Origin of the sequence: Paraburkholderia graminis C4D1M (assembly GCF_000172415.1) — a bacterium.
GTDB classification, from domain to species: Bacteria; Pseudomonadota; Gammaproteobacteria; order Burkholderiales; family Burkholderiaceae; genus Paraburkholderia; species Paraburkholderia graminis.
This window is the reverse complement of record NZ_ABLD01000022.1, coordinates 1-112,575: the sequence shown is the minus strand read 5'-3', so window position 1 is coordinate 112,575 and position 112,575 is coordinate 1. Positions and strand designations below refer to the sequence as shown.

The 112,575-nt window shown below is 63.5% G+C and carries 98 protein-coding genes, 1 tRNA gene and 5 pseudogenes; 36 read left to right on the top strand and 68 right to left on the bottom strand.

Going from position 1 to position 112,575, the window contains the following annotated elements:
- The first annotated feature begins 43 nt into the window (after positions 1–43).
- Positions 44–982 (top strand): class II glutamine amidotransferase, encoded by a 939-nt coding sequence (locus BGRAMDRAFT_RS26275; RefSeq protein WP_083803853.1) that lies wholly within the window; start codon positions 44–46, stop codon positions 980–982.
- 103 nt (positions 983–1,085) lie between these two features.
- Here the strand turns inward: BGRAMDRAFT_RS26275 and BGRAMDRAFT_RS26270 are convergent, their stop codons facing one another.
- From BGRAMDRAFT_RS26270 to BGRAMDRAFT_RS26245, 6 genes and pseudogenes are all read right to left on the bottom strand, one after another.
- A complete protein-coding gene (locus BGRAMDRAFT_RS26270; protein ID WP_006051922.1) occupies positions 1,086–1,811 on the bottom strand; it encodes an amino acid ABC transporter ATP-binding protein in 726 nt (241 codons plus the stop codon).
- Positions 1,808–2,490: pseudogene (gltK, locus tag BGRAMDRAFT_RS26265) on the bottom strand (glutamate/aspartate ABC transporter permease GltK). Before gltK ends, BGRAMDRAFT_RS26270 begins: the two are co-directional and overlap by 4 nt.
- Positions 2,490–3,230, bottom strand: coding sequence for an amino acid ABC transporter permease (locus BGRAMDRAFT_RS26260; RefSeq protein WP_006051920.1), 741 nt, complete (start codon positions 3,228–3,230; stop codon positions 2,490–2,492). Before BGRAMDRAFT_RS26260 ends, gltK begins: the two are co-directional and overlap by 1 nt.
- Positions 3,231–3,312: 82 nt before the next feature.
- Positions 3,313–4,206 (bottom strand): glutamate/aspartate ABC transporter substrate-binding protein, encoded by an 894-nt coding sequence (locus tag BGRAMDRAFT_RS26255; protein ID WP_006051919.1) that lies wholly within the window; start codon positions 4,204–4,206, stop codon positions 3,313–3,315.
- Between the two features lie 283 nt (positions 4,207–4,489).
- Complete coding sequence (locus BGRAMDRAFT_RS26250; RefSeq protein ID WP_006051918.1) at positions 4,490–5,812, bottom strand: Glu/Leu/Phe/Val family dehydrogenase; 1,323 nt, start codon at positions 5,810–5,812, stop codon at positions 4,490–4,492.
- Between the two features lie 150 nt (positions 5,813–5,962).
- Positions 5,963–6,919 carry a LysR family transcriptional regulator gene (locus BGRAMDRAFT_RS26245; protein ID WP_006051917.1) on the bottom strand — a complete coding sequence of 319 codons (957 nt, stop codon included), beginning with the start codon at positions 6,917–6,919 and terminating at the stop codon, positions 5,963–5,965.
- A 234-nt stretch (positions 6,920–7,153) separates the two neighbouring features.
- On the opposite strand from BGRAMDRAFT_RS26245, the gene purB reads away from it, so the two are divergent.
- Complete coding sequence (purB, locus tag BGRAMDRAFT_RS26240; RefSeq protein ID WP_006051916.1) at positions 7,154–8,542, top strand: adenylosuccinate lyase; 1,389 nt, start codon at positions 7,154–7,156, stop codon at positions 8,540–8,542.
- 96 nt (positions 8,543–8,638) lie between these two features.
- On the opposite strand, the pseudogene BGRAMDRAFT_RS26235 reads toward purB, so the two are convergent.
- The 4 genes and pseudogenes from BGRAMDRAFT_RS26235 to edd form a co-directional block, all read right to left on the bottom strand.
- Positions 8,639–9,132 (bottom strand): annotated as a pseudogene (locus tag BGRAMDRAFT_RS26235) (gluconokinase).
- Positions 9,133–9,142: 10 nt separating this feature from the next.
- A complete protein-coding gene (locus BGRAMDRAFT_RS26230; RefSeq protein ID WP_006051914.1) occupies positions 9,143–10,537 on the bottom strand; it encodes a GntT/GntP/DsdX family permease in 1,395 nt (464 codons plus the stop codon).
- A gap of 270 nt (positions 10,538–10,807) precedes the next feature.
- Positions 10,808–11,449, bottom strand: a complete 642-nt coding sequence (gene eda / locus BGRAMDRAFT_RS26225) for a bifunctional 4-hydroxy-2-oxoglutarate aldolase/2-dehydro-3-deoxy-phosphogluconate aldolase (protein WP_006051913.1) — start codon at positions 11,447–11,449, stop codon at positions 10,808–10,810.
- Positions 11,450–11,568: 119 nt separating this feature from the next.
- The gene (gene edd, locus BGRAMDRAFT_RS26220; RefSeq protein ID WP_006051912.1) at positions 11,569–13,497 is read right to left on the bottom strand and encodes a phosphogluconate dehydratase; all 1,929 of its coding nucleotides are present in this window, start codon (positions 13,495–13,497) and stop codon (positions 11,569–11,571) included.
- Between the two features lie 290 nt (positions 13,498–13,787).
- On the opposite strand from edd, the gene BGRAMDRAFT_RS26215 reads away from it, so the two are divergent.
- Complete coding sequence (locus tag BGRAMDRAFT_RS26215; RefSeq protein WP_006051911.1) at positions 13,788–14,633, top strand: MurR/RpiR family transcriptional regulator; 846 nt, start codon at positions 13,788–13,790, stop codon at positions 14,631–14,633.
- Between the two features lie 79 nt (positions 14,634–14,712).
- On the opposite strand, the gene BGRAMDRAFT_RS26210 is transcribed toward BGRAMDRAFT_RS26215, so the two are convergent.
- From BGRAMDRAFT_RS26210 to BGRAMDRAFT_RS26160, 12 genes and pseudogenes are all read right to left on the bottom strand, one after another.
- Entirely contained in the window at positions 14,713–15,276 is a 564-nt protein-coding gene (locus BGRAMDRAFT_RS26210) for an OmpA family protein (RefSeq protein WP_232292371.1), read from the bottom strand.
- A 308-nt stretch (positions 15,277–15,584) separates the two neighbouring features.
- Positions 15,585–16,586: pseudogene (locus BGRAMDRAFT_RS35885) on the bottom strand (YadA family autotransporter adhesin); the annotation flags it as partial.
- 314 nt (positions 16,587–16,900) lie between these two features.
- On the bottom strand, positions 16,901–21,175 hold the full coding sequence (locus BGRAMDRAFT_RS33320; protein WP_006051908.1) for an ESPR-type extended signal peptide-containing protein: 4,275 nt from the start codon (positions 21,173–21,175) through the stop codon (positions 16,901–16,903).
- A gap of 1,104 nt (positions 21,176–22,279) precedes the next feature.
- Positions 22,280–22,696, bottom strand: a complete 417-nt coding sequence (locus tag BGRAMDRAFT_RS26200; protein WP_006051907.1) for a CopD family protein — start codon at positions 22,694–22,696, stop codon at positions 22,280–22,282.
- Positions 22,697–22,848: 152 nt separating this feature from the next.
- On the bottom strand, positions 22,849–24,120 hold the full coding sequence (locus tag BGRAMDRAFT_RS26195; protein WP_006051906.1) for a glutamate-5-semialdehyde dehydrogenase: 1,272 nt from the start codon (positions 24,118–24,120) through the stop codon (positions 22,849–22,851).
- Between the two features lie 241 nt (positions 24,121–24,361).
- The gene (gene holA / locus BGRAMDRAFT_RS26190; protein ID WP_006051905.1) at positions 24,362–25,483 is read right to left on the bottom strand and encodes a DNA polymerase III subunit delta; all 1,122 of its coding nucleotides are present in this window, start codon (positions 25,481–25,483) and stop codon (positions 24,362–24,364) included.
- A 39-nt stretch (positions 25,484–25,522) separates the two neighbouring features.
- Entirely contained in the window at positions 25,523–26,077 is a 555-nt protein-coding gene (locus tag BGRAMDRAFT_RS26185; RefSeq protein ID WP_006051904.1) for an LPS-assembly lipoprotein LptE, read from the bottom strand.
- 91 nt (positions 26,078–26,168) lie between these two features.
- Positions 26,169–28,760, bottom strand: a complete 2,592-nt coding sequence (gene leuS, locus BGRAMDRAFT_RS26180) for a leucine--tRNA ligase (RefSeq protein WP_006051903.1) — start codon at positions 28,758–28,760, stop codon at positions 26,169–26,171.
- 154 nt (positions 28,761–28,914) lie between these two features.
- Positions 28,915–29,388, bottom strand: coding sequence for an ExbD/TolR family protein (locus BGRAMDRAFT_RS26175; protein ID WP_006051902.1), 474 nt, complete (start codon positions 29,386–29,388; stop codon positions 28,915–28,917).
- A gap of 20 nt (positions 29,389–29,408) precedes the next feature.
- Positions 29,409–30,128 carry a MotA/TolQ/ExbB proton channel family protein gene (locus BGRAMDRAFT_RS26170; protein ID WP_006051901.1) on the bottom strand — a complete coding sequence of 240 codons (720 nt, stop codon included), beginning with the start codon at positions 30,126–30,128 and terminating at the stop codon, positions 29,409–29,411.
- Between the two features lie 33 nt (positions 30,129–30,161).
- Positions 30,162–30,959 carry a 4-hydroxy-tetrahydrodipicolinate reductase gene (dapB, locus tag BGRAMDRAFT_RS26165; RefSeq protein WP_044021887.1) on the bottom strand — a complete coding sequence of 266 codons (798 nt, stop codon included), beginning with the start codon at positions 30,957–30,959 and terminating at the stop codon, positions 30,162–30,164.
- A gap of 198 nt (positions 30,960–31,157) precedes the next feature.
- The gene (locus BGRAMDRAFT_RS26160; RefSeq protein WP_006051898.1) at positions 31,158–31,988 is read right to left on the bottom strand and encodes an outer membrane protein assembly factor BamE; all 831 of its coding nucleotides are present in this window, start codon (positions 31,986–31,988) and stop codon (positions 31,158–31,160) included.
- A gap of 158 nt (positions 31,989–32,146) precedes the next feature.
- On the opposite strand from BGRAMDRAFT_RS26160, the gene fur reads away from it, so the two are divergent.
- Entirely contained in the window at positions 32,147–32,575 is a 429-nt protein-coding gene (gene fur / locus BGRAMDRAFT_RS26155; protein ID WP_006051897.1) for a ferric iron uptake transcriptional regulator, read from the top strand.
- Positions 32,576–32,723: 148 nt separating this feature from the next.
- On the opposite strand, the gene BGRAMDRAFT_RS26150 is transcribed toward fur, so the two are convergent.
- The 3 genes from BGRAMDRAFT_RS26150 to BGRAMDRAFT_RS26140 all read right to left on the bottom strand — a co-directional run bounded on the left by BGRAMDRAFT_RS26150 (position 32,724) and on the right by BGRAMDRAFT_RS26140 (position 35,889).
- Positions 32,724–33,260, bottom strand: a complete 537-nt coding sequence (locus BGRAMDRAFT_RS26150) for an ureidoglycolate lyase (RefSeq protein WP_006051896.1) — start codon at positions 33,258–33,260, stop codon at positions 32,724–32,726.
- A gap of 14 nt (positions 33,261–33,274) precedes the next feature.
- The gene (gene alc, locus BGRAMDRAFT_RS26145) at positions 33,275–34,285 is read right to left on the bottom strand and encodes an allantoicase (protein WP_006051895.1); all 1,011 of its coding nucleotides are present in this window, start codon (positions 34,283–34,285) and stop codon (positions 33,275–33,277) included.
- Positions 34,286–34,560: 275 nt separating this feature from the next.
- Positions 34,561–35,889 (bottom strand): C4-dicarboxylate transporter DctA, encoded by a 1,329-nt coding sequence (locus BGRAMDRAFT_RS26140; protein WP_006051894.1) that lies wholly within the window; start codon positions 35,887–35,889, stop codon positions 34,561–34,563.
- A gap of 228 nt (positions 35,890–36,117) precedes the next feature.
- Between BGRAMDRAFT_RS26140 and BGRAMDRAFT_RS26135 the strand changes: the two genes are divergently transcribed.
- Complete coding sequence (locus BGRAMDRAFT_RS26135) at positions 36,118–36,813, top strand: FadR/GntR family transcriptional regulator (protein WP_006051893.1); 696 nt, start codon at positions 36,118–36,120, stop codon at positions 36,811–36,813.
- 121 nt (positions 36,814–36,934) lie between these two features.
- Here the strand turns inward: BGRAMDRAFT_RS26135 and gap are convergent, their stop codons facing one another.
- Both gap and tkt read right to left on the bottom strand, forming a co-directional pair.
- The gene (gap, locus tag BGRAMDRAFT_RS26130; RefSeq protein ID WP_006051892.1) at positions 36,935–37,945 is read right to left on the bottom strand and encodes a type I glyceraldehyde-3-phosphate dehydrogenase; all 1,011 of its coding nucleotides are present in this window, start codon (positions 37,943–37,945) and stop codon (positions 36,935–36,937) included.
- 108 nt (positions 37,946–38,053) lie between these two features.
- Positions 38,054–40,075 (bottom strand): transketolase, encoded by a 2,022-nt coding sequence (tkt, locus tag BGRAMDRAFT_RS26125; protein ID WP_006051891.1) that lies wholly within the window; start codon positions 40,073–40,075, stop codon positions 38,054–38,056.
- Positions 40,076–40,376: 301 nt separating this feature from the next.
- On the opposite strand from tkt, the gene speE reads away from it, so the two are divergent.
- From speE to BGRAMDRAFT_RS26110, 3 genes are all read left to right on the top strand, one after another.
- Positions 40,377–41,258 carry a polyamine aminopropyltransferase gene (gene speE / locus BGRAMDRAFT_RS26120; protein WP_006051890.1) on the top strand — a complete coding sequence of 294 codons (882 nt, stop codon included), beginning with the start codon at positions 40,377–40,379 and terminating at the stop codon, positions 41,256–41,258.
- 115 nt (positions 41,259–41,373) lie between these two features.
- Positions 41,374–41,787, top strand: a complete 414-nt coding sequence (locus tag BGRAMDRAFT_RS26115) for a VOC family protein (RefSeq protein WP_006051889.1) — start codon at positions 41,374–41,376, stop codon at positions 41,785–41,787.
- 19 nt (positions 41,788–41,806) lie between these two features.
- Positions 41,807–42,547 carry a 16S rRNA (uracil(1498)-N(3))-methyltransferase gene (locus BGRAMDRAFT_RS26110; RefSeq protein WP_006051888.1) on the top strand — a complete coding sequence of 247 codons (741 nt, stop codon included), beginning with the start codon at positions 41,807–41,809 and terminating at the stop codon, positions 42,545–42,547.
- Positions 42,548–42,731: 184 nt separating this feature from the next.
- On the opposite strand, the gene BGRAMDRAFT_RS26105 is transcribed toward BGRAMDRAFT_RS26110, so the two are convergent.
- The 3 genes and pseudogenes from BGRAMDRAFT_RS26105 to BGRAMDRAFT_RS26095 all read right to left on the bottom strand — a co-directional run bounded on the left by BGRAMDRAFT_RS26105 (position 42,732) and on the right by BGRAMDRAFT_RS26095 (position 46,484).
- Positions 42,732–43,301 carry a barstar family protein gene (locus tag BGRAMDRAFT_RS26105; protein WP_029971475.1) on the bottom strand — a complete coding sequence of 190 codons (570 nt, stop codon included), beginning with the start codon at positions 43,299–43,301 and terminating at the stop codon, positions 42,732–42,734.
- 7 nt (positions 43,302–43,308) lie between these two features.
- Positions 43,309–43,725, bottom strand: coding sequence for a ribonuclease (locus tag BGRAMDRAFT_RS26100; RefSeq protein ID WP_006051886.1), 417 nt, complete (start codon positions 43,723–43,725; stop codon positions 43,309–43,311).
- 420 nt (positions 43,726–44,145) lie between these two features.
- Positions 44,146–46,484, bottom strand: a pseudogene (locus BGRAMDRAFT_RS26095) (NADP-dependent malic enzyme).
- Positions 46,485–46,580: 96 nt separating this feature from the next.
- Here BGRAMDRAFT_RS26095 and thiL point away from each other — a divergent pair.
- Genes thiL through BGRAMDRAFT_RS26075 form a run of 4 tightly spaced genes read left to right on the top strand, consistent with a single transcriptional unit; the run spans position 46,581 to position 49,214 of the window.
- Positions 46,581–47,579, top strand: coding sequence for a thiamine-phosphate kinase (thiL, locus tag BGRAMDRAFT_RS26090; protein ID WP_006051883.1), 999 nt, complete (start codon positions 46,581–46,583; stop codon positions 47,577–47,579).
- Entirely contained in the window at positions 47,569–48,126 is a 558-nt protein-coding gene (locus BGRAMDRAFT_RS26085) for a phosphatidylglycerophosphatase A family protein (protein ID WP_006051882.1), read from the top strand. Before thiL ends, BGRAMDRAFT_RS26085 begins: the two co-directional genes overlap by 11 nt.
- 28 nt (positions 48,127–48,154) lie before the next feature.
- Positions 48,155–48,655, top strand: a complete 501-nt coding sequence (locus tag BGRAMDRAFT_RS26080; RefSeq protein ID WP_006051881.1) for a CinA family protein — start codon at positions 48,155–48,157, stop codon at positions 48,653–48,655.
- A gap of 28 nt (positions 48,656–48,683) precedes the next feature.
- Positions 48,684–49,214 (top strand): cupin domain-containing protein, encoded by a 531-nt coding sequence (locus tag BGRAMDRAFT_RS26075; protein WP_006051880.1) that lies wholly within the window; start codon positions 48,684–48,686, stop codon positions 49,212–49,214.
- A gap of 166 nt (positions 49,215–49,380) precedes the next feature.
- On the opposite strand, the gene pyrF is transcribed toward BGRAMDRAFT_RS26075, so the two are convergent.
- From pyrF to mpl, 17 genes are all read right to left on the bottom strand, one after another.
- The gene (gene pyrF / locus BGRAMDRAFT_RS26070) at positions 49,381–50,196 is read right to left on the bottom strand and encodes an orotidine-5'-phosphate decarboxylase (RefSeq protein ID WP_006051879.1); all 816 of its coding nucleotides are present in this window, start codon (positions 50,194–50,196) and stop codon (positions 49,381–49,383) included.
- Between the two features lie 84 nt (positions 50,197–50,280).
- Positions 50,281–51,360: an aldose 1-epimerase gene (locus BGRAMDRAFT_RS26065; RefSeq protein WP_006051878.1), complete on the bottom strand. Its 1,080-nt coding sequence runs from the start codon at positions 51,358–51,360 to the stop codon at positions 50,281–50,283.
- A 32-nt stretch (positions 51,361–51,392) separates the two neighbouring features.
- Complete coding sequence (locus BGRAMDRAFT_RS35880; protein WP_269745269.1) at positions 51,393–51,521, bottom strand: hypothetical protein; 129 nt, start codon at positions 51,519–51,521, stop codon at positions 51,393–51,395.
- A 73-nt stretch (positions 51,522–51,594) separates the two neighbouring features.
- Positions 51,595–52,515 carry an SMP-30/gluconolactonase/LRE family protein gene (locus BGRAMDRAFT_RS26060; RefSeq protein ID WP_006051877.1) on the bottom strand — a complete coding sequence of 307 codons (921 nt, stop codon included), beginning with the start codon at positions 52,513–52,515 and terminating at the stop codon, positions 51,595–51,597.
- Positions 52,512–53,312: an SDR family NAD(P)-dependent oxidoreductase gene (locus BGRAMDRAFT_RS26055; RefSeq protein ID WP_006051876.1), complete on the bottom strand. Its 801-nt coding sequence runs from the start codon at positions 53,310–53,312 to the stop codon at positions 52,512–52,514. Before BGRAMDRAFT_RS26055 ends, BGRAMDRAFT_RS26060 begins: the two co-directional genes overlap by 4 nt.
- 27 nt (positions 53,313–53,339) lie before the next feature.
- Entirely contained in the window at positions 53,340–54,356 is a 1,017-nt protein-coding gene (araH, locus tag BGRAMDRAFT_RS26050) for an L-arabinose ABC transporter permease AraH (protein ID WP_006051875.1), read from the bottom strand.
- A gap of 52 nt (positions 54,357–54,408) precedes the next feature.
- Positions 54,409–55,941, bottom strand: coding sequence for an L-arabinose ABC transporter ATP-binding protein AraG (araG, locus tag BGRAMDRAFT_RS26045; RefSeq protein ID WP_006051874.1), 1,533 nt, complete (start codon positions 55,939–55,941; stop codon positions 54,409–54,411).
- A gap of 170 nt (positions 55,942–56,111) precedes the next feature.
- A complete protein-coding gene (locus BGRAMDRAFT_RS26040) occupies positions 56,112–57,110 on the bottom strand; it encodes an arabinose ABC transporter substrate-binding protein (protein ID WP_006051873.1) in 999 nt (332 codons plus the stop codon).
- Positions 57,111–57,275: 165 nt separating this feature from the next.
- The gene (locus BGRAMDRAFT_RS26035; protein ID WP_006051872.1) at positions 57,276–58,052 is read right to left on the bottom strand and encodes an SDR family oxidoreductase; all 777 of its coding nucleotides are present in this window, start codon (positions 58,050–58,052) and stop codon (positions 57,276–57,278) included.
- Positions 58,049–58,729 (bottom strand): 2-dehydro-3-deoxy-6-phosphogalactonate aldolase, encoded by a 681-nt coding sequence (locus BGRAMDRAFT_RS26030; protein WP_006051871.1) that lies wholly within the window; start codon positions 58,727–58,729, stop codon positions 58,049–58,051. The genes BGRAMDRAFT_RS26035 and BGRAMDRAFT_RS26030 overlap by 4 nt, the downstream gene beginning before the upstream one ends.
- 36 nt (positions 58,730–58,765) lie before the next feature.
- Positions 58,766–59,923, bottom strand: coding sequence for a 2-dehydro-3-deoxygalactonokinase (locus tag BGRAMDRAFT_RS26025; RefSeq protein ID WP_006051870.1), 1,158 nt, complete (start codon positions 59,921–59,923; stop codon positions 58,766–58,768).
- The gene (locus tag BGRAMDRAFT_RS26020; protein ID WP_006051869.1) at positions 59,920–60,927 is read right to left on the bottom strand and encodes an IclR family transcriptional regulator; all 1,008 of its coding nucleotides are present in this window, start codon (positions 60,925–60,927) and stop codon (positions 59,920–59,922) included. Before BGRAMDRAFT_RS26020 ends, BGRAMDRAFT_RS26025 begins: the two co-directional genes overlap by 4 nt.
- A 1,184-nt stretch (positions 60,928–62,111) precedes the next feature.
- On the bottom strand, positions 62,112–62,834 hold the full coding sequence (gene mtgA / locus BGRAMDRAFT_RS26015; RefSeq protein WP_006051868.1) for a monofunctional biosynthetic peptidoglycan transglycosylase: 723 nt from the start codon (positions 62,832–62,834) through the stop codon (positions 62,112–62,114).
- A gap of 46 nt (positions 62,835–62,880) precedes the next feature.
- Positions 62,881–63,744 (bottom strand): shikimate dehydrogenase, encoded by an 864-nt coding sequence (gene aroE / locus BGRAMDRAFT_RS26010; protein WP_006051867.1) that lies wholly within the window; start codon positions 63,742–63,744, stop codon positions 62,881–62,883.
- Positions 63,741–65,861, bottom strand: a complete 2,121-nt coding sequence (locus BGRAMDRAFT_RS26005) for a ribonuclease catalytic domain-containing protein (protein ID WP_006051866.1) — start codon at positions 65,859–65,861, stop codon at positions 63,741–63,743. The genes aroE and BGRAMDRAFT_RS26005 overlap by 4 nt, the downstream gene beginning before the upstream one ends.
- A 239-nt stretch (positions 65,862–66,100) precedes the next feature.
- Entirely contained in the window at positions 66,101–66,703 is a 603-nt protein-coding gene (locus BGRAMDRAFT_RS26000) for a YqiA/YcfP family alpha/beta fold hydrolase (protein WP_006051865.1), read from the bottom strand.
- Positions 66,700–68,094, bottom strand: coding sequence for a UDP-N-acetylmuramate:L-alanyl-gamma-D-glutamyl-meso-diaminopimelate ligase (gene mpl / locus BGRAMDRAFT_RS25995; RefSeq protein ID WP_006051864.1), 1,395 nt, complete (start codon positions 68,092–68,094; stop codon positions 66,700–66,702). The genes BGRAMDRAFT_RS26000 and mpl overlap by 4 nt, the downstream gene beginning before the upstream one ends.
- Before the next feature lie 281 nt (positions 68,095–68,375).
- Here mpl and BGRAMDRAFT_RS25990 point away from each other — a divergent pair, with 281 nt between their 5' ends.
- From BGRAMDRAFT_RS25990 to BGRAMDRAFT_RS25945, 10 genes are all read left to right on the top strand, one after another.
- Positions 68,376–69,029, top strand: coding sequence for a hypothetical protein (locus tag BGRAMDRAFT_RS25990; RefSeq protein WP_006051863.1), 654 nt, complete (start codon positions 68,376–68,378; stop codon positions 69,027–69,029).
- A 9-nt stretch (positions 69,030–69,038) separates the two neighbouring features.
- A complete protein-coding gene (locus BGRAMDRAFT_RS25985; RefSeq protein ID WP_044021888.1) occupies positions 69,039–69,608 on the top strand; it encodes a TlpA family protein disulfide reductase in 570 nt (189 codons plus the stop codon).
- A gap of 194 nt (positions 69,609–69,802) precedes the next feature.
- Positions 69,803–70,258 (top strand): type II 3-dehydroquinate dehydratase, encoded by a 456-nt coding sequence (gene aroQ, locus BGRAMDRAFT_RS25980; RefSeq protein ID WP_006051861.1) that lies wholly within the window; start codon positions 69,803–69,805, stop codon positions 70,256–70,258.
- Positions 70,259–70,329: 71 nt separating this feature from the next.
- A complete protein-coding gene (gene accB / locus BGRAMDRAFT_RS25975; RefSeq protein WP_006051860.1) occupies positions 70,330–70,809 on the top strand; it encodes an acetyl-CoA carboxylase biotin carboxyl carrier protein in 480 nt (159 codons plus the stop codon).
- 164 nt (positions 70,810–70,973) lie between these two features.
- Positions 70,974–72,341 (top strand): acetyl-CoA carboxylase biotin carboxylase subunit, encoded by a 1,368-nt coding sequence (accC, locus tag BGRAMDRAFT_RS25970; RefSeq protein ID WP_006051859.1) that lies wholly within the window; start codon positions 70,974–70,976, stop codon positions 72,339–72,341.
- Positions 72,342–72,344: 3 nt separating this feature from the next.
- Entirely contained in the window at positions 72,345–73,247 is a 903-nt protein-coding gene (prmA, locus tag BGRAMDRAFT_RS25965; protein ID WP_006051858.1) for a 50S ribosomal protein L11 methyltransferase, read from the top strand.
- A 48-nt stretch (positions 73,248–73,295) separates the two neighbouring features.
- The gene (locus BGRAMDRAFT_RS25960; protein ID WP_006051857.1) at positions 73,296–74,618 is read left to right on the top strand and encodes a zinc-ribbon and DUF3426 domain-containing protein; all 1,323 of its coding nucleotides are present in this window, start codon (positions 73,296–73,298) and stop codon (positions 74,616–74,618) included.
- A gap of 73 nt (positions 74,619–74,691) precedes the next feature.
- A complete protein-coding gene (tpx, locus tag BGRAMDRAFT_RS25955) occupies positions 74,692–75,192 on the top strand; it encodes a thiol peroxidase (RefSeq protein WP_006051856.1) in 501 nt (166 codons plus the stop codon).
- Positions 75,193–75,289: 97 nt separating this feature from the next.
- On the top strand, positions 75,290–76,228 hold the full coding sequence (locus tag BGRAMDRAFT_RS25950) for a carbohydrate kinase family protein (protein WP_006051855.1): 939 nt from the start codon (positions 75,290–75,292) through the stop codon (positions 76,226–76,228).
- 25 nt (positions 76,229–76,253) lie between these two features.
- Positions 76,254–76,730, top strand: a complete 477-nt coding sequence (locus tag BGRAMDRAFT_RS25945) for an outer membrane lipoprotein (protein ID WP_006051854.1) — start codon at positions 76,254–76,256, stop codon at positions 76,728–76,730.
- A gap of 259 nt (positions 76,731–76,989) precedes the next feature.
- Here the strand turns inward: BGRAMDRAFT_RS25945 and BGRAMDRAFT_RS34035 are convergent, their stop codons facing one another.
- The 8 genes from BGRAMDRAFT_RS34035 to BGRAMDRAFT_RS25910 all read right to left on the bottom strand — a co-directional run bounded on the left by BGRAMDRAFT_RS34035 (position 76,990) and on the right by BGRAMDRAFT_RS25910 (position 85,461).
- Entirely contained in the window at positions 76,990–77,637 is a 648-nt protein-coding gene (locus BGRAMDRAFT_RS34035; protein WP_006051852.1) for a histone H1-like DNA-binding protein, read from the bottom strand.
- Positions 77,638–77,667: 30 nt separating this feature from the next.
- The gene (locus BGRAMDRAFT_RS34030) at positions 77,668–77,994 is read right to left on the bottom strand and encodes a hypothetical protein (protein WP_006051851.1); all 327 of its coding nucleotides are present in this window, start codon (positions 77,992–77,994) and stop codon (positions 77,668–77,670) included.
- Positions 77,995–78,078: 84 nt separating this feature from the next.
- Positions 78,079–79,311 (bottom strand): ribonucleotide-diphosphate reductase subunit beta, encoded by a 1,233-nt coding sequence (locus BGRAMDRAFT_RS25930; protein ID WP_081653099.1) that lies wholly within the window; start codon positions 79,309–79,311, stop codon positions 78,079–78,081.
- A 386-nt stretch (positions 79,312–79,697) separates the two neighbouring features.
- A complete protein-coding gene (locus BGRAMDRAFT_RS34735; protein ID WP_157140680.1) occupies positions 79,698–79,862 on the bottom strand; it encodes a hypothetical protein in 165 nt (54 codons plus the stop codon).
- Positions 79,863–80,026: 164 nt separating this feature from the next.
- A complete protein-coding gene (locus BGRAMDRAFT_RS25925) occupies positions 80,027–83,032 on the bottom strand; it encodes a ribonucleoside-diphosphate reductase subunit alpha (RefSeq protein ID WP_006051848.1) in 3,006 nt (1,001 codons plus the stop codon).
- Between the two features lie 570 nt (positions 83,033–83,602).
- The gene (gene ampD, locus BGRAMDRAFT_RS25920) at positions 83,603–84,199 is read right to left on the bottom strand and encodes a 1,6-anhydro-N-acetylmuramyl-L-alanine amidase AmpD (RefSeq protein ID WP_006051847.1); all 597 of its coding nucleotides are present in this window, start codon (positions 84,197–84,199) and stop codon (positions 83,603–83,605) included.
- Complete coding sequence (locus BGRAMDRAFT_RS25915; RefSeq protein ID WP_006051846.1) at positions 84,196–84,504, bottom strand: PP0621 family protein; 309 nt, start codon at positions 84,502–84,504, stop codon at positions 84,196–84,198. The genes ampD and BGRAMDRAFT_RS25915 overlap by 4 nt, the downstream gene beginning before the upstream one ends.
- 9 nt (positions 84,505–84,513) lie before the next feature.
- Positions 84,514–85,461: a cytochrome C assembly family protein gene (locus BGRAMDRAFT_RS25910; RefSeq protein ID WP_006051845.1), complete on the bottom strand. Its 948-nt coding sequence runs from the start codon at positions 85,459–85,461 to the stop codon at positions 84,514–84,516.
- Positions 85,462–85,541: 80 nt separating this feature from the next.
- Here BGRAMDRAFT_RS25910 and ffh point away from each other — a divergent pair, with 80 nt between their 5' ends.
- A complete protein-coding gene (ffh, locus tag BGRAMDRAFT_RS25905; protein ID WP_006051844.1) occupies positions 85,542–86,909 on the top strand; it encodes a signal recognition particle protein in 1,368 nt (455 codons plus the stop codon).
- Between the two features lie 132 nt (positions 86,910–87,041).
- Positions 87,042–87,593, top strand: a complete 552-nt coding sequence (locus BGRAMDRAFT_RS25900; RefSeq protein ID WP_006051843.1) for a hypoxanthine-guanine phosphoribosyltransferase — start codon at positions 87,042–87,044, stop codon at positions 87,591–87,593.
- An 87-nt stretch (positions 87,594–87,680) separates the two neighbouring features.
- Here BGRAMDRAFT_RS25900 and BGRAMDRAFT_RS25895 read toward each other — a convergent pair whose 3' ends face one another.
- On the bottom strand, positions 87,681–88,280 hold the full coding sequence (locus BGRAMDRAFT_RS25895; protein WP_006051842.1) for a MarC family protein: 600 nt from the start codon (positions 88,278–88,280) through the stop codon (positions 87,681–87,683).
- Between the two features lie 12 nt (positions 88,281–88,292).
- Positions 88,293–90,029 (bottom strand): proline--tRNA ligase, encoded by a 1,737-nt coding sequence (locus BGRAMDRAFT_RS25890; RefSeq protein WP_006051841.1) that lies wholly within the window; start codon positions 90,027–90,029, stop codon positions 88,293–88,295.
- 297 nt (positions 90,030–90,326) lie between these two features.
- On the opposite strand from BGRAMDRAFT_RS25890, the gene BGRAMDRAFT_RS25885 reads away from it, so the two are divergent.
- Positions 90,327–91,067 carry an RNA pyrophosphohydrolase gene (locus BGRAMDRAFT_RS25885; RefSeq protein ID WP_006051840.1) on the top strand — a complete coding sequence of 247 codons (741 nt, stop codon included), beginning with the start codon at positions 90,327–90,329 and terminating at the stop codon, positions 91,065–91,067.
- Positions 91,068–91,150: 83 nt separating this feature from the next.
- Positions 91,151–91,708 carry a CNP1-like family protein gene (locus BGRAMDRAFT_RS25880; protein WP_006051839.1) on the top strand — a complete coding sequence of 186 codons (558 nt, stop codon included), beginning with the start codon at positions 91,151–91,153 and terminating at the stop codon, positions 91,706–91,708.
- A 115-nt stretch (positions 91,709–91,823) separates the two neighbouring features.
- Here the strand turns inward: BGRAMDRAFT_RS25880 and proB are convergent, their stop codons facing one another.
- The 4 genes from proB to rplU form a co-directional block, all read right to left on the bottom strand.
- Entirely contained in the window at positions 91,824–92,942 is a 1,119-nt protein-coding gene (gene proB, locus BGRAMDRAFT_RS25875) for a glutamate 5-kinase (RefSeq protein ID WP_006051838.1), read from the bottom strand.
- A 65-nt stretch (positions 92,943–93,007) separates the two neighbouring features.
- Positions 93,008–94,129, bottom strand: coding sequence for an Obg family GTPase CgtA (gene cgtA, locus BGRAMDRAFT_RS25870; protein WP_006051837.1), 1,122 nt, complete (start codon positions 94,127–94,129; stop codon positions 93,008–93,010).
- 228 nt (positions 94,130–94,357) lie between these two features.
- The gene (rpmA, locus tag BGRAMDRAFT_RS25865; protein ID WP_006051836.1) at positions 94,358–94,621 is read right to left on the bottom strand and encodes a 50S ribosomal protein L27; all 264 of its coding nucleotides are present in this window, start codon (positions 94,619–94,621) and stop codon (positions 94,358–94,360) included.
- A gap of 25 nt (positions 94,622–94,646) precedes the next feature.
- Positions 94,647–94,958 (bottom strand): 50S ribosomal protein L21, encoded by a 312-nt coding sequence (rplU, locus tag BGRAMDRAFT_RS25860; RefSeq protein ID WP_006051835.1) that lies wholly within the window; start codon positions 94,956–94,958, stop codon positions 94,647–94,649.
- A gap of 249 nt (positions 94,959–95,207) precedes the next feature.
- On the opposite strand from rplU, the gene BGRAMDRAFT_RS25855 reads away from it, so the two are divergent.
- From BGRAMDRAFT_RS25855 to yacG, 9 genes are all read left to right on the top strand, one after another.
- Positions 95,208–96,200: a polyprenyl synthetase family protein gene (locus BGRAMDRAFT_RS25855; RefSeq protein WP_006051834.1), complete on the top strand. Its 993-nt coding sequence runs from the start codon at positions 95,208–95,210 to the stop codon at positions 96,198–96,200.
- A gap of 48 nt (positions 96,201–96,248) precedes the next feature.
- A tRNA-Pro gene (locus BGRAMDRAFT_RS25850) sits at positions 96,249–96,325 on the top strand.
- A gap of 204 nt (positions 96,326–96,529) precedes the next feature.
- On the top strand, positions 96,530–97,825 hold the full coding sequence (locus BGRAMDRAFT_RS25845) for an HlyC/CorC family transporter (RefSeq protein ID WP_044021886.1): 1,296 nt from the start codon (positions 96,530–96,532) through the stop codon (positions 97,823–97,825).
- A 185-nt stretch (positions 97,826–98,010) separates the two neighbouring features.
- On the top strand, positions 98,011–99,303 hold the full coding sequence (locus BGRAMDRAFT_RS25840) for a GspE/PulE family protein (RefSeq protein WP_006051832.1): 1,293 nt from the start codon (positions 98,011–98,013) through the stop codon (positions 99,301–99,303).
- Entirely contained in the window at positions 99,300–100,529 is a 1,230-nt protein-coding gene (locus BGRAMDRAFT_RS25835) for a type II secretion system F family protein (RefSeq protein ID WP_006051831.1), read from the top strand. Before BGRAMDRAFT_RS25840 ends, BGRAMDRAFT_RS25835 begins: the two co-directional genes overlap by 4 nt.
- Positions 100,530–100,556: 27 nt before the next feature.
- Positions 100,557–101,510: a prepilin peptidase gene (locus BGRAMDRAFT_RS25830; RefSeq protein ID WP_006051830.1), complete on the top strand. Its 954-nt coding sequence runs from the start codon at positions 100,557–100,559 to the stop codon at positions 101,508–101,510.
- A 3-nt stretch (positions 101,511–101,513) separates the two neighbouring features.
- Positions 101,514–102,116 carry a dephospho-CoA kinase gene (coaE, locus tag BGRAMDRAFT_RS25825; protein WP_006051829.1) on the top strand — a complete coding sequence of 201 codons (603 nt, stop codon included), beginning with the start codon at positions 101,514–101,516 and terminating at the stop codon, positions 102,114–102,116.
- Between the two features lie 275 nt (positions 102,117–102,391).
- Entirely contained in the window at positions 102,392–103,147 is a 756-nt protein-coding gene (gene zapD / locus BGRAMDRAFT_RS25820) for a cell division protein ZapD (protein WP_006051828.1), read from the top strand.
- A 141-nt stretch (positions 103,148–103,288) separates the two neighbouring features.
- A complete protein-coding gene (gene yacG / locus BGRAMDRAFT_RS25815) occupies positions 103,289–103,486 on the top strand; it encodes a DNA gyrase inhibitor YacG (RefSeq protein ID WP_029971508.1) in 198 nt (65 codons plus the stop codon).
- A 65-nt stretch (positions 103,487–103,551) separates the two neighbouring features.
- Here the strand turns inward: yacG and BGRAMDRAFT_RS25810 are convergent, their stop codons facing one another.
- From BGRAMDRAFT_RS25810 to secA, 4 genes are all read right to left on the bottom strand, one after another.
- Positions 103,552–103,974, bottom strand: a complete 423-nt coding sequence (locus BGRAMDRAFT_RS25810; protein WP_006051826.1) for an NUDIX domain-containing protein — start codon at positions 103,972–103,974, stop codon at positions 103,552–103,554.
- The gene (locus BGRAMDRAFT_RS25805) at positions 103,971–104,840 is read right to left on the bottom strand and encodes an ATP-binding protein (protein ID WP_006051825.1); all 870 of its coding nucleotides are present in this window, start codon (positions 104,838–104,840) and stop codon (positions 103,971–103,973) included. The genes BGRAMDRAFT_RS25810 and BGRAMDRAFT_RS25805 overlap by 4 nt, the downstream gene beginning before the upstream one ends.
- A gap of 40 nt (positions 104,841–104,880) precedes the next feature.
- The gene (argJ, locus tag BGRAMDRAFT_RS25800) at positions 104,881–106,122 is read right to left on the bottom strand and encodes a bifunctional glutamate N-acetyltransferase/amino-acid acetyltransferase ArgJ (RefSeq protein WP_006051824.1); all 1,242 of its coding nucleotides are present in this window, start codon (positions 106,120–106,122) and stop codon (positions 104,881–104,883) included.
- Positions 106,123–106,272: 150 nt separating this feature from the next.
- On the bottom strand, positions 106,273–109,083 hold the full coding sequence (gene secA, locus BGRAMDRAFT_RS25795; protein ID WP_006051823.1) for a preprotein translocase subunit SecA: 2,811 nt from the start codon (positions 109,081–109,083) through the stop codon (positions 106,273–106,275).
- Positions 109,084–109,372: 289 nt separating this feature from the next.
- Between secA and BGRAMDRAFT_RS25790 the strand changes: the two genes are divergently transcribed.
- Positions 109,373–109,858, top strand: a complete 486-nt coding sequence (locus tag BGRAMDRAFT_RS25790; protein WP_006051822.1) for a DciA family protein — start codon at positions 109,373–109,375, stop codon at positions 109,856–109,858.
- A gap of 83 nt (positions 109,859–109,941) precedes the next feature.
- Here BGRAMDRAFT_RS25790 and lpxC read toward each other — a convergent pair whose 3' ends face one another.
- The 3 genes and pseudogenes from lpxC to BGRAMDRAFT_RS25775 form a co-directional block, all read right to left on the bottom strand.
- The gene (gene lpxC / locus BGRAMDRAFT_RS25785; RefSeq protein ID WP_029971512.1) at positions 109,942–110,859 is read right to left on the bottom strand and encodes a UDP-3-O-acyl-N-acetylglucosamine deacetylase; all 918 of its coding nucleotides are present in this window, start codon (positions 110,857–110,859) and stop codon (positions 109,942–109,944) included.
- A 295-nt stretch (positions 110,860–111,154) separates the two neighbouring features.
- The gene (locus tag BGRAMDRAFT_RS25780; RefSeq protein ID WP_006051820.1) at positions 111,155–111,658 is read right to left on the bottom strand and encodes a peroxiredoxin; all 504 of its coding nucleotides are present in this window, start codon (positions 111,656–111,658) and stop codon (positions 111,155–111,157) included.
- 222 nt (positions 111,659–111,880) lie between these two features.
- Positions 111,881–112,575, bottom strand: a pseudogene (locus BGRAMDRAFT_RS25775) (cell division protein FtsZ); the annotation flags it as partial.

Sequence of the window (112,575 nt, the reverse complement as noted above, 5' to 3'; positions counted from 1 at the left end):
CATCATTGTAACGGCTCGCCCCGTTCACAGGCCTACCCGCAACATGTGCCAACTTCTAGGAATGAACTGCGCCGCGCCGACGGACGTCACGTTCTCGTTCACCGGCTTTGCGGCGCGCGGCGGCGTCACCGATCACCATGCCGACGGCTGGGGCATCGCCTTCTTCGAAGACAAAGCGTGTCGCCTTTTCATCGACCATCAATCGTCGGCTACCTCGCCGATCGCCGAGATGGTCAAGCGCTATCCGATCAAGTCGAAGAACACGATCGCGCATATCCGCAAGGCGACGCAAGGGCACATTCTGCTGGAAAACTGCCACCCGTTCATGCGCGAACTGTGGGGGCGTCACTGGATCTTCGCGCATAACGGCGATCTGAAGGATTATTCGCCGGTGCTCTCAGGCGTGTATCAGCCGGTCGGCACGACCGACAGCGAGCTCGCTTTCTGCGCGCTGCTCGAAGGTTTGCGCAAGGCGTTTCCCGGCGCGCAGCAACCGCCGCTCAACGAACTCTTCGCCGCGCTCGAAAAGCTCACGCGCGAAATCACGCAATTCGGCGTGTTCAATTTTCTGATGTCGAACGGCCAGGCGCTGTTTGCGCATTGCTCGACGCATCTGCATTACATCGTGCGGCGCTGGCCTTTTTCCACCGCGCATCTTGTCGACGCGGACGTGTCCATCGACTTCGCCAAGTACACGACGCCGGAAGACCGCGTCGCCGTGATCGCGACGCAGCCGCTGACCGACAACGAAGTGTGGACCGCGTTCGAACCGGGCGATCTGCTGATGTTCCAGCACGGCGACGTGATTGGCCGCGTCAATGTGCCGGTGCCGGCCTCGGTGCTGGAAAAGCTGCGCAATCCGGCGCTGGACGCGTCCGCTTCGGCGAGCACGATTGCGGCTTCGGCGGCGGCCCAATCTGCCGCGGCTGAGTTGGAAGTCGATCTGGAAGCGGCCGACGACGCGGCCGCCTTCGAGTCGTGAAAACCGTAGCCGCGGCGACCACGCATCGATAAAAAAAGCCGCTTGTTCAAGCGGCTTTTTCGTTGAAGCGCCCGCCGCGACAACCACGCGGCAACGCTTGCCCTCAGTGCAGGATCTTCGCCAGAAAATCCTTCGCGCGATCGGACTTCGGATTGTCGAAGAAGTCGTCCTTGCGGTCGTCCTCGACGATCAAGCCCTTGTCCATGAAAATCACGCGATGCGCGACCTTCTTCGCGAAGCCCATTTCGTGCGTGACGCACATCATGGTCATGCCTTCCTGCGCGAGTTCGACCATCACGTCGAGCACTTCGTTGATCATTTCCGGATCGAGCGCCGAGGTCGGCTCGTCGAACAGCATTGCAATTGGATCCATCGACAACGCGCGCGCAATCGCCACACGCTGCTGCTGACCGCCCGACAATTGCCCCGGAAACTTGTCCGCATGCGCGCGCAAGCCGACGCGGTCCAGCAGCTTCAGACCCTTCGCCGAGGCTTCGTCCTTCGAACGGCCGAGCACCTTGATCTGCGCGAGCGTGAGGTTTTGCACGATCGACAGATGCGGGAACAGTTCGAAGTGCTGGAACACCATGCCGACCTTCGAGCGCAGCTTCGACAGATTGGTTTTCTTATCCGTCAGCGACTGCCCGTTGATGACAATCTCGCCCTTCTGAAACGGCTCGAGTCCGTTGACGGTCTTGATCAGCGTGGACTTGCCCGAACCCGACGGTCCGCACACCACCACCACTTCACCCTTTTTGACTTCCGTCGTGCAGTCCGTCAGCACCTGAAACTGGCCGTACCACTTCGAAACATTCTTGATAGAGATCATCTTGCGACCTTTTTCTGAAGACCTTTGACAAGGCTCGACGCGACCACGCAGATCACGAAATAACACGCGCCCGCGAACAGTACCATCTCGACATTCGTGCCGTCACGATCGCCAATATTCGTGGCAGTGCGGAAGAAGTCGGCGAGGCTGATCACGTAGACGAGCGACGTATCCTGAAAAGAGCACGATGCCTCTGCGTGAGCAGCAGCGGCACCCTTCGCGCGGGAACGCCTGCGGCAGCACCCACGAGACGCATGGACTGCGCGTAGTTCATGCCGAGCGCGAACGACGCGTTGACCTGCCCGCGCGGCACGGACTGAATCCCCGCGCGAATGATCTCGGAGTAATACGCCGCCTCGAACAGCGAGAAAGCGACCATTGCCGAGGCGAGACGAATGTCGATATCCGCCGACAGACCGAGCACGTTCTGCAGCAATTGCGGCACGATCAGGAAGAACCACAGCAGGACCATGACCAGCGGGATCGAACGGAAAATCGTCACGTAGCCCTTCGCGAACCACTCGAAAGGCTTGAACGACGACAGCCGCAGCATGGCGAGAACCGTGCCCCACACAATGCCGATCACGATCGCGATCAGCGTGATCTTGAAGGTGACGACCGCGCCGGTCCACAACGTAGGCAATGCGCCCGGAATACCGCTCCAGTCGAAATGGTGCATCACTTGCCTCCGATATAGCCGGGCAACCGGGTCTTCGCTTCGACCCAGCGCATGAATTGCATGACGACCAGATTGATCAGCACGTACGCGAGCGTGACAGCGATGAACGACTCATACGTCTGCGACGTGTAGTCGACAAGCTGTCGCGCCTGGGCGGAGAGATCGAGCAGACCGATGGTCGACGCGACCGCCGAGTTCTTGAAGATATTCAGAAACTCGGACGTGAGCGGCGGCACGATGATCCGGTACGCGACCGGCAGCAGCACGTAGCGATACGTCTGCCATTGCGTGAAGCCCATCGCGAGGCCCGCGGCGCGCTGGCCGCGCGGCAGCGCGTTGATGCCCGAGCGCACCTGCTCGCACACGCGCGCGGCGGTGAAGAGCCCGAGACAGATGATCGAGGAAGAAAAGAACTGCGCGCCTGGCGGCAGTTGCTTGAACCAGTTTCCGATGGATGCCGGCAGCAACTCCGGTATCACCAGATACCAGATGAAAAACTGCACGATCAGCGGAATATTGCGGAAAATCGCGACGTAGAGCGTGCCGATGCCGGACGCCCACTTGTTCGGCACCGTGCGCAGCACACCGAACAACGAGCCGACGATCAGCGCGATCACCCATGCCGACAGCGACACGGTAATCGTCACCCAGAAACCCGACAGCAGCCAGCCCAGATAAGTGGTCGGCTCGCCGGTGGAGACGGGACTCAGCAGAATGCCCCAGTTCCAGTGATATGACATGACCAAGACTCCAGCAAAAAGAAACGGAAGAAGCGCGTGGCCCCTTCCGTTTCATTCAGCATTTCAAAAAAACAGCTAAGGTTTAATCGATTGCCTTGTCATTCGGATTCTTGTAAAGCGCCTTCATGTCGTCGCTTTCCGGGAAGTTCAGGTTCAAGCCCTTCGGCGGAATCGGCGATTCGAACCACTTCTTGTAGATCTTGTCGGCTTCGCCCGAAGTTTCGACCTTCGCGATTGCATCGTCGACGACCTTCTTGAATTCCGGATCGTTCTTGCGCAGCATGCAGCCGTATGCTTCATGCGATTGCGGCGCGCCGACGATCACGAAATCGTTCGGCGTATTGGACTTTGCGCGCTCGCCGGCGAGCAACGCGTCGTCCATCATGAACGCAGCGGCGCGGCCGGTGGAGAGCGTCAGGAACGACTCGCCGTGATCCTTCGCGCTGATGATGTTCATGCCCAGGCTCTTGTCCTGGTTCATCTTGCGAAGCAGGCGCTCGGACGTCGTGCCGGCAGTCGTGACGACCGTCTTGCCCTTCAGGTCGGCCCAGTCCTTGATGCCCGAATCTTTCTTGGTCATCAGACGCGTGCCGATCACGAAGATCGTGTTCGAGAACGCCACTTGTTGCTGGCGTTCCGCGTTATTCGTGGTGGAGCCGCATTCCATGTCGACGGTGCCGTTCTGCACCAGCGGAATACGGTTTTGCGACGTGACCGGAATCAGCTTCACTTTCAGGTTCGGCGCGTTGAGCTTCTGCTTGACCGCCTCGACCACCTTCAGCGCGAATTCCTGCGAATAGCCGATGACTTCCTGCTTGTCGTCATAGTACGAAAACGGAATCGACGACTCGCGATGACCCAGCGCGATGACGCCCGTGTCCTTGATTTTTTTCAGCGTGCCGGCGTCTTGCGCGTGCGCGCCAACCGTAAACAGTCCGAGAGTCGCGAGCAGCAGCGCAGCTTTTTTAACCTTCATGTTTGATCTCCTTGGCAAGAACCGGCGCCAGTTTAGCAAAGTAATTATTCTGAAAGTATGGCTATAAACCATTGTTGTTGCGTGCACGCCGCTATTGGTCGGCGGCGGCTTCGCGCAGCCGGTCAACCTTTCCGGATATGCAAAGGCGGGCAGCATCGTCGCGATGCCGCCCGCCAGGTAAAACACGCGCTCTTGTGAAGTGCGTTCAGGCATGCGCATTTACTTCAAATGCGCGGCGCACCCGCGAGGTAGCGAATCCGCCGTTCGCTTTACAAGCCCGCGATCAGGGGTACAGACCGCGCATTTCGCGCGCTTGCAAAATCCGCTTGCACGCGACGATAAACGCCGCCGTCCGCACCGAAACGTTCTGCTCGCTCGACACTTGCCATACGGCCGCAAACGCTTCGCGCATCACGCGCTCGAGGCGCTGGTTGATCTCGTCTTCGGTCCAGAAGAAGCTCGAGAAATCCTGCACCCATTCGAAGTACGACACCGTCACGCCGCCCGCGTTGGCCACCACGTCCGGAATCACGAGGATGCCGCGGTCGTGCAGGATGTCGTCGGCGGCCGTGGTGGTCGGGCCGTTCGCGCCTTCCACGACGATCTTCGTCTTGATCTTGCCGGCGTTCTTTTCGGTAATCTGGTTTTCGAGCGCGGCCGGAATCAGGATGTCCGATTCGACGGTCCAGAACTCTTCGTTCGTCACCGAGTCGGCTTCGGCGAAACCGCCCACGCCGCCCGTCTTCGCCACGTGTTCCAGCAACGCGACAGCGTCGATACCGGTCGACTTGTACAGCGAGCCGGTGTGATCCTGCACCGCGACGACCTTCGCCCCCGCTTCCTGGAACAGACGCGCCGCGATGCCGCCGACGTTGCCGAAACCTTGCACTGCAATACGCGCGCCTTCGATGTCGAAGCCGATGCGGCGTGCCGCTTCGCATCCGACCACGAACACGCCGCGGCCCGTCGCTTCGCGGCGGCCGAGCGAACCGCCGAGCGTGATCGGCTTGCCGGTCACGACGCCGGTTGCCGTTTGGCCCTGGTTCATGGAGTACGTGTCCATCATCCACGCCATGATCTGCTCGTTCGTGTTCACGTCCGGCGCGGGAATGTCGGTGTTCGGTCCGATGATGATGCCGATTTCGCTGGTGTAGCGGCGCGTGACGCGCTCGAGTTCACCACGCGACAGCTTGCGCGGATCGAGGCGGATGCCGCCCTTCGCGCCGCCGTAAGGAACGTTCACCGCAGCGTTTTTCACCGACATCCACGCGGACAGCGCCATCACTTCCGACAGCGTCACGTCCTGGTGATAACGCACGCCGCCCTTGCCTGGACCGCGCGACACGTTGTGCTGCACGCGGTAGCCCTCGAAGTGCGCGACCGTGCCGTTATCGAGTTCGATAGGCACGTCAACGATCAGAATCCGCTTCGGGCGCTTCAGGGTTTCGAGCCAGCGCGACAGCGAGCCGAGGTACGGCGCGACGCGATCGACCTGGCGCAGGTAGTTGCCCCACGGGCCGAGGTCTTCGCTATTCAGGTAGGAGGGGACGGACTGCGACGTTAATGCTGATTGGGCAGATTGGGCGGCTTGCTGCTGGGAAGACATGAACGCTCCGGCGTTGATCGAGTAGCAGCATTGTCGAAAAAGGCCGTTTTGAAATCCAATGCCGTTTCCTTATCCGATTATGTCTTTTTTGCATAACCCTTCGGAAGCCGCAAATTCGCGTCGCGGGCGCGCAGGTTTGGCGAGGCTCTCTTACGCGCCGCGCTCCGCCAGTTCTTCCGACACCACGTCCCACAACTGCCGCACGAGAATCTGCCGCGCGTCGTCGCTTTTCGCGGCCAGCTTGTCACGGTAGAGGCGTATCTCCATCGTGAGCGTGAGCTGGCCTTCGGGCGTGCCGCGCGTCGCCCGGTCCAGACGAATCAGCTTGCCGTCGGCGACTGCGTCTTCCACAGCGCTGTGCGGCAGAAAAGCGATGCCGTGGCCGGCGAGCGCCATCGCCTTCAGACCTTCGGCCATGTCGGTTTCGTAGAGCCGGTCCAGATTGAGACGCTCCGGGGCGTTGGCGAGAATCACCTCGGTCATGCGCCCCAGATACGCATTCGGCGTGTACGACAGATAGGGCGTGGGCGCTTCAGCAGTGCCCGGCAGCGTATGACGCGGCCGGCCGGCGCGCCCCGGCGCCGAGAACGGACTGATCGGCTCGTTGCCGAGCGTCAGCATGTCGTAGCGGGCCGGGTCGAGCGCGACCGGATGACTCGGATGGTGATAGCCCATCATCAGATCGCAGCCGCCTTCCACCAGAGAGAGCGCCGCGTCGTGCACGTTAAGCGCGCGCAGCCGCGTATGAATCGGGCCCATCTGCGCTTCGATGCGTTGCAGCCAGCGCGGAAAGTACGTGAGCGACAGCGTGTGCGGCACCGCGAACTCGATCGTCGCTTGCGGCGTCGCCGTGTGGCCGCGCAACAGCGCGCGGGCCTCGTGGAACTGCGAAAGCATCGCGAGCGCCTGCTCGTTGAACACCTGGCCCGCCGGCGTGAGACGCGTCGGATACACCGAGCGGTCGATGAGCTCCGTGCCGAGCCACGCCTCGAGCGCCTGGATGCGCCGCGAGAACGCCGGCTGCGTGACGTGACGCAGTTCAGCCGAGCGGCTGAAACTGCGCGTTTCCGCGAGCGAAACGAAGTCTTCGAGCCATTTCAGTTCCATGCGAAGCCTGCTGCCGGCGAGAGAGAGGAAGTCAGCATTCTAGTGGCTCTGCCGATGCGAATGCTCACGCTCCACCCGGCAGCCGACTTTGCGTTCGCGTCGTCCGCTGCGGCTCACGCGCGTCCGGCCTATTCCGGGCGAATCCGCCTCTGGTGGTAAAATTCGCGGTTCCCTCCGTTCCGATCCGCTCGCTGTGACTGCAGCGAGCGCTCAACGCCTAGACCAGCCGCCATCATGTCCGACACCCGCCCCGACACTCTGTTCGCGCTGAATGCGCTCTCTCCGCTCGACGGCCGCTATGCGTCGAAAACCGAAGCCCTGCGCGACTGGCTCTCGGAAGCCGCGTTCATGCGCAATCGCGTGACGGTCGAAATTCATTGGCTGATCGCGCTCTCGCGCGCCGGTTTCGCCGAAGTGCCGCGCTTTTCGGACGCCGCCGAACAATTCCTGCTGCAACTGGCCGAGCGCTTCACCGCGCATGACGCCGCGCGCATCAAGGACATCGAGCGCGTGACGAATCACGACGTGAAGGCGGTCGAATACTGGCTGAAGGAATCGGTCAAGGGTCAGGAAGAACTGGAGCGCGCAAGCGAGTTCATCCATTTCGCGTGCACGTCGGAAGACATCAACAACACGTCGCACGGCCTGATGCTGGCGGGCGCGCGCGAGCATGTGATCCTGCCGGCGCTGCGCACGGTGCATCAGAAGCTCGTCGCGCTCGCTCACGCGCACGCGGAACAGCCGATGCTCTCGCGCACGCACGGCCAGCCGGCCAGCCCGACGACGCTCGGCAAGGAAATCGCCAACGTCGCCGCACGTCTCGAACGCGCGATCGAGCGCATCGCGAAGGTCGAACTGCTCGGCAAGATGAACGGCGCGGTCGGCAACTTCAACGCGCATCTGTCGGCGTATCCGGAGTTCGACTGGGAAGCGTTCTCGCGCGAAGTGGTCGAGCAGCGTCTGAAGCTCACGTTCAATCCGTACACGATCCAGATCGAGCCGCACGACTACATGGCCGAACTGTTCGACGCCGTCGCGCGCGCCAACACGATCCTGCTGGATCTCGACCGCGACGTGTGGGGCTACATCTCGGTCGGCTATTTCAAGCAGCGCACGAAGGCCGGCGAGATCGGTTCGTCGACGATGCCGCACAAGGTCAACCCGATCGACTTCGAAAACTCCGAAGGCAATCTCGGACTCGCGAACGCAACGCTGCGCCACCTCGCCGACAAGCTGCCGGTGTCGCGCTGGCAGCGCGACCTGACCGATTCGACGGTGCTGCGCAACATGGGCGTCGCGTTCGGTTATTCGCTGCTCGCGTACGACTCGCTGATCCGCGGTCTGGACAAGCTCGAAGTGAATGCGCAGCGTCTGAACGAAGACCTCGACAACTGCTGGGAAGTGCTGGCCGAGCCGGTGCAAACGGTGATGCGCCGCTACGGCATCGAGAACCCGTACGAGCAGTTGAAGGAACTGACGCGCGGCAAGGGCATCACGCGTGAGGCGCTGCAGGCGTTCGTCGGCGGGCTCGCAATTCCGCAGGACGCGAAAGACCGTTTGCTCGCGATGACGCCGGGTTCGTACATCGGCAAGGCAGTCGAGTTGGCGAAGCGCATCGGCTAAAGCCTGATTCATCCGCTGTTCTGCTCGTCAAGCAAAAGAAAAGCCGCTCCCCGGAGCGGCTTTTCTTCGTCTGAACGGTTAGTTCAGGATGGCGGATTAACGCTTCTCGACCTGCTTCAACACATCGTCGACGATCTGTTCCGGCGACAGTTCGATGCTCACCGTGACCGCCTCGTCCGCGCCCGGTTCCTCGAGCGTGTCGAGCTGGCTTTGCAGCAGCGACGGGTCGAAAAAATGGCCCGTGCGCGTGGTCAAACGCTCTTGCAGCACCTCGCGCGAACCCTTCAGGTACACGAAGCAGACGTCCTTGTCGCCGTCGCGCAAAATGTCGCGATACGAACGCTTCAGCGACGAACAGGTGAACACGGCCGTCTCGCCCGCCTTCTGCTTTTCTTCGATCGCGGCGCGGATAGTTTTGAGCCACGGCCACCGGTCTTCGTCGGTGAGCGGAATGCCATGGTGCATCTTCTCCTTGTTTGCGGCGCTATGAAACGCGTCGCCGTCGGTGAACGCGCAGTGCAGGCGCTCCGCCAGCATCTCGCCATTCTCGTTTTGCCGGCGCCCGACACGCCCATTGCGATCAAAATCATCAAAAACTCCTTACAGGACCGCCGCGAGCGCGAAGGTCAACAGCAAACCCATCAACGAAATGATGGTCTCGAGGAGCGACCATGTCTTGAAGGTCTGCCCCACCGTCATACCGAAGTATTCCTTGATCAGCCAGAAACCGCCGTCGTTCACGTGCGAGAAGATCAGCGAGCCCGAGCCGGTTGCCAGCACCAGCAGTTCCGGCTTCACCTGGATCGCGCTGGCCGCCGCGATCGGTGCAACGATGCCGCAGGCGGTGGTCATCGCGACCGTCGCCGAACCTGTCGCGAGGCGGATCAGCGCGGCGACGAGCCAGCCGAACAGCAGCGGCGACAAATGCGCGGAGGTCGCAGCAGCCACGATTTCCTTCGAAATGCCGCTATCCATCAGCACGCGTCCGAAACCGCCGCCCGCGCCGACGATCAGCGTAATGCCCGCGATCGGCGCCAGACATTCGCCGCAGAATTTCTGGATCTGGTCGCGATTGAAACCGCGGCTCGCACCAAAGGTCCAGAAGCTGACCAGCACGGCGATCAGCAGCGCGACGTCCGAATTGCCGACGAAGTGCAGCAGGTCGTTCGGCAAGGTCTTCGGCGTGAATACCAGATCGGCCCAGCTGCCCACCAGCATCAGGATCACCGGCAGCAACACCGTGAACAGCGTAATGCCGAAGCTCGGCAGTTCGCGTTTCGGCGCTGCGTTTGCGCCGCCCGGCGTGCCGGAGAGCGCGACGTCGTCCCTGTTCAGAAACTGCGCGGCGAGCGCGTTCTCTTGCGGCAGCTTGATGTAGCGGTTGATCATCAGCGCAAACAGCGGACCGGCGACGATAGCCGTCGGCACGCCGACGATCAGACCATACGCAATCGTCTTGCCGATGTCCGCGTGGTACTGCTGCACGGCGAGCATCGCGGCCGGGTGCGGCGGAATCAGCCCGTGCACGACGGACAGGCCGGCGACCATCGGCAGGCCGACGAGCAGCAGCGATTTGTTGGTGCGCTTCGCGACGTTGAACGCGATCGGAATCAGCAGCACAAAGCCGACTTCGAAGAACACCGGCAAGCCGACGATGATCGCGACGACCATCATCGCCCAGTGAATATTCTTCTCGCCGAACCAGTCGATGAGCGTCGTGGCGATGCGTTCCGCGCCGCCCGATTCGGCCATCATCTTGCCGAGCATCGTGCCGAGGCCCACCACCACCGCGATGTGCCCGAGCGTGTTGCCGTTGCCGGTTTCGAACGACTTGACGATGGTCGCCATCGGCATACCGGAGGCAAGCCCCAGCAGCAGCGACACAATGATCAGGACGAGGAACGGATAGACCTTGTAGCGCGTGATCAACAAGATCAGCAGGGCGATGGCGATCACCCCGTAAACCAGCAGCATGCTGCCGTGAACAGCTTCCATGAAGCTCCTCCTTTGCGTTATTGATTGTGGGTGCGAAGACGGCAGCCACCTCGTCTCATGGCGACCGCTGCGCCTCGAGGACGGCAAACCGCGCGGTCGCTGAATTTTACTGTCTGTTGTCTTGAAAAGCCCGCGAAACCCGCAGCATCTTTGCAACGAAGCCTCGCTGCGACAGCCTGAAGCGGCTGTATCGGCGAGGCTCCGGTTGAGAGCTTGCTGTGTCTGCGTCTGCGTCCGCGTCTGTGTTCGCCAGAACGCGGCGGTTATCGACTAGTGAGCGGGTGCGGCCAATTGGCTCGCCGCGCGCGCGAGGCGCGTGACTTCGTCCCAGTTTTGCGCGGCGACCGCGGCTTTCGGCGTGAGCCAGGAGCCGCCCACGCAGACCACGTTCGGCAGCGACAGGAAGTGCGTGGCGGTTTCCGCCGTGATGCCGCCCGTCGGGCAGAACTTCAGCGTCGGAAACGGACCATGAAAAGCTTGCAGCATCGGCACGCCGCCCGCCTGCTGCGCCGGGAAAAACTTCACGATTTCATAGCCGAGTTCGAGCGCGGTGATGATGTCGCTCGGCGTCATCACGCCCGGCAATAGCGGCAGGCCGGCATCCTGCGCGGCCTTGTGCATGTCTTTCGTGAGTCCGGGCGACACGCCGAACTGCGCGCCTGCTTTCTTCGCCTGCGCGCAATGCTCGGGCTTCGTGATCGTGCCGACGCCCACCACGATGTCTTCGGCCAACTGGCTCGCGCGCTCGATCGCGGCAATCCCCGCCGCCGTGCGCAGTGTGATTTCCAGCACCTTCACGCCGCCCGCATGCAGCGCGCGCGACACGTGTTCGCCCTGCTCGACCGAATCGAACGCGAGCACCGGAATCACCGGACCCAGGCGGACGATCTCACTTACTGTTTTCGACGTCATAGTGAAACTCCTTGTTTCTGCCAACCGTCTGTTGCGTCGCCGGGCGGGCTTTGGCGGGCTGCCCGGTTGGACTTCGTTGGACCTGGTTCGACTGTCCGTTGGCTTGTTTGCGAAGACTGCTAGCCTGCCTGAGTGGTGCTGGTACGCGTTTCGCCGTGCTGTGCGGCGGCGTGCTGCACAGCAGACGCCGCGTGCTCGCCGTGCGCTGCCGGACGCTCGCCCACCATCGGACCGAACACCGACGCGCCCTGCTCCGCCGGCGCCGCCGCCGCGCGGAATACGCCGAACAGTTCGCGGCCGAAACCCACTTCGTTTTCCGCCTGATTGAGCGGCGCGGCGTTAGGTCGCGCGGCCCATTCGGCGGCGTCGATCTCGACGTCGAGCACGCCGGCTTCGGCGTCGATCACCAGCATGTCGCCCGTGTGCACCTTGCTGATCGGCCCTTGCAGCAACGCTTCCGGCGACAGATGAATGACCGCGGGCACTTTACCCGACGCGCCCGACATGCGGCCGTCCGTGACGAGTGCGACATGGAAACCCTGATCCTGCAACACGCCGAGCAGCGGCGTCAAACGATGCAGTTCCGGCATGCCGTTCGCCCGCGCGCCCTGGAAGCGCACGACGGCAACAAAGTCGCGCTTGAGCTCGCCGTTGTCGAACGCCTCCTGCACGGCTTCCTGCGAATCGAACACGATGGCCGGCGCCTTCACCTTGCGATGCTGCGCCGCAACCGCCGAAATCTTGATCACGCCGCGGCCGAGCTTGCCCTGCATCAGACGCAAGCCGCCGTCCGGCTGGAACGGCTCCTTGATGGCGCGCAGCACCGCTGTGTCGGCGCTGGTTTCCACGCCCGGCACCCATTGCAGCTTGCCGTCGATCAGCTTCGGCTCTTCCGTGTAGCGATGCAGCCCCTCGCCGACGACCGTGTTGACGTCTTCGTGCAGCAAACCGCCTTCCAGCAGATTGCGCACCAGGAACGCGACGCCGCCCGCTGCATGGAAATGGTTCACGTCGGCCTTGCCGTTCGGGTAAATCTTGGCGAGCAGCGGCACGGCTTGCGACAGCGTGTCGAAATCGTCCCAGTCGATCACGATGCCCGCCGCGCGCGCAATGGCGACGAGGTGCAGCGTGTGATTGGTGGAGCCGCCCGTCGCGAGCAACGCGACGATTCCGTTGACGATCGCCTTTTCGTCGATCACGTGGCCGATCGGCGTGTAATTGCCGCGCTCGACCGTCAGATCGAGCACGCGGCGCGCGGCCTGTGCGGTCAGCGCGTCGCGCAACGGCGTATGCGGATGCACGAAAGCCGAGCCCGGCAGATGCAGGCCCATGATTTCCATCAGCATCTGATTGCTGTTCGCCGTGCCGTAGAACGTGCAGGTGCCGTGGCCGTGATACGCAGCGGCTTCCGCTTCGAGCAGCGCGTCGCGACCGCATTGGCCGGTTGCGAACTGCTGGCGGGTTTTGGCTTTGTCGTCGTTCGACAGGCCGCTCGTCATCGGGCCGGCCGGCACGAAGATGGTCGGCAGATGGCCGAACTGCAGCGCGCCGATCAGAAGGCCCGGCACGATCTTGTCGCAGATGCCGAGGCACAACGCCGCGTCGAACATGTTGTGCGTGAGCGCGACCGCCGTGCTCATCGCGATCACTTCGCGCGAGAACAGCGACAGTTCCATGCCCGCGTTGCCCTGGGTGATGCCGTCGCACATGGCCGGCACGCCGCCCGCGAATTGCGCGACGCCGCCGTTTTCACGCGCGGCCTGCTTGATGATGTCCGGGTAGTTTTTGTACGGCGCGTGCGCCGACAACATCTCGTTGTACGACGAAACGATGCCGATGTTCGGCTCGCGAATCTGCTTGATGACGAGCTTGTCGTTGCCTTCGAGGCCCGCGAACCCGTGCGCCAGATTCGCGCAGGAAAGCGCGCCGCGCGCCGGGAACCGGCCCTGCGCCTGATGAATGCGGGAGAGATACGCCTCACGAGTGGGCTTGCTGCGTTCGATCACGCGCTGCGTGACTTTCAACAATTGCGAATGCGGGGAAACCATCGGAGCTCCTTCGTCGCTGGCGGCAGATTGGGCGCGCTATGCCAGGTGGGTATCGCGGGGTCGCCGGAGAGACCGGCGAAAGGAATCTTAGTAGAAAAACTACATGGCCGCAATTGGAAATCTTGCTGCAGTGCAGTTTGGCGAAACTCCGCGAAGCCCTTTACTGGCGGCGCATCGGACGAATAACACCTGAACCTAGGGATAACACCTACGGCGATAATGTAGTTTTTGTACCTTTCGGCCAATCAAGCTATAGTCCACGCATTCTTCAGCATAGTGCGAGTTTTCCAATGATGCTGTCCCAGGTCGAAGAGATGCGCGAGCAGTTGCGCCCGTCGGAGCGCAAGCTCGCCGACTACGTGATCGAGGCGCCGCGCGAGGTGCTAGACCTTTCCATGACGGAAGTCGCCGCGCGCGCGGGTGTGAGTCAGCCGACTATCGCGCGGTTCTGTCATGCGCTGGGTTTTTCGGGGTTTCGCGAGTTCAAGATCCGGCTGGCCCAAGGCATCGCTACTGAAGTGCCGGCGGTTTATCGGGATGTGCGGCCGGACGAGGGTACGCCGGGTCTGATCGCCAAGGTCTTCGACCGGACCATCGGCACGCTGATCCAGGTGCGCAACAGCTTGTCGCCGCATAGTGTCGAAGCAGCCGTCGACCTGCTGGCGAACGCGGCGCGCATCGAGTTCTATGGAGCGGGCGGTTCAGGTATTGCGGCGCAGGACATCCAGCACAAGTTCTTCCGGCTCGGCATGCCGAGCGTCGCCTACTCCGATCCGCACACCTACTCGATGTCGGCCGCACTGCTCGGCCCCGGCGATGTGATCGTGACGGTATCGAATACCGGTCGAACCCGGGACATCATCGAAGCGACACATTCCGCGCTCAATCGCGGCGCGAAAGTGATTGCGATTACACATGGATCGTCGCCGCTTGCGAAGCTCGCGTCGATTTGTCTCTTCTCAAATGTCGTCGAGGAAAGCGATGTGTTTTCGCCGATGACGTCGCGCATGTCGCATCTCGCCATCGGCGACATTCTCGCCGTCGGCGTCGCGCTCAAGCGCGGGCCTGAGCTTGTCGAGCGGATGGGTAAGGCGAAAGAAGTGATCGGCCGGCTGAGAATCGACGGCGAAAGCTGAAGAGGCGCAAATGAAAAAGGCCTGCTCGATGGCAGGCCTTTTTCAGGTCAAACTCAGGTCAAACGATGCACGCGGCCAGTTACTCGGCGACCACGCGAACATCGACGCGGCGGTTCTGCGAACGACCTTCGGCCGTTGCATTCGACGCAACCGGATCGGCGCTGCCGAGGCCTTGTGCGACGAACTGCTCACCCTCGAGACCGCCATCGCGCAGATATTGCACGACCGCTTCGGCACGAGCCTTCGACAGCGCCAGGTTGTGTGCTTCGGAACCCGTCTTGTCGGTGTAGCCCGTCACCGTCACGCGGCGCAGATTCGCGCCCTTGTTGGCGGCCATGAAGTGATCCAGGTTTTCCTTCGCGATCGGGCTGAGCGTCGCGCTGTCCGTTGCAAAGTTGGCGTTGCCTTGCAGCAGCAGCCGAGCCTGCGGCGCGGCCGGCTTTGCTTGCGGCTGCGCAGCCTCTTGCTGCTGAACCGGCTGTTGCGGCGCCGGCTGTTGTGCGACCGGCTGCTGTGCGACGGGCGCGCCGCACATGAACGTCATTTCACGCGCATCTTTCACCGGCTGGTTGTTGCTCACGCCGTCGACCGCGCCGAGCCACGTAATCGGCTTGGCCTGGCAGGTTTCTTCGGCCACGCGCACGCAGGTTTGCGAGCTGTCGAGAAGTCCGAGGCAGCTAACCCAATAAGTCGGTACGGTTTGGTTCGGCGGACTGATCGTACGCAGCGTGTAGGACGGTCCAGATTGCGTACTGCACGCTGCAAAGATCGCCAAAGACGCGCCTGAGACCAACGCGCGGAGATATTTAAAAAGAGAAGTGTTCATTTTCACGAATGCAGTGATTGAAGCGGCGCCCTTGCCCCGTGTCCTGCGGACAAGAGCGCGCTTACAGTTCTAGTCAAGACAGCTCCGGTTGATGGACCGGACTTGCGTCCGATCCATCACGGCGCTTACCACTGGTACGAAGCACCGATGCCGATCGCCGTGCCTTGCGAGCTGGTGCCCGCGCCGGCCTTCATCTTCAGGTTCTCGGTGATACGCGCCGAGACGCCGAGCGCGACAGCCTGCGAACCCTTATACGAACCGCCACCGATACCGACCGCGATCGTCTTGCCTTGATCGACGTCCGGGATCATCGTCAGCGCCGTAGCGGCTGCGACACCGGCGTACGCGTTCTTGGCGACCTGGCTCACGCTGTTCTGCACCGAGTTGATCTGCTGATCGGTGTAGGCCTTCGAGGTCATGCCAGCCGGCAGATTGCCGACCGCCGAGCCGATGGCGTCGTTCAACTGACCCACGTTGACCGCGTCGGTCGTTGCCGTACCGGCCGCGACGTTGGTGACCTGGCGTTCGTTACCTGCCGAGCCCACCGACACCGAGTTCGCACGATCAGCCACCGAGTTCGCACCCAGTGCCACCGAGTTCGCCGCGGTTGCGCTTGCGTTCGCACCCATTGCGGTCGAATGCGTACCGCTTGCAACTGCTGCTTCCGTATCGCGGTTGCCGTCTGCTGCGAACATCGGGTTGTTGGCCGCGTGCGCAATGTTCGTCACCGTCGAGATCGCCGAGTTCATCTGGTCGACGTTGACTGCGTCGTCACCGGACGTGCCTGCTGCCACGTTGTGGATCGTCGTGCCGCCCGCAGCACCATTACCCATCGTAATGCTGCTGTAGTTGGTCGTACCGTCGGCGTTGTGGTCGTACGTGACTGCCGCGTTGGTCGTGCCGTTCGGGTTGATGATGCCCGACGCCTTCAACTGAGCGACGTTCACTGCGTCCGTGTCGGCCGTACCGGCTGCGACGTTGGTGATCTGGCGTTCGTTGCCCGCCGAGCCCACCGACACCGTGTTCGCACGGTCAGCCACCGAGTTCGAACCCAGTGCAACCGAGTTCGTCGCCAGAGACTGCGCATTACCGCCGATCGCCACCGATTCCGCGCCCGTTGCCTGTGAATCCGGCAACGTCGAGTTGGCGTGGAAGTACTTGATACCGGTGCCACCGCTGGTGATGTTGTTCAGCGTGTTGTTGATGTTGGTGATGTCCGACGTGTTCTGCGTCACACGGCCGTCGATGTTGGTGATCGCGTCACCCACGCTGTTCACGGTCGTACCGCCCACCGAGTACGTCGGGGCCGAGATCGTGCCATCGCTGTTCACCGTCGAGCCGCCGCCGAGGGCATCTGCCGCCGACTGGCTCACGCCATACAACTGCGAACCGTTCACTGCATCCACGCTCGTGGCGTTGACCGCGCCTGCGGCCACACCAGTCAACGTACGCGAACCTGCCGTACCCGTAAGGTCAACCACCGTGCCGTCGGTATCCTTCGCCACCGTGATGTTGCGCGACGTCGGGTCCTGCTGCACCAGACCACCGAGTACGTCGGAGCCGTGATTGCGCCCGTCGTCGAATCGTAGGTCGAACCACCGCCCAGCGACGAGGCCGTGCTCGCGCCGACCTGGTTCACCTTCGTATCTTCCGACATCAACTGGCTCACGTTCACCGCGTCCGTGGCGTTCAGACCTGCTGCCACATTCGTGATGCGACGCTCAGCACCTGCCGCACCCACCGACACTTCACCGGCTGCCGTGGCTGCCGAGATCGCGCTGCCACCCGGGTTGAAGCCTGCCGTCGTCAGCGTGGTCGAGTTGGCCACCGAGTTGGAGCCGAGTGCCACCGAGTTCGCCGTCGTCGCTTGCGCGTTGCCGCCGATCGCCACTGCGTTCATACCCACTGCCGACGAATCCGCCAGCGCGGTGTTCGCGTGGAAGTACTTGATGCCGCCACCGTTCACGATGTTGTTCACCGTGTTGTTGATGTTGGTGACGTTGCCCGCCAGGTTTGCGACGTTGTTGTTCGTGTTCGACAGGTTGTTCGAAACGTTGTTGACCTTCGCGTCTTCCGACTGCAACTGGCTCACGTTCACTGCATCCGTGGCGTTCAGACCTGCTGCCACGTTCGTGATGCGACGCTCCTTACCTGCCGCGCCCACCGACACTTCACCGCCCGCTGCCGTGGCTGCTGCGATCGCCGTGCCACCAACCGGCGTGAAGCCTGCCGTCGCCAGCGTCGCCGAGTTCGCCACCGAGTTCGAGCCCAGTGCCACCGAGTTCGCCGTCGTTGCCTGAGCGTTGCCGCCGATTGCCACTGCGTCCGTACCCGTTGCCGACGAATCCGCCAGCGTCGAGTTGGCGTGGAAGTACTTGATGCCGCCACCATTCACGATGTTGTTCACCGTGTTGTTGATGTTGGTGACGTTGCCGCTCACTGCATCGGTCGCGCTCAGACCCGCTGCGACGTTCGTGATGCGACGCTCTGCACCTGCCTTGCCCACCGACACTTCGCCGCCGGCTGCCGTCGCTGCGGAAATCGCCGTACCGCCCGTCGGCGTGAAACCTGCCGTCGCCAGCGTGGCCGAGTTCGCCACCGAGTTCGAGCCCAGTGCTACCGAGTTCGCCGTCGTCGCCGACGCTGCACCGCCGATTGCGACTGCGTTCGTGCCCGTCGCCGACGAATCAGCCAGCGTCGAGTTCGCGTGGAAATACTTGATGCCGCCACCGTTCACGATGTTGTTCACCGTGTTGTTGATGTTCGTGACGTTGCCGCTCAGGTTTGCAACGTTGTTGTTGGTGTTCGACAGGTTGTTCGCGACGTTCGACACGTTGTTCGAGACGTTGTTGACCTTCGCGTCTTCAGACTGCAACTGGCTCACGTTGACGGCATCGGTCGCATTCAGACCGGCTGCGACGTTCGTGATGCGACGCTCTGCACCTGCTGCGCCCACCGACACTTCGCCGCCGGCTGCCGTGGCTGCCGAGATCGCCGTGCCGCCGACCGGCGTAAAGCCTGCCGTCGTCAACGTGGCCGAGTTCGCCACCGCCCCGGCGCCGAGCGCAACCGAGTTCACGGTTGCGGCCGAGGCGCCTTGCCCCAGCGCAACAGTATTTATTGCAGTGGCGCTGGAATAGTCGCCGATAGCGATAGCCTCACTGGCCGTCGCGTTGGCGTGAGGACCTACCGCGACTGCTGCATGAGCGCCGGCATTCGCATTACCACCGATCGCAACTCCCCAGCCGTTGGTGTTCGACGTCGTGCCACTAACGGTGGATGTCGCACCTTCGCCAACCGCCACGCCATTGTATGCAGCGGCGGTGGCAGCCTCGCCAAACGCGGATGAGTTTGTTCCTGACGCGAGCGCTCCCCAGCCCATTGCGGTCGAACTGACGCCGCTAGCCACGGCAACCGGTCCGGCAGCAACGCTGTTCGAGCCCGTCGCGGATGCGTCCGCCAAAGAGGAATTGGCATGGAAATATTTGATGCCGCCACCGTTCACGATGTTGTTCACCGTGTTGTTGATGTTGGTGACGTTGCCGCTCAGGTTTGCAACGTTGTTGTTGGTGTTCGCGAGGTTGTTCGCGACGTTCGAAACGTTGTTCGAGACGTTGTTCACCTTTGCGTCTTCCGACTGCAGCTGGCTTACGTTCACTGCATCCGTGGCGTTCAGACCTGCTGCGACGTTCGTGATGCGACGCTCACCACCTGCCTTGCCCACCGACACTTCACCGCCGGCTGCCGTCGCTGCCGAGATTGCTGTGCCACCGACCGGCGTGAAGCCTGCCGTCGCCAGCGTGCTCGAGTTCGCCACCGAGTTAGCACCCAATGCCACCGAGTTGACTGTTGAAGCAGTGGCAAGGCCACCCAACGCCGTGGCATTGTTAGCACCACTGGTGGCCCCCGTGCCCACAGCAACCTGGTTGTTTATACCGCTACCTGCAACGGTAGATGCCTGTGCGCCTATCGCGATGGAGGCCCCACCGCCGGCCGTAGCGTTCTGACCGAGCGCCATATCCTGCGAGTAAGCGGTATAGCTGCCATCGCCAATCGCGATCGCTCCATCTGCGGGTGTGGCGGCCGCCATCGATGCGTTCCGGCCGATCGCAATGCTGCCTTGACCACGAGCAATTGCGTTCGGTCCGACCGCCACGCTGTCGACGCCCGCAGCCGACGAATCAGCCAGCGTCGAGTTCGTGTGGAAGTACTTGATGCCGCCACCGTTCACGATGCTGTTCACCGTGTTGTTGATGTTGGTGACGTTGCCGCTCAGGTTCGCGACGTTGTTGTTCGTGTTCGCCAGGTTGTTCGCGACGTTCGAAACGTTGTTCGAAACGTTGTTCACCTTCGCGTCTTCCGACTGCAACTGGCTCACGTTCACCGCGTCCGTGGCATTCAGACCTGCTGCCACGTTCGTGACACGACGCTCTGCACCTGCTGCGCCCACCGACACTTCACCACCTGTTGCCGTGGCTGCCGAGATCGCCGTGCCACCGATGGGCGTGAAGCCTGCCGTCGCCAGCGTGGCCGAGTTCGCCACCGAATTCGAGCCCAGCGCCACCGAATTCGATGTGGTGGCTGTTGCAAGGTAGCCAACGGCGACTGCGCCCGCGCCAGACGTAAGCGCGTAGCTGCCGAGTGCGGTCGAGTTCGCGGCGCCAGCGGAAGCAGAGGTGCCGAGAGCAACCATGTTGTTCGTGGATATGGCGTTCAGCGTCGATGCGCCGTAACCGATGGCCGTCGACGATCCTCCGCCGGCTGTCGCGAAGCCGCCTATCGCGGTATCTCCGACGTACGTCGCGTACGCTGAGTCGCCTATGGCGATAGCGTCGTTCGTCGCCATGCCAGACGTCCACGACAAAGCTTTCGGACCAATGGCGATTGAGCCGTATGATGATGTTGATGCACCCGCCTTGGCGTCGTCCGTGCCGTCGTTGTTCCCAGTCACCTTGAAATAGCGTGTACCTTGGCCGTTGTTGATGTTGGTGATCGAGGTGTTCAGCTTGCCCAGTGCCGTATCCACCGTGCCGAACGCCGTGCCGATGTCCGTCTTCGCGCCCGTCGTACCGTCGATCGAATTTGCGTTCGTCAGCGCGTAGCTAGGTGCGCTAATCGCGCCCGTCGAGCTAACCGTGGAACCGCCGCCAATGGCGCTGGCCGCCGAAGCGCTCACCGCGTAGAGCTGGCTGCCGTTGATCGCGTCGCCGCTAATGCTGCTGACGGTACCGGCTGCAACGTTCACGATCTTGTGACTGGTCATGTCGACCTGGTTCATCATTGCAATGCCGCTCGGGCCGTAGATCGTGACCTTTCCCGTCGCGTTGCTCCCGGAAGCGCCCACGAGAATCGCGGCGTTCGTGCCGTCAGGACTGAAGTAGTTGCCGTTTTCGGAAAGGACTACTCCAGTGCCGAGGCTCGAGCTACCGCTGAAGCATGTCGCAGCCTGCTGCGTGTTCGTCCATGCACCAGCTTGGGCCGCGCTAAAGCTGGCATAAGAGTTTATTGCATTCCCGCAATTGATGATCGAGCCCGCCATCGCGGATGGTGCGAACGCCGACAATCCCACCCCGGCAGCAACCAGCACTCCGCTTGCGCCTAGCGCCTTGATGCTACGTGCCTTGCGGCCGCTCTTCCCGCGTCCCTTCGCCACTTCCGGCGCTGCAACATATGTACCGGTAGTCTCATTCCAAACTGTTTTGTACGACTTGTTCACGATTTCATCCTGTAAAGGCGTGATGACTGGGATCTGCGCGGCACCGTGCTGATTAACGTGGTGCGTCGCTGCCAACGAGCTGCCAAAAGGATTCAATCTGACCGTCGCACTTATGCACTTGAGACTGTCTTAATATCCTTCCAGCGAAGATCTCAATATAAAACTGAGCGACTCTGGAGATAATCAGACTATGCTTAATTGGTCTCAATCGACTGTCACATACTAGGAAACGCGACTCGCGCCAGAACCTCACGGATCCTTGAAATTCTGTAAAGAAGTGGCTTTAAGGCAGGCAAGCATCGAACTTTATTTAGGATTATTCTTATTCGATGCAGTTCGATCTGGAGGAACACGGCCTGTGGACGGGGCTTTGCCCGTGCGACCGCAGCGCTTGTCTCATCGCGCGAATTTGAAATACGAACGAGGCAGACCGACGATTGCGCGATTATGCGATGGCCCGGCCAGGAAATATACGGACTAAAATTCAGAAAAGTCCTAAGATTCGAAAAACCACGGGAATAGCGCTTTTTAGGATTTGTCTTATTTCTATTATTTCTTTATTTGATAACTCCGGCCGTCACTAGAACAATGACGAGCTTGCCCTCGATGGCATCAGGCCAACACAAGTTTTAAACCGCCAAATTTGCCTCCACATAAAAGACGGCGGAATTCGCAGATGAGCGCGAAAAAAAACCGCGGCGAGGCGGTGGTTAGTTGACCGGAGGCGGTTTGATTTACTTTTAAAGATCGACGCTTCCATGGCAGCTGGAGCGTTGAATTGCGGTGACAATCACGGCCGCATCGGCCGTCCTCTACGCGGACCTGCGCTTCCCAGCCATCCGCGCTAAACGCCCGCTCCGGCCTATCACGCCGGAGTGCTGCAAGCCGGTTACGTCCAGTCGATTCCCGTTGACAGTGACGGAACTCGGGAAAGCCGAGCCGTTTGGCCTGTAATGGGCCTGCTCATGCCCTGATTTGACCAAGGCTTGCGGCCCGTCCGGCGCCTGCTCTGCACAACGGTCAGGAGCGCGCACATAGCGGCATCAGCAGACCGGCGTTTCAACCATCCGCACAGCCTGTGCAAGTCTCACAGCCGCGTACCTCTCAAAACGGCTTGATCACCACCAACGCGACCGCGGCCAGCATCCCCAGCACCGGCAGTTCATTGAACATCCGATACCACTTGTCCGAGCGACGGTTTTCCCCGCGCTCGAAAGTGCGCAGCAGCACGCCGCAGTAAGCGTGGTAAATCACCAGCAGCACGACCACGCCAACCTTCGCGTGAAGCCATCCCTGCCCTCGTCCGATACCGACGACAAGCCACAACCACAGCCCGCAAGCGAGCGCCGGCACCGCGATAAACGACATGAAGCGGAACAGTTTGCGCGCCATGATCAGCAGACGCTTCACCGCGGCGGGTTCGGTTTCCATCGCCAGATTGACGAAAATGCGCGGCAAATAGAACAGGCCGGCGAACCAGGAAGCGATCAGAACGATATGGAACGTCTTGATCCAGAGCATCGTGGGAGTCCTTGGTGGTGTGTGAGTTATTGTGGAGAGCGCCGACGATCATGCCGGGCCTGTGCCGCGACGCAAAGTGATCAGCGGTCGCGGGATTTGAAACAATCATGCGTGGCCGCGTTGCACGGCCACGCTTCCCATCGTGCAGGCGCCTACTGGCGGCCTTCGCCATGCCCAAGCACGACATACTTCAGCGACGTCAACCCTTCCAGCCCCACCGGGCCGCGCGCGTGGAGCTTGTCGTTGGAAATGCCGATTTCCGCGCCGAGACCGAATTCGAAGCCGTCGGCGAAACGCGTCGATGCGTTCACCATCACGCTCGCCGAATCCACTTCGCGCAGGAAGCGCATGGCGCGGTCGTGGTCCTCCGTGACGATCGCGTCGGTATGTTGCGAACTGTACGTGTTGATGTGCTCAATGGCGGCGTCGAGATCGTCGACCACCTTGATCGCGAGCACCGGCGCGAGATATTCGGTGCGCCAGTCTTCTTCGGTTGCGTCGGCGAGCGGACCCACGCCCGCGTCTGCCAGCACAGCACGCGCCGCCGCGTCCACGCGCAATTCGACATTTTTCTCGCGATACAGCTTGCCGAGCGGCGGCAGCACGTCGGACGCAATGCCGCGCGCGACCAGCAGCGTCTCCATCGTGTTGCAGGTGCCGTAGCGGTGCGTCTTGGCGTTATCGCAAACGGTCAGCGCCTTCTTAAGATCGGCGCGGTCGTCCACGTATACGTGGCAGATGCCGTCCAGATGCTTGATCATCGGCACCCGCGCTTCGTTCATGAGCCGCTCGATCAGGCTCTTGCCGCCGCGCGGCACGATCACGTCGACGTATTCGGTCATCGTGATCAGTTTGCCGACCGCGGCGCGGTCCGACGTCGCAACAACCTGCACGGCGTCTTGCGGCAAACCGGCCGCTTCGAGCGCCTCGCCGATCAGCTTCGCGAGCGCAGTGTTGCATTCGAGCGCTTCCGAACCACCGCGCAGAATCGTCGCGTTGCCCGATTTGAGGCAGAGCGCGGCGGCGTCGATCGTGACGTTAGGACGCGATTCGTAGATGATGCCGATCACGCCGAGCGGCACGCGCATCTGCCCGACCTGGATGCCGCTCGGCCGGTACTTCAGATTGCTGATCTCGCCGATCGGATCGGCGAGCGCCGCGACCTGGCGCAGACCTTCGACCATCGTCCTGAGCGCCTTGTCCGACAGCGTGAGACGGTCGATGAAAGCCGCGTCGTGACCTTTATCGCGAGCGCGTGCGACGTCGCGCGCGTTGGCTTCCTTGAGCAACGCGGCATCGCGCTCGATACCCGCCGCCACCGCCGCGAGGGCGGCGTTCTTCGCAGCCGTCGACGCCCGCGCCATCGCACGCGATGCCCGGCGCGCGCGCCGGCCGAGGTCGGTCATGTACTGGTCGATATCCATGGTGATTCTCGTATTGCCGGGCACGCCGACGCGCGGCGAGCAGGCTGATTAGCTGATTAGCGAAAGATCCAGCGATTGTAAGTCGGGCCAGGGCGCTTTGCTTGCGAGGGCGCGGTTAGCGCGGTTGAGATCCGCAAGACTGCTGGTGCACGGCAAGCCGAGCCGGTCCGGCCTCGCTGTACGGCTGACTGGCTCAGCACCGCGACACCTCAAACCCCGCCGCCTACAGCACCAGCGAAACTCACGCCGGCCTGCGCACCGCGGCCGCAGCCGCACGCCGAGCAGGTCGCGGCGGCGGCGCAGCAGACGTTCTCGGCGACGCCACCACCATCGCAAGCTCGAACAGCCCGTCCCACGGATCGGGCGGCGGATCGTTGCGATGATTACCCGGCGTCCCGCCCGACAATCCCTTCACCTGCCGATCCAGCCGCGCCGCCAGCGCCAACGCCTTTTCCAGCGCCGCCTCGGTGACACGCGACAATGCCGGCCCGATCAAGCGCTCGCGCGGACCCCACACGCGGTTTTCGCGCACGAGCATGGCAAGCGGCTTGCCGGCCGCGACGCCGCGCTTGATCCGCAGCAGCGTGCGCAATTCCTCGACGACGGCCCACAACACCAGCACCGCCGCCTCGCCTTCGCCGCGCAGCCCGTCGAGCATGCGCGACAAGCGGCCGACGTCGCCGGCAAGCATCGCCTCGTTCAGCTTGAAGACGTCGTAACGCGCGACGTTCAGCACCGCGTCGTGTATCTGTTCGAAGCTCAACGAACCCGCCGGATACAGCAGCCCGAGCTTCTGGATTTCCTGATGCGCGGCGAGCAGATTGCCTTCGACACGCTCCGCGATAAACGCCAACGCGCGCCGCCCTTCCTCGCCCGCGGCCACCCGCTGACCCTGCGCCGCGAGCCGCTGGCCGACCCAGTTCGGCAATTGCGCGCGCTCGACGGGATCGATCTTCAACGCGACGCCCGCGTCGGCGAGCGCCGTGAACCACGCCGATTTTTGCGTGGCCGCGTCGAGCCGCGGCAGCGTGATCATGGTCAGCACGTCGTCGTTGACGGAGCCCGCGAGCGCCTTCAGCGCTTCGGCGCCTTCCTTGCCGGGCTTGCCCGACGGAATGCGCAATTCGACCAGTTGACGGTCGCCGAACAGCGACATGGACTGGCTCGCGCCGAGCAACGAACTCCAGTCGAAACTGCGCTCGACGGTGAAGACCGAGCGGTCGGTAAAGCCGGCCGCGCGAGCCGCCGCGCGAATCCGGTCGCACGCTTCCTGCGCGAGCAGATGCTCGTCGCCGTACACGACGTACAGTCCGGCGAGTCCCTTGGCCAGATGCGCTTCGAGCGCGTCAAGTCGCAGTTGCATGGCTATGCTGATGTCCGGTCAGGTCGACGTGCCCGCCGCTCACAGCGGCGGCGGCGGCAACGGCGCGCGCGGCACGACGCCCGGCACCTGCTCGCCCGGCGCCGGATGCATCGAACGCACGCTCGACAGACGTCGCGTGAGCTGGTCGATCGCGTCGTTTTCCATGTCGGCAAAAAGGATTTCCGACTCGGCGGTCTTCGCCTGCGAGTACTTGTCGCTATAGGTCATCGCGCGGTTCAGCGCGATCACGCTCGGCGGAATCAGCATGGTGCCGTCCTTGCCGATCAGCGTGTAGTTCATCGCAAGGTTCAATTGATACTCGGAGACGACGCCCAGCGAATTCAGCGTCAGCGTGCTCGTGCCGCGGCTTTCGGTGATTTGCAACGTCGCGTCCGCGTTGGCAACCGACTTCACCACCACCGTGTCGCTGCCGCCCTGCACCATGCGCGTGAGCCGCGCGCCCGCGGCCGGCGAGCCGCCCGCGATGAAGAGGCGTTTGAACGCATAGTCCTGCTGACCGCGCAACTGGAAGCCGCATGCGGACAACATCAATACGCTGCAAGCCAGCGTTACAAAAAGCGATCTGCGAGTCACATTGGCTCCTGGTTCGCAGTGGATTCCCGGCGCTCGGCAAACGACGCCGCGCGAGGCGGCGCGTTGCCGGCCGGCAGGTGTTGCTGTGTCGTCAAACGACCACGTTCACGAGACGGCCCGGCACGACGACGATCTTCTTCGGCGCCTTGCCTTCGCTGAACTTCGCGACCATTTCATGCGCGGCCGCGAGCTGTTCGATCGATTCACGCGACGCGTCTTTCGCCACCGTCAGCGCGCCGCGCACCTTGCCGTTCACCTGCAGCACGAGTTCGATCTCCGATTGCTCGAGCGCTTTTTCGTCGACCTTCGGCCACGGCGCGTCGAGCAGCGAACCGAATTCGTCGGCATAACCGAGTTCCTGCCAGAGCTGGAACGTCAGGTGCGGCACGACCGGATACAGCACACGCAGCATCACGCTGTACGTTTCGCGCAGTACGCCCGGCAGCGCGCCCTTCGCGCTGTCGAGCGCGTTGAGCATCTTCATCGCGGCCGACACGACCGTGTTGTACTGCAGACGCTGGTAGTCGAAGTCGGCCTGCTTCAGCACGCTATAGACTTCGCGGCGCAGCAGTTTGTCGGCGTCGCCGAGTTGCGCGGCGTCGAACTGCCCGCCCGCGCGCAACGCGGCTTCGTTCGCCTGAGCGAAATTCCAGACGCGGCGCAGGAAGCGGCTCGCGCCTTCCACGCCCGAGCCCGACCATTCGAGCTGCTGCTCGGGCGGCGCGGCAAACATGACGAACAGACGCGCGGTGTCCGCGCCGTGCTGATCGATCAGCGATTGCGGATCGACGCCGTTGTTCTTCGACTTCGACATTTTCTCGACGCCGCCGAGCACGACCGGCTCGCCGTCCGAGTTCAGCACGGCGCCGACCGGGCGGCCCTTGTCGTCGAACGAGACGGTCACGTCTGCCGGGTTGTACCAGGTCTTCTTGCCCGTCGCGTCTTCGCGATAGTACGTTTCGTTGAGCACCATGCCCTGCGTGAGCAGGTTCCTGGCCGGCTCGCCGAACTTGACGAGACCCAGGTCGCGCATCACCTTGGCCCAGAAGCGCGAGTACAACAGGTGCAGAATCGCGTGCTCGATACCGCCGATGTACTGGTCCATCGGCGCCCAGTAATCGGTGCGCTCGTCGACCATCGTCTTCGCATCCGGCGACGCGTAGCGGTAGAAGTACCACGACGAATCGACGAACGTGTCCATCGTGTCGGTTTCGCGTTTGGCCGCGCCGCCGCAAGTCGGGCAGGCGCAGTTCACGAACGCTTCGGACTTCGCGAGCGGATTACCCGTGCCGTCCGGCACGAGGTCTTCAGGCAGCACGACCGGCAGATCTTTTTCCGGCACCGGCACGTCGCCGCACTTCGGGCAATGGATGATCGGAATCGGCGTGCCCCAATAGCGCTGGCGCGACACGCCCCAGTCACGCAGACGCCACGTGATCTGCTTGTCGCCGAGGCTGAGCGCTTTCAGGTCGGCGGCGATCGCGTCCACCGCCTGTTCGTAATCGAGGCCGTCGTACTTGCCGCTGTTGACGAGCGTGCCCGTCTTCTCGCCGTACCATTCTTCCCACGCGTCTGTCGAAAATTCCTTGCCTTCGACCGCCACCACCTGCTTGATCGGCAGACCGTACTTCTTCGCAAACGCGAAGTCGCGCTCGTCGTGCGCCGGCACGCCCATCACCGCGCCTTCGCCGTAGCTCATCAGCACGTAGTTGCCGATCCACACTTCGACCCGTTCCTGCGTCAGCGGATGCGTGACGTAGAAGCCGGTGGCCATGCCCTTCTTTTCCATCGTCGCGACGTCGGCTTCGGCAACGCCGCCGCGCTTGCATTCGTCGATGAAAGCCTGCAGTTCCGGCTTGTCTTTCAGGAGGCGCGTGGCGAGCGGATGCTCGGCGGCGATCGCGCAGAACGTCACGCCCATGATCGTGTCGGCGCGCGTGGTGAACACGCGCAGCAGCTTCTGTTCGCCGTCGATTTCATACGGGAAGCCAAAGTTCACGCCGAAGCTCTTGCCAATCCAGTTCTGCTGCATGATCTTCACGCGCTCGGGCCAGCCGAGACCTTCGAGATCGTTCAGCAGTTCGTCCGCGTACTGCGTGATGCGCATGTAGTACATCGGGATTTCGCGCTTTTCGACGAGCGCGCCCGAGCGCCAGCCGCGGCCGTCGATCACCTGCTCGTTCGCGAGCACGGTTTGATCGACGGGGTCCCAGTTGACGGTGCCGGTTTTCTTGTACGCGATGCCCTTTTCCAGCATCTTCAGGAACAGCCACTGGTTCCACTTGTAGTAGTCGGGGCTGCAGGTGGCGACTTCGCGCGACCAGTCGATCGCGAGACCCATCGACTGCATCTGCTTCTTCATGTAAGCGATGTTGTCGTAGGTCCACTTGGCCGGCGGCACATTGTTGGCCATCGCGGCATTTTCCGCAGGCATGCCGAACGCGTCCCAGCCCATCGGCATCAGCACGTTGTAGCCGTTCATCCGCAGATAGCGGTACATCACGTCGTTGATCGTGTAGTTGCGCACGTGCCCCATGTGCAGCTTGCCCGACGGATACGGCAGCATCGAGACGCAATAGAACTTGGGCTTGTCGGTGGTTTCCGTCGTCTTGTACGCGTCGATGGCGCGCCATTGCCCTTGCGCGGCGGATTCGACGTCGGAGGGAACGTATTTTTCGTGCATGGTGTGATGGGTCGCTGGGTTCGGTGCTTCCGCACCGGCCGCTATGCTGCTTTGGTGCTTTTGCTGGATGAAATGGCGTCGTTTCCCCTTCTGCGGGGGAAAGGGCTGATTATACCGTTCGCGGACGGCTGCGCCGCGCTCTGAAGCCGCGCGCTTACTGCCGCGCGGCCGGCGGCGGGTCCGTCACGAAGCCGATCCGCTCGAGACCGGCCTGCTGCGCGGCGCCCATCACCTGCGCGATCACCTCGTAGCGCGTGTTGCGCTCGGCGTGCAGGTGGATTTCGGGCTGGCCAGTCGCTTTGCCGGCGTCGCCGTTCTGCACGGCTTCACTCGCGTCCGCCGCTTTCGCTGCCTGCGCGAAGCGGGCGCGCATCTGGTCGAGCGTGATGAGGCTGCCGTTCCAGTAGAGCTTGCCCGCGGCGTCGATTGAAAGCGAAATGGTTTGCGGCGTTTCGCGCGCCGGCGCCGCGGCGACCTTCGGCAGATCGAGCCGGATAGCGTGTGTGAACAAAGGCGCGGTAATGATGAAGATCACGAGCAGCACGAGCATCACGTCGATCAACGGCGTCATGTTGATCTCGGCCATCGGCGCGGCCGTCTGCTTTTTCTCGAGTCCGCCGAATGCCATGTCGCCTCCTCGCCGCGCGCTCAGTGAGCTTGCTGAGCGGCGGCCTGCTGGCCACGCAGCGGCGCTTGTGGCTGGCCGGCGGGCGCGCAGACGTACGCGTGCAGATCGTGCGCGAAGCCGTCGAGTTCCTCCGACAACTGCCGCACGAGACGCCCGAGCACGTTGTACGCGAGCACCGCAGGAATCGCGACCACGAGGCCAAAGGCAGTCATGATGAGCGCCTCGCCGACCGGGCCCGCGACGTTTTCGATCTGTGCCTGCCCGCTCGCCGCGATGCTGCCGAGCGCGTGATAAATGCCCCACACAGTGCCGAGCAGCCCGACGAAAGGCGCCGTGCTGCCGACCGAGGCCAGCAGCACTTGCCCGAATTCGAGCCGCCGTTGCGACGCGCTAAGCGCCTGGCGCAGTGCTCTCAGCACCCGCTCGCCGCGCTCGACGCGCGCGAGCAACGCACCGGGAATATCGACCTCGGCGGCATGGAGCGCCGCTTCGGCGAGCGGCGAGAAGACGCGCTCGCGGTCGGCGCGCTTCAGTGCGGCGACGCCTTCAGCGAGCGTAGGCGCCTGCCAGAAGCGCGCAATCGCGCGCGTCGCCTGGCGTTTCGCGCGCACGAGCACCCAGCTCTTGACGATCAGAAAGCACCAGCTCGCCACCGACATCGCCAACAGCACATAGGCGACGCCATGCGTGATCGCGTCGCTCGTTTGAAGGTAATGGATGATGCCGCTGCCGCCTGCCATCTGGCCTCGCCGAAAGAATGTGCCGGACTGTGCCTAGCGCAAGCCGAGCACGTCCTGCATGTCGAAGAAGCCGGTCTGATGGCCTTCGAGGAAACGCACGGCGCGAAGCGCGCCCTGCGCGTACGAGAGACGGCTCGCCGACTTGTGCGTGATTTCAATCCGCTCGCCAATGCCCGCGAACAGCACCGTATGATCGCCGACGATGTCGCCGCCGCGAATCGCCGAAAAGCCGATGGTGGACGGATCGCGTTCGCCCGTCACGCCCTCGCGGCCGTAGACGGCGCAGTCGTCGAGATTGCGGCCTAGCGCATTCGCGATCACCTCGCCCATGGTGAGCGCGGTGCCCGACGGCGCGTCGACCTTGTGACGGTGATGCGCCTCGATGATCTCGATGTCGTAGCCGGTGGCGAAATGCTTCGCCGCGAATTCGAGCAGCTTCAGCGTGACGTTCACGCCCACGCTCATATTCGACGCGAACATGATCGCGACGTTGTCCGCCGCGGCGCGCAATTGCGCCTTCTGCGCGTTGTCGAAGCCGGTCGTGCCGATCACCATTTTCACGTTGTGGCGCTGCGCCGCTTCGAGATGCACGAGCGTGCCTTCCGGGCGCGTGAAGTCGATCAGATAGTCGGACTCGGCGAACACGCGCTCGATGTCGTCCGTCAGCGCGACGCCCGTCTGTTTGCCGACAAAAGCGCCGGCGTCCTGACCGAGTTGCGGCGAGCCCGGGCGGTCGAGCGCGCCGGACAGCGTGGCGTCGGAATCGTTAAGAACCGTTTCGATGAGCATGCGGCCCATACGGCCCGATGCGCCAGCAATCGCAATTTTCATGGCTACGAGGGTTCGAAAGAACGGCCCGGCAAGCGCGGGCAAAAGCGGCGGCGGGCAGCACGCCCTCGCGCCGCGCATGACTGGAACAGCAGAGAACCGGACGGCGCCGCGCAACCTGGCTTGGTCCGACGCAACGCAAGAAGTCGCGTTGCAGCGGGGCGCTTGCGCGGCTACCGTCTTAAAACAAGGACAACGATATTACTGGCTCGTTCCCGAAGTGGACGGCGCGGTCAACGGTGCGTTGTACGTCGGGCTGCTGCCGCTTTGCGACGAACCGCTCGGCCCGACCGGATTGTCCTGCGACGACGGCGCGGGAGGCGGCGGACGATGGAACTGGAACTGCGGCTGACCAGCGGACGTGGCGCCTTGCGGCGGCACGCCGCCGGCATTCGCGGTTGGCGCCGTTGAGCGCACCGACGAGCGCGTATTGCGCGACGGCGCCTGCACGGCATTCGTCGCACGATTGGCGGCTTGTGCGGCTTCGGCGTTCGCATCCGTGGACGGCGCGGCGGCGGCCGCTGCACCCTCGACGGACGGCGAGCGCGTGGTGTCCACGGTGACCGGGGCCGCAGCGGCGACCGGCGCACTTGCGCCCGCAGCGCTGCTTGCTACGTTAGGCACCGCTGCCTTCTTGCCGCGCTTGTCGCCGTCGATTTCGGCGAGCAGTTCGAGGTTCGACGGCAGATCTTCGCCGCCACTCCAGCTCGCGACGCGGTCGCCGGCGAACAGGACGATGAAGTCGCGCTGCTGCACGACGTTGGTCGAGCCGCGCTTGAAATAGAACACGTAGTCCCAGCGGTCAGCGTGGAACATGTCGGCCAGAAGCGGCGTGCCGAGCAACTGACGCACCTGCGCGCGCGACATGCCCACCTGCATTTGCGAAGCAGCTTCTTTCGAGACGAAGTTGCCTTGCACAACGGTAATCCGGTACGGCGTGATGCTTTGAGCAATCCGCTGCGTGAGGCTGTCGTACGTGGAACATCCTGCGAGAATCGCGACAGCCGCAACAGCGATCAAGGTACCCCGCATGCGGCTCCCCCGGTAGATCAATTGAGATTTTGAAATCATTTCACTCACCGTGCGGGCCCGCTGACGAGCCGCGCGAGTTTCATTCCATCGAAGATGACCAGAACGGCAAAAACACATTACTATGAGAGCCCAGCATTGTACTCTAGGGATCCCTTGTCATGACCAATCCAACCGATCTCAAGAATATCGGGCTCAAGGCGACCCTTCCGCGCCTCAAAATCCTTGAGATTTTTCAGCACAGCCCCGTCCGTCACCTGACGGCCGAAGACGTGTACCGCAATCTCCTGCACGAAGAGCTCGATATCGGTCTTGCCACCGTGTATCGCGTGCTGACGCAATTCGAGCAGGCCGGCCTGCTGTCGCGCAGCAATTTCGAATCGGGCAAGGCGGTGTTCGAACTGAACGAAGGGTCGCACCACGACCATCTGGTGTGCCTCGATTGCGGCCTCGTGGAAGAGTTTTTCGACTCGGAAATCGAGAATCGTCAGCAGTCCATTGCGAAGGAACGCGGCTTCAAGCTGCAGGAACACGCGTTGGCGCTGTACGGTGCCTGCACGAAGGAAAATTGCCCGCATCGCAAGCATTGACGTGGTATCGGCCGTGTCGGGGGGCGCGGTCGGAAGTTAAGCGATAAGCACAGAATGGCCCGGCCGGTGGTGAATCGGCCGGGCCATTTTTTCGTCGAATGAAAAGCGGTGCGTTGCGCTACTGCATTTCACTTGCTTACTTCAGCGCTTACGCCGGTATTTCGACGCTCTCCGCGAACACGAGCCGCCACGGCTGCAGCAACATCTGCTCGTCGCAATTGCGCCCCTCACCGCCGCGATCGACGACGAGAAAATCGCTCACGCGATCAAGCACGAGAAGCGGATGATGCCAGACGGCCTTCGCATAATTGACGCCCTGCCAGGCGTCGGTCCAGAAGCCGCGCATCTGCGTGCAATCGAGCTCGCCGGCCGGCGCGACGACGATCAGATAGCGGCACGGCGTCAACGGAATGAAAGCCTGACTGCCGAGCGGGTGCCGCTCCATCATCGCGATGTCGAGCGGCAACGCATGCGGCTGCGCCCGGAACAGGTTGACGAGCGGCCGCCCGCCGTCGTCCGCCACGTCGACGCGCGCGAGGTCGTGATAGCGCTCGGTCGTGCCGCCGTTGATCGGAAAATGACGCGCGCCTTCGAGTTCGATCACGTCGCCAAACGGCGCGAACGCCTCGCGCGTCAGACGCTGCAGTTGCAATGTGGGTTTCAAAGCCGCTTCCGGGGTCTTCATGCGTGACGCTCCATTTACGCGATCTCGCCCCACAGGCGCAGCCGCGACACGCCGCCGTCGGGGAAGATATTGAAACGCACGTGCGTGACCGGCCCGAGCGACGCGAGGCCGTCCGCGAACGTGTGTACGTGATCCATCTGCAGCTTCTGCTCATCGAGCAGCACGGGCCAGAACATCGCTTGCGTAACGAGCGAATCGTCGGTCCCGCCGATGACGCGCGCGGCCTGCAACGAGCAGCGGTCCGGGAAATTGCCCTTGAAATGCGCGGTATCCACTTCGATTTTGCGGATCACGCCCGGCCGCGCCAGCGCGACGATCGCCCAGTCGTTGCCCGGCTCGCGGCGGCGCCGCGTCTCCCAGCCGTCACCCATGTTGACGCCGCGGCCGGGCATCAGCATCTGCGAGGCGGGGCCGAAATGCTGGTTGTTGGCGGCGACCAGATACGCGCCGTTTTCAATCGCCGCGAGGTCCAGCAGCGCGCCGCGCTCCACGCGTTCCCAGTCACGCCTGGGGTGGCCGTACACGCGCAAACGCGCGAGGCCGCCGTCCGGGTACAGGTTCACGCGCAAGTGAGTGAAGGCACGCGCGTCGTTCACTTCGACGTAATGGTGCTGATTGCCCTGGAGCGTCGTCGCGGGAACCAGCGTTTGCCAGTCGGCATTGTCGGGCGGCACGTCGCCGTCCGCGTGACAGGCGTCGATCGACGCCGCCGGCGGAAAATTGCCGGTGAAGTGGCTCGTGTCCAGATCGACGCCGTGCACGACGCCCGGCCGCGCGAGGCGGATCACGCAAAAATCGTGGCCGCTCGTGCGCTTGCGGCGGGTTTCCCAGCCGTCCATCCACTTGCCGTGGTCGTCGTATTTTCCGGGGATGAATACCGCCGGCTGCGGATCGAGCATGCGTTCTTTCGGCGCGAAGAATTCGTCGCTGGCGAAGAGCGCCTTTGCGCCGAGCCGCGGGTCGGCGAGATTCATGTAGCGGCGGGTGAAAGCGGGAGCGTTCGGGTCGAGGATCGGATTAGCCATGGTTTGCAGTCAAGCGACGTGAAGTTGGAGATGCGCCGGCGGTCCAGCGGGTTTGTCGGCGGAGAAAGCGGGCGGCGTCGGGGCGTGGGATTGCGAAGCGTCAGGCAAACGTGCGAGCGGGTTTCGCGGACAGCAACGGTAGCGAGCGGTGGCTCTGCCCGCGGCCTGGCCAAACCGGCCGGCGCGAGGCGGCGTGGCTCGCTTCGAGGTCTCGCCACGCGCCGCCATTCGCGCCGCCATTTGTGCTGCCCTTCGTACTGCCCTTAAAGCCGCCCTCAAACAGCGGGGGCGCTGTGACCGCTTACCGGTTCGACAGCAGCTTCCTCGCCGCCGGCGACATAGCGGAAATCCGCATCGCCATTCAGCACGCGATGCGCGCGCGCCCGGTCGATGTCCTTCTCCCACACGGCGACGACCACCGTCGCCACGCAGTTGCCGATCAGGTTGGTCAGCGCGCGGGCAATGCCGACGAACCAGTCGACGGGAAGAATCAGCACGAGCCCAAGCACGGGAATCGCCGGAATCGCGGACAGCGTCGCCGCCAGAATGACGATCGCGGAGCCGGGAATGCCGTGCGCGCCCTTCGACGTCACGAGCGACACCAGCACGACCACGATCAGATCGTGCGTGGAAAGCGGCGTGTTGGTCGCCTGCGCGATGAACAGCACCGCGAGCGTCAGATAGATCGAAAAGCCGTCGAGATTGAACGAGTAGCCGGTCGGAATCACGAGACCGACCGTCGAATCCTTCACGCCCATCCATTCGAGCTTGCGCATGACTTGCGGCAGCACGGCATCGGAAGAAGCGGTGCCGAGCACGATCGACAACTCTTCGCGCAGGTAACGGATCAGCTTGAAAATGCTAAAGCCCGCGAGCCGCATGACGACGCCCAGCACGACCACCACGAACACGACGCAGCTCGCGTAAAACACGAGCACCAGCATGCCGAGCTGCTTGAGCGACTCGACGCCGTACTTGCCGGTCGTAAAGGCAATCGCGCCGAGCACGCCGAGCGGCGCCAGCTTGATGATGAAACCCATCACGCGGAAGAACACCTGCGCGAGTTCGTCGATCATGCTGCCCACGCGCTGGCCCTTGCTGCCGAGCAACGAAAGCGCCGAGCCGAACAGCACCGAAAAGACCAGAATCTGCAGAATGTCGCCGGTGGCGAACGCGTTGAACGCGGTGTCCGGAATGATCTTCAGCAGAAAACCGGCCGTGTCCTTCAGGCTCTTCGCGTGCTCCGTGTAGGTGGAGAGCGAGGCCGGGTCGAGCGAATGCAGGTCGATGTTCATGCCGGCGCCAGGACGCGTTGCGTAGGCCAGCACCGCGCCGATCACGAGCGCGATCGTCGTCATCACCTCGAAGTAGATCACCGCCTTCAGTCCGACGCGGCCGACCTTGCGCAGATCGCCCGCGTGCGCCATGCCGCTCACCACGACGCAAAACACGATCGGACCGATCACCATCTTGATCAGCTTGAGGAAGCCGTCGCCGAGCGGACGCAGCGATTGCGCGAACTGCGGGTAAAGCGCGCCGATCGCGACGCCGATCAGAAGCGCTATGACGACCCGGCCAAACAGCGAATTGAGAAACTTCAGCACGGCTTCCTCCTGAGGTGGATGTCCATCTGTTCAGACTGGTCCGACCAGATCTGTTATGGTGGATAGTAGGAAGCCGATATACTGACGTCAAGGCGTCTTGAAACGGTGTTTACCCGCGCTGTGTCGCTCGCTTGTGCGGTTCGCGACGCAGCTTGGTCGCCGTTAATTCCACGTTCTTCGGGCCGCGTACTACAATGCCGGTCAGACCGCGCTTCGAGGTGAATTCCGATGAAAAATGTCCCGCACACCGTCACCGATGCCGCCATCGCGACCATTCGCGAGCGGATCGAAGCGGGCGTTTATCCGGTGGGCAGCCTGCTGCCGGCGCAGCGCCAGCTTTCGGAAGAACTCGCGATCAGCCGCGCGTCGCTGCGCGAGGCGCTGTCCACGCTCGAGGCGCTCGGGCTGCTCGTGATCAGGCCTGGCAAGGGCGTGTATGTGGAGCGCGCGCAGGCGTCGGCGGCGGCGCAGTCCTGGCGCTTTGCCGCGCAGTCTTCGCTGCCCGACACCTATCAGATGCGCTACGCGCTGGAAGGGTTTATCGCGCGCATGGCGGCGCTCGCCGTCAGCGATTCCGACCTCGTCTGGTTCGAGGAAAACATCACGGCCATGCAGACGGCGCTCGCGTGCGACGAACTCGACGAGGCCGCGCGCCTCGACTACGACTTTCACATGCGTATCGTGAACATTGCGGGCAACGCCGCGATCGAGTCGATTCTGAGCAGCAGCGCGGACGTCATGAAGGAAAGCCAGCGCATGCCGTTTTACCGGCGCGAACTGGTGCTGTCGACCTACACCGAGCACCGCGCGATTCTGGACGCGCTCAAGGCACGCGATTCAGCCGCGGCGGGCAAAGCCATCGAGACGCATATTTCGAACGCCGCGCAGCGCGCCGGCGTCTATTTCCCGACTCCGCAGGCGTAAAAAAGCCGCTCCGTAGAGCGGCTTTGGAGCGGCAGTGGCTTCTGCGTCGGCTTTTGCGCCGGAATGTTGCGCGGGACGAACCGCTGGCGCAACTCCGGCGGCCCGAGCGAAGCCTCGAACCTTACTTCGCGTTGGCGAGCGCAACCGCCGTATCCAGCATGCGGTTCGAGAAGCCCCACTCGTTGTCGTACCAGCTCGACACCTTCACGAGACGGCCCGACACCTTGGTCAGCGTAGCGTCAAACGTCGACGAAGCCGGGTTGTGGTTGAAGTCGATGGACACCAGCGGCGCGTCGTTATAGCCGAGGATGCCCTTCAGCGCGCCTTGCGACGCTTCCTTCATGATCGCGTTGACTTCTTCGACCGTCGTGTCGCGCGCGGCGATGAACGACAGATCGACCACCGACACGTTGATCGTCGGCACGCGAATCGCGTAGCCGTCGAGCTTGCCGTTCAGTTCCGGCAGCACGAGGCCGACCGCCGAAGCAGCGCCCGTCTTGGTCGGGATCTGGCTATGCGTGGCCGAGCGCGCGCGGCGCAGGTCTTCGTGATAGACGTCCGTCAGAACCTGGTCGTTCGTGTACGCGTGGATCGTCGTCATCAGGCCGTTCACGAGGCCGATCTTGTCGTTCAGCGGCTTGACGAGCGGCGCGAGGCAGTTCGTCGTGCACGAAGCGTTCGAGATGACCGTGTCCGATGCCTTCAGCACGTTGTGGTTCACGCCGTAGACGATCGTTGCGTCGACGTCCTTGCCGCCCGGCGCCGAGATGATGACTTTCTTCGCGCCGCCCTTGATGTGCGCGCTTGCCTTTTCCTTGGTCGTGAAAAAGCCCGTGCATTCCATCACGACGTCGACGTTCAGCTCGCCCCACGGCAGCTCAGCCGGGTTGCGGTTGGCCAGCACGCGGATCTTGTCGCCGTTCACAACCAGGTAGTCGCCGTCCACCGACACTTCGCCCGGGAACTTGCCGTGCGCGGTGTCGTATTGCGTGAGGTGGGCGTTGGTCTTGGCATCGCCGAGATCGTTGATGGCGACGATTTCGATATCGTGCTTCTTGCCGTTTTCATAGAAGGCGCGCAGCGTGTTGCGGCCGATCCGGCCGTAGCCGTTGATTGCGACGCGAATCGTCATGGTCTATCTCCTGATGGCTGAAAAAATACGTCGATGTTCCGTCTGACCGGCCGCGTCGCCACGCGTTCATGTTGTGCTTCCACGCGCGCGGCAACGCTTTGTCCTGAATCAGCCGAGTGCGGCTTTAGCCGTCTCCACCACGTGCTCGACGGTGAAGCCGAAATGCTTGAACAGCACGCCAGCCGGGGCCGATTCGCCGAACGTGTCGATGCCGACCACGCCGCCTTCCAGACCCACGTACTTGCGCCAGAAATCCGTCACGCCCGCTTCGATCGCGACGCGGCGCACGCCTTGCGGCAGCACGCGTTCGCGGTACTCGGCGTCCTGCCTGTCGAACACGGTGGTCGCCGGCATCGACACGACCCGCGCCGCAATGCCTTCGCGCGCCAGCGGCTCGACCGCGTTCAGCGCCAGTTCCACTTCCGAACCCGTCGCGATCAGGATGATTTTGCGCGCGACGATCTCGTCGTTCCAGTCGCGCAGCACATAACCGCCCTTTTCGATGTTGGCGATTTGCGCATCCGTGCGCTCCGAGAACGGCAGGTTCTGACGGCTGAAGATCAGGCACGACGGGCCGTTGTGTTCGACGGCCTGCGTCCATGCCACCGCCGTTTCCACGGTATCCGACGGACGCCACACCTGCAAATGCGGAATCAGGCGCAGGCTCGCGACGTGTTCGACCGACTGGTGCGTCGGGCCGTCTTCGCCGAGACCGATCGAATCGTGCGTGAACACGAAGATGGACGGCGCCTTCATCAGCGCGGCGACGCGCAGCGCGTTGCGGCTGTAGTCGGAGAACGTCAGGAACGTGCCGCCGAACGCCTTGAAGCCGCCGTGCAGCGCGAGGCCGTTGATCGCTGCGCTCATGCCGAATTCGCGCACGCCGTAGTTGACGTAGTTGCCCGCCGCGCGGCCTTCCTCGTTCACGCGGACCGGCTTTGCGGCCTTCCAGTTGGTCAGGTTCGAACCGGTCAGGTCGGCCGAGCCGCCCAGCAGTTCCGGCAGCACCGCCGACAAACCTTCAATAGCCTGCTGCGACGCCTTGCGAGTCGCGATGGTTTCCGCGCGCTCGTTAGCGCCGGCGATGATCGCCTTCGCTTTTTCCTTCCAGTCCGCGGGGAGTTGCTTCCCGCTGCGACGCGTGAATTCAGCCGCTTCTTGCGGATATTTCGCAGCGTAGGCGGCGAATGCCTTGTTCCAGTCGGACTCGAAGCGCGCGCCGGCTTCTTTCGCGTCCCATGCCGCATAGACTTCCTGCGGAATCACGAACGGCTCCCACTTCCAGCCGATGGCTTCGCGCGTCGCCGCGATTTCCTTCTCGCCAAGCGGCGCGCCGTGCGAATCGTGACTGCCGGCCTTGGTCGGCGCACCTTCGCCGATCACGGTCTTGCAGCAGATCAGCGTCGGCTTGTCGGACTGCTTGGCCTGCTTGATGGCCGCGTCGACTGCGTCGACGTCGTGGCCGACCACGTTCGGGATCACGTTCCAGCCGTAGGCTTCGAAGCGCTTCGGCGTGTCGTCGTGGAACCAGTGCACCACTTCGCCGTCGATCGAGATGCCGTTGTCGTCGTAGAACGCGATCAGCTTGTTCAGCTTGAGCACGCCGGCAAGCGAGCAGGCTTCGTGCGAGATGCCTTCCATCAGGCAGCCGTCGCCGACGAACACGTACGTGTGGTGGTCGACGATCTTCGCGTCAGGCTTGTTGAATTCGGTGGCGAGCAGCGACTCCGCGAGCGCCATGCCGACCGCATTGGCGAGGCCCTGGCCGAGCGGGCCGGTGGTCGTTTCGACGCCCGGCGTGATGCCGTATTCCGGGTGGCCCGGCGTCTTCGAATGCATCTGGCGGAAGTTCTTGAGCTCGCTGATCGGCAGGTCGTAGCCGGTGAGGTGCAGCAGCGAGTACAGCAGCATCGAGCCGTGGCCGTTCGACAGCACGAAACGGTCGCGGTCTGCCCATTGCGGATTCTTCGGATTGTGGCGCAGATGGCGCGACCACAGGGCCACGCCGATTTCGGCCATGCCCATCGGCATGCCGGGATGGCCGGAATTCGCTTGTTGAACGGCGTCCATGGACAGCGCGCGGATCGCGTTGGCCATCAGGGAAGTGGGTGCGGGAGACGGGGTCGTCATGTCGAGTCCGGAGACAGAGTCAAAAAGCGGTGCGCGCTTGAGGCCCGGAAGCTCGGCGGCCAGTCCGCTTCGGCGCACGGTGCGGCGCCTGAAGACGCGAAACGGGCAGAGCAAACGGACAAGGCTGAAAGCGTGACATTCTAACAGAAGGCCGCACCGGCCCCAGTGCGCCAGGCCGCATGGCGGCGTGCGCATCGTCAGGTCGAAGCTCGGCTGGTCCGGGCGTGGCGGCGGGCCAGGAACGCCGTGGGTCGTTAAAATTGAGCGGCGTAACTCAACGCGTTTTTATGCAGGCCAACCCTTGAGCGACTCTTTGCTGTTCCATCCCACACCCGACGTCGTCTACGGATTTCCGCACGCGTCGCTGCTTGCGCGCGTTGACTCGCCGTATCAACGCATCGAGGTGTGGGAGACGCGCCAGCTCGGCCGGCTTTTCACGCTCGACGGCCGCCCGATGACGTCCACCGGCGACGAGTTCATCTATCACGAGTGCATGGTGCATCCGGCGGCGCTCGCGCATCCGGCGCCGAAGGCGGCGCTCGTGCTGGGCGGCGGCGACGGCGGCGCCGCGCGGCAACTGCTCGCGCATCCCGGAATCGAAAGAATCGTCGTGGCGGAGCTCGACGAACAGGTGGTTCGCCTGACGCGCGAGTATTTGCCGGACGTGCACGGCGGCGCCTTCGACGATGCGCGCGTCGAACTGGTAATCGGCGACGCCGCGCACTACGTGGCCGCAGCAGCCGACGCGCAATCCATGCAGTTCGATCTGATCGTGTTCGACGTGACGCCGCCGGACTCGCCCGCCGCCGGCCTGTACACGACAGCCTTCTACGGCCAACTGAAGCGGGTGATGAGCCCGACTGCCGCGGTATCGATCCATCTGGGCTCGCCGTATTTCCACGCCGGCAGAATTGCCGGTCTGCTCGACGACCTGCGCCGCGCGTTCGCCGTCGTACGCAACATGAGCACCTTCATCCCGCTATACGGCTCGCTATGGATGATGGCAACAGCCAGCGACACGCTCGACCCCGCCGCACTAACCGCCGATGACGTGACCGCGCGCCTCGCCGCGCGTCGAATCGACGCATTGAAGCATTACAGCGCGGCCACGCACGCCGGGCTCTTTGCGGCGTCGCCGTCAGCCAGCGGTAAACTAGGTCAATTCTTAAAGCCAGCACGCTAACGACCGGGCAAAATGCTCGGCTTGGCCCGTGCGCGCTATCTCATAGACAGACGATACGGGACTCGCTGCCGGCTTCCGAGCACGCGCCCAACAACCCATAGATCCGGAGAACTCCATGACCGCCTCCCGCCCAGCCGGTGTGCCCTGGTTGACCCCCTATCTGACGGTGCGCGACGCGCGTGCCACGACCGCGTTCTACACCGCGGCGTTCGGCTTCGAGTTGCGGGACAGCGTGCAGGACGACGGCGTCGTCATGCACGTCGAGATGACGTATCAGGGCCAGTTGATCGTGATGTTCGCGCCGGAAGGCGCGTTCGGCTCGACCGCGAAAACACCGCGAAGCGCAGGCGCGATTGCGCCGCAATCGTTTTATGTCTATGTCGACGATGTCGACGCGGTTTACGCCCGGGCGCTCGCCGCCGGGGCAAAATCGCTGAGCGAGCCGCAGGACCAGTTCTGGGGCGACCGCTTCGCCCAGGTTGAGGATCTGGACGGCTACCGTTGGGCGCTCGCTCGCCACCTTTCGTGAACTAATGAGTATTTTTCTGATGCCTCGCTTCTTCGTCGGTACGTCCCTTTCGCCCGACGACATCGTGCAGCTTCCCGATGACGTCGTTCGGCACGTCCTTGTCCTGCGCTTGCAGGTGGGCGACTCCATCGTGCTTTTCAACGGAGAAGGCGGTGAATACAGCGCCGAACTCGCCGCCATCGAACGCCGCGCGGTCACCGTAAAAATTCGCGAGTTCCGCGATATCGAAGTCGAAACGCCTTACCGGCTCACGCTCGCCCAAGGCATTGCGAGCGGCGACAAGATGGACTGGCTGATCGAAAAGGCCGTGGAACTCGGCGCATCCAGCTTCGTGCCGCTCACCACCACGCGCAGCGTGGTGCGTCTGGCGGGAGAACGCGCGGCGCGACGGCATGCGCATTGGGAAGGCATCGTGCGAGCGTCCTGCGAGCAATGCGGGCGCAACCGTCTGCCCGAAGTCATGCCGGTGCGTGAAATCGCCACATGGCTCAGCGCGATGCCGCGCGTTCCCGCCGGCGACGAACTGCGCATCCTGCTGTCGCCGCGCGCCAGCATCCCTTTCTCGGCCTTGCCTGCGGCTCCGCCGAAGGGGCCCGTCACCGTGCTGGTCGGCCCGGAAGGCGGTTTTTCCGCCGCCGAAGAAGCCGCCGCGATGGATCATGGCTTCCAGGCTGTGGGGCTCGGACCGCGCGTGCTGCGCACGGAAACCGCCGGCATGGCCGTGCTGTCGGCGCTGGCGGCTGGCTGGGGCGGGTGGTGAGCGGCCGATTGGACTCTTGTCGGGCCAGCGGCACTGACTAAGGCCGCGGCATCAGCAGCGGCCGCAACGCCTCCGCGCAAAAGCCAAAACAAAGGCCCGCCAATTGGCGGGCCTTTATCGTTCTGGCGGCAATCTCCGGCTGCAATCCAGCCAGGACGCGAAAGCCTCAGGGTTTTTAGCTTATTCAGGCAAACGAATAAAACACCCGAAACGCGACCTTACGCTCAGCCCAGAATTCGGCGGCCTCGCGGAACACGTCCAGCAGCGTCTCGCGGCCTTCCTTGTCGAACTTCTGTGCGACGGGCAATTGCTCCAGCACGATCACGAAACCCGGCTGCGCACCGGCCTTGTGGACGAGATCGGTCAGGCAATCGTAGAGCGCGTCGTAATTCTTGCCAAAATGTTTCGGAAACAGGAACGAGGTTGCGATGGTCTCGAGCACTTCCTGTTTCGATTGCGCATTGGCGCAATACGCATAGAGAAAGTGCTGACCTAGTTGATTCGCCTCGTCCGCGAGATCCTGAACGCGGAACGCGCGGATCGACTGTACGATGTTCGGTCGTACGGTCTTGAAAAGACTCATGGGCTCCTCGTTCGATGAAACCACACTGTCAGGCTCGCTCCGGTTCTCACGGCCCTGATCGCCCGCGCGCATTTGCATGACGCGCTGGAACAGGTTGCCCTCGCCGGCCGCGAAAAGATCCGTCGCGACTCCGGTGTCGTGCGCGTAGACGTTGTCGCTCATGCCGTTCATCCCGATGTCATTCAACAATACGATTAAAACTGGTGTAGTGGTCGTCCGAGTAGTAACAATTGTCGGTTCGCTTCAGCGGACCTCCGCAGACGATGCGACGCGCCCCGCGATTACGTGAGCGAGGCGTGGGAACGGTGTATTCGTGGTAGTAGCCGCGCCGGTTGGGCGGCAGCAACCGTTCGCGGTTGCCGAATACGACGCCGTCCTTTTCATATGGATAAGGCCCGCCTGCGGCAATCAAGTTCAATGTATCGACCGCCTGACGGGGCAGTTGCGCCACCGTGACAGTGCCGAGTGCCTGTGCATCGGTGCCGGCGGGTGCCGTGTAGTTGCGCGCGAAGGCGTAAGGCACGGGGCCGCAGAAAGCGCACAGCGCAGCCGCACCGATCAGCACGCCCTTGATCCGCTGCCAGCTGCGTGCCATTTACCAAGATTCCCGGCGGTTAGATCACGAGTTTGACGACCATGAAAGTCGTAAGGGTATCGCTAATGGTCCCTGGAATCAACGTTCGCCAGGCGCGCGAAATTGCTCAAATCGACGGCGACGCGCTGCTGGCCGCACTTTGACGACTTTTGACAGAAAATTTTGCTCACTCGGGCTAGTATTAGCCCAACGAAGCAAAAACAACCGCCCGCCGGGCCTCCGTCGCCGGAGTTCGGAAGCGGGATTCTTGTAACGATGCCTGTTGTTTGCCGTTTTGGGGCGGCTATCCCCTGTTCGCCCTAAGGCGTGTCCATTGCGGACACGCCTTCTTTTTTTGCAGGGCGAGATGCCGGCCAAGGTAGCCGGCAGATTTGCGTGCGCCGGCCGGTGCTTACTACGCAACCAGCCAGCGCCGTGCGATCAACGCGCCGCGATCACATCCGCGACCAGCAGCGCCGTCATGTTGACGATGCGCCGAACCGTTGCGGACGCCGTCAGCACATGCACCGGCTTGTCCGCGCCGAGCAGCATCGGGCCAATCGCGATGTTGTTGCCGGCCGCCGTCTTCAGCAGGTTGTACGAGATGTTGGCCGCGTCGATGTTCGGCAGCACCAGCAGGTTCGCATCGCCTTCGAGCGTCGAGTCCGGCAGAATTTCGCGGCGCAGATTGGCGTCGAGCGCGACGTCGCCGTGCATTTCGCCGTCCACCTGAAGATCCGGCGCGCGTTCGCGCAGAATCGTCAGCGTGTCGCGCATTTTCTGCGCGGTCGGCGCGTGGCTCGATCCGAAGTTCGAGTGCGACACCAGCGCGACCTTCGGCTCGATACCGAAACGGCGCACTTCCTCGGCGGCCATGATCGTGATCTCGGCCAGTTGTTCCGGCGTCGGATCCACGTTCACGTGCGTATCGACGAGGAAAATCTGGCGATTCGGCAGCACCAGCGCGTTCATCGCGGCGTAGACAGCACAGCCTTCGCGCTTGCCGATCACCTGGTCGATGAAGTGCAAATGGCGATGCGTCGTGCTCACCATGCCGCAGATCATGCCGTCGGCTTCGCCCTTTTTCACCAGCATCGCGCCGATCAGCGTGGTGCGGCGGCGCATTTCGAGCTTCGCCATCTGCTGCGTGATGCCCTTGCGCGACATCATCTTGTAGTATTCCTGCCAGAAATCGCGGTAGCGCTCGTCGTGATCGGTGTTCACGACCGTGTAATCCTGGCCCGCGACGAGGCGCAGCCCATAGCGCGCAATGCGCTGCTCGATCACGGCCGGACGGCCAATCAGGATCGGCTTCGCCAGCTTTTCGTCGACGATGATCTGCATCGCCCGCAGCACGCGCTCTTCCTCGCCTTCCGCGAACACGATGCGCTTCTTCTCCGGCTCGACGCCGCGCGCGAGCTGGAAGATCGGCTTCATCGTCGTGCCGCTGTGATACACGAACTGCTGCAGGTGCTGTTCGTACGCTTCCATGTCCTCGATCGGACGCTCGGCGACGCCGGAATCCATCGCGGCCTTCGCCACCGCCGGCGCGACCTTGACGATCAGGCGCGGATCGAACGGCTTCGGAATCAGATATTCCGGCCCGAACGACAGGTCCTGAATGCCATAAGCCGTCGCGACGATGTCGCTCTGCTCCTGGCGCGCCAATTCCGCAATCGCGTTGACCGCGGCGATTTCCATTCCCGCGTGACCGTCGTCGCGCCCGCGTCCAGCGCGCCGCGGAACAGGAACGGGAACACCAGCACGTTGTTCACTGGTTCGGATAGTCGGTGCGGCCCGTGCACAGCACGGCGTCCGGGACGCACTTCCAGCGCCAGTTCCGGCAGGATTTCCGGCGTCGGATTGGCGAGCGCGAGAATCAGCGGCTTGTCGGCCATCTGCTTGACCATGTCCTGCTTGAGCACGCCGCCCGCCGACAGCCCGAGGAAAACGTCCGCGCCGCCAATCGCCTCGGCGAGCGTGCGGGCTTCGGTTTCGCGCGCAAAGCGCTCCTTGTCCGGGTCCATCAGTTCGACCCGGCCCTTGTATACCACGCCCGCGAGGTCGGTCACGAGAATGTTCTCGAGCGGCAGGCCGATGTCCACCAGCAGGTCCAGACACGCCAGCGCCGCCGCGCCCGCGCCGGAGGCCACGAGCTTGACGTCCTTGATGTCCTTGCCGACCACCTTCAGACCGTTGGTGATCGCCGCCGCGACGACGATCGCCGTGCCGTGCTGGTCGTCGTGGAAAACCGGAATCTTCATGCGCTTGCGGCATTCGCGCTCGACGATGAAGCAGTCCGGCGCCTTGATGTCTTCCAGGTTGATACCGCCGAAAGTCGGCTCGAGCGCCGCGATCACGTCCACCAGCTTGTGCGGATCGGACTCGTTCAGCTCGATATCGAACACGTCGATGCCGGCGAACTTCTTGAACAGCACGGCCTTGCCTTCCATGACCGGCTTCGACGCGAGCGGCCCGATATTGCCGAGGCCGAGCACCGCCGTGCCGTTCGTGACGACGCCGACGAGGTTGCTGCGCGCGGTGAAACGCGCCGCATTCATCGGGTTTTCGACGATTTCCTCGCACGCGAACGCGACGCCCGGCGAGTACGCCAGCGCGAGATCGCGCTGGTTGATCATCTGCTTGGTCGGGGAGATCGCGAGCTTCCCTGGAGTCGGGAACTCGTGGTAATCGAGGGCGGCTTCGCGGAGTTTGCTATTGACGGGAGTCGACATAAGGCGGGCTTCGAAGTGCGGATTAGAATAGATGTTCGACGGCATTGTAGCCCCAATTGCCGGCCCAATTCCTTCAATACGGGTACAACTGCCGCGACCGAAAGGTAGCGAAAGCCAGTGGTGCCTGCACTTTTCCTCACAATGCTCTCAGAGTTTTCGCTGATCGAACGTTTCTTTGCCCGCCGCGCGGCGGGCCAGCCGTCGGTTGCCGCGGACGGCTCGCTCGGCATCGGCGACGACTGCGCGCTGCTCGCGCCGCGCGCCGGCGAAATGCTGGCGATATCGACGGACATGCTGGTGGAAGGCCGCCATTTCTTCGCCGATGTCGATCCCGAGGCGCTCGGCCACAAGGCCCTCGCCGTGAATCTGTCGGACCTTGCCGCGATGGGTGCCCAACCGCAGGCGTTCACGCTCGCCTTCTCGCTGCCGAAAGCCGACGAGGCGTGGCTCGCCGCGTTCAGCGAGGGCCTGTTCGCGCTCGCGGAACGGCACGGTTGCGCGCTGATCGGCGGAGATACGACCGGCGGGCCGCTGAACCTGTGCATCACCGTGTTCGGCAGCGTGCCGCCGCAAGCGGCCCTGCGACGCGACGCCGCACAAGCCGGCGACGACATCTGGGTGTCCGGCACGCTCGGCGATGCGCGCGCCGGACTCGGCATCCAGCGCGGCGAGTGGCAGGCGGATGCGGCCGACGCCGCAAGCTTCCGCCGCGCGCTCGAACGCCCGGAGCCGCGCATCGCGCTGGGTCTAGCACTGCGCGGCGTCGCGCGCGCCGCGTTGGACGTATCGGACGGACTCGCGGGCGACCTCAAGCACATTCTGGATCGCTCGAAGCTGCGCGCCACCGTCGACGCCGACGCCGTCCCGCGTTCGGCCGCGCTGCGCAAGCTACCGCTGGATACGCAGCGGCGCTGCACGCTCGCAGGCGGCGACGACTACGAACTCTGCTTCACCGCGCCGCCCGCCGCGCGCGTCGCGGTGGAAAACGCCGGGCATAAGGCGGGCGTGCCGGTCACCCGCATCGGTACAATAAGCGCTCTTCAATCGGCGGCGGATCGCCCCGCGATCGACTGGCGCGACGCCGCCGGCGCGCCGCTCACCCTGACGTTGCAAGGCTTCGACCACTTTCATGCAGACTGATCCTCCGCTTCGGCCCGCCGACGAGTTCGTCGGCGGCCAGCCTCCCAAGCCGCAACGCCCGCAGCCGCGCCGCGCGACCGCGCGCTTCATGTTGTCGCATCCGCTGCATATTCTGTCGCTCGGTTTCGGCAGCGGCTTGTCGCCGTTCGCGCCTGGGACGATCGGCACGCTGTTCGCGTGGGCGTCTTTTGCCGTCTTCAGCCGCTATCTGACGGTAATCGAATGGGGTGTGCTGATCGGCGTCGGCTTTGTCGGCGGCATTGCGATTTGCGGTTTTACCGCGAAGAGGCTCGGCACCGACGACCCGTCGCCGGTCGTATGGGACGAAATCGTCGCGTTCTGGCTGGTTCTGCTGATGGTTACGCCCGTCACGCTGACCGGGCAGTTCTGGGCGTTCGTGCTGTTCCGCTTCTTCGACATGGTGAAACCGCCGCCTATCGGCTACTTTGATCGCCGGCTGAAAGGCGGTTTTGGCATCATGTTCGACGACCTCGTCGCCGCGTTTTTCACGCTGCTCGTGATTGCGCTTTGGCGCATGTCCGTTTAACCGTTGCGCCCCGTTCCGGATTGACGCCATGCCTACCGATTCCGTCGTTCACCAGCTCGCGATCCGCGTGAGCAACCGCCTGCGCGACGAGCGCCTGATGCTCGTCACCGCCGAGTCGTGCACGGGCGGCATGGTCGCGACCGCGATCACCGACATTTCCGGCAGCAGCGGCTGGTTCGAGCGCGGCTTCGTCACGTACTCGAATCAGGCGAAAAGCGAAATGATCGGCGTGCCCGCCGACATGATCGAGAAATTCGGCGCGGTCAGCGAGCAGGTGGCGCGCGCGATGGCCGAAGGCGCGCTGCGCAACAGCCGCGCGCAGGTATCGCTGTCGATCACTGGCGTCGCCGGTCCGGGCGGCGGCACCGAGACCAAGCCGGTCGGCATGGTGTCGTTTGGCTGGAGCAACCGGCTGCATACATCGGTTGAGACGAAGGTTTTCAAGGGCGACCGCGAGCAGATTCGCGTGCAGGCCGCGGCGCACGCGCTGCGCGGCGTCCTCGCGCTGCTCGACGAGCGCGAACATTGACCGTTGCAGTTGCGTGGAGACGAAACGAATGCCGGATTCCGATGCAGCCCGAGACGAATTGATCCGCCGCTTCGATCTGAAGCCGCATCCGGAAGGCGGATTTTTCAGCGAGACCTATCGGTCGGCGGAGCGCGTGAGCCGGAACGACGGCGCGGCGGACGGAACGACGGAGACGCGCTCGGCATCGACGGCCATCTACTACCTGCTGTGCGACGGCGCGCATTCGGCCTGGCATCGGATCAAATCCGATGAAGTCTGGCATTTCTACGCCGGCGAGCCGCTGAACGTTCACGTACTCGACGCAGCCGGCAAGCTGGTCACGCACAAGCTCGGTAATGCGCTGATTCACCGCGACGCGGTGTTTCAGGCCGTGGTGCCGGCCGGTTTGTGGTTCGCCGCCGAATGCGCGGACCCGGCGAGCTTCGCGCTGGTTGGTTGCACCGTCGCGCCCGGTTTCGAGTTCAGCGAGTTCGAGCTTGCGGATGTCGATGCGTTGAAATCGCGCTATCCGCAACATGCGGCGTTTATTGAGCGGTTGGGGCCAACGGCCGGCGCGTGAAGCGCAACGGCTACTGTGTGGCGCGGCTGGCGTGAATTGCGATCGCCCATAGCGGCTAGCGTCGGGCCGTTAGGGAAGCGACAAACCCACGCGGCAAGCGCAAGCGATAAATCAGGCGACCAACCAGCCGACCACCGAAACACCCGCCAAACCGCCAAACCACCCCTCACCGAAACGCGTTAATCCGCTCCCGCGTTTCCATCGCCGCCTTCGCCGCCGCCTGCGCAAAGTCCTCGCCCTTGCCCGCATAGATGATCGCGCGCGACGAGTTGATCAGCATGCCCGTGCCGTTCGCGGTGCGGCCCGCGCCGACGGTCGCCTGAACGTCGCCGCCCTGCGCGCCGATGCCCGGAATCAGGAGCGGCATATCGCCGACAATCCCGCGCACCACTTCGATTTCCTTCGGAAAAGTCGCGCCGACGACGAGCCCGAGCTGGCCGCTCGCGTTCCACTTCTCCGCCGCCAGTTGCGCGACGACCTGATAGAGCGGACGCCCGCCCGTCTCCAGAAATTGCAGGTCCGAACCGCCTGCATTCGACGTGCGGCACAGCACGATCACGCCCTTGCCTTCGTGCTCCAAGTACGGCTCGATCGAATCGAAACCCATGTACGGATTGACCGTGACCGCATCCGCCTGGTAGCGCTCGAACGCTTCGCGCGCGTACTGCTCGGCGGTGCTGCCGATGTCGCCGCGCTTCGCGTCCAGAATCACCGGCAAGCCCGGATGATGCGCGTGAATATGCGCGATCAGCTGCTCAAGCTGGTCTTCCGCGCGATGCGCCGCGAAGTAGGCGATTTGCGGCTTGAACGACGACGCGTAAGGCGCGGTCGCGTCGACGATCTCGCGGCAGAAGTCGAAGATCGCGTCGGGCCGGCCGGCTAGCGCGCCGGGAAATTTGCTCGGCTCGGGATCGAGGCCGACGCACAGCAGCGAGTTGGTGCGCTGCCAGGCGTCGTTGAGTGTCTGGATGAAGTTGGACATGGTGAGTCTCGCGGCGAGCCGGTAATCGGGGAAGGCGCGTATTTTACCTGCCCGGCGCGGCGGGTCGGCGGTGGTTGCCCGCCCCTACTGCCGGCGCCGCGTTCCGCGCGCGCCCGGCATCGAACGCAAACCGGTGCGCTCGACGGTAAACCGGAAGCTCCTCGTGAGCCGCTCGCCGCGTCCCAGCAGCGTCATGCCGTTTTCGCACGCGCCGCCCGCCAGATTCATCGCGTTGATCGGATGATCGACCGGCTCGAAGCAGAAAAAGTCCTCGCCTGGCGGCGTGTACAGCACGTAGTAATCGGTGTCGGCGGCAATGTTCAGCGACAGCCGGCGCTTCGGCCAGACCACAGCCGCCTGCCCGCTCCAGCCCGTGAACGCATGATTGACGATGGTCTCCGGCAACGGATACGCCACGCCGAACTGCCACGCCGGCGGCGCCTGTACGTGACGAACCGGCAGCCAGTCGTCGCCGGCGAGCCACAGACCGCCCGCCGCCGCCGACAACTCGGTGTCCGCATCGCGCACGAAAAACGGATGCACGCCGAGGCCGAACGGCAAAGCCTCGCGGCCCGCGTTTTCGATTTCGAGCGTGATGACGAGCGACGGCCCGTCGAGCTTATACGTCTGCGCCGCACGAAACGCGTACGGCTTGCCGTCCCGCCGATCGAGCGTGAGCCGCACGTACTCGCGGTCCGAATCGGCGACTTGCCACGCGGACTGCCAGCCGTCGCCATGAATCGGGAAAGGCTCGTCGGCGCAATTGCGCGCCACGTCGACGCGCCGTCCCGCGACATTGAAATGTCCGCCGCCGATACGGTTCGAGTACGGCAGCAGCGGATAACAGGCGAGTTCGTTCGGCTGCGTGTCGGCGGCGACGTGGCGGCAGCGCCGGAAGATCGGCGTGAGCGCGCCGTCGTCGCGCCAGTCGAAGCGCGTGATGCCGCCGCCGAGCGTCGGCGCGACGTCGAGCCGCAACTGCGCATTGGCGAGCGTGACGCACGCGACATCGCCGGCCGAAGTCTCACCGACTGCCACTGCCGATGTGCTCGGCCCCGCCAGCACCGGATTGGCCGCGGCCGCGAGCCGCGAGCGCCGGCTCTGCGCGCCGGGTGAGTTCTGAGCGTTCTGGGAAAAGGCGGAAACAGGGTTCGCAACAGTCATATCTGCTCCTTCGAGAGGCTTGCACGTTGCCGTCATGGCTGACGGATGCTGTCGGGCGATTTTCTTGAACCGGTCGCCTCTGGTCCGAACTCTGGTTGCTGCGCGGCTTCGTTGCCGGCGTTCATGCGCGATGTCGCGACATCGGCATCGACACCTTGCATCGGACTCGCCGCTGCTGTCTAGGTTCTGCACCGCTGCACCGCCCCGTCGCAAGCGACGCGGCGTCACACTTCCCTACGCCGGCGCGCCTGCAAAAACCGGCTCCGGCAAACCACGCCGCGCGGGCGTCGCGATAAACACGCCGCCGGCGCGCGAGTCGCCCGCGAGCGCGGCTGCGTCGAGACCGACGCGCGCGCTCGTAATGTACAGCGTGCCCAACTGCGCGCCGCCCAGCGCGACGCAGCTCGGCTGCACCGTGGGCACGTCGACGCGCTCCGTCTCGACGCCGTCGGCGCCGTAGCGCACGACGCGCGCGCCGCCCCATTGCGCGTTCCACAAGCCGCCGTCGCGATCGACGGTCGAGCCGTCCGGCTCGCCGGTTGCATCGGTGAGGCGCGCGAACACGCGGTCGTTGGCGATGCCGCCGTCCGCCAGGTAGTCGCAGGCGCGAATCTCACGCGTCGGCGAATCGCAGTAGTACATCGTCGCGCCGTCGGGACTGAACGCGATGCTGTTCGAAATGGCGGGCGCGGGCAACGGCAAGCGCTCCAGCGTCAAATCACGATCGAGCCGGTAAAACCCGCCGATCGCGCGCAACGGCGAGCCTTCGTCTTTCGTGCCGAACACAAAACGCCCCTGCCGATCGCAGCGGCCGTCGTTCACCCGCGTGTTCCGACCAGGCTCCGCATCGACGATATGGCGCGTCTCGCCGGTCGCGAGATCGAAGAACGCGAGCCGCGACGCGAGGCCGAGCAGCAGGTAATGAGGATCGGCGCACAGCGCGAAGGTGGCGAGGCGCTCAGGCATCGTCCACGACATGCTGCGGCCGTCGCGCGGATCGTAGCGCCACAGGCGTGCGCCTTCGATATCGGTCCAGTAGAAGCGGCCGGTTGTCGCGCACCACGTCGCGCCCTCGCCCAACGTGCACTTGCTGTCGACGAGAAGCGCCGCGCGCGGCGCGTGCGCAGGAGCACGCACGTCCACGCTCGCCGTCACGCCCAGCCTCCATCCACGACGATGTCCTGCGCGGTGATCATGCGACTGTCGTCGGCGGCGAGGAAGAGCGCCATGCGCGCGAGGTCGGCGGGCTCGAGTTCCGCGTCGATGCACTGGCCTTCCTTGATCGAACGGCGTCCCGCGTCGTCGAGCCACAGACGCTTCTGCTTCTCCGTCATCACCCAGCCCGGCACCAGCGTATTCACGCGAATGTTGAAGTGGCCGAGATCGCGTGCAAGACCGCGCGTCAAACCCTGCACCGCGGATTTCGACATCACGTACACCGGATAGCCGCCGTTCTTCAGCATCCAGCTGATCGAACCGAGGTTGATGATCGAGCCGCTCTGCGCCGCCTTCATGTCCTCCATCACCGCCTGCGCCGCGAAGAACTGATGACGGATATTCACCGCGATGCCCGCGTCGAAAGACTCGCGCGTGACTTCGCCGATCGTGTGGCGCTTGTCGTTCGCCGCGTTGTTCAGGAGCACCTCGATCGGGCCGAGCGCGGCTTTGACATCGGCGATGGCTTTTTGCAGCGCGTCGATGTCCGTCAGATCGCACGGCAGGAACAGCGGCTTGTGCTTCGAGTCGCCGAGTTCGTCGGCGAGCGCTTCGCCCGCCGTCGCGTCGATATCGAAGAACGCGACGCGCGCGCCTTGCGCCGCGAAATGCTCGACGAACGATGCGCCGATGCCGGTCGCGCCGCCCGTGATCAGCACCGTGCGGTCGACAAGACTCGGGTAGCGCGCGAATACGTTGTTCGCGAGGCGCTCGTTTGCGTTGGCCGGAGACGACATCGTTCGATTCCTTTTAGAGCGAGTGGATTAATCCCGCGATCCGCGGTTCTTCAACTGGTCGAGCAGCACGGCGGCGAGCAGGATCGCGCCGCGCACGAGGTACTGATAGAACGCGTCGATGTTCATCAGGTTCATCACGTTCTCGACCGTGCCCATGATAAGCACACCGATCACGACGCCCGAAATCGTCGCGCGTCCGCCGAGCAGCGACACGCCGCCGAGCACGCACGCCGAGATCACATTCAGCTCGAAGCCTTGCGCGGCGTTCGGCTGACCGGAGGTGATCCGCGAAGCCAGAATCACACCGGCGAGCGCGGTCACCGCGCCCTGGATCAGGAAGATGTAGACGCGCGTGCGTTCGACGTTGATACCCGCAAGACGCGACGCTTCCGGATTGCCGCCGATGGCAAGCGTGTTACGTCCATACACGGTCTGATTGAGCATCACGCCGAACACGATGAAGCACAGCAGCGTGACCCAGATCGGCAGCGAGACGCCGAAAAAGCTGAGACCGCCGAGCGCGATGAACGTATCCGACGACACACCGACCGCCTGACCATGCGACACGATGAAGCCGAGGCCGCGCACGATTTCCATCGTCGCGAGCGTGGTAATCAGCGCATTGATGCGCAGATAAGCGATCACCGCGCCGTTGACGAAACCGATCACCGCACCCGCCGCGACTGCCGCGACGATCGCGATAAACGTGTTGTCGGTGGCGTTCAATACCATCGCGCACAACACGCCGGCGAACGCGACCGTCGAACCGATCGACAGGTCGAAGTCACGCGACGCGAGGCAGAACATCATCGTGCACGCGACCATGCCGATCTGCGAAATGGACAGCGCGAGGCCGAGCATGTTCTCGATCGAGAAGAAGTGATCGACGGTCAGCGACATCGTCACGAACATCACGACGAAGATCAGGATCAGGCTGTACTCGGTGATCTGCTGCCACCACTTCGCCTTGTCGCTCGTCTGCGGAATCAGCGCTTCGGCGGCGCTCTTGGCGGCCTGTTGCGCGAGGTTTTCTCTAGCTTGCATTTGAAGACTCCTCCCGTTCCTCACGGGTTGCGGACTTGCGTCCAAATGATGTTCAGGCCGCCTGTTGAGCGGCGCTTGCTGGCAGTGCGGTCGAGCTTTGCGGCAACGCGAGGCTCAACACCGCTTGTTCCGTTGCGTCGTTGCGCGCGAGCTCGCCGGAAATGCGGCCCTGGCGCATCACGACGATGCGGTCCGATACACCCAGCACTTCAGGCAATTCCGACGAGATCATCACAATCGCGCAGCCGCGTTCGGCGAGCTGATAGATCACGTTATAGATCTCGTGCTTCGCGCCGACGTCGATGCCGCGCGTCGGTTCATCGAGAATCACCACCTTCAGATCGGGCTCGGCCAACCAGCGCGACAGGATCGCCTTCTGCTGATTGCCGCCCGACAGGAAGCGGATTTTCTGTCGACGGCTCGGCGTCTTGATCTTCAGCAGCTTGATGAAACGGTCCGCGGTTTCGGCCTCTTTCTTGCGGTCGAGGAACATGCCCGCGCGCAAGTAATGCCGCCTGCAACTGATGTTGATGTTCTCCGACACGGTCGCCATCGCGACAATGCCTTCTTCCTTGCGGTCTTCCGGACACAGCACGATGCCGTGACGGATCGCTTCGCCCGCGCTCTTTACGCGAATCGGCTTGCCGTCGAGCAGCAGTTCGCCGCCCTTCTTGTGCTCGGTGCCGTACACGAGATGCATCAGTTCGCTGCGGCCCGCGCCCACTAGTCCGAAGAAGCCGACAATCTCGCCGCGCCGCACTTCGAAGCTGGTCGGCTGCGAAAGCGCGTGACCTTCAATGGCCTTCGCCGCGAAGCGCACTTCGCCGAGCGGCCGCGGCGAATAGTTGTAGATGTCCGAAATTTCACGCCCGACCATTTCGCTGACGATGGTGTCGCGCGACACGCCTTCGAGCGTCGGATGCGAAGCCACCTTGCGCCCGTCGCGGAAGATCGTGCATGCGTCGCACAGCTCGTAAATCTCGTCCATGCGATGCGAGATGTAGATCATTGCGCGGTTGTCGGCGCGCAGATCGCGCACCAGCTTGAACAGCACTTCCGTCTCGCGATGCGAGAGCGAACTCGTCGGTTCGTCGAGTGCGATCACGCGCGCGTTGCGCAGCAGCGCCTTGCAGATTTCCACCATCTGCCGTTGCGCGATGGAGAGCTTGCGCAGCTTCGCGTCCGGATCGAGCGCGACGCCCATTGCCTCGAGACGTTCGCGCACGAAACGCTTCGCATCGCGCTTCTTGACCCAGCCGAACGAATTCGGCAACTGGCCAAGCAGCAGATTTTCCGCGACCGTGAGGTCGGGCACGTATTGCAGTTCCTGGTGAATCACCGCTATGCCGGCCGCGATCGACGAAGCCGCGCTCGTAAAGCGCACTTCCTTGCCGTCGATCATCACGCGGCCCGAGTCGGGCTGATATTCACCGCCGAGTATCTTGAGCAGGGTCGATTTCCCTGCGCCGTTCTCGCCCATCAGGCCGTGCACCTGGCCGACGTTGACGTCGAAGGACACACCGTCGAGCGCGCGCACGCCTGGAAAAACCTTGCCGATATTGTCAAAACGTAGCGTCGCTGACACTTCGCCTCCTCGCTGTTTCATTCGAACAGCCTTGCCCTGCGTTGCCGGCCTTCCAGTCTTTGCAAAGGCGCGGCATGTCTGGACTACTGGTGTTCTATGGCTATTGCCGGCGCGTCGTATTTCAACCGACGCGCCGGCGATTCACTTCATCGAACTGCGTTCAAAGCGGCTTACTTCGAAGCCAGACCCATCTTCTCGCGCACTTCGCCGACGTTCTCACGCGTCGCCAGCATGCCGGTCGTCAGCGTGAGCGGCGGCGGTGCCTTGCCTTGCGTGATCCAGTCGTACATCAGCGCGGAGGTTTCCTCGCCGTGACGCTTCGGGCTGATGATGACCGTGCCGAAGAAGCCAGTCGGGTTCGGCTTCTTGAACTCGTTCAATGCCGAATCCGAACCGCCGATGCCGATGCCGATCATGTTGTCCGCCTTGAAGCCGCGGCCTTCCGCTGCGCGCACCGCGCCGAGCACGCCTTCGTCGTTCAGCGCGTAAGCCACCCAGTGCTTGAACTGCGGGTTCTTCGTGAGCGCGATGTTGGCGGCGTTGAACGCGTTTTCCGTGTCGGTCTTCGCTTGCGGCGCGGCGATCACGTTGGCCTTCGGGAAGCCGGCGGCGAGCAGTGCGTCGGTGGCGCCGCTCGTGCGGTCATGCGCGGTCGGCAGCTGTTCGTAAGTGACGTCGATTGCACCGACATCCTTCATGTCCCAGCCGCGCTTCTTGATTTCGGCTGCGAGGCCGTCGCCGACCTGCTTGCCGATGTTGTACGCCGAGATGCCCATGTGCGGCACCGACGCGATCGGCTTGCCCGCGCCGTCGACGAGACGGTCGTCCACGGTCATCATCTTCAGGCCGTCGGCCTTCGCTTTGGCGACGATGCCCGGTCCGAGCTTGACGTCAGGCGTGCAGATCACAAAGCCCTGTGCCTTTTGCGCCGACAGGTTGTCGATCGCGCTCATCACTTTCTCGCCCGACGGCGCGCCGATCTTCACGAGCGTGAAGCCCTTTTCCTTGGCGGCCATTTCGGCGAACTTCCATTCGTCCTGGAACCACGGTTCTTCCGGCTGCTTCACGAGAAAACCGATCTTGACCGGATCGGCGGCTTGAGCGGCGGTTGCGTTGAAAAGCACACCCGCCGCCGCTGCTGCCAGCGTGAGGAATATTCTGCGTTTCATGTTGTGTGTCTCCTGACTAATTGATAACGAGAAGGTATCGGCCGCGTCTTCTTGTACCGGTTGTGACACACGCGGCCAGCGCGTCGTCCGGTGAAACGGTGCTGCGTTTTTCTTTTTTACTGCGTTGTTCTTTTGCGTTGTTCTGTTGCGCCCTTCTTTCACGGCTCAGTCGTGATACAGCACCGAGCGCCCGCCGTCCACGGTGATGCAGGTGGCGTTGATAAACGGCGCTTCATCCGACGCAAGGAACACCGCCGTCATCGCCACTTCTTCCGGACGGCCGATGCGCTTCATCGGCTGCAAATCGATCGTCGCCTGTCGCGCGGCGGCCGGGTCCGGCTGTTCGTTCCACCAGTCGTGCGCCAGTTGCGTCTCGATGTAGCCCGGCGCGATCGCGTTCACACGCACGTTGCGCGGCGCGTATTCGATGCCGAGCGCGCGCGTGAGCCCAATCACGCCATGCTTCGCGACCGGATACGGAAAGCAGCCCGCGATGATCTTGAACGAATGCGTCGACGCGATATTCACGATGCTGCCCGCGCCGCGCTCGACCATGCCCGGCAGCACCGCGCGGCACCCGTTCCACACACCGTCGAGATCGACCGCGAAGCAGCGGCGCCAGTCGTCGTCGGTCATGGTGAGCGGGTCACAAAATACGTTGATGCCCGCGTTGTTCACCAGCACGTCGACGGGTCCGAGCGCGCGTTCCGCCTCGCTCACGGCGTGCTGAACCGAAGCCGACTGCGTCACGTCGGTATGCACGGCCAACACGCGCGCGCCCGTTTCAGATGCGATCTGCAAAGCCGTTTGCCGCGCCGTGTCGATGTCGAGTTCGGCGAGCGCGACCGCCGCGCCCTCGCGTGCAAACGCAAGCGCGATCGCCGCGCCGATGCCGCGGCCTGCGCCCGTCACCAAAGCGACTTTGCCGGCGAGCCGTGTCATTTCTTCGCACCTGCGCGCGCCACGCGCAAACCGTTGATGAACGCCTTCGCGTGCGACGCCGTCACGGCCGCGCTCTGACCCGGCTTGTACAGCGCCGAACCGAGCCCGAAGCCATTCGCGCCCGCGCTGAGAAACGGCCCCATGTTGTCCGGCGTGATGCCGCCGACGGGCACCAGCGGCACCTGCGCCGCGATCACCGCGCGCCATGCTTTCACGACCTGGCAGCCGAGCTGCTCGGCGGGGAACATCTTCAGCACGTCGGCGCCGTGCTTGAGCGCGATGAACGCCTCGGTCGGCGTCGCGACGCCCGGCGAGCAAGCCATGCCTTGCGCTTTCGCGGCGCTGATCACTTCCGAATCGCTATGCGGCATGACGATCAGTTCGCCGCCGGCCGACTTCACGTCCTTGACGAAGCTCGGATGCAGCACCGTGCCCGCACCGACGATCGCATCGGCGGGCAGCGCCTTGCGGATCGCGGCGATGCTGTCGAACGGCTGCGGCGAATTCAACGGCACTTCGACGATGCGAAAGCCCGCTTCGTACAGCGCCTGACCCTGCTCGGCCGCATCGGCGGGCGTCACGCCGCGCATGATCGCGATCAGCGGACATGCCTCGAACGCCGCGATCAGACCCGCGTGCGGCATGTACGGAGCGGGCAGATTGATGTGAGGTTGCATGTCGTTTCCCTGTTTCGTGGATGACGGCGTGGCCGCTTAACCGGCCCGCGCCGCGTGGGCGGCCGGCTTGACGAGCCCCGCCTGCGAGGCGACGCGCCACAAGCCGCGCTCTGTCGCCTGCCTGACGAGCTCGGCCTGCGTGCAGCCGAACTGCGCGAGCGCGACGCGATAGCGTTCGCACAGCGCTTCGTTACCGATGAGGCGCAGGCTTTGGCCTGCGAGCGAACTCTGCTGCTGCGCGAGCACGGCTTCGAGGCCGGCCAGTTCATGCCCGATCAGCAAGCCGGACAGATAGTCCGGCTGCTGCTCGCGCGAAAGTTGCCCGGTGAGCCCGAGCGTGCGCGAACTGAAGACCGTGGCGAGCATGCCCGCCTGGCCCTTGTCCCGCGCGATTTTCACGCCGCGCAAAAACGCTTCGGTATCCGGACGATCGGGCGTGACCATCGTGCGGCCGAGAATGGTGTGTTCGCGCAGCGCGCCGAATACTTCGCCGGTCATGAACGTATGAAAACGTTCGATGCGGCCCGCCTGCACGACTGCCCACTTCGCGTGCGTGCCGGGCAAGCCGATGAGCGCGCGCTTGCTGGTGTCGGTGCTATCGGTGCTATCGGCGCTATCGGCGCTATCGGCGTTATCCAGATCCTGGCCTAGCGCGCCGAATATTTGCGTTTCCTCGCCGCGCATCACGTTGGGCAGCTCGCCGCGTTGCAGCACGCCGGGCACGATGTTCAGCGTCGCGCCGCAGGCCGCCTCGACGCGCACGATGCCGGCGGCGAGCGCGTCCGCGTTCGCGGGTGCATCGACATAAGGCGCTTCGAGCCAGCCTTGCGCGCTGCCGACCATGCCCGCCGCGATGACCGGCGTGGCGGGCGCGGCGCCGAGCCAGGCGCCGCAGGCGTCCTCGAAAGCCGCGTCGAAGCCGCCGTGTTCCGCGCTGCGCGGCAGGTTCATGATGCCGGCCGTCGATGCGCGCGTCGCGAGCACGTTGCCGGCCGCGTCGTAGAGATACGCGCGCAGCGACGTCGTGCCCCAGTCGAGCGCGATCAGTGCTGCGTGACTGGCGGCTTGTGTGCCGGCTTGTGTGTCGGCTCCGGCTTCGACTCGTGCGTCGGCTCCGGCGTCGGCTCGTGCATCGGCTCCGGCGCCGGCTGCGAGTTGCGCGTCCGACGGTGTGGGAGAACCCGCCTGTTTCATCGCTTGATCCTGCGGGTGGTGGGTTGCGGGGCGCGCCAGCCGAGTTCTTCGGAGATCGCGCGCGCTTCGCGCTGCACGACCGGAATCAGTTCGTCCATGCGTTCGAGCGACATATAGGGAATCGTGCTCGCCACCGACAGCGCCGCGACGATCGCGCCCGACGCGTCGCGCACGGGAGCCGCGACGCAGCGAATCGACGCTTCGTTTTCCTCGAGGTCGAACGTGTAGCCGCCGGCCGCGTAGTTCGTCATGCGCTGCATGAAGGTCTGCGCGTCCGGACGGTTATCGGGCTTGAACGTGACGCTGGCGAGCGCGCGGCGCGACGCGTCGAACAGCGACTGCCAGAGCTCGGGCTTGAGGTCGAGCATCATGGCCTTGCCGATGCCCGTCGACGCGAGCGGCATCCGGTGACCGACGCGCGAGCGCATTTCGAGGCCGCGCGTGCCGGGGATTTTGTCGATGTACAGCACGTCGTCGCCGTCGCGCACGCCGAGGTGAATCGTGTCGAGCGTCTGTTCCGCGAGCGATTCCAGATGCGGACGAGCGACCGCGGTGAGCGGCATCTGCTCGAGCGCGATGGTGCCGAGTTCGATCAGCTTGGGGCCGAGCAGATAACCGCCTTGCACCTGGCGCAGGTAGCGCGCCTGCACGAGGCTGCTCACCAGCCGATGCGTGGTGCTGCGCGTCGTGCCGAGCGCCGCGCCGAAGGTGCGCAGATCGCGCACGCCGGCGGCGGCCGCCTCGAGAATCGCGAGACCGCGCAGGAGCGTCTGCGTGCCGGCCTGTTGCGGCGTGATGTCGAGCAGCGTGCTCGGCAACGCAATTTCGTTGACGATGGTGGGTTGCGCGGCGGCGCGGGGGGCTTTGGCGGCGGTGGCCGGGGGGCGTGGCGCTTTCGCGGCGGTCGCCGAGGCGCGCGGCGCGGGGCTCGACGCGTGGTCGGCGCGCGGCGTCAGTTCGGCTTCGGCAGCGCTCTCGGCGTGATTCGGCATCGCTTTGTTCATGGCGATTCGCTTTTCGTGGTTTCTGCGCTTACAGCGCGGGGCCGGAGAGCGGGCCTTGAGTGCGCGCGACGCTGCGGGCGCGGCGGTGCTGCCAGGTGGTTTGGCTAGGCATGGTTGGGCTTTGTCTCCGGTTTTTTTTTGCTGGCGCAGACGTGTCTGCTTGTTGGTCTGGATTGTAGGGGTGTTTTTGAGAAAGCTCCAATATGTGATTGGAGTGGTCAGATAATGGGATTTGGGTTGCCGTGGGCTTGGTTTGGTTGTTGGGTTGGGTTCGTGTCTTGGCCTTTCCTTGAATTCGCGGTGGTCTATTCGCGTTGCCCCTGTGCGGGGCGGCACTCACTTTCTTTGCCGCCGCAAAGAAAGTAAGCAAAGAAAGCGGGCTCACACCGGTGGCTTATAAGTGGGTCCCACTCGCTCGCTTTGGCCTTTCCTTGATTTCGCGGTGGTCTATTTGCGTTGCCCCTGTGCGGGGCGGCACTCACTTTCTTTGCCGCCGCAAAGAAAGTAAGCAAAGAAAGCGGGCTCACACCGCCAGCTTGTAGATGGCTCCTCCGGTTCGCAGGGCGTAGTGGCGCGCCTGACATCTGTGTCCTCGCACATTCGGTGCTCGTGACAAGGCAGTCATGCTTCCCGCCTCGCACTGCGTGCTCGCCGGAAGGGTTCGCTTATACCGCCCGCTTGCGTTTTTGCGCGGTGGGGGGCCATCGGCTTCGCCTCGGCGACGCGCTAACGGAATTGCGGTGAGTGGTCAGGAAGGCTTTGGCGCGGCAAATGGCGCCGGACCTTTCGGCGAGCGCGGGGAGCGTCGGCTTGCAGACGAAAGCTCAGGAAACCAAAGGAAGGAAACGGAGGGCGGTTTTAAGAACGACCGCTGCGGAGCGCGAAGCGTCGCCGGAAGAATGACTGCCTTGTCACGAGCGCCGAATGCGCGAGGGCACGGATGTCAAACGCACCACCGCCCTCTCCCAACCAAGGGACCCACTTATAAGCTGGCGGTGTGAGCCCGCTTTCTTTGCTTACTTTCTTTGCGGCGGCAAAGAAAGTGAGTGCCGCCCCGCACAGGGGCAACGCCAATAGACCACCATGAAATCAAGGAAAGGCCAAAGCAAGCCAGGGACAACACAAATAGACCACAACGAATTCAACGAAAGGCCAAAGGGTAAACAAGAGCGCCACAGGCATAACTATTCGGGCAACTCAGCCGCCCCCATCCTCCGCCCAATCACCCGCGACCTCTGCGAAAGATACCTGGACCCCCGATGCTCATCAAAATACCTGGGCTGCGGCAGCATAACCGCCAACCGCGCCGACTGCGCGGCACTCAGTGCACTCGCCGACGTCTTATAGTAATAACGCGCCGCCGCCTCGGCGCCATACACACCATTGCCCCACTCGACGGAATTCAGATAGATCTCGAAGATGCGCTCCTTGTCCATCAAGGTCTCCAGCATCCACGTGACAATCAACTCCTGCCCCTTGCGGATATAACTCTTCTCACGCGATAAAAACAGGTTGCGCGCCAATTGCTGCGTGATCGTAGAGCCGCCGCGCACAATCTTGCCCTTCGACTTGTTGCGCTCCCACGCCTGCAAAATCGCGTCCGTTTCGTAGCCGTTGTTGGTGACGAAGTTCGCGTCTTCGGAGGCAATGATCGCCCGCTTCAGATTGCGCGAAATCTGCTCATACGGCACCCACGTATGCTGCATCGAAAGATCGGGCCTCTCTCGCGACAAGCGCCACGCATCCGAGCGCATATAAGCCGTCGAGCGCGGATTCACATAGTTCCACACCGCGATCTGCGCGAAGTAAAACAGCTGCGTCGCGAGCCACGCGAACACCAGCACGGCGACAAGATAAACGATCCATCGCGCCGGACTCGCCCGGCTCGCGCGCCGCGTTGCTGTCATCGTAGTGAGGGGCCTCGTGTGAATGCAGGTGTGACGGATGCGCGCGTCAGGCGTGCGACGGCGCCGTCAACAACGCGCGCAGTTCGGCGAGCACAGGCGCGCCGTCGGGCCGCACGCCGCGCCAGACGTAAAACGATTCGGCTGCCTGCTCGACGAGCATGCCGAGACCATCGGCGCCGCGCGCGCCGAGCTTCGCCGCGTGCTCCATGAAGACGGTCGGATGCGCGCCGTACATCATGTCGTAGGCAAGCGTGCCGCTGCCGAACGCGCGCTCGTCGCACTCCGGCAACGACGCTTCGAGACTCCCCGCCGTCGCGTTGACGATCACGTCGTAAGCGCCCGCCTCGATCGCGCGCGCGTTGCCGCCGCTCAGACGGCAAGCGGCGTCACTCGCGGCTTGCGCGAACTGCGCGACCAGCGCCTCGGCCTTCTCGGCCGTCCGGTTGACGATGGTGAGCGTATGCGGCGCGCGCTCGAGCATCGGCAGCACCACGCCGCGCGCGGCGCCGCCGGCGCCAAGCAGCAGAACGCGCGCGCCCTTCAGCGGCACGCCGAGATTCACTTCGATGTCGTGCACGAGCCCGAAGCCATCGGTGTTGTCGCCGTAGATGCCGCTCGAATCGACGCGCAACGTATTCACCGCGCCGGCAGCGGCCGCGCGCGGCGAGAGGCTGTCGGCGAAAGCGTGCGCGTCGAGCTTGAACGGCACTGTCACGTTGAGACCGCGGCCGCCCGCGTCGATAAAGGCGCGCACGTGCGGCACGAAAGCATCCACCGGCGCGAGCAACGCGCCGTATTCGAGCGCCTCGCCCGTCTGCGCGGCAAAGCGGCCGTGAATGAACGGCGATTTGCTATGGCCGACCGGATTGCCGATCACCGCGTAACGGTCTTTCGTTTCTGCCGCGCTCATCGTCCGGGTTCCGTGATGTGCTGCCCGGCGTCGGCATTCGACGAACCTTCGCTGCCCGAAGCATCGTTCGCATTGGAATCGCCTTCGGCATCCGCTTCGGCTTGCGCCTCGGCTTCGCTCTCGGCGCTTTCGTCCGATGCCTCGACGATTTCCTCTTCTTCGCCTTCGTCCGTCTCGTCCGCTTCTTCCGCTTCGCTGCCGCTCGTCACAGTAGGCGCGTCGAGCACATGCAGAAGACGCACGGACGCCTCGACAGTCAATTCGTCGATCGACATCACTTCCATCTGCAGGCGCGTGCCGCGTGCATGCACGCCGAGCCCCGGCACATGCAGCAGCAACGGAATCTCTTCGAGCCGCACGAGATCGCCCTTCACCACCGACGCCACCACCTGCTTCCTGTTCTCCTGCTTCAACCAGCGCAGGCACCAGAAATATTCCATGCGACGCTGATGATCGGCGTACGCGGTATACGTATCGTCGAAACCTTGCACGACGGCGAACAGATCGGCGTCTTTCGGCTTGAACGGCGCGGCCAGCTTGGCGGTCACGCCATGCTGCACGCACGCGAGCAACTGCCACTGATTCACCAGGTCGACGTAACGGCGCAGCGGCGACGTGCTCCACGCGTACTGCGTGACGCCGAGCCCTTCGTGCGGCGCGGCATTGGTCTGCATGCGCGTGCGCTTGGGGCCGGTCGGCGCTCCGAACGCGCGCTGCGTGCGATAGATGCCCGGCACGCCGTGATCGTGCAGGAACGCGCCCCACGACGAATTCGCGAGAATCGCCAGTTCGGCGACGATCGTGTCGAGCGGCGAACCGCGCCGGCGCGGCGTAATCGTGATGTGTTCGCCTTCGACGTAGAAGTTGAAGTCGGTATTGCGCTGCACCTCGCGGCGCAGACCGTAGCCCGCGCGCGCGGCCTGACGCTTTTCGAACAGCGCCTGCGCGAACGGCCACAACACCGCGATGTCTTCCTTGTGCGGATACTCGCCCGTTCCGGCGGCGAGCGCTTCTTCGGTGACGAGTTCGTCGAGCGTGTTGTGACGCAGATTGTTCTTCACGAACACACGCTCGGCGCGGGTTTCGCTCGCGACGATTTCCTGCGTCTCGCGATTGACGATCACATAGAGCGACAGCGCGGGACGCAAACCGCCCTCGGCAAGCGTGAACGCATCGACGACACTGTCGGGCAGCATCGTGATCTTGTCGCCCGGCATATAAACCGTCGACAGACGCGTGCGCGCAATCGCATCGACCTCGTCGCCGCGCTGAATGCCGAGCGCCGGCGCGGCGATGTGCACGCCGATCCGCACGCGGCCGTCCGCGAGATGCTCGACGGAGAACGCATCGTCGATTTCAGTGGTCGTGATGTCGTCGATCGAGAATGCCTGCACGTTGGCTTCCGGCAAATCGTCCGGCAAGCTGCCGAGCGTGACCGGCGGAAAGCCGGTGCCGTGCGGGAAAAACTCGGCGAGGAATCTGGCCTCGTGCAGCGCACGCGCCGACGGAATCGCGCCGCATTCCAGCATCAGCCGCGCCTGCGAAATGCCGCGCGCGGCCGCGGCGGCTTCGAGCGCCTTGTACTCGATGGTGTTCTTGTCGGGCTTGGTCAGCAACGCGAGCGCCGTCTTGCCGGTGAACGCCTCGGGCAAACGGCCGGCCTTCAGCTCTTCCTCGTAGCCCTGCTGGATGAGCGCCTGCTGCCGCTTGCGCTCGAGGCCGGCGAGCGCCATCTTGAGCTGCTCCTGCGGCGCGCGCTGATACATGCCGCGGCCCTTGCGACGGAAATACACCGGCGCGCCATGCATGCGCAGCACCAGCGCCGCGCGTTCGGTCGGACCGAAACGCTCGCCGAAATATTCCGCGCCGAGCGTGGCGAACGGAAACTCGTCGTCGGGCGCGCATTCCCACAGGAAGTCGAGATCGATGTCCTGCGCGACGGCGTCTGCTTCCTGCATTAACTCGGCCGCGCCTGGCTTGTCGAACTCGATCAGCACATCCTTGGCGCGCACCTTGGCGCGGCGGCCGCCCGGCAACTCGACCTGAAACGCATCGCCCTGGCGCGACAGCACGCTGCCGGCCTTGAAACTGCCCGATTCCTCGAAGAAAACGTTCACTCAATACTCTCGTCTGACTTGCATCCGCCGGCGTGCGCGGCACGGCAACGTGTTCGTGATGGTGGGTCCGCCGCGCGCGAGGCGCGCATGCGGCATGAATCTGTGCGGCATGAATCTGATGGCGGGCAGCGCTTCTGCTGCCGCGCGGTCCGCTTTCTGGATCGCGCCGGCTACGTTCGGCTTCGACCCGGCCAGGCGTTCGCTATGTCTGGCTAACTCTGGTTAAGTCCGGCTATTGCTCAAGCTGCTTCGCGCGGCGCAGGCGGCTCGACGTCTTCGGCGTCGCAAAACGCCAGTACGTCGTCGACATAATCGGCGAACTCGCTGATCGCGTGGTCGCTGCCCTCGATCAGCGTCGTGCGCGCGCCCGGATAGTGCGCGAGCATTTCGCGGTAGTCGAGCACTTCGTCGCCGGTCGCGGCCAGCAAATAATAACGTTCGGGGCGCGTGATGGACGTCACACTCAGCGCCCGCAATTCGTCAAGATGATGTGGCTCGACGACGATGCTGCCGCCGCCATGCCACAACGGCTGCTCGCCGAGATAGGCGCTCAGGTCGCGTTGCGGCACGACCGCCGGGTTCAGCAGCACGGCCGGCCAGCCGTGCTTTTCCGCCAGATACGTGGCGAAGTAGCCGCCGAGCGAACTGCCGATCACGGTCACGCGCTGCGTGCCGGCAGCGGCCACTAGCGACTCCGCGAGCGCAATCGTCTCGGAGGGTGAAACCGGCAGCATCGGGCAGCACCATTCGTCGCTGCGACCCAGTTCGACAAGGCGCGCCGCCAGCAGGCGCGCCTTGAACGAATTCGGCGACGAGCGGAAGCCGTGCAGATAAAGGATCACGTGGCGCCTCGCGCGGAAAGGGCGTCGAGCAGTTTCTGATGCACGCCGCCGAAGCCGCCGTTGCTCATCACCAGGATTTGGTCGCCGGGGCGCGCCGCATGCACTACCGCTTTGACGAGCGCGTCGAGATTGTCGAAGGCTTGCGCGTTGGCGCCGAGCGGCGCGAGTGCTTCGCCCAGGTTCCAGCCGAGCGCGTCGCGGCCGCTCGGCGCGCCGTAGCCGAACACCAGATCGGCGTCGGCGAGACTGGCGGGCAATTGCGCTTTCATCACGCCGAGCTTCATCGTGTTCGAGCGCGGCTCGAGCACCGCGAGAATGCGCGTGTTGTCGCGGCCCACGCGTGCGCGCAGGCCCGCCACGGTCGTTTCGATCGCGGTCGGATGATGAGCGAAGTCGTCGTAGACGGTTACGCCGTCCACGCTGCCGCGCACTTCCATGCGCCGCTTCACGTTGCGAAAGCTCGCCAGCGACTTCGCCGCCTGCGCCGGCGGCACGCCGACATGGCGCGCGGCGGCGATCGCGGCGAGCGCGTTCATCCGGTTATGTTCGCCCTGCACCTGCCACTCGACCACGCCCACACGCTCGGCGTTGTGATACACGGCAAAGCGTTCGTCGACGGGCACGCCGTCTTCCGCGGGCAGCGTTTCCCAGCCGCCCTGCACGCCGAAGCGCTCCACTTCGCTCCAGCAGCCGCGCGTCAGCACGCGCTCCAGCGCGTCTTCGCGACCGTTCGTCACGACGCGGCCAATGCGCGGCACGGTGCGGATCAGATGGTGGAACTGCGTCTCGATGGCGGCGAGATCCGGGAAGATGTCGGCGTGATCGAACTCGAGGTTGTTCAGCACGGCCGTTTTCGGCCGGTAGTGGACGAACTTCGAGCGCTTGTCGAAGAAGGCGGTGTCGTATTCGTCCGCCTCGATCACGAAGAAGCTCGAATCCGTGAGCCGCGCGGACACGCCGAAATTGAGCGGCACGCCGCCGATCAGAAAGCCGGGGTTCAGACCGGCGTCTTCCAGCAGCCAGGTCAGCATGGACGTGGTCGTCGTCTTGCCGTGCGTGCCGGCCACGGCGAGCACCCATTTGCCGTTCAGCACGTGTTCGCCGAGCCATTGCGGGCCCGACACATACGGCAGGCCGCGGTCGAGAATCGCTTCCATCAACGGATTGCCGCGCGTGACCACATTGCCGATCACGAACAGGTCGGCGTTCAGGCCGTTCAACTGCTCCGCGTCGTAGCCCTCGATCAGCCGGATGCCTTGCGCCTCGAGCTGCGTGCTCATGGGCGGATAGACGCCGGCGTCGCAGCCCGTCACCGTGTGGCCCGCGCCGCGCGCGAGGACCGCGAGACCGCCCATGAACGTGCCGCAGATACCGAGGATGTGGATGTGCATAAGCCTGTCGTGCCGCGCGGGCGTTTTTCCTGGAAGGCCCCTCACCCGGCGCTTGGCGCCCGACCCCGAGGGGGCCAGAAAAACGCCGGGCGGCCGGCGCTTTGCTGCGAGGGACGTGAGATGGGGAGCAGCCGAAACGGCTGCCCACAAAGGTCGCTATTGTAACCGACGCCTCCCGAAGACCTAAGCGCGCTCGCCCGCCCCGGCACGCCCCTGGCACGCGCCCACAGCGGTCCGGGCCGCCGGAAAGGGCTGTCATCAATCTCTAGTATGATGGACGAATGGTTCGCAAATCACATTTTGATCCGCAGCGCGTGCGCGAGGAAATCGCGGTCGCGGCCGCGCGCCTGATTGCGGAAGACGGCCTCGACTACGCAACGGCCAAGCGCAAAGCGGCCCGGCAGGTGGTCGGGGAAAGCCGCGTCGCCGGCGAATGGCTGCCGGATAACGACCAGATCGAGGAAGAAATCCGCGAATACCAGTCGCTCTTCCAGGGCGACAGTCAGCCGGCGCTGTTGCGGCGCCTGCGGCGTATCGCGGTCGAATGGATGGAGCGGCTCGCGCCGTTCAATCCGTACCTGACGGGCGCCGTGCTCGGCGGCACGGCCGGCGAGCATTCCGACATTCACCTTCAGTTGTTCTGCGACGACCCGAAGGAAGTCGCCATCTACTTTCTGAACGCGAACATTCAGTACGACGTTTCGGAGACGCGCCATTTCGCCGGGCGCGGCTACGTCGAGACGCTGAGCTTCCTGTGGCGGTCGGCGAGCGAAGGACGCGACGCCGAACCCGTCGGGGTTCACGTCGCCCTTTACCAATCAGACGACCTGCGCGGCGCGGTCAAGGCCGACGCGCGCGGACGCACGGCGCGCGCGAATCTGCAGGCGGTTCAATTGCTGCTCGACGGCGGCGGCGTCGCACCTTCCACCAACTAGACACGCATGATGAACACCAGACGGATTCTCTTCGGCGTTTTCGTCGCCGTGATCGCGGCCGCGAGCGGCGTCGCGGCCAATCACTGGCTGAACGGCCGCCACCACGAGGGCGATGGCGTGAGCGATGTGGCGCAGACAGCGCAGCCCGCGTCAAAAGAAAGCGCCGTGGCGCAGTTTTGGGCGATGCCGGTCAAGACAGCCGACGGCAAGCCCGAATCGCTAACTGCGCTGAAGGGCCGGCCAATTGTCGTCAACTTCTGGGCGTCATGGTGCGGCCCCTGCGTCGAGGAAATGCCGGCGCTGTCGCAACTTCAGCGCGACTACGCGGGCAAAGGCATCCAGTTCGTCGGACTTGGCGTGGATTCGGAGAAAAACGTCCAGACATTCCTGCAAAAGGTGCAAGTCGCCTATCCAGTCTACGTGACGGGCTTTGGCGGCGCCGACCTCGCGCGGGCCTTCGGCAATACGGCGGGCGGGCTGCCATTCACCGTAGTCATCGACGCCAACGGCAACATTCGCGCGACAAAATTAGGCCAGATCGATCCAAAAGCGCTGAAACAGACGCTCGACTCGCTGTAAATTTCCTAATCTTTTGACATCCGTTTGCGGCGGAAAGGCGCGAAGTTACGCGGAAATCGCGCGGAATTGGGAGAAGTTGAACCGCCGCGCAGCCGTCAAAAGAGCGCTCACAACGCGCCGTCCGTGCAGGAAACTAGACAAGTTTCTCTAATCAGCGCTAAAGTGCGCCCAATTCCACGGAAAAAGAAGCGACCATGACGCGACTGCTGGTACTGCACGGCCCCAACCTCAATCTTCTCGGCACACGGGAACCCGAGGTTTATGGCCGCGTGACGCTCCCGCAGATCGATCAGGCGCTCGCCGATCGCGCAGCGGACGCCGGGGTTGAACTGGCGTCGTTCCAGAGCAACCACGAAGGCGCGCTCGTGGATCGCATCCAGTCCGCGCGCACCGAAAAGACCGATTTCATTCTGATCAATCCCGCCGCGTACACGCACACCAGCGTGGCGATTCGCGACGCGCTGGCGGGCGTCGGTATTCCGTTCGTCGAGATTCACCTGTCGAACGTGCATCGCCGCGAGCCGTTCAGGCACCACTCGTATTTTTCCGACCAGGCCGAAGGGGTGATCTGCGGTCTCGGCTGGAAGGGCTATCTATACGCGCTCGAATTCGCGCTCGACCGGCTGGCGGCCGGTTCGTCGCGCGGCTGAATCAACAACACGTCTAATTTGCGCCGGCCGCCCACGCGCCGGCACTTCCACGCATTGAAAGGGGCTTCCTGATGGATCTACGTAAACTGAAAACTCTGATCGACCTGGTCTCGGAGTCCGGCATCTCCGAACTCGAAGTGACCGAGGGCGAAGGCAAGGTGCGCATCGTCAAGAATGCGCCGCCGGTTTACGTGCAACAGTCCCCTTCGTACGCGCCGCAGCAGTTCGCGCAGGGTGCGCCGGCCAACGGCGGCGAAGCTCCGGCCGCAGGCGCCGCGGCAGGCGCTCCGGCGACGCCGGCGGCAGCCGCTCCGCAGGGCCACGTCGTGACGTCGCCGATGGTCGGCACGTTCTATCGTGCGCCGTCGCCGGGCGCCGAGCCGTTCGTCCAGGTCGGCGATACGGTCAAGGAAGGCCAGACGATCTGCATCATCGAAGCGATGAAGCTGCTCAACGAAATCGAGTCGGACAAGTCCGGCGTCGTGAAGGAAATCCTCGTCGAAAACGGTCAGGCGGTGGAATACGGCCAGCCGCTGTTCGTGGTCGGCTAAGTGGCTCACCGCGGCGGCGCACCCGCGCCTTGCCGCGCGCATGCCGTTGCGCTCGCTGTGCCCCTTGCGTTACTGGCGCCCGTTGGGCACGGCGCGCATCCGATCTTCTGAGGCAGCCGGTGTTGTGAACAACCCGGCGCCCACTGATGAGTCGAAAACCCGCTATGTTTGAAAAAATCCTCATTGCCAATCGCGGCGAGATCGCGCTTCGTATCCAGCGCGCCTGCCGCGAACTCGGCGTCAAGACGGTCGTCGTCTATTCGGAAGCCGACAAGGAAGCCAAGTACGTGAAGCTCGCGGACGAGGCGGTCTGCATCGGCCCGGCGCCCTCGAATCTCAGCTATCTGAACATGCCCGCGCTGATCAGCGCGGCGGAAGTCACGGACGCCGAAGCGATCCACCCCGGCTACGGCTTCCTGTCGGAGAACGCCGACTTCGCCGAGCGTGTCGAGCAGTCCGGCTTCACCTTCATCGGCCCGCGCCCGGAAACGATCCGGATGATGGGCGACAAGGTGACCGCCAAGCAAACGATGATCAAAACCGGCGTGCCCTGCGTGCCGGGTTCGGAAGGCGCGTTGCCCGAAGATCCGAAAGAGATCGTGAAAATTGCGCGCCAGGTCGGCTATCCGGTCATCATCAAGGCGGCGGGCGGCGGCGGCGGCCGCGGCATGCGCGTGGTGCACACGGAAGCGGCGCTCGTCAACGCGGTCAACATGACGCGCGAAGAAGCCGGCCGCGCGTTTGGCAACCCGCAGGTCTACATGGAGAAATTCCTGGAGAACCCGCGGCACATCGAAATTCAGGTGCTGTCCGATTCGTTCAAGAACGCGGTCTGGCTCGGCGAGCGTGACTGCTCGATGCAGCGCCGTCACCAGAAGGTGATCGAGGAAGCGCCGGCGCCGGGCATCGCGCGCCGTCTGATCGACCGGATCGGCGATCGTTGCGCCGACGCCTGCAAGAAGATGGGCTATCTTGGCGCGGGTACGTTCGAGTTCCTGTACGAAAACGGCGAGTTCTACTTCATCGAAATGAACACGCGCGTGCAGGTCGAACACCCGGTGACGGAACTGATCACGGGCGTCGACATCGTGCAGGAACAGATCCGCATCGCGGCCGGCGAGAAGCTCGCGTTCCGTCAGCGCGACATCGTCTTCAAGGGTCACGCGATCGAATGCCGGATCAACGCCGAAGACCCGTTCAAGTTCATTCCGTCGCCGGGACGTTTGACGTCGTGGCACATGCCGGGCGGTCCCGGCATCCGCGTCGATTCGCATGCTTACAATGGCTATTTCGTGCCGCCGAACTATGATTCGATGATCGGCAAGCTGATCGCTTACGGCGCGACGCGCGAGCAGGCGATCAAGCGGATGCGCATCGCGCTGTCGGAAATGGTCGTGGAAGGCATTCAGACGAACATCCCGTTGCATCGCGAGTTGATGCTCGACGCGAAGTTCGTCGAAGGCGGCACGAGCATTCACTACCTCGAGAACCGGTTGGCCGCGAAGCAGCAGGCCGCGCCGGAAGAAGCGTAAGTCATGAGTTACCGGGAACTGGTCGCCGAACTGGCACGCGAGCACGCGGAGGAATTGTCCGACGCGCTGCTCGAGTTGGGCGCGCTGTCGGTGTCCGTGGAAGATGCGGACGCCGACACGCCCGATGAGCAGCCGCTCTTCGGCGAGCCCGGTCTCACGCCCGACCGCACCGCATGGCAGCATTCGCGCGTGATCGCGCTGCTTGCGCAAGAGCATGATCCCGCGGTGCTGCTCGCGGCGGCATCGAATGAAATCGGTCTCGCCGCAGCGCCGCCTTTCACCGTGCGTGAAGTCGAGGAACAGGACTGGGTGCGGCTCACGCAGTCGCAATTCGATCCGATTCCGATTGGCGAGCGGATCTGGGTCGTGCCGTCGTGGCACGACGCGCCGGACCCGAACGCGCTGATACTCGAACTCGATCCGGGCCTTGCGTTCGGCACGGGCAGCCATCCGACCACGCGTTTGTGCATGGAATGGCTGGAGCAATCGGTGAAGCCCGGACAGTCCGTGCTCGACTACGGATGCGGCTCCGGCATCCTCGCGATTCTCGCCAAAAAGTGCGGCGCGAATCCGGTGTACGGCATCGATATCGACCCGCAAGCGGTCGAGTCGGCGCGTCACAACAGCGAGCGCAACCGCGCTGAAGTCACCTACGGCTTACCCGACGAATGTCCGACCGGTGAATTCGAGATTGTGGTCGCCAATATCCTGTCCAATCCGCTCAAGCTGATGGCGTCGATGCTGTCGTCGAAGGTCAAACCCGGTGGACGGATCGCATTGTCCGGCATCCTGGCGCGCCAGGCCGACGAAGTCGCGCAGGTGTACGCGCGGTGGATCGACATCGGCGTATGGCGCGAACACGAAGGCTGGGTATGCTTAACGGGAACGCGTCGCGAAAGCCATTAGAATAAGGCGCATTGTCCAACCAACGGCCTCCTGGCTAACCGGCTCACTATGCTTCTGGCAACGCGCTGCCCCTTCTGCGAAACCGTTTTCCGCCTGCAACCGGCGCAGCTCGCGCTGCGTCGCGGGCTCGTGCGCTGTGGGCAGTGCCACGAAGTATTCGATGCATCCGGCAGCCTCTACGACATCAGCGAAGCGGGCGACTTCTCCACTGCAAGACAGGTCTCCGCAGCCGCGGCCATGGAGGCGCTTGCGGGCGTGCGCCCGAGCGGCGCGGATTTCAGCCCCTCAGCGTGGGACCCGTGGGCGCCGAGACCCACGCCGCTCTTCGAGGAACGCCTCAGGCACAACGCAGAGAACGTCTCGGCGCAGCCGCGCTACGTGGGCGCAGGTCCATCGGCGGCAGCGGGTGCAACGGATGCAGTGGGTGCTGCGCCGAAGGAACCGCGCTTGCCCGCAGGCAGCGCGCCGACGGCTGCAGCCGATCACGAACCGCTGCTCGCGGACGCACCGCTCGAACCGTTCGCGTATGACACGGAACCGGCAAGCGAACCGGCAAACGAACCAGCAACGCAGCCGCCCGCCGACGAAGCACCGCGCGTCTGGCATAAGACAGAGCGCGCTCCCGGCTCCGAGCCCGACGAACCGGTGCTGAACGAGTCGGCAAGTTTCCACGGATTCCCCGACAACGAACCGCATTTCGGCACGACCGGCGTAGGCGCGGCCGGCCTCGGCACAACGCATCCGCACCCGCATTTCGACGACGATCTCGATCTGCGCGGCCCGGCACGCGCGGCAGCCACGCCGGACGGCGAGCCGTTCTCCGTGCAGCCGGTCAACGACGACGCCGATCCGTTCCCGGTGGTGCGGGAAACCCGCCCTGCAGAGCCGCGCCGCCTTGCGTGGATCATCGGCGGATCGGTGGCGGCGGGACTGCTCGTCATCGCGTTGCTGGCGCAGCTCGCATGGTGGCAACGCGAAACGGTGCTCGTCTATATGCCGCGCAGCCAGGCGCTGTACACGAAGGTATGCGCGCAACTCGGTTGCCAGGTCACGGCGCCGCACGACATCGACGGTCTGCAGGTCGAGCCGTCCGATCTGCGGCAAGTCGACGGGCCGCATAAGCTCGAGTTGCGCATGCCGCTGCGCAACCGCTTTAACGTCGCGCTCGCCTACCCGGCGATCGAACTCACGCTGCTCGACGACCAGAACAACATCGCGCTGCGCCGCGTGCTGTTTCCGCAAGACTACGTGGCGCCGGGCACGCCGATCGCAGCCGGCCTGCCGCCGCACATGACGCAAACCATGATCGTGCGCCTCGATACGGGCAACGCGGTCGCGTCGAATTTCCGCGTACAGATTTTCTATCCGTAACGCATCCCCGCGCGTCCGGCTCGATTCGGGCGCGCTCACCGTCGTCACAGACGAACTTTCGGAGCACAACAACATGAGTCAAGTCACGCTGGGCGGTAACCCGATCGAAGTAGCCGGCAGCTTTCCGTCGGCCGGCCAGACCGCGCCCGCTTTCTCGCTGGTCGGCAAGGATTTGAAGCCGTTGTCGCTCGCCGATTTCGCGGGCAAGCGCAAGGTGCTGAACATCGTCCCGAGCCTCGACACGCCGACCTGCGCGACGTCCACCCGCAAGTTCAACGAAGCCGCCGCGAAGCTCAGCAACACGGCCGTGATCGTCGTGTCGGGCGATCTGCCGTTTGCGGCGTCGCGCTTTTGCACGACCGAAGGCATCGAGAACGTCGTGACGGCCTCGACGTTCCGCGGCCATGACTTCGCGCAGGCGTACGGCGTCGACGTCACCAGCGGTCCGTTGACGGGCCTCACCGCGCGCGCCGTCGTCGTGATCGACGAGAACGACAAGGTCGTTCACTCGGAACTGGTCAGCGAGATCAAGAACGAACCGAACTACGACGCAGCACTCGCCGCGCTGAAGTAAAACCTCGGCGTAGCAGACTCCGGCGCCGCGCTCCACGCGCGGCGCTTTCACATCGTCACCCCGATTTCTTCATTCTTTTTTTACAGGAACGCTCGCCTTGGCTACGCTGATTTGCGGCTCGCTCGCCTACGACAACATCATGACTTTCGAAGGCCGGTTCCGGGAGCACATCCTGCCGGAGCAGGTCCACATCCTGAACGTGAGTTTTCTGGTGCCGACGATGCGCCGCGAGTTCGGCGGCTGCGCGGGCAACATCGCCTATTCGCTGAATCTGCTCGGCGGCGACGCGCGCATCATGGGCACGCTCGGCGAGGTCGACGCGCAGCTTTACATGGACCGCTTCAGGCAGCTCGGGCTGTCGACGGAAAACGTGCTGGTCGTGCCGGGCACCTATTCGGCGCAGGCGATGATCACCACCGACCTCGAGAACAACCAGATCACCGCGTTCCATCCGGGCGCGATGATGCAGTCGCATCTGAACCGCGCGGACGAAGCGAAGGACATCACGCTCGGCATCGTCGCGCCGGACGGCTACGACGGCATGATCCAGCACGCCGAGCATCTTGCCGCAGCGGGCGTGCCGTTTATCTTCGATCCGGGCCAAGGACTGCCGCTCTTCGACGGTGCTGCACTGCGGCGCATGATTGAACTTGCGACCTATGTAGCTGTCAACGATTACGAAGCCAAACTTGTGAGCAACAAGACGGGTTGGTCGATCGAGGAGATCGCCGGCAAGGTCGAAGCGCTCATCGTCACGCTCGGCGAACACGGTGCGCAGATTCATCATGCGGGCGGCGTCGAAGACATTCCCGCCGTCAAGGCACAGCAGGTGCTCGACCCGACAGGATGCGGCGACGCGTTTCGCGGCGGCTTGCTGTACGGCATCGAAAAGAAGCTTGGCTGGGCGACCACGGGCCGTCTCGCGAGCCTCATGGGCGCACTGAAGATCGAACAGCAGGGTCCGCAAAATTACGCGCCCACCCGGGCGCAGATCAACGAACGGTTCAAGCAGGCGTTCGGGTACGACCTGCCGTAATACCGAAAGCTATTGGAGTTAGGGAATGAGAACAACGAGTCGCCTGATAGTGGCCGCCTTGATCGCCGGTTCGCTGGCCATGTCGGGGTGTGCGTATAACAGCAGTTCCGCCGACGTCTACACCGCGTCGCAGGCGCAGCGCGAGGAAACGGTCCGCATGGGCATGGTCGACAGCGTGCGCGCCGTCAAGATCAGCTCGAACAACGGTCAGCCGAGCGGCCTCGGTGCGATCGGCGGCGGCGCGCTCGGCGCGGTGGCCGGCAGCACTATCGGCGGCGGCACGGGCTCGATCGTCACCGGCATTATTGGCGGTCTGGCGGGTGCGGTGGCGGGCAACTCGGTCGAGAACCGGGTGGCCGTGCGCGACGGTCTGGAAATTACCGTGCGGCTCGATAACGGCGACATTCGCGCGATCACGCAAAGCTCAACCGGCGAGATTTTCCGCGCCGGCGACCGCGTCCGGCTGCTTTCCAGCGGCGGCGTCACGCGCGTCACGCACTAAGCTTTCCCCTCTCGAGCGGCCAGCTTCATGCGGCCGCATCGACCTCACACGCATGCCCTCCCCTGTGCATGCGTTTTTTTTCGCCTGCGAATTCATGCTGCTTCCGTTTGTATCGACTCGTACGGACGAAAAAAATCCCGTCGCCGAAACCGGCAACGGGATCCTGACCGAGTAGCGCTCGCGAGACTGTGTGAAGCGCTACTCGATCATCGACACATCATGCGATGCGTCGAAGTACTGCTACCGCTGAACAGCCCGATTACGGACGGCTGCCCGTCGGGAACGGCCATGCTGCTGCCGGGTTCAGCGCGGTCTTCACCGTTGCTGCCGGTGCGCTCGAAACGGAAGTCGCAGCGGGTGCAGGTGCAGCCTTCTTGGCAACAGCCTTCTTCGCAGGCGCGGCCTTCTTCGCGGGAGCAGCAGCGGCCTTCTTCGCAGGAGCAGCCTTCTTGGCAGGCGCAGCCTTTTTAGCAGCAGCCTTCTTCGCAGGCGCAGCCTTCTTCGCAGCAGCCTTCTTGGCAGGCGCGGCTTTCTTCGCAGCAGCCTTCTTCGCAGGCGCGGCCTTCTTCGCAGCGGCCTTCTTGGCCGGCGCTGCCTTCTTCGCAGTCGCCTTCTTCGCCGGTGCAGCCTTCTTCGCTGCAGCCTTCTTCGCCGGCGCTGCCTTCTTCGCTGCTACCTTCTTGGCCGGTGCTGCTTTCTTCGCTGCGGTCTTCTTGGCCGGCGCAGCCTTCTTCGCTGCTACCTTCTTCGCCGGCGCTGCCTTCTTCGCCGCTACCTTCTTAGCCGGAGCAGCCTTCTTCGCTGCTACCTTCTTGGCCGGTGCGGCCTTCTTCGCCGGAGCTGCCTTCTTTGCTGCGACCTTCTTTGCTGCAGGCTTCTTAGCGGCGGCTTTCTTTGCAGTTGCCATCATTTTCTCCTTCAGGTTTTCAGATGAGAGTCAGTTCAAACTACACCCTTCGTCAAAACCCGCTTCCCGCGGACGCTTCTCAGGGCGCGCGCTACGAAGCGGGCTATTCATCGGCGTACGCAGGTGCCGCGCGCTTACGCTAATGAATGCGGTAAGGCGCGCCGTGCCGCAAGGCACCGCGCGCCAAATGTCATCGGCGTTGGAAATCAACGCCGGCAATTGCTTGATCGAGCCGACGGCGATACCGCCGACGGCTTTTTCCGGGGGGAAGTTTGCCCATCCCACTGAAGGGTTCGCAAAGTGCCGGTCATGTTTGTGGGCCGCGAAGGCACGCGGCGCACGAGGCACGCTTTGCATCAGGCGGTTCAGCTCCTAAACATAATCGCCGCAGCCGAAGCCACGGCATCCCCATCGATGAATACATCGCGGTACGAACCCGGATCACTCCCAGGTCAGCGCGCCGCCAGTCTGATATTCGATCACACGCGTCTCGAAGAAGTTGCGTTCCTTCTTCAGGTCGATCATCTCGCTCATCCACGGGAACGGGTTTTCCTCGTTCGGGTACAGCGGATCGAGACCGATCTGCTGGCAACGGCGGTTGCAGATGAAGCGCAGATAGCTCTTGAACATCGACGCATTGAGGCCGAGCACCCCGCGCGGCATCGTGTCTTCCGCGTAACGATATTCGAGTTCGACCGCTTGCTGGAAGATCTCGCGGATTTCCGCGCGGAACTCAGCCGTCCAGAGTTGCGGGTTTTCGAGTTTGATCTGGTTGATCAGGTCGATGCCGAAGTTGCAGTGCATCGACTCGTCGCGCAGGATGTACTGATACTGTTCCGCCGCGCCGGTCATCTTGTTCTGGCGGCCAAGCGCCAGGATTTGCGTAAAGCCGACGTAGAAGAAGAGGCCTTCCATCACACAGGCGAACACGATCAGCGAGCGAAGCAGAGTCTGGTCTGTCTCGAGCGTGCCGGTCTTGAAGCCCGGATCGGTCAGCACATTGATGTACGGAATCAGGAACTCGTCTTTCGCGCGGATCGAGGGAACCTCGTGATACGCGTTGAAGATTTCGCCTTCGTCCAGACCCAGCGATTCGACGATGTACTGGTATGCGTGCGTGTGGATCGCCTCTTCGAACGCCTGGCGCAGCAGGAACTGGCGGCATTCGGGCGCCGTGATATGGCGGTAGGTGCCCAGCACGATATTGTTGGCGGCGAGGGAATCGGCCGTCACGAAGAAGCCCAGGTTGCGCTTGACGACGCGGCGCTCGTCTTCGGTCAGACCGTTCGGGTCTTTCCACAGGGCGATGTCGCGCGACATGTTCACTTCTTGTGGCATCCAGTGGTTGGCGCAACCAGCCAGATACTTTTCCCAGGCCCACTTGTATTTGAACGGCACCAACTGATTGACGTCGGTCTGGCCGTTGATGATGCGCTTGTCGGCGACATTCACCCGCGCTTCGGAAACGGCAGCCGTTCCAGCAGCACGAGCAACGTTAGCAGCGGGAGCGACAGCGATGTCGTTCGCGAAGATGTCTGAAGCCGAGGGAGCATGAGGAGCGGAACGCGTTTCGACTTGCGAACCGACAGCCGATCCCGCAGCGTTGCGCAACACGTTCTGTTGCGTAGCGCTCGAGGGAGTTACGGCAGTGATCTCGTCATCCCAGTTGAGCATAAATGTCACCATCAATTTAGAACGGTTTGTACCATCTTTTCACGAGCGATAAAAGAGTCCGCTTGCGAAAAATCCTGTTTTCGATTCGCGTTGCTACGTTCATACAACACTTTGTTCAACAGACTGTGAACGTTGCCTTGAGTGATGCGACTTCAAGCTGTGTCGTCGAGGTGCTTCGCGAGCTCGAAGAGCAACGTGTCCGAGCGACGTTTCGCTGCTCTATCTATCTGTATTGCGGAGTGCGGTTGCTGTGTACTGCACTTCGATGTGCACTTCGATGCGCGTTGCGGGTTCGTCCGCGCTAGCGAGATGAAGTTCAATGCGATGTCGCGCGATGCATGTGGCCGGTTGCGTTGTTCGCTGCGTCGTTTCATCGCTGCATCATTTCATCGCTGCGTCGCTGCGTTGATTGAAGCGTTGGTGAAGCGGCGATTGAAGCGGCGGGTCTTGCAGTCGGTGTCGTCTTGCGCGCTTCGTGACATGCCGACTCGTTGCTTCTCTACTTCACTTTGCAACGGTCCGACGATGAGCGGTGCGGCCTTCGACTTCATCCACCTTGCTGCCGCGCCGCTCGTCGGCTTATCTCTGCTTCATCTCTATCAGGTTCGTCGATCGCTGCATGCGGGTCATTACCTAGAACGCTCCAGCAAACAACGAACCTGCTTACTCGTACCACTCACTGCGACTGCCTGCTTCTACTGCTCGCTCTTGCCGCTTACTGGCAAGCCTCGCACTCGTCGAAGCCAGGATCGCCCGGACGCATCATGCACACGGGACCGTCCGCTTCGGGCGCTGCTTCCACTGCAACTGCCGGCGCTGCCGCCGTTGCCTGGAAACCGCCGACACCCGCACCGCCGCTCACGCCGAAGCCGCCTGCCGCGCCGCCGCCGACACCACCGGCACCGCCCGCACCTTCGCCGCCGCCCGAGCTCACTGCGTTCAACGCGCCGTGAGCGACCGTCGACTTCTCGACGTGCGTGGCCGCCATCGTGCGCAGGTAGTACGTGGTCTTCAGACCGCGCACCCATGCGAGCTTGTAGATCTCGTCGAGCTTCTTACCCGATGCGCCACCCATGTAGATGTTCAGCGACTGCGCCTGGTCGATCCACTTCTGACGACGCGACGCCGCTTCGACCAGCCACTTCGGATCGACTTCGAACGCGGTCGCGTAGATCGCGCGGAGGTCCGCCGGAATGCGGTCGATGCGCGAGAGCGTGCCGTCGAAGTACTTCAGGTCGGCGACCATCACTTCGTCCCACAGACCACGGGCCTTCAGGTCGCGCACCAGGTAGTCGTTGACCACCGTGAATTCGCCCGACAGGTTCGACTTCACATACAGGTTCTGGAACGTCGGCTCGATGCAGGCCGACACGCCGATGATGTTCGAGATGGTCGCGGTCGGCGCGATCGCGATGCAGTTCGAGTTGCGCATGCCGTAGGTGGCGATGCGCTGACGCAGTTCGGTCCAGTCCATCGACTCGCTCGAATCGACTTCGACATAGCCGCCGCGCGCGTCGGCCAGCAGCTTGACCGAGTCTTGCGGAAGAATGCCGCGATCCCACAGCGAGCCGCGATAGCTCGAGTAACGGCCGCGCTCCTGCGCCAGTTCCGTCGACGCGTAGTAAGCGTAGTAGCAGACCGCTTCCATCGACGTGTCGGCGAACTTCACCGCTTCTTCCGACGCGTACGGCGTGCGCAGCAGATGCAGGCAGTCCTGGAAGCCCATGATGCCCATGCCGACCGGACGATGCTTCAGGTTCGAGTTACGCGCCTTGGCGACTGCGTAGTAGTTGATGTCGATCACGTTGTCGAGCATGCGCATCGCGACGCTGACGGTGCGCTTGAGCTTGTCGTGGTCGAGCACGAGCGTGCCGTCGGCCTGTTCCTTCAGATGCGCGACGAGGTTCACCGAGCCCAGGTTGCAGACGGCGATTTCAGCGTCGCTCGTGTTCAGCGTGATTTCGGTGCACAGGTTCGACGAGTGGACGACGCCGACGTGCTGTTGCGGCGAGCGCACATTGCACGGGTCCTTGAACGTGATCCACGGATGGCCGGTTTCGAACAGCATGCCGAGCATCTTGCGCCACAGTTGCGCCGCCGGAACCTTCTTGAAGAGCTTGATCTCGCCGCGCGCGACCTTGTCTTCGTAAGCCGTGTAAGCCGCTTCGAACTCGGCGCCGAACTTGTCGTGCAGATCCGGGCAGGTGGACGGCGAGAACAGCGTCCAGTCGCCGCCTTCCATCACGCGCTTCATGAACAGGTCGGGAATCCAGTTCGCCGTGTTCATGTCGTGCGTGCGGCGACGGTCGTCGCCGGTGTTCTTGCGCAGCTCCAGGAATTCTTCGATGTCGAGGTGCCACGTTTCCAGGTACGCGCACACCGCGCCCTTGCGCTTGCCGCCCTGGTTCACGGCGACGGCCGTGTCATTCACCACCTTCAGGAACGGCACGACGCCTTGCGACTTGCCATTGGTGCCCTTGATGTGCGAGCCGAGCGCACGCACACGCGTCCAGTCGTTGCCGAGACCGCCGGCGAACTTCGAGAGCAGCGCGTTTTCCTTCAGCGCTTCGTAGATGCCGTCGAGGTCGTCGTCGACCGTGGTCAGGTAGCACGACGACAGTTGTGAGCGGCGCGTGCCCGAGTTGAACAGCGTCGGCGTGGACGACATGAAGTCGAAGCTCGACAGCACGTTGTAAAACTCGATCGCGCGCGCTTCACGGTCGATCTCGTTCAGCGACAGGCCCATTGCGACACGCATAAAGAATGCCTGGGGCATTTCGATACGCACGCCGTCGTGATGCAGGAAGTAGCGGTCGTACAGCGTTTGCAGACCGAGGTAGCCGAACTGCAGGTCGCGGTTGTTATCGAGCGCGGCGCCCAGACGCTTCAGGTCGAACTGCAGCAGCTTGTCGTCGAGCAACTCGGCTTGCACGCCGCGCTTGATGAACTGCGGGAAGTACTCGGCGTAACGCTCGCCCATTTCGGCTTGCGTGACTTCTTCTTCGAGAATCTCGCGGCGGATCGTGTGCAGCAGAATGCGCGCGGTGACCTGGCTGTAAGCCGGGTCCTTTTCGATCATCGTGCGAGCGGCCAGGATCGCCGAGTCGTAGACCTGGCTCATCGGCACGCCGTCGTACAGATTCTTGACCGTTTCAGCGACGATCGGCTCGGCGCTCACGGCGTCGCCCAGGTTCGCGCAAGCGGACTCGATGATGCCGCGCAGCGCAGCCATGTCGAGCGGACGCGACACGCCGTTGTCGGTAACGGTGAGGCCCGGCGTGCTGCCGGCCACCTGTTCGTCGTGACCGCGCGCCTGGGTGCGCTTCTCGCGATACAGCACGTAAGCACGCGCGACGTTGTGCTCGCCGCCGCGCATCAGCGCGAGTTCGACCTGATCCTGAATGTCTTCGATATGGAACGTGCCGCCGTTCGGACGGCTGCGCACCAGCGCGCGCACCACGTTCTGCGTGAGTTGCTCGACCAGTTCGCGCACGCGTGCGGATGCCGCGCCCTGACCACCGTTGACAGCGAGGAATGCCTTCGTCACGGCGATGGCGATCTTCGACGGCTCGAACGACACCACGCTGCCGTTGCGGCGGATCACCTTGTAGTCGGCGTACGTCGCTTGCGGCGCGAGCGCCTGGGCGCCTTGTGCCTGGCCGAAAGCCTGGCCAGTCGGTGATCCCTCATACCGGGTCGTCGCGTTGTCGGTGGTTTGCATGTGCAAAGCTCCTGGTCCTGGAAATGTTGCGGCGAGTGCCGCGGATTAAAACGAACGCTGCGCCGCGTGCGCGAGCGATGGGGTGCAGGAAAGAGGCCGGCCTCGGCGGCTGACGGAATGCGACTGCGATGAAGCCTGATTCGAATTCGTAACGGTCTTCGTCGTAGTTCTCGCGATCACTCTCAGCCCCTTTCCTGATGCTTATGGTTGCCGCCGGTTGGTTCGCGCTTGCCCCGCGCTCTACCCGCTCTTACGTTTCACCGGCCGCCCTGCAGGAATTCTTTTTCGCTGCCTGGAATGCTTGCGGCGCCATGCTCGGAGAGCGGGGCGCCGCAGACTTGTGCACTATGTTATGCACTTGGTTATTCACACAGTTATACACAGGACACACAACATCTAGTGCGTAACTGAATTTGTGGCACCAAGTATAGTGGACTTTCAAGACAGATCAAATCGTTTTATTTATCCGAAACGTATTGACTTTTGGCTCGCGCGACGCGAAGCCGGCTCCCCGGAGAGCGAGGCTGCGCCTCGTTCTCCTCGCATCACGCGAGCTCGCGCGAACGGCCGTTACCGCGTTTTGGAAAACTTGAGATAGGGGAAATACCGATCCGCGAGCGAGGTGTCGCGTTGCAGGCGCGCCCATTCGAAGTGGGGGCCCGGATCGGTCTTGCGGCCGGGCGCAATGTCGGAGTGTCCGGCGAGGGCTTCGATCGGATAACGTGCCGCGAGCGCTCTCACGAGCGCGCTCAGCGTGCGGTATTGAGCCGCCTCGAAAGCAGTTGTGTCACTGCCTTCGAGTTCGATGCCGATGGAGAAATCATTGCAACGCTCGCGGCCGAAAAAATTCGACGGTCCCGCGTGCCACGCGCGCTCGTTGCACGACACGAACTGTTCGAGGGCGCCGTCGCGATGAATCACGAAATGCGCCGACACGCGCACGCCGCGCAGATGCGCGTCGTAATACGGGTGAGCGTCGCAATCGAGTGTATTGAGGAAGAGTTCGGCGATAGCCGTGCCGCCGAATTCATTGGGCGGCAAGCTGATGTTGTGCACCACGATCAGCGTGGGCACCGCGCCTTGTGGCCGCGCCTCGAAGTTCGGCGACGGCAGTTTGCGTGCTTGCGCGGCCCAACCGTCTGCGTCGACGGTGAACTCGACGCTCATCGGGCGTCGCGGCCCGTGGGTCGCGTGCCGTGCCGCTGCGCGTGCGCGGCGCTGCAGAACACCTGGCCCGCCACGACCACCGAGTCGCTCTTCGGCGCATGCACGCCGCACTCGACACAACGGATCATCGGCTCCGCGAGTTGCGGCGCCTCGGGCTGACGCGCGGCGCCGTTGCCGTTATTGGCAGCGCCGCGCGCGCCGCCAGCACCGGTACGTTGCGCGGTGTGCGCGTCATGACGGCGCAGCGCCTTCACGAGCCACTGCCCGACGATGAACAACACGATCAGCAAAAAGATTTGTCGCATGGGACACGCTCACACTACAGCTCGGTGCAACAGCACCTCGAAAACAAAACGGCTGCCGACGTACGCCAGCAGCAACGCGACGAACGAAGCCAGCACCCAGCGCAATGCGGCACGGCCGCGCCAGCCGGACACCTTGCGCGCCGTCAAGAGCGCGCCGAACATCACCCACGAAAGAATCGCGAACACGGTCTTGTGATCGAGCCGCAGCGCGCGGTCGACCAGTTGCTCGCTGAACAGAATGCCCGATACCAGCGTCAGCGTGAGCAGCACGAAGCCCGCGCCGATCAGACGGAACAGCAGCTTCTCGAGCGTGAGCAACGGCGGCAGTGTATCGAGCCAACTGGAGAGCCAGCCGTTGCCCGCTGCGGCCACATGCCGCTGCGCGACGCCGCCGCGCATCGCATGAAGACGCCGCTCGACGAGCAGCATCAGAACGGCGTGCAGCGCCGCGATCGCGAACAGGCCATACGCGATGTTGGCGATCAGGAAGTGCAGCTTGAACATGGGCGCGGCCGAATACGGCAGCACACGCACGCCGTTGAACGCGAGCGGCAGCAGCGACGCGACGCAGGCGAGCGGCAAGACCAGCAGACGCAAGCCGTCGAGCGGAAAGAAAAAGCTCTCTATCCAATAGATGCCGGCGCCGAGCCAGAACATCGCGGAGAGCGCGAAGGCGAAGCCGAACACCATCGCGTTCTGCGGGAAGATCGTGGTGTGCAGCAGCACGCCGTGCGCGAGCAGCGCGACGAACAGCAGCGCGCGGCCCGATGAGCTCATGCCCGACGCCGCGGCCCCGGCGAACCCGGAACGCGCGTCGGCCGCGGTTGCCGCGCCGGCCGGCATGGGCGCGACGCTCTCCAGCATGGAGCGCGATCCGGCGTGCCGGTGCGAGCGCCAGCCCGCTACGGCGAGTCCGCCGTACAGGAGCGCGGTGAGGGCATACAGTACAATATCCATATTCGAAGTTTACACTAGGCCCCCGCCCCGCGACGTCTTCCACTTCGCGCCCGCCCGGGCCGCACTGTTCATCGCTCCCCATGCTCGACAATCTGACTCAACGGATGGCGCGCGTCGTCAAGACGCTGCGCGGCGAAGCCCGGCTCACCGAGGCGAACACCCAGGAAATGCTGCGCGAAGTGCGCCTTGCGCTGCTCGAGGCGGACGTGGCGCTGCCCGTCGTGCGCGAGTTCATCGCGAAGGTGAAAGGGAAGGCGCTCGGCGAGGAAGTCATCAGCAGTCTGTCGCCGGGTCAGGCGCTCGTCGGCGTCGTGCAGCGCGAGTTGACCGCGGTGATCGGCGGCGATTACGAAGGCAAGGCCTCGGAGCTCAACCTCGCCGTCACGCCGCCGGCCGTCATCCTGATGGCGGGTTTGCAGGGCGCGGGTAAGACGACCACGGTCGGCAAGCTCGCCAAGCTGCTGCGCGAGAAGTACAAGAAGAAAGTGCTGACCGTTTCGTGCGACGTCTATCGCCCTGCTGCTATCGCGCAGTTGAAGACGGTGACCGAGCAGGTCGGCGCGGATTTCTTCCCGTCGGAACCGGATCAGAAGCCGGTGGACATCGCGCGTGCGGCGGTGGATTGGGCCAAGCGTCACTATCACGACGTGCTGATCGTCGACACGGCCGGCCGTCTCGGTATCGACGAAGCGATGATGCAGGAAATCACCGCGCTGCATACCACGCTGAAGCCGGCGGAAACGCTGTTCGTCGTCGATGCGATGCTCGGTCAGGACGCGGTCAACACGGCCAAAGCGTTTAGCGATGCACTGCCGCTCACCGGCGTCGTGCTGACCAAGCTCGACGGCGACTCGCGCGGCGGCGCGGCACTCTCCGTGCGTCACGTCACGGGCAGGCCGATCAAGTTCGTCGGCGTCGCGGAAAAGCTCGACGGCCTCGAAGTGTTTTATCCGGATCGCATGGCGAACCGGATTCTCGGCATGGGCGACATTCTCGCGCTCGTCGAAGAAGCGCAGAAGGGCGTCGACGTTCAGGCCGCGCAAAAACTCGCCGACAAGGTGAAGAAAGGCGGCGACTTCGACCTGAACGATTTCCGCGCGCAGCTCACGCAAATGAAGGGCATGGGCGGGCTGTCGTCGCTGATGGACAAGCTGCCCGCGCAATTCCAGCAGGCCGCCGCCGGCGCCGACATGAGCCAGGCTGAAAAGCAGATGCGCCGCATGGAAGGCATCATCAACTCGATGACGCCGCTCGAGCGCGCCAAGCCGGATCTCATCAAGGCCACGCGCAAGCGCCGCATTGCCGCGGGCGCGGGCGTGCAGGTGCAGGAAGTCAACCGCATGCTGAACCAGTACGACCAGATGCGCACGATGATGAAAAAGCTGAAGGGCGGCAACATGCAAAAGATGATGCGCGGCATGAAGGGCATGTTGCCCGGCATGCGCTAAGCTTTAGCAAGACGGCGGCGCGCGCGTCGTGCGGGTTGCACTGCGCCCGCCGATAGCCGCCGCCTCGAAAGAGGAATTGGTTGAGAGCATTCCCGCTCACACTATGTATACAGTCACCGCCCGTCAGACGTCATGAACCGCGAAGAAGCTCTCCACATTTTTAGCCACTCCGAAGAAATCGTTTCGGCCGACGACGTGAACGCGTCGATCAGCGGCATGGCTGCCGCCATCCGCGCCGAAATAAGCGAGGACTTCCCGCTCGTGCTTTCGGTGATGGGCGGCGCCGCAGTGTTCACCGGCATGCTGTTGCCGCACCTCGACTTTCCGCTCGAGTTCGACTACATCCACCTGACCCGCTATCGCAACACCACCAAAGGCGGCAACGAGATGCAGTGGCGCGTGGCGCCGGCCGAGTCGGTGAAGGATCGCGTGGTGCTGGTGCTCGACGACATTCTCGACGAAGGCGAGACCATGGCCGCGATTCGCGACCGCATCCTCGCGATGGGCGCGAAGCGCTTCCTGAGCGCGGTGCTGTGCGAAAAGATCATTCCGAAGGCCAAGCCGCTGCGCCCGGACTACTGCGGCTTCGAAGTGCCGGACCGCTATGTGTTCGGCTGCGGCATGGACGCGAAAGGCTACTGGCGCAACCTGCCGACCATTCGCGCGCTGACCGAAGGCGCGTGAGTTCTTCATCTGTCTTGCGCTGGAACGAAAAAGCGGCCTACCTGGGCCGCTTTTTTCATTGCGCAGCGATAACGCGCGCCGCCGGCTTCACAGTTGATGCACGAAGGCGCGGATACCGCCGAGCATCATCTCGACGGAAATCGCGACCAGCACGAGTCCCATCAGACGCTCGAATGCCATCATGGTTCGCTCGCCGAGCCATGCCTGAATCCGCTCGGCCAGCATCAACACCACAGCACAAACGATCATGGTGACGGTCAGCGCGCCGATCCATTCGAACATCTTGCCGGGCGCCTGCGACGTCAACAGCATCACCGTTGCGAGCGCCGACGGTCCGGCCAGCGCCGGAATGGCGAGCGGCACGATCAACGGCTCGCCGCCGCGCGCGTCGCCGCCGAACGGGCCGTCCGGATGCGGGAACACCATGCGCAGCGCAATCAGAAACAGCACGATGCCGCCGCCGATTCGCAACGACTGGTCCGTGAGACTCATCATCCGCAAGAACGCGTCGCCCAGCACCATGAACAGCAGCAGGATCGCAAACGCAATCGCGACCTCACGCAGAATCACGGCGGTGCGCCGCTTCGGCGACACACCGCGCAGACAACTGATGAAGAGCGGAATGTTGCCGAGCGGATCGGTGATGAGAATCAGCAGGACGGTCGCGGACAGGAAGGTGTACTCCACCGTCCGCTCCGCTTAGCGCGCGAGCGCCGCGCGCACCTTCGCGATCACCGTTTGCGCGGCTTCGTCGACCGGCAGCAGGGTCGCCTCGGCGTCGCGGCGGCCCTGATATTCGAGCTTGCCTTCCTTCAGGCCGCGGTCGCCGATCACGAGACGATGCGGCACGCCGATCAGCTCCCAGTCGGCGAACATCACGCCGGGGCGTTCGCCGCGGTCGTCCAGAATCACGTCGATGCCCGCTTCCACCAGTTCCGCGTACAGCTTGTCGGCCTGCTCGCGCACGGCTTCGCTGCGGTCATAGCCCATCGGGCACAGCACGACTTCGAACGGCGCGATCGATTCCGGCCAGATGATGCCCTTGTCGTCGAAATTCTGTTCGATCGCGGCGCCCAGAATACGCGTGATGCCGACGCCGTAGCAGCCCATTTCCATCGGCTGCGGCTTGCCGTTTTCGTCGAGGCAGGTCGCGTTCATCGCTTCGGAATATTTGGTGCCGAGCTGGAACACATGACCGACTTCGATGCCGCGGCAAATGTCGAGCACGCCCTTGCCGTCCGGCGACGGATCGCCCTTCTTGACGTCGCGAATATCCGCGACGACGGGCTCCGGCAAATCGCGGCCCCAGTTGACGCCGGTGGTGTGGAAGTCCACCTCGTTCGAGCCGACCACGAAGTCGCTCATGTTCGCGACCGTGCGGTCCGCCACGACCTTCACCGGCTTCTTCGTGTTGAGCGGGCCGAGATAGCCCGGCGGCGTGCCGAAGGTCTCGATGATCTCAGCCTCAGTCGCCATGCGGAAGTCGGTGAGGCCCGGCAAGTTGTTTGCCTTGATCTCGTTCAGATCGTGATCGCCGCGCAGCATCAGCAGCCAGATGGTCGGCTCAGCGCCTTCGTTTTCGGTCGCGAGCACGATCGACTTGATGGTGCGTTCGAGCGGAATGTTCAGATACTCGGCGACGGCCTCGCACTTTGCCTTGCCCGGCGTGGGCGTCTTCTTCAGCTCCTCGGCGGGAGCGGCGCGTTGCGCGTACAGCGGCAATGCTTCGGCCGCTTCGACATTCGCGGCGAAGTCGGAGGTCGGGCAATAGGCGATTGCGTCCTCACCCGTTTCGGCGATCACGTGAAACTCATGCGAGCCGCTGCCGCCGATCGAACCGTTGTCCGCCGCGACCGCGCGGAAGTCGAGACCGAGGCGCGTGAAAATGCGCACGTACGCGTCGTACATCTTGCGATACGACTCGCGCAGACCCGCCGCGTCCTTGTCGAACGAGTACGCGTCTTTCATGATGAACTCGCGGCCGCGCATCACGCCGAAACGCGGACGGATTTCGTCGCGGAATTTGGTCTGGATCTGGTAGAAGTTGACCGGCAACTGACGGTAGCTCTTGATCTGGCCACGCGCGATGTCCGTCACCACTTCTTCATGCGTCGGTCCGATGACGAAATCGGACTGCTTGCGGTCCTTGAAGCGGAGCAATTCGGGGCCGTATTTTTCCCAGCGGCCCGACTCCTGCCACAACTCGGCCGGCTGCACGGCCGGCATCAGCAATTCGATAGCGCCCGCCCGGTTCATTTCCTCGCGCACGATGGCTTCCACCTTGCGGATCGAGCGCAGGCCGATCGGCAGGTAGTTATAGATGCCGCCGGCGACGCGGCGGATCATGCCGGCGCGCACCATGAGCTTGTGGCTGACGATCTCGGCGTCTGCCGGAGCTTCTTTCAGGGTGCCGATAAAGAAACGGGAAGCTTTCATTCAGATTTTCCAAAAGCGGCGGCTCCGGAGGGACCGCCCGAAAGGGTGAAACGGGAAATCGACACGGCTGCGGCGCCAGAACCCGCGGTGTGCTGCACTGCGCCGCACCGACGCCAAAGCGCCGGCGACGCCGCCGCGCAAAGCCTTCTGCACAAGGGATGACGCGCGGGAAGCTTGACAGGCTACCGCAAATGCAGGCCTTTTGCGGCGAATCGTTCCATTCTGGTGCGAATCGGTGCGTCAGGGCCGTTATCTGTTTATAATCAAAGCAATTTTAAAGGATTCGAAGGTGGTTGTATGCTGGATCGTGAAGGCTTTCGCCCGAACGTCGGCATCATCCTCTTGAACGCGCACAACGAGGTGTTTTGGGGCAAACGGCTCCGTGAACATTCCTGGCAGTTTCCGCAAGGGGGCATCAAGTACGGAGAGACCCCCGTGCAAGCGATGTATCGGGAGTTACACGAAGAAACCGGGCTGCTTCCTGAGCACGTCAAGGTGATTGGTCGCACGCGCGACTGGTTGCGTTACGAGGTGCCTGACAAGTTCATCAAGCGTGAGGTACGCGGTCATTACCGCGGCCAGAAACAAATCTGGTTTTTGCTCCGAATGGTGGGGCGCGATTGCGACATCTGCTTGCGCGCCACCGACCACCCGGAGTTCGATGCCTGGCGTTGGAACGAATATTGGGTGCCGCTCGACTGTGTGATCGAGTTCAAGCGGGATGTGTATCAGTTGGCGCTGACGGAGCTGTCCCGTTTCATGCGCCGGACTGTGCCGCGTGCGGAAAAACCCGGCGCTCATCATGGGCCGCGCTATCCACGGATAGCGTCGTCAATGGAAAGTCCGCCGGATTCCACGGTAATGACGGTGACAACGGTCACGTCCGTCAGAATCGAAACTTCGGTTCGCACAACAAGCGCGTCCGACTGCGGTGAAAATGCCGCGTCAACGGACGAGGCCAGCGCCGCGTCGGAGCTTGAAGAAGACGCAGCTCGCGAGGCTGCCGTTTCGTTGCTTCGCCAAGGCGTGCGTAGTTGATCGTTCTGCGCGGCTTTCCGTGCCGCTATGCGGGCGCGGCCCCCGGACCCGGGAGCCGCGCCCGTTTTTTGAGGAAAACCATATTGAAAGCTCTCGCTCTCGTCGTGGCGTGCGTCGCCACCGGCGCCCTTCTGGCTGGCTGTTCGAGTGCCGGCAAACCCACCAATAAGGATGACAGCGCGTTTACCTATCTGCTCGACCGGCCTACCAATTGGGTCGAAAACAAGGTCGAGACGTTGCCGCCGCTGCCGCAGGACTCCAGCCTCCTTCCGTTCGAAGTGTCGGGCAATACGCCGCTGCATTTCGCGATAGATCCGACGTCGCTCACGGTGGGTTCCGACGGCGTGGTGCGCTACACGGTGGTGGTCACGAGCCCGAGCGGCGCGCGCAATGTGAACTACGAGGGCATTCGCTGCGACACCTACGAATGGCGTCTGTATGCCGGTCTGAACGCCGATCACGACGGCTGGGACAGAACCGTTGCCAACGACTTCACGCGCATCGAGAACGGCGCGCTGAACGCTTATCACGCGGCGCTGTATCAGGATTATCTGTGCGCAAACAAGCTGCCGACAGGCAGCGCCAAGTCGATTATCGAGAACATCCGCTATAAGCGCACGGCGACGTCTTTAATTCATTGAACCGTTGACGGTGCTTCAGGCAAAAAAGCCGTTCCAGTCGTGACTGGAACGGCTTTTTTAATTGCCGCCTGATGTCTCTTTGCCGGCCGCTGGCCAATGGCCGCTGATTACCCGCTCAAACCAGCACCAAGTTGTCCCGATGAATCAGCTCCGGTTCGAGCATATAGCCAAGCACCGACTCGATCTCGCCGCTCGGACGCCGCTGAATCAGCTTGGTTTCGGCACTGCTGTAATTGGTGAGGCCGCGCGCCACCTCCCGGCCCGCTGCGTTCAGGCAAGCGATCACCTCGCCCCGCGCAAACGCACCCTGAACGCCGACAATGCCGATAGGCAGCAGGCTCTTGCCGCCCGCGGTCACCTTCTCGACGGCGCCGTCGTCGATCACGACGTGGCCGCGCACCTGCAAGTGATCGGCCATCCATTGCTTGCGTGCTGCCATGCGCGCGGTGCGTGCGATCAGTTGCGTGCCGATCGCTTCACCCGAGGCGAGCCGCGACAGCACGTCGGCTTCCCGGCCGCTGGCTATCACCGTGTTCGCCCCGCTGTGCGCGGCGCGCTTGGCGGCGAGAATCTTGGTCAGCATGCCGCCTCGGCCGAGGCTCGAGCCAGCGCCGCCGGCCATCGCCTCCAGGTCGGGCGCGCCGGCATCCGCCTGCTGAACCAGCGTCGCGTTTGGATCTTTCCGCGGATCGGCGGTGAAAAGCCCTTGCTGATCGGTGAGGATGATGAGTGCGTCGCCCTCGATCAGGTTCGCGACGAGCGCGCCGAGCGTGTCGTTGTCGCCGAACTTGATTTCGTCGGTGACGACCGTGTCGTTCTCGTTGATGATCGGCACCACGCCGAGCCGCAACAGCGTCAGCAGCGTGGAGCGCGCGTTCAGATAGCGCTCGCGGTCCGCGAGGTCGGCATGCGTCAGCAGGATTTGCGCGGTCTGAATGGAATGCTCGGCGAAGCGGCTTTCGTAGACCTGGGCAAGGCCCATTTGACCGACGGCGGCGGCCGCTTGCAATTCGTCGATTTCGCGCGGCCGCTTGGTCCAGCCGAGCCGCTGCATGCCTTCCGCGATCGCGCCGGAGCTCACCAGCACGACTTCCTTACCTTGAGCGCGCAACGCGGCGATCTGCGCAGCCCAGCGGCCGATCGCAGCATGATCGAGGCCCCGGCCGTCGTTCGTGACGAGGCTCGAGCCGACTTTCACTACCAATCGCCGTGAATCTGCGATGACGGAACGCATTGTGCGTGGTCTCCCAAGATGACGCCTGACACGCACCGGCCCCGAAAGGCCGGCGCTCCCGTTGTTTATTCCTGCGGATCGGCGCTGGATTCGCTGGCGGCGGCCGGCGCTTCGGGCTTGTCGCGAAAGCGCACGTCGGCGGCGAGATCTTCGGCCTCAGCCGCGCGCTGAGCTTCGGAATGCGCGGCGATGTAGTCGAACACCGCGTAGCAAAGGCTCTCGCAACCCTGACCGGTCAGCGCCGAGATTTCGAACACCGGACCGTCCCAGCCGAAGCCTTCGAGGAACGCCGACACGCGCGCTTCGCGCTCGTCCTCGGGCACCATGTCGAGCTTGTTGAGCACCAGCCAGCGCGGCTTCTGATACAGCTGCTCGTCGTACTTGCGCAGTTCGTTGACGATCGCCCTGGCTTCCGCGACCGGGTCGACGGATTCGTCGAACGGCGCGATGTCGACGATATGCAGCAGCAGACCTGTGCGCTGCAAGTGCCGCAGGAACTGGTGACCGAGCCCCGCGCCTTCAGCCGCGCCTTCGATCAGGCCCGGAATGTCCGCGATCACGAAGCTGCGGCTCGGCCCGACGCGCACCACGCCGAGATTAGGCGCGAGCGTGGTGAACGGATAGTCGGCAATCTTCGGCTTCGCGTTCGATACCGAAGAAATGAACGTTGACTTGCCCGCGTTCGGCATGCCGAGCAGACCGACGTCGGCCAGCACTTTGAGTTCGAGGCGCACCATGCGGCGCTCGCCCGGCTTGCCGTCCGTTTTCTGGCGCGGCGCGCGGTTCGTGCTGGACTTGAAGTGCAGGTTGCCCAAACCGCCGGCACCGCCCTCCGCGATTTTCACGCTCTGATTGTGCTCGGTCAGATCCGCGATCAGTTCGCCGGTTTCCATGTCGGTAATCGTGGTGCCAACCGGCATGCGCAGCGTGATGTCGTCGCCGCCCTTGCCGTAGCAGTCCGCGCCACGGCCGTTTTCGCCGTTGCGCGCCATATGTTTTTTCGCGTAGCGATAGTCGATCAGCGTGTTGATGTTGCGGTCTGCTACCGCAATCACGCTGCCGCCCCGCCCGCCGTCGCCGCCATCGGGGCCGCCGAACGGAACGAACTTCTCGCGGCGCATCGACGCGCTGCCATCCCCTCCGTCGCCGGCGATGACTTCAATCCTCGCTTCGTCAATGAACTTCATGCGTAACTCCGTCCCGTGGTGTACAGCCAGATGGTGCTGCCAGATGTGTTGTTGCCGGATACTGCCTGATACAGCTATTTTGCCGCGCCCGCCGCGCGATGATCAATCGACCGAACGGCATAGGACGACGTCAGAATTCGCGGCGGCAACAGCCGCTACCGCAATAAAAAAAGCCCCGCTAACTTCGCGGGGCCTTTTTCCGGTCCTGAAGCCCGTGCCTGAGCAAGCTCAGACTGCTGCCGGGATCACGTTGACCATGTGCTTCTTCGCGGCGCCTTTCGTCGAAAACTTGACGTGGCCGTCCGTCAGCGCGAACAAGGTGTGATCCTTGCCGATACCGACGTTCTCGCCAGCGTGCATGCGCGTGCCACGTTGACGAACGATGATGCCGCCAGCGTTGATAGCCTGACCGCCGTACACTTTCACGCCAAGTCGCTTCGACTCGGAGTCGCGGCCGTTCCGGGACGATCCGCCTGCCTTTTTGTGTGCCATTTGATTTGCTCCTTAACCGGTGCGCTTACGCGTTGATCGCGTCGATGCGCAGTTCGGTATAGTTCTGGCGGTGGCCGCCATGCTTCTGGTAGTGCTTCCGGCGACGCATCTTGAAGATGGTCACTTTCTTGTGACGACCTTGCGACACGACGGTAGCCTTGACGGAAGCCCCACTGACCAGCGGCGCACCGAACTTAATCGATTCGCCTTCGCCCACTGCGAGAACCTGGTCGAGCGTGATTTCAGCGTCAATGTCTGCCGGTATCTGTTCTACTTTAAGTTTTTCGCCGACGGCAACTTTATACTGCTTGCCACCGGTTTTTATGACCGCGTACATTGAGAACCTCACTCTGTGTTCATTTTTTCCACGCACCGCGCGCGGAAACCCGTGATTATACATAGAGTTAGCTGCTCGGTCAAAACTCATTGAGAGCCGCCGCGTGCCGTCCGGGTGACGCGCGGCGCGCCGCCGGGCGCCGCTCCACGCTGTTCTGTGCGCTGCCGTAAGGCGCGGCGCACGGCAGTCCGCGACCCGGAACCACCGCGATTCGCCTTATAATTCGCGGCACTACCCAATTCAGCCATCATGTCGTCGACTGCCACCCCCTCCTCCAACGCCGCCAGCCTGCTCGCTCCGATAGCCGAAGACATGCAGCAGGTGAATCGCGTCATCCGGCACCGTCTTGCGTCCGAGGTGATGCTGATCAATCAGATCTCCGAGTACATCATCAGTGCCGGAGGAAAGCGGCTGCGGCCCGCGCTGCTGCTGCTGGTGGCCGGCGCGCTCGGAGAAACCACGGGGCATCGGCATGAACTGGCGGCGGTCGTCGAGTTCATCCACACGGCGACGCTGCTGCATGACGACGTGGTCGACGAATCCGATCTGCGGCGCGGCCGCCAGACGGCCAACGCGCTCTTCGGCAACGCGGCGAGCGTGCTCGTCGGCGATTTTCTGTATTCGCGCTCGTTCCAGATGATGGTCGGGGTAGGCAAGATGCGCGTGATGGAGATCCTGGCCGAGGCGACCAACATCATCTCGGAAGGCGAGGTGCTGCAGCTGCTGAACATGCACGACGCCGACGTGGACGAAGCCCGCTACATGCAGGTGATCCGTTACAAAACGGCGAAGCTGTTCGAGGCCGCCGCGCAACTCGGCGCGGTGCTGGCCGGCGCGGACGCCCGCATCGAAGCGGCCGCGGCGGAATTCGGCCGGCGCATCGGCACGGCCTTCCAGATCATGGACGACTGGCTCGACTACACGGGCACGGCAGAGTCCATGGGTAAAAATGCCGGCGACGATTTGCGCGAAGGCAAGCCCACGCTGCCGCTCATCTATCTGATCGAGCGCGGCACGCCCGAGCAATCGGCGCTTGCCCGCGAGGCCATCGAACAAGGCGGCACCGACCGCTTCGAAACGATTTTCGAAGCCATCACGCGTTCAGGCGCGCTCGACCACACGCTCGAATGCGCGAAGCAGGAGGCGCAAGCAGCCGCCGCCGCAATTTCTTCGTTCCCGGATTCCATTTACAAAGAAAGCCTGCTAGAATTATGTTCTTACTCGACGGCGAGACAGTCTTAAACGAGACGGAAACGCCGGTTTAGTCTGAATCGAGTTCGCAGTACTTTTCGGGGTGTAGCTTAGCCTGGTAGAGCGCTACGTTCGGGACGTAGAGGCCGGAGGTTCGAATCCTCTCACCCCGACCAGATTTGCCTTGTTAGTTCAAGGCTCGAAAAACCGCCCAGCTTGCTCGGCGGTTTTTTGTTTTTGCGGCGCATCTTCGTTAGAGCCCGCATGCCGCGGCCATGTCGAGCGCAAAGGCCCTGTTTTCAGGGCGGCGCCGCGCACGGCTTCGGCAGCCCCCTCTGCTATATTCTCTCCATCCTTTCCCCCTCTATCCTTCGCGACGCGTGGAACAACTTCCCTTATGGGCGCAGATTGGCGCCGTCTTCCTGCTGCTTGTCTGCTCGAGCTTCTTCTCGATTTCCGAAACGGCAATGATGGCGCTCAACCGCCATCGGCTGAAGCATCTCGCTAGCAAAAACGCGCTCGGCGCGAAGACCACGCAGGGTCTGCTCGCGCATACCGATCAACTGCTGAGCGTCGTGCTGATCGGCAACAATCTGTTCAACACGATCATCCCGGTTCTGACGACTTCGATCGCATTGCACACGTTCGGGCGCAACAACCTCGTACTGTCGATCGCGACCGGCATCGTCGCCTTCCTGATCATCGTCTTTGCCGAGATCACGCCGAAGATCGTGGGCGCGACCTTCCCCGAGAAAATCGCACTGCCCGCCAGTCTGCTGATCGCGCCGATGATGCGCGTCGCCAGACCGCTCGTGTGGTTCGTCAACCTGTTCGCCACCGGCATCTTGCGGGTGCTGCACATCAACACAAAAGGCGCGCGCGACCAGCGCCTGTCCACCGAGGAATTGCGCACCATCGTGCTCGAGTCCGGCAGCTTCATGCCGACCAAGCACCGCAGTATTCTGCTCAATCTGTTCGACCTCGAAAACATCTCCGTCGACGACGTGATGATCCCGCGCCGCCGCATCGAAGCGCTCGACTTCGACGCGCCGTTCGAACAGATCCTGCATCAGCTCGAAACCTGCTATCACAACAAGCTGATCGTCTATCAGGGCGACATCGACCGCGTGCTCGGCATACTGCACGTTCGCAAGACGCTCGCGGCTCTGCATAACCAGGAACTGGAGCGCGAGACGCTGCGCGAACTGCTCACCGAGCCTTACTTCGTGCCGACCGGCACGCCCGTGTTCCAGCAGTTGCAGTATTTCCAGGAGAGCCGCCACCGCATTGCGCTCGTCGTCAACGAATACGGCGAACTGCAAGGGCTCGTCACGCCGGAAGACATCATCGAGGAACTGATCGGCGAATTCACTACCTCGATCCCGCGTGGCGCCAGTTCACGCGGCGGCTGGAACGAGCATGGCGAATGCATCGTCGCGGGCAGCATGCCGCTGCGAGAGCTCAACCGCTGGCTGCAACTCACGCTGCCTACTGACGGCCCAAAAACGCTCAATGGCCTGATCCTCGAAATTCTCGAGGACATTCCCGACGGCGACGTGTGCGTGCAGATCCGCGACGTCAAACTCGAAGTCATGCGCAGCGACGACCAGGCGATCCGCACCGTCAAGCTGTTCAAACCGCCGGCGCGCGCAAAGGGCAAGGCACTGCTCGGTTAGCGCATTGCGCGGGCGGTCGTTGGTCGCCTCGCATGCGGACCAACCGCTCGCCTCACCGCCCGCACACACAGCATCGCACAAGGTCCGAGCGCGCACCATTAGCCGAATGGCCGAGTGTCATTCAGACGCGCCTTGCCGGAAACTGGAGCCGTCGTGTTCTACAGGCGGCGCATCGCCGGCTCCTCATGCAAGCTTCTTTTCAACCCGCCGCATCGCTGCGGCCGCTGCCCACCGACGGCGCAAACGCGTCGCGCAACAAGCCCAACCCGCTCACCGCCGACTCAGGCGCGGCAACGCTCAACGATCCAGACAACGCCCCCGCCGTGCGTCTCTTGACGGACACGCTACGCGAAGCGACGCGCCGCAATGCGTCGGATCTGCACATCGAGCCGGCTGAAAACGGCTGGCGCGTGCGCCTGCGTATCGACGGCGTGCTGCACGAAATCTCGCCGCCTCCGGCTCATCTGCGAGACGCGTTCATCACGCGTGTGAAGGTGCTTGCGCGCATGGACATCGCCGAGCGGCGCGTGCCGCAGGACGGCCGGCTGCGTATCGCCACGTCGCCCGGACGGCTCGAGGACTACCGCGTCAACTCGCTGCCCACGCTGTTCGGCGAAAAGCTCGTGCTGCGCAGGCTCGACGCGCTGCCGGCGGATCTTTCGCTCGACTTGCTCGGGCTCGACGCGCAGCAGCGCGATGCCGTCGATGCGGCAATTCGCGCGCCGCACGGTCTCGTGCTCGTCACGGGACCGACAGGCAGCGGCAAGACGCTGTCCTTGTACTGCTTTCTGAACCTGCTCAATAGCGAGGCGCGCAATCTCTGTTCCGTCGAAGATCCGGCCGAAATCCAGCTAGCCGGCATCAACCAGGTCAGCGTGCGCGAGAAGGCCGGGCTGACTTTCGCGGTCGCGTTGCGGGCGTTTTTGCGCCAGGACCCGGATGTGATCATGGTCGGCGAAATACGCGACGAAGAGACCGCCGACGTCGCCGTAAAAGCCGCGCAAACCGGCCACCTGGTGCTGTCCACATTGCACACGAACGACGCGCCGGCCGCCGTCGCGCGCCTGATCGACATCGGCGTCGCACCGTACAACCTGGCCGCCGCGCTGCGCATGGTGACCGCGCAGCGGCTCGTGCGGCGCCTGTGCGCGGCGTGCCGGGCGCCCGCGCCACATTCGGCCGCCGCCCTACGTGCCGCCGGTTTCGCCGACGATCAGCTCGGCGACTGGCAGCCGTATGCGGCCACAGGCTGCGCCGCTTGCCACGGCATCGGCTATCGGGGCCGCGTCGGCGTCCATCAGGTCATGCCGGTGTCCGCTGCCATGCGCGATCTGATCGTCGCGCGTGCCGGCAGCCATGAACTCGCGCGGCAGGCGCACGGCGAACGGGTCGGCACGCTGCGCGCCGCCGCGTTGGCTCTGGTGCGCGACGGCACCACGAGCCTCGCCGAAGCGCTTGCGGCAACGGAGCTGGCGTGAGCACCCCGATAACGCGCCGTCCTGCATCGACCGATACGCGCTTCCGATGGCGCGGCGTCGACGTCGATGGCAGCCGCAAAACCGGCGTGCTCATCGCACCGGACGCAGCCACTGCGCGGACACTTCTGAAGCGCGAGAATGTCTTCCTGGCCGACCTGAAGACGGAAGGACCGGCGCCGCGCCCAAAAGCGAATGCCGCCGAAGTCACGCTGTTCACACGCCAGCTTTCCAGCCTGCTGCGCGCCGGCTTGCCGCTCGCGCCCGCGCTCGATCTGCTGGCTCAGCCGCAAAACTCGCGCCGTGCGGGCATGCCGCGCATCGTCGGCGCACTGGCACGCGACATCACCGCGGGTCTGCGTTTTTCCGCTGCGTTGCACGGGCACCCAGCGCAGTTCAACGCACTGTATTGCCAACTGGTGCAGGTGGGCGAAGCGGCAGGCGCCTTGCCCGCCGTTCTCGCGCGAATCGCCGACGACCGCGAACGCGCCGCCGCGCAACGCGCAAAAGTGCGTGCTGCATTGACGTATCCGGTCGCGATCCTGCTGCTAGCTGTTGCAATCACCGCAGCGTTGCTCGTTTGGGTCGTCCCGACCTTCAAACAGATCTTCGACGGCTTCGGCGCCCGGTTGCCCGCGCCCACGCAATTCGTATTGGCGCTGTCGTCCGGCGTCGCGACGTGGAGCGTGCCCGCGATCGCAGTCATCGTCGCCGCATGTTCGGCTGTGACGTTTCTCCTGCGACGTTCGGAAGCGGCGCGCATCCGCTTCGCGCGCCTGTCGTTGAAAATGCCAATCGCCGGCGCGTTGCTCGCGACGCTTTGTGCCGCGCGCTGGAGCCGTGCGCTCGGCACCTTGCTGTCGGCCGGCACGCCGCTCGCCGATGCGTTCGACTCGCTCACGCACGCCACCGGCAATGCATTTTTCGATCGCGCGACCGTCGACATCGCGGTGAGGCTGCGGCGCGGCGAACGGCTTGCCGCGGCCATGCGCGCGGCGCGCTGCTTTCCGCCCGAGGTCGTGCAGCCGATCGCGGTTGCCGAGGAGTCCGGAGCAATCGACACAATGCTGCTCGACGTGGCGTCGCTTGCCGATCGTCAGGTCGACGAAAAAATCGGCACGCTGTCGAGCCTGTGCGAACCGCTCGTCATCATTGTGCTGGGGGCGCTCGTCGGCGGCCTCGTCATCGCGATGTATCTTCCCATTATTCAACTCGGCAACGTGGTGTAGCATCGCAGCCGAATCCATTGTTTATCCATGCAGGCAGCTCATTCACTCGTGCCAGACACCTCATCCAGCCTGCTTTCGGGCCCGCTTTCAAGCCTGCTGCCGGCGCATTTCGCGGCCGGCTCCGGCCAGGCATTCGGCAGCCTGCCCACTGCATTGCAGTTCGCTTTTGCAATCGTGTTCGGTCTCGTGATCGGCAGCTTTCTGAACGTGGTCGTGCATAGAGTGCCCATCATGCTCGAACGGGCATGGCGTCTCGAAGTGAGCGAGGCGACGGACGAAGCTCTCGAAGAAGACGGCCTGCCGGTGCGCTACAACCTGTGGGTGCCGCGTAGCGCCTGCCCTCACTGCGGGCACGTGCTGCGCGCGTGGGAGAACCTGCCGGTGCTGAGCTACCTGCTGCTGCGCGGCCGCTGCTCGGCGTGCAAGGCGCGCGTGAGCCTGCGTTATCCGCTGCTCGAGTTGGCCAGCGCAGCGCTCGCGGCGCTCGCGCTCGCGCTGTTCGGCCCGACGCTCGCCGCGCTTGCCGCATTCGGGCTGTGTGCGGCGCTGCTGGCAATGAGCGCGATCGACATGGACACGCATCTGCTGCCCGACTCGATGACGTTGCCGCTGCTGTGGGCGGGCATCATCGTCAATTTCAACGGTATGTTCGCGACGCTGCACGATGCGGTGCTGGGCGCGATCTTCGGCTACCTCGTGCTGTGGGCCGTGCATTGGCTGTTCCGGCTGGTGCGAGGTATCGACGGCATGGGTTACGGCGACTTCAAGCTGCTCGCCGCGCTCGGCGCGTGGCTCGGCTGGGCCGCGCTGCCGCAGATCGTGCTGGTGGCCGCCGTGGCGGGCGCGGTCGTCGGCCTCGCGGCCACGTGGCGCGGCCGCATGCGCTTCGAAGAACCGCTGCCTTTCGGTCCGTTTCTGGCAGCGGGCGGCGCACTCACGCTGTTCCTCGGCACACCGCTTTATCTGGCTCTCGGAGGCTGAAGCATGTTCGTGGTGGGACTCACTGGCGGCATCGGCAGCGGCAAATCGACGGTAGCCGATCTCTTCGCGGCGCACGGCGTGCCGCTCGTCGACACCGATGTGATCGCGCATCGCATCACCGCGCCGCAAGGCATGGCGATGCCGCAGATCGCCGCCGAGTTCGGCAGTGCATTCGTCGCCGCCGATGGCTCGCTCGACCGCGCGCGCATGCGCGCACTCGTCTTCAGCGACGACGCGGCGCGCAAGCGCCTCGAGAACATCACGCATCCTTTGATTCGCGCAGAGACCGAACGCGAACAACGCGAGGCGAAGGGGCCGTATGTGATCGTCGTGGTTCCGCTGCTCGTCGAGTCGGGAAGCTGGAAAAACCGGGTGGATCGCGTGCTCGCCGTGGACTGCAGCGTGGAGACGCAAATCTCGCGCGTGATGAGCCGCAACGGTTTCAGCCGCGATCAGGTGCTTGCGATCATCGCGCGCCAGGCAACGCGCGAAGCGCGCCTCGCCGCCGCCGACGACGTGATCGTGAACGACAACGCGCCGCTTGCCGCGTTGGCGGCGCAAGTCGACGCGCAGCATCGCGCGTACCTTGCGCTCGTGGGAGCGTAAGCGGCACAGAAGTCAGCGGCGCAGCGCGAGCGTCTGCACGCATGCCGCGGGCATCTCGCTTTGACGACAAAACCGCACGCCGATGCCTGACGTCAGCCGTTGGCGCGAATCGTTGAACTTCGGCACAGTCTGCATGCCGAAGCAGCTGAAAACCGCCGAAAACGCGCAGAAAAGTTTGCACAGACGCGCACAAAAAGCGCGCGATTGCTAGGGTAGTCCCACGGCATTAGAATGTCCTGCATTCCCGTCACCGACCACGCCCGAGGCGAGCCCGCTTGATCCTTTACGAGTACCCCTTCAACGAGCGAATCCGGACGCTATTGCGCCTCGAAGATCTGTTCGAGCGCTTCACGTTCTTTCTGACGCAGCAAGACGCCAGGGAACATCACGTCGCACTGACTACGCTGTTCGAAATCTCCGAGGTAGCGGGTCGCGCGGATCTCAAGTCGGATCTGATGAAGGAACTCGAGCGGCAGCGGCAAACGCTCGCGCCGTTTCGCGGCAATCCGGGAATCGAGCAGAGCGCGCTTGAAGCCGTGCTCGGCGAAATCGAGCAGACCTTGGCGGGGCTTTCGCAGATGCAGGGCAAGACCGGCCAGCATCTTGCAGAGAACGAATGGCTTGCGAGCATCCGCAGCCGCGCGATCATTCCGGGCGGCACCTGCAAGTTCGATCTGCCGTCGTACTATGCGTGGCAGCAGCTTCATCCGGATCAGCGCCGTCAGGACATCGCGAAATGGGTCATGCCGCTGCTGCCGCTGCGCGACGCCGCCACGATCGTGCTGAGGCTTGCACGGGAGTCCGGCCAGGCGTCGAAGGTCATGGCGATGGCGGGCAGCTATCAGCAAATGCTGTCGGGCCGCTCGTATCAGTTGATGCAGGTACGCGTGGCGCCCGAATTGCGTGTGATTCCCGAGGCCAGCGCGAACAAGTACATGCTGTGGGTGCGCTTCACGGTGCAGGACGGCGACTTGCGTCCGCGCGCGGTGGACGTCGACGTGCCCTTCCAGCTCACGCTTTGCAGCCTGTAAGCCCCGTCCGTTCCGACTGTCGGACAGATTCGGATTCACAGATACGTACAGCAGGCGCCCCCCCGGTCGGCCGCGCCTTTAAAGCGGCGCCAAATGCCCTTATATTCGTTACTGTTCAAATTGCACTAGTTGCCTGACCGTATGCCAACCGTCGTCAAATGCCCCACTTGCGGAAAGGACGTCCGCTGGACACCTGAAAGCCGGTTTCGCCCATTCTGCTCCGAGCGTTGCAAGCAGATGGATCTAGGCGCCTGGGCCGCCGAGAAGTACAAGATCGGCGGGACCGATCAGGAAGCGTCGTCGGACGAGACGCCTGACGGGGACTACAACCCGCATTGACCGGTACGGTACGGCGCGCCGCACCTGAGCGCGAGTGGCCGCAACCGCGCCGTTTCCTTTCCCGATTACTGTTTCTCCGCCGCGAGCCATTCCAGCACTGGAATGGTGGCCGGCAACAGCGGCGACACGTCGGCGGGCAGCGCCTGCCAGACAAACGCCTGACCTTCGCGGCCATGCGGCTCGCCCGTCCACTGCGTCACCTTGCAGAAAAAGAGCCGCACGTAGGCGTGCGGATAGTCGTGTTCGAGCGTATGCCAGAGGTGACAGGCCTTCACGTCGATGCCGAGTTCCTCGTGCAACTCCCGCGCGAGCGCCGCCTCGACCGACTCCCCCGCCTCCAGCTTGCCGCCCGGAAACTCCCAGTAGCCTTCGTACGGCTTGCCGGCCGGACGCTGGGCGAGCAGATAGCGCCCGTCCGGCTGCACGAGCACGCCGACGGCAACCTCTGTGACCGGGCGGCCCGCTGCGTTTGTCAGAGCGTCGCTCATGCCTGAGCTTTCCGGCCGGACCAGTCGCGCGCGAACTGCCACGCCACGCGCCCCGAACGCGACCCGCGCTCGAGCGCCCACACCAGCGCATCGCCGCGCGCCGCCTCGACTTCGGCGTCGTTGCAGCCGAAATGCCGCAGCCAATGCGCGATGATCGACAGGTAGTCGTCCTGCTTGAACGGATAAAAGCTGACCCACAGCCCGAAACGTTCTGACAGTGAGATCTTTTCTTCGACAAGCTCGCCCGGATGAATCTCACCATCGGACGTGTGCTTGTAGGTCTCGTTGTCGCTCATGTACTCGGGCAGCAGATGGCGGCGGTTCGACGTCGCGTAAATCAGCACGTTGTCCGATTGTGCGGCGACCGAGCCGTCGAGCGCGACTTTCAGCGCCTTGTAGCCCGACTCGCCGTCTTCGAACGAGAGGTCGTCGCAGAACACGACAAAGCGTTCCGGCCGTTTCGCGATCAGATCGACGATGTCGCCCAGGTCGTGCAGGTCGTCCTTGTCCACTTCGATGAGACGCAGGCCGTCCTTCGCGTACGCGTTCAGGCACGCCTTGATCAGCGACGACTTGCCGGTGCCGCGCGCGCCCGTCAGCAGCACGTTATTCGCGGGCAGCTTGTGGACGAATTGGCGCGTGTTCTGCTCGATGAGCGCTTTCTGGCGATCGATGTTTTGCAGATCGTCGAGCGTGATGTCCGAGATGGCGGGCACCGGTTGCAGATAGCCGCGCCCCTGGCGCTTGCGCCAACGAAACGCCACCGCCGCCGACCAGTCGATTTCAGGCGCGGCGGGCGGAAGCATCGCTTCGAGGCGGACGAGCACAGCTTCGGCCCGTGTCAGAAACTGTTCGAGTTTGTCCATGACAATGAATGAGCGGCCCGAGGCCGCGTGATGAACCGGATTACGAGCGGTAGTCGGCGTTGATGCTCACGTAGTCGTGCGACAGATCGCAAGTCCAGATCGTGGCTTGCGCATTGCCGCGACCGAGCACGACGCGAATGCCGATCTCGCTCTTTTTCATGACGCGCTGGCCGTCTTCTTCACGGTACGCCGGATTGCGGCCGCCGGCAGTCGCGACCAGCACGTCGTCCAGATACAGATCGATCTTGCCGACATCGAGATCGTCGATGCCGGCATAGCCGATGGCCGCCAGGATGCGGCCGAGGTTCGGGTCCGATGCGTAGAAAGCCGTCTTCACGAGCGGCGAATGGCCGATCGCATACGCGATCTGGCGGCATTCGCCGACGCTCGAACCGCCTTCCACCTGAACCGTCATGAATTTGGTCGCGCCTTCGCCGTCGCGCACGATCAATTGCGCGAGCGTCTGCGCGACTTCGGTCACCGCGTCGCGCAACGCTGCATAAGCGGGCGAGTCGGTGGACGTGATCGCCGGCAGGCTGGATTTGCCCGACGCGATCAGGATGAATGAATCGTTGGTCGACGTGTCGCCGTCGATCGTAATGCAGTTGAACGAGCGGTCCGCCACGTGCCTGACCAGCGCGTCGAGCACGGGCTGCGCGAGCGCCGCGTCGAACGCGAGGAAGCCGAGCATGGTCGCCATGTTCGGCTTGATCATGCCCGCACCCTTGCTGATGCCGGTCAGCGTGACGGTGTGGCCCTCGATCGTGACCTGGCGCGAGGTGGCTTTCGGCAGCGTGTCGGTGGTCATGATCGCCTGCGCGGCGTCGTACCAGTTGGCTTCCTTGCGATTGGCCAGCGCGGCAGGCAAACCGGCCTTCAACCGATCGACCGGCAGCGGTTCCAGAATCACGCCGGTCGAAAACGGCAGCACCTGTTCCGGCGCGATGTCCGCGAGGCGGGCGAGTTCCGCGCAGGTTTCGCGCGCATGCGCGAGGCCCGGTTCGCCGGTGCCCGCGTTCGCGTTGCCGGTGTTGATCACGAGCGCGCGAATCGGCTTGCCTCCGGCGCGCACGCGCTCGAGATTCTCGCGGCACACGGTGACCGGCGCCGCGCAGAAACGGTTCTGCGTGAACACGCCGCCTACCGTCGCGCCTTCGTCGACGGAAATGACCAGCACGTCCTTGCGGTTCGGCTTGCGAATGTTCGCCTCCGCCCAGCCGAGCGTGACGCCGGCGACGGGATGCAGTTGAGCGGGATCGATCGAGGGGAAATTGACAGCCATGGTCGCGACCTGTCGAAGAAAATGCCGGCGGGCGCCGGCATCGAGGAAAACGGAACTGGTGGCTCGGGCAAGATGCCGGAGCACCGCGAAATCAACCACAACATACTGGCAAAGCGACGCGGCGCGCTCAGAGGCGCGCCGCTTTCGGCATTATGCGATCTTGCCGTGACACTGCTTGTACTTCTTGCCGCTGCCGCACGGGCACGGATCGTTGCGGCCGACCTTCGGCACGCCGTCCGCGCCGACAGCCGAGGCCGCTTGCGACGACGACGCGTGGCTCATTGCGTCGCCGATCATCGCGGCAGTCGCGGCTTCCACGGCGGCGGGCGCCGCAGCCGACGCTTCGGCGAATTCCGCATGACGGAACTCGACGTTCTCCAGATGGCCGCCCTGCTCTTCCATCTGTTCGGCCGCTTGTTCGAGCTGCTCCGGCGACTGGATCTGCACGTTCATCACGATGCGGGTGACTTCGAGCTTGACCGCGTCGAGCATCGCGGCGAACAGTTCGAACGCCTCGCGCTTGTATTCCTGCTTCGGGTTCTTCTGCGCATAGCCACGCAGATGGATGCCCTGGCGCAAGTGGTCCAACGCCGCCAGATGTTCGCGCCAGCTACGGTCGAGCGTTTGCAGCATGATCGAGCGCTCGAACGCGCTGAACGATTCGCGGCCGACCAGTTCGACCTTCGCCTCGTATGCTTCGTCCGCGGCAGCCTCCACCGCTTCGAGAATCTCGTCCGACGTGATCGAGTTCGACTCGTTGATCATTTCCTGGATCGCGAGGTCGAGCTGCCATTCGTTGCGCAGCACTTCCTCGAGTTCCGGCACGTCCCACTGTTCTTCAATGCTGCCCGCCGGCACGAACTGGTGAACGATGTCCGCAATCACGCCATGACGCATTGCGCCGATGGTTTCCGTGATGTCGTTTGCCTCGAGCAGTTCGTTGCGCTGCTGGTAGATGACCTTGCGCTGATCGTTCGAGACGTCGTCGTATTCGAGCAGTTGCTTACGAATATCGAAGTTGCGCGCCTCGACCTTGCGCTGCGCCGATTCGATGGAGCGCGACACGATGCCCGCTTCGATCGCCTCGCCTTCCGGCATTTTCAGGCGGTCCATGATCGCGCGCACGCGGTCGCCCGCGAAAATGCGCAGCAGCGGATCTTCCAGCGACAGATAGAAGCGCGACGAACCCGGATCGCCCTGACGGCCCGCACGGCCGCGCAGCTGATTGTCGATCCGGCGCGATTCATGACGCTCTGTGCCGATGATGTGCAAACCGCCCGCGGCCTTCACCTGGTCGTGCAGCGCCTGCCATTCGTCGTGCAGCTTCTGGATGCGGCGGCGCTTTTCGTCCTCGGGAATCGTCTCGTCCAGTTCGATGAACGACGCCTGCTTTTCCGCGTTGCCGCCGAGCACGATGTCCGTGCCGCGACCGGCCATGTTCGTGGCGATCGTGATGCGCTTCGGACGGCCCGCTTCGGCGACGATCTCCGCTTCGCGCGCATGCTGCTTCGCGTTCAGCACTTCGTGCGGCAGACCCGCCTGCTTCAGCAGATGCGACAGCAGCTCGGAGTTTTCAATCGACGTCGTGCCGACCAGCACCGGCTGCCCGCGCTCATAGCAATCGCGGATGTCGCGGATCACCGCGTCGTAGCGTTCCTTCGCGGTCTTGTAAATCTGGTCCTGCTTGTCGATCCGCTTGGGCGGACGATTGGTCGGAACGACGACCGTTTCGAGACCATAGATCTCGTTGAATTCGTAGGCTTCCGTGTCCGCCGTGCCGGTCATGCCGGCGAGCTTGGCGTACATGCGGAAGTAGTTCTGGAACGTGATGGAAGCGAGCGTCTGGTTCTCGCTCTGAATCTTCACATGTTCCTTCGCCTCGACAGCCTGGTGCAGCCCGTCCGACCAGCGGCGGCCCGCCATCAGACGGCCGGTGAATTCGTCGACGATGATCACTTCGCCGTTTTGCACCACGTAATGCTGGTCTTTGTAGAACAGCGTGTGTGCGCGCAGCGCGGCGTACACATGGTGCATCAGCGTGATGTTTTGCGGCGCGTAGAGGCTTTCGCCCTCGCCGATCAAGCCCCACTCGGCGAGCAGGCGCTCAGCCTTCTCGTGGCCCGATTCGGTCAGGAAAACCTGGCGGCCTTTCTCGTCGAGCGTATAGTCGCCCGGCTTTTCGACGCCGGTGCCGTCCGCCTTCTCTTCGCCGATCTGGCGCTCGAGCAGCGGCGGCAGCGCGTTCATGCGCACGTAGAGTTCGGTGTGGTCTTCCGCCTGGCCCGAGATGATCAGCGGCGTACGGGCTTCGTCGATCAGGATCGAGTCCACTTCGTCGACGACGGCGAAGTTCAGCCCCCGCTGCACGCGCGCTTCGGGCTCGTACACCATGTTGTCGCGCAGGTAGTCGAAGCCGAACTCGTTGTTCGTGCCGTACGTAATGTCGGCCGCGTACGCTTGCTGCTTCGCGTCGTGATCCATCTGCGACAGATTGATGCCGACGGACAGCCCGAGGAAGTTGTAGAGGCGCGCCATCCATTCGGCGTCGCGCTGCGCAAGGTAGTCGTTCACCGTGACGACGTGAACGCCGCGGCCCGACAGCGCGTTCAGGTAGACCGGCAGCGTGGCGACGAGCGTTTTACCCTCGCCGGTGCGCATTTCGCCGATCTTGCCGTAATGCAGGACCATGCCGCCGATCAGCTGCACGTCGAAGTGGCGCATTTTCAGCACGCGCTTGCTCGCCTCGCGGCAGACCGCGAAGGCTTCCGGCAGCAGCTTGTCGAGCGACTCGCCGCTCGCGATGCGCTGGCGGAACTCGTCCGTTTTGGCGCGCAGTTGATCGTCCGTCAATTGCTCGATCTGCGGCTCGAGCGCATTGATCGCCGCGACGGTCTTTTGATATTGCTTGACTAGCCGCTGGTTGCGGCTGCCAAAAATCTTCTGTAGAAAACCGGTGGTCATCGGATCGGTGTCTGCGTCGCGGCTTCGGCTGGTCGCGGCGTGCGGTTAAAAGCACGCGCGCTCCGGGGTCGGAATGGCCTCGGCGGCTTAGTCCAAGAGTGAATTCGAATCGGGCATTTTAGCACGCGCCCCCGCCCGCGCCTGTGTCCGCGGCGCGACTTCGGCGGGGCAGCAACGCCCGTCGCGCGGAGCTTCGGCGGCGTGCATACGGGCGCGTCGCGGGGCATCTCGCACGGTACAATCGCGACGTGTGCGCACATCGGGTGCGAACGCGCCCTCACTGTCAAACATGAGCCGTTTTCCTTCCTTTTCAAGGCCGCCGCCCAAGCAGTTCAACGTGCGCCGGCCGCAGCCGGTCGCCGAGGTGCTCAGGCGCACCGACGCGTTTGCCGCGCTGCGCGCGGGCGTCGAGCAGATCGCCGCGCTCGAGAAGGACTTGCGCGAGCTGCTGCCCGATTATCTGGGATCGAGCGTGGAGCCGGGCTTCATCAAGGAAGGCGTGCTGTCGCTGTTCGCCGCGCATAACGCGCTGGCGGCGCGACTGCGCCATCTCGAGCCGCGGCTTTTGTCGGATTTGCAGCAGCGCGGCTGGCCGGTCAATGCGCTGCGCATTCGGGTGCGGCCGCAGCCCGTCAAGGAGCCGCCGCAGCCCAAGCAGGCGCGCATGACACCGGCCGGCGCCGATGCGCTGCATGCGTTGAGCGAATCGCTCGCGCCGTCGCCTCTACGCGAAGCGTTGGCGAAGATGGCGGCGCGGCATCGGAGAAATCGTTGAACAAAAAATAAGCGGCTCACATGAGCCGCTTATTTTTCGTACGCCCGCTTCGGAAGTTTCACCGAAGACTTGACGCGAATTCCCTACGCAAAAGCCGTCTGCGTCTCGTATGCGAAGCCGCGCGGCGCCTTTTGCGTGTCGTCGAACGTGACGATCTCGTACGAATCTTCGTGCGCCAGCAGTTCGCGCAGCAGCGCGTTGTTCAGGCCGTGGCCCGACTTGTACGCGTTGTACGAAGCCAGCAACGGATGCCCGATCACGTACAGATCGCCGATCGCGTCGAGCATCTTGTGCTTCACGAACTCGTCGTCGTAACGCAGGCCGTCGTTATTCAGAATGCGGTACTCGTCGAGCACGATCGCGTTGTCCATGCTGCCGCCGCGCGCGAGGCCCAGTTCGCGCATCATCTCGACTTCATGCGCGAAGCCGAATGTGCGTGCGCGCGCGATTTCGCGCACATACGACGTATTGGCGAAATCGACTTCCAGCGCCTGACCGGTTTTATCCACGGCCGGGTGGCGGAAATCAATCGTGAATTTGAGCTTGAAACCGAAATACGGATCGAGGCGAGCGAATTTGTCGCCGTCGCGAATCTCGACCGGCTTCGTCACCTTGATGAATTTCTTCGGCGCGTTCTGTTCTTCAATTCCCGCGGACTGAATCAGAAACACGAATGAGCCGGCACTGCCGTCCATGATCGGGATTTCTTCCGCGGTCACGTCGACATACAGATTGTCGATGCCGAGACCGGCGCAGGCGGACATCAAATGCTCGATAGTCGACACGCGCGCGCCGTCTTTCTGCAATACGGAAGCGAGACGCGTATCGCCAATCGCCATTGCCGACGCAGGAATGTCCACCGGCGTGGGCAAATCCACGCGCGAAAAGACAATGCCCGTGTCCGGCGCTGCGGGACGGAGCGTCAGGTCGACCTTTCGGCCGGAGTGCAAGCCGATGCCGACCGTCTTGACGATTGATTTGATAGTGCGCTGCTTCAACATGGTCATCTTTTGCTCGATTGAAAATCCCAATCGGGACTTTTTATTCCATAGCGCGAATTATACTCCATAACCCTAAGCAGCGTCTTCGCGCGGAAAGTATCAATCTGTTTCGCTGCATTACCCGTCTTTTTCAACGGGCGCCCGTGAGGGAAAGCGTGACGGGCCGACGTCCGGAACGGAGGCGTTTCCGGTCGTCGGCCCGCGTAACGGCCTGTCACAAAGCGTCGTCGCAACCGTTGCCATTGCGCCACGCGGATAACCGCGTGCGAAGGCGAAGGCGCCGACGCGCTGATAACTAGCTCAACGTTGCGAGAATACTCCCTGCATCGCTTACTTCGAATTTGCCGGCAGCCTCGACGCTCAACGTCTTGACCACGCCGTCGTCGACAACCATCGCGTAGCGCTGGGAACGGATTCCCATGCCGCGCGCCGACAAATCCTGCTCGAGACCGAGCGCTCGTGTGAAAGCCGCACTGCCGTCCGCCATCATGCGCACCTTGCCCGAGGCATGCAGATCGCGTCCCCACGCGCCCATTACGAACGCGTCGTTCACGGACACACACCAGATTTCGTCGATGCCGGCCGCGCGCAACTGCTCAGCGTGTTCGACGTAACCCGGCACATGTTTGGCAGAACAGGTCGGCGTGAACGCGCCAGGCAATCCGAAGATCACCACGCGCTTGCCCGCCGTCTGCTCGCGCACGTCGAAGCTGTTAGGCCCGATCGTGCAGCCCGCGCGCTCGTCTTCGACATACTCGAAGAGCGTTGCGTCGGGCAGCTTGTCACCTGCTTGAATCATTGCTCAGTCCTTTGCATCGATGCGAAGCATCGCCCGCACGTTATCGTGTCGCAGTGAATCGGCGACAGTTGCCCAAACCGCTTCGTTTTCCGAAGAGGGCACTTGTCCTTGCCGCGAATCCGACGATACGCGGCTTGTTAGCCGTTCACCCGCCACGCTCGTGCATTCGTCCGCCAACGCCGGAAACTAAAACGGCGCGGACAGCGAAAGCCTCCCGTGCGCTCAGTCCGCCTGCTTGCGCAGGAATGCCGGAATGTCGTACGTGTCGACGCCCTTTTCCTGCAGCGCCTGCACGTGCGAAGCCGCGGTGTCGCGCGACGTGCGCCATACAGCCGGTGTGTCGAGCGCGCCGTAGTCCGCCGTGCTGGCGTGCGACGGCGTTGCGTACGAGCCGTGTTGTGCGGCGATCGGCTGGTTGTCGGTGCCGGTGCGCAGCAGCGTCATCGGTGCCGATTGCTGCTTCTTCGCTGCACGGCCAAGACCCGTTGCGACGACCGTCACGCGCAGCGCGTCGCCCATTGCATCGTCGTACACCGCGCCGAAAATCACCGTTGCGTCTTCCGCCGCGTAGCTCTTGATCGTGTTCATTACTTCGCGCGTTTCCGACAGACGCAGCGAACGGCTCGACGTGATGTTGACCAGCACGCCACGCGCGCCCGACAGATCGACGCCTTCCAGCAGCGGGCTTGCAACAGCCTGCTCGGCAGCGAGACGTGCGCGATCGACGCCGGCAACGGTCGCCGTGCCCATCATCGCCTTGACCTGGCTCGCCCATCACCGGCGTCACGTCCTTCAAAGTCGACGTTCACTAGATCGTCGACGTTGATGATTTCCTCGATGCTTGGAACTGCGTTGTTCACAACTCGTCTGCGCACTTGGAAGCTCTTGTTCCATCTCGGCGTTGTCGTCCCATCACC

Coding starts and splice junctions, on each gene's coding strand:
- BGRAMDRAFT_RS26275 (WP_083803853.1), top strand. CDS start 44: ATGTGCCAACTTCTAGGAATGAACTGCGCCGCGCCGACGGACGTCACG.
- BGRAMDRAFT_RS26270 (WP_006051922.1), bottom strand. CDS start 1,811: ATGATCTCTATCAAGAATGTTTCGAAGTGGTACGGCCAGTTTCAGGTG.
- BGRAMDRAFT_RS26260 (WP_006051920.1), bottom strand. CDS start 3,230: ATGTCATATCACTGGAACTGGGGCATTCTGCTGAGTCCCGTCTCCACC.
- BGRAMDRAFT_RS26255 (WP_006051919.1), bottom strand. CDS start 4,206: ATGAAGGTTAAAAAAGCTGCGCTGCTGCTCGCGACTCTCGGACTGTTT.
- BGRAMDRAFT_RS26250 (WP_006051918.1), bottom strand. CDS start 5,812: ATGTCTTCCCAGCAGCAAGCCGCCCAATCTGCCCAATCAGCATTAACG.
- BGRAMDRAFT_RS26245 (WP_006051917.1), bottom strand. CDS start 6,919: ATGGAACTGAAATGGCTCGAAGACTTCGTTTCGCTCGCGGAAACGCGC.
- purB (WP_006051916.1), top strand. CDS start 7,154: ATGTCCGACACCCGCCCCGACACTCTGTTCGCGCTGAATGCGCTCTCT.
- BGRAMDRAFT_RS26230 (WP_006051914.1), bottom strand. CDS start 10,537: ATGGAAGCTGTTCACGGCAGCATGCTGCTGGTTTACGGGGTGATCGCC.
- eda (WP_006051913.1), bottom strand. CDS start 11,449: ATGACGTCGAAAACAGTAAGTGAGATCGTCCGCCTGGGTCCGGTGATT.
- edd (WP_006051912.1), bottom strand. CDS start 13,497: ATGGTTTCCCCGCATTCGCAATTGTTGAAAGTCACGCAGCGCGTGATC.
- BGRAMDRAFT_RS26215 (WP_006051911.1), top strand. CDS start 13,788: ATGATGCTGTCCCAGGTCGAAGAGATGCGCGAGCAGTTGCGCCCGTCG.
- BGRAMDRAFT_RS26200 (WP_006051907.1), bottom strand. CDS start 22,696: ATGCTCTGGATCAAGACGTTCCATATCGTTCTGATCGCTTCCTGGTTC.
- BGRAMDRAFT_RS26195 (WP_006051906.1), bottom strand. CDS start 24,120: ATGGATATCGACCAGTACATGACCGACCTCGGCCGGCGCGCGCGCCGG.
- holA (WP_006051905.1), bottom strand. CDS start 25,483: ATGCAACTGCGACTTGACGCGCTCGAAGCGCATCTGGCCAAGGGACTC.
- leuS (WP_006051903.1), bottom strand. CDS start 28,760: ATGCACGAAAAATACGTTCCCTCCGACGTCGAATCCGCCGCGCAAGGG.
- BGRAMDRAFT_RS26175 (WP_006051902.1), bottom strand. CDS start 29,388: ATGGCATTCGGCGGACTCGAGAAAAAGCAGACGGCCGCGCCGATGGCC.
- BGRAMDRAFT_RS26170 (WP_006051901.1), bottom strand. CDS start 30,128: ATGGCAGGCGGCAGCGGCATCATCCATTACCTTCAAACGAGCGACGCG.
- dapB (WP_044021887.1), bottom strand. CDS start 30,959: ATGAAAATTGCGATTGCTGGCGCATCGGGCCGTATGGGCCGCATGCTC.
- BGRAMDRAFT_RS26160 (WP_006051898.1), bottom strand. CDS start 31,988: ATGCGGGGTACCTTGATCGCTGTTGCGGCTGTCGCGATTCTCGCAGGA.
- fur (WP_006051897.1), top strand. CDS start 32,147: ATGACCAATCCAACCGATCTCAAGAATATCGGGCTCAAGGCGACCCTT.
- BGRAMDRAFT_RS26150 (WP_006051896.1), bottom strand. CDS start 33,260: ATGAAGACCCCGGAAGCGGCTTTGAAACCCACATTGCAACTGCAGCGT.
- alc (WP_006051895.1), bottom strand. CDS start 34,285: ATGGCTAATCCGATCCTCGACCCGAACGCTCCCGCTTTCACCCGCCGC.
- BGRAMDRAFT_RS26135 (WP_006051893.1), top strand. CDS start 36,118: ATGAAAAATGTCCCGCACACCGTCACCGATGCCGCCATCGCGACCATT.
- gap (WP_006051892.1), bottom strand. CDS start 37,945: ATGACGATTCGCGTCGCAATCAACGGCTACGGCCGGATCGGCCGCAAC.
- tkt (WP_006051891.1), bottom strand. CDS start 40,075: ATGACGACCCCGTCTCCCGCACCCACTTCCCTGATGGCCAACGCGATC.
- BGRAMDRAFT_RS26115 (WP_006051889.1), top strand. CDS start 41,374: ATGACCGCCTCCCGCCCAGCCGGTGTGCCCTGGTTGACCCCCTATCTG.
- BGRAMDRAFT_RS26110 (WP_006051888.1), top strand. CDS start 41,807: ATGCCTCGCTTCTTCGTCGGTACGTCCCTTTCGCCCGACGACATCGTG.
- BGRAMDRAFT_RS26105 (WP_029971475.1), bottom strand. CDS start 43,301: ATGAACGGCATGAGCGACAACGTCTACGCGCACGACACCGGAGTCGCG.
- BGRAMDRAFT_RS26100 (WP_006051886.1), bottom strand. CDS start 43,725: ATGGCACGCAGCTGGCAGCGGATCAAGGGCGTGCTGATCGGTGCGGCT.
- thiL (WP_006051883.1), top strand. CDS start 46,581: ATGCTCTCAGAGTTTTCGCTGATCGAACGTTTCTTTGCCCGCCGCGCG.
- BGRAMDRAFT_RS26085 (WP_006051882.1), top strand. CDS start 47,569: ATGCAGACTGATCCTCCGCTTCGGCCCGCCGACGAGTTCGTCGGCGGC.
- BGRAMDRAFT_RS26080 (WP_006051881.1), top strand. CDS start 48,155: ATGCCTACCGATTCCGTCGTTCACCAGCTCGCGATCCGCGTGAGCAAC.
- BGRAMDRAFT_RS26075 (WP_006051880.1), top strand. CDS start 48,684: ATGCCGGATTCCGATGCAGCCCGAGACGAATTGATCCGCCGCTTCGAT.
- pyrF (WP_006051879.1), bottom strand. CDS start 50,196: ATGTCCAACTTCATCCAGACACTCAACGACGCCTGGCAGCGCACCAAC.
- BGRAMDRAFT_RS26065 (WP_006051878.1), bottom strand. CDS start 51,360: ATGACTGTTGCGAACCCTGTTTCCGCCTTTTCCCAGAACGCTCAGAAC.
- BGRAMDRAFT_RS35880 (WP_269745269.1), bottom strand. CDS start 51,521: ATGCAAGGTGTCGATGCCGATGTCGCGACATCGCGCATGAACGCCGGC.
- BGRAMDRAFT_RS26055 (WP_006051876.1), bottom strand. CDS start 53,312: ATGTCGTCTCCGGCCAACGCAAACGAGCGCCTCGCGAACAACGTATTC.
- araH (WP_006051875.1), bottom strand. CDS start 54,356: ATGCAAGCTAGAGAAAACCTCGCGCAACAGGCCGCCAAGAGCGCCGCC.
- BGRAMDRAFT_RS26040 (WP_006051873.1), bottom strand. CDS start 57,110: ATGAAACGCAGAATATTCCTCACGCTGGCAGCAGCGGCGGCGGGTGTG.
- BGRAMDRAFT_RS26035 (WP_006051872.1), bottom strand. CDS start 58,052: ATGACACGGCTCGCCGGCAAAGTCGCTTTGGTGACGGGCGCAGGCCGC.
- BGRAMDRAFT_RS26030 (WP_006051871.1), bottom strand. CDS start 58,729: ATGCAACCTCACATCAATCTGCCCGCTCCGTACATGCCGCACGCGGGT.
- BGRAMDRAFT_RS26025 (WP_006051870.1), bottom strand. CDS start 59,923: ATGAAACAGGCGGGTTCTCCCACACCGTCGGACGCGCAACTCGCAGCC.
- BGRAMDRAFT_RS26020 (WP_006051869.1), bottom strand. CDS start 60,927: ATGAACAAAGCGATGCCGAATCACGCCGAGAGCGCTGCCGAAGCCGAA.
- mtgA (WP_006051868.1), bottom strand. CDS start 62,834: ATGACAGCAACGCGGCGCGCGAGCCGGGCGAGTCCGGCGCGATGGATC.
- aroE (WP_006051867.1), bottom strand. CDS start 63,744: ATGAGCGCGGCAGAAACGAAAGACCGTTACGCGGTGATCGGCAATCCG.
- mpl (WP_006051864.1), bottom strand. CDS start 68,094: ATGCACATCCACATCCTCGGTATCTGCGGCACGTTCATGGGCGGTCTC.
- BGRAMDRAFT_RS25990 (WP_006051863.1), top strand. CDS start 68,376: ATGGTTCGCAAATCACATTTTGATCCGCAGCGCGTGCGCGAGGAAATC.
- BGRAMDRAFT_RS25985 (WP_044021888.1), top strand. CDS start 69,039: ATGAACACCAGACGGATTCTCTTCGGCGTTTTCGTCGCCGTGATCGCG.
- aroQ (WP_006051861.1), top strand. CDS start 69,803: ATGACGCGACTGCTGGTACTGCACGGCCCCAACCTCAATCTTCTCGGC.
- accB (WP_006051860.1), top strand. CDS start 70,330: ATGGATCTACGTAAACTGAAAACTCTGATCGACCTGGTCTCGGAGTCC.
- accC (WP_006051859.1), top strand. CDS start 70,974: ATGTTTGAAAAAATCCTCATTGCCAATCGCGGCGAGATCGCGCTTCGT.
- prmA (WP_006051858.1), top strand. CDS start 72,345: ATGAGTTACCGGGAACTGGTCGCCGAACTGGCACGCGAGCACGCGGAG.
- BGRAMDRAFT_RS25960 (WP_006051857.1), top strand. CDS start 73,296: ATGCTTCTGGCAACGCGCTGCCCCTTCTGCGAAACCGTTTTCCGCCTG.
- tpx (WP_006051856.1), top strand. CDS start 74,692: ATGAGTCAAGTCACGCTGGGCGGTAACCCGATCGAAGTAGCCGGCAGC.
- BGRAMDRAFT_RS25945 (WP_006051854.1), top strand. CDS start 76,254: ATGAGAACAACGAGTCGCCTGATAGTGGCCGCCTTGATCGCCGGTTCG.
- BGRAMDRAFT_RS34035 (WP_006051852.1), bottom strand. CDS start 77,637: ATGGCAACTGCAAAGAAAGCCGCCGCTAAGAAGCCTGCAGCAAAGAAG.
- BGRAMDRAFT_RS34030 (WP_006051851.1), bottom strand. CDS start 77,994: ATGCAAAGCGTGCCTCGTGCGCCGCGTGCCTTCGCGGCCCACAAACAT.
- BGRAMDRAFT_RS25930 (WP_081653099.1), bottom strand. CDS start 79,311: ATGCTCAACTGGGATGACGAGATCACTGCCGTAACTCCCTCGAGCGCT.
- BGRAMDRAFT_RS34735 (WP_157140680.1), bottom strand. CDS start 79,862: ATGAAGTCGAAGGCCGCACCGCTCATCGTCGGACCGTTGCAAAGTGAA.
- BGRAMDRAFT_RS25925 (WP_006051848.1), bottom strand. CDS start 83,032: ATGCAAACCACCGACAACGCGACGACCCGGTATGAGGGATCACCGACT.
- ampD (WP_006051847.1), bottom strand. CDS start 84,199: ATGAGCGTCGAGTTCACCGTCGACGCAGACGGTTGGGCCGCGCAAGCA.
- BGRAMDRAFT_RS25915 (WP_006051846.1), bottom strand. CDS start 84,504: ATGCGACAAATCTTTTTGCTGATCGTGTTGTTCATCGTCGGGCAGTGG.
- BGRAMDRAFT_RS25910 (WP_006051845.1), bottom strand. CDS start 85,461: ATGGATATTGTACTGTATGCCCTCACCGCGCTCCTGTACGGCGGACTC.
- ffh (WP_006051844.1), top strand. CDS start 85,542: ATGCTCGACAATCTGACTCAACGGATGGCGCGCGTCGTCAAGACGCTG.
- BGRAMDRAFT_RS25900 (WP_006051843.1), top strand. CDS start 87,042: ATGAACCGCGAAGAAGCTCTCCACATTTTTAGCCACTCCGAAGAAATC.
- BGRAMDRAFT_RS25890 (WP_006051841.1), bottom strand. CDS start 90,029: ATGAAAGCTTCCCGTTTCTTTATCGGCACCCTGAAAGAAGCTCCGGCA.
- BGRAMDRAFT_RS25885 (WP_006051840.1), top strand. CDS start 90,327: ATGCTGGATCGTGAAGGCTTTCGCCCGAACGTCGGCATCATCCTCTTG.
- proB (WP_006051838.1), bottom strand. CDS start 92,942: ATGCGTTCCGTCATCGCAGATTCACGGCGATTGGTAGTGAAAGTCGGC.
- cgtA (WP_006051837.1), bottom strand. CDS start 94,129: ATGAAGTTCATTGACGAAGCGAGGATTGAAGTCATCGCCGGCGACGGA.
- rpmA (WP_006051836.1), bottom strand. CDS start 94,621: ATGGCACACAAAAAGGCAGGCGGATCGTCCCGGAACGGCCGCGACTCC.
- rplU (WP_006051835.1), bottom strand. CDS start 94,958: ATGTACGCGGTCATAAAAACCGGTGGCAAGCAGTATAAAGTTGCCGTC.
- BGRAMDRAFT_RS25855 (WP_006051834.1), top strand. CDS start 95,208: ATGTCGTCGACTGCCACCCCCTCCTCCAACGCCGCCAGCCTGCTCGCT.
- BGRAMDRAFT_RS25840 (WP_006051832.1), top strand. CDS start 98,011: ATGCAAGCTTCTTTTCAACCCGCCGCATCGCTGCGGCCGCTGCCCACC.
- BGRAMDRAFT_RS25830 (WP_006051830.1), top strand. CDS start 100,557: ATGCAGGCAGCTCATTCACTCGTGCCAGACACCTCATCCAGCCTGCTT.
- coaE (WP_006051829.1), top strand. CDS start 101,514: ATGTTCGTGGTGGGACTCACTGGCGGCATCGGCAGCGGCAAATCGACG.
- yacG (WP_029971508.1), top strand. CDS start 103,289: ATGCCAACCGTCGTCAAATGCCCCACTTGCGGAAAGGACGTCCGCTGG.
- BGRAMDRAFT_RS25810 (WP_006051826.1), bottom strand. CDS start 103,974: ATGAGCGACGCTCTGACAAACGCAGCGGGCCGCCCGGTCACAGAGGTT.
- BGRAMDRAFT_RS25805 (WP_006051825.1), bottom strand. CDS start 104,840: ATGGACAAACTCGAACAGTTTCTGACACGGGCCGAAGCTGTGCTCGTC.
- argJ (WP_006051824.1), bottom strand. CDS start 106,122: ATGGCTGTCAATTTCCCCTCGATCGATCCCGCTCAACTGCATCCCGTC.
- secA (WP_006051823.1), bottom strand. CDS start 109,083: ATGACCACCGGTTTTCTACAGAAGATTTTTGGCAGCCGCAACCAGCGG.
- BGRAMDRAFT_RS25790 (WP_006051822.1), top strand. CDS start 109,373: ATGAGCCGTTTTCCTTCCTTTTCAAGGCCGCCGCCCAAGCAGTTCAAC.
- lpxC (WP_029971512.1), bottom strand. CDS start 110,859: ATGTTGAAGCAGCGCACTATCAAATCAATCGTCAAGACGGTCGGCATC.
- BGRAMDRAFT_RS25780 (WP_006051820.1), bottom strand. CDS start 111,658: ATGATTCAAGCAGGTGACAAGCTGCCCGACGCAACGCTCTTCGAGTAT.